Annotated in this window: 106 protein-coding genes and 5 pseudogenes (1 of these 111 running past the window's edge); 38 read left to right on the top strand and 73 right to left on the bottom strand. The window is 69.6% G+C overall.

The window, feature by feature from the left end; genetic code table 11:
- Nucleotides 1–162: 162 nt before the first annotated feature.
- Both P3G67_RS14310 and P3G67_RS14305 read left to right on the top strand, forming a co-directional pair.
- On the top strand, nt 163–1581 hold the full coding sequence (locus P3G67_RS14310) for an aldehyde dehydrogenase family protein (RefSeq protein ID WP_276093814.1): 1419 nt from the start codon (nt 163–165) through the stop codon (nt 1579–1581).
- 47 nt (nt 1582–1628) lie between these two features.
- A complete protein-coding gene (locus P3G67_RS14305) occupies nt 1629–2711 on the top strand; it encodes a zinc-binding dehydrogenase (RefSeq protein ID WP_276093813.1) in 1083 nt (360 codons plus the stop codon).
- 115 nt (nt 2712–2826) lie between these two features.
- On the opposite strand, the gene P3G67_RS14300 is transcribed toward P3G67_RS14305, so the two are convergent.
- Complete coding sequence (locus P3G67_RS14300) at nt 2827–3459, bottom strand: TetR/AcrR family transcriptional regulator (protein ID WP_276093812.1); 633 nt, start codon at nt 3457–3459, stop codon at nt 2827–2829.
- 61 nt (nt 3460–3520) lie between these two features.
- Here P3G67_RS14300 and P3G67_RS14295 point away from each other — a divergent pair, with 61 nt between their 5' ends.
- Nucleotides 3521–4672 carry an acyl-CoA dehydrogenase family protein gene (locus P3G67_RS14295; protein WP_276093811.1) on the top strand — a complete coding sequence of 384 codons (1152 nt, stop codon included), beginning with the start codon at nt 3521–3523 and terminating at the stop codon, nt 4670–4672.
- Between the two features lie 25 nt (nt 4673–4697).
- Here P3G67_RS14295 and P3G67_RS14290 read toward each other — a convergent pair whose 3' ends face one another.
- The 3 genes from P3G67_RS14290 to P3G67_RS14280 all read right to left on the bottom strand — a co-directional run bounded on the left by P3G67_RS14290 (nt 4698) and on the right by P3G67_RS14280 (nt 6628).
- Nucleotides 4698–5309, bottom strand: a complete 612-nt coding sequence (locus P3G67_RS14290; RefSeq protein WP_276093810.1) for a TetR/AcrR family transcriptional regulator — start codon at nt 5307–5309, stop codon at nt 4698–4700.
- A gap of 63 nt (nt 5310–5372) precedes the next feature.
- A complete protein-coding gene (locus tag P3G67_RS14285) occupies nt 5373–5834 on the bottom strand; it encodes a MaoC family dehydratase (protein WP_276093809.1) in 462 nt (153 codons plus the stop codon).
- Between the two features lie 182 nt (nt 5835–6016).
- Entirely contained in the window at nt 6017–6628 is a 612-nt protein-coding gene (locus P3G67_RS14280) for a hypothetical protein (RefSeq protein ID WP_276093808.1), read from the bottom strand.
- A gap of 208 nt (nt 6629–6836) precedes the next feature.
- On the opposite strand from P3G67_RS14280, the gene P3G67_RS14275 reads away from it, so the two are divergent.
- The gene (locus P3G67_RS14275) at nt 6837–9653 is read left to right on the top strand and encodes a penicillin acylase family protein (protein WP_276093807.1); all 2817 of its coding nucleotides are present in this window, start codon (nt 6837–6839) and stop codon (nt 9651–9653) included.
- 67 nt (nt 9654–9720) lie between these two features.
- Here the strand turns inward: P3G67_RS14275 and P3G67_RS14270 are convergent, their stop codons facing one another.
- The gene (locus P3G67_RS14270) at nt 9721–10926 is read right to left on the bottom strand and encodes a hypothetical protein (RefSeq protein ID WP_276093806.1); all 1206 of its coding nucleotides are present in this window, start codon (nt 10924–10926) and stop codon (nt 9721–9723) included.
- Between the two features lie 198 nt (nt 10927–11124).
- On the opposite strand from P3G67_RS14270, the gene P3G67_RS14265 reads away from it, so the two are divergent.
- Genes P3G67_RS14265 through P3G67_RS14250 form a run of 4 tightly spaced genes read left to right on the top strand, consistent with a single transcriptional unit; the run spans nt 11125 to nt 15229 of the window.
- Complete coding sequence (locus tag P3G67_RS14265) at nt 11125–11907, top strand: SDR family oxidoreductase (protein ID WP_276093805.1); 783 nt, start codon at nt 11125–11127, stop codon at nt 11905–11907.
- Nucleotides 11904–13568, top strand: coding sequence for an AMP-binding protein (locus P3G67_RS14260; RefSeq protein WP_276093804.1), 1665 nt, complete (start codon nt 11904–11906; stop codon nt 13566–13568). Before P3G67_RS14265 ends, P3G67_RS14260 begins: the two co-directional genes overlap by 4 nt.
- Nucleotides 13569–13628: 60 nt before the next feature.
- Nucleotides 13629–14225 carry a TetR/AcrR family transcriptional regulator gene (locus tag P3G67_RS14255; protein WP_276093803.1) on the top strand — a complete coding sequence of 199 codons (597 nt, stop codon included), beginning with the start codon at nt 13629–13631 and terminating at the stop codon, nt 14223–14225.
- A gap of 17 nt (nt 14226–14242) precedes the next feature.
- Entirely contained in the window at nt 14243–15229 is a 987-nt protein-coding gene (locus P3G67_RS14250; protein ID WP_276093802.1) for an NADPH:quinone oxidoreductase family protein, read from the top strand.
- A 127-nt stretch (nt 15230–15356) separates the two neighbouring features.
- Here the strand turns inward: P3G67_RS14250 and P3G67_RS14245 are convergent, their stop codons facing one another.
- On the bottom strand, nt 15357–16565 hold the full coding sequence (locus P3G67_RS14245) for an acyl-CoA dehydrogenase family protein (RefSeq protein ID WP_276093801.1): 1209 nt from the start codon (nt 16563–16565) through the stop codon (nt 15357–15359).
- Nucleotides 16566–16570: 5 nt separating this feature from the next.
- A complete protein-coding gene (locus P3G67_RS14240; RefSeq protein WP_276093800.1) occupies nt 16571–17599 on the bottom strand; it encodes a phosphotransferase family protein in 1029 nt (342 codons plus the stop codon).
- Between the two features lie 162 nt (nt 17600–17761).
- Here P3G67_RS14240 and P3G67_RS14235 point away from each other — a divergent pair, with 162 nt between their 5' ends.
- Nucleotides 17762–18526, top strand: coding sequence for an SDR family NAD(P)-dependent oxidoreductase (locus tag P3G67_RS14235; protein WP_276093799.1), 765 nt, complete (start codon nt 17762–17764; stop codon nt 18524–18526).
- An 82-nt stretch (nt 18527–18608) separates the two neighbouring features.
- Nucleotides 18609–19940, top strand: coding sequence for an enolase C-terminal domain-like protein (locus P3G67_RS14230; protein WP_276093798.1), 1332 nt, complete (start codon nt 18609–18611; stop codon nt 19938–19940).
- 36 nt (nt 19941–19976) lie between these two features.
- Here the strand turns inward: P3G67_RS14230 and P3G67_RS14225 are convergent, their stop codons facing one another.
- Both P3G67_RS14225 and P3G67_RS14220 read right to left on the bottom strand, forming a co-directional pair.
- Nucleotides 19977–21377, bottom strand: a complete 1401-nt coding sequence (locus P3G67_RS14225; RefSeq protein ID WP_276093797.1) for a GntP family permease — start codon at nt 21375–21377, stop codon at nt 19977–19979.
- A 37-nt stretch (nt 21378–21414) separates the two neighbouring features.
- Complete coding sequence (locus P3G67_RS14220; RefSeq protein WP_276093796.1) at nt 21415–21909, bottom strand: gluconokinase; 495 nt, start codon at nt 21907–21909, stop codon at nt 21415–21417.
- A gap of 116 nt (nt 21910–22025) precedes the next feature.
- On the opposite strand from P3G67_RS14220, the gene P3G67_RS14215 reads away from it, so the two are divergent.
- Entirely contained in the window at nt 22026–22742 is a 717-nt protein-coding gene (locus P3G67_RS14215; protein WP_276093795.1) for a FadR/GntR family transcriptional regulator, read from the top strand.
- Nucleotides 22743–22895: 153 nt separating this feature from the next.
- Nucleotides 22896–24023: a HoxN/HupN/NixA family nickel/cobalt transporter gene (locus P3G67_RS14210; RefSeq protein ID WP_269856218.1), complete on the top strand. Its 1128-nt coding sequence runs from the start codon at nt 22896–22898 to the stop codon at nt 24021–24023.
- 5 nt (nt 24024–24028) lie between these two features.
- On the opposite strand, the gene P3G67_RS14205 is transcribed toward P3G67_RS14210, so the two are convergent.
- Complete coding sequence (locus P3G67_RS14205) at nt 24029–24577, bottom strand: NUDIX domain-containing protein (protein WP_276093794.1); 549 nt, start codon at nt 24575–24577, stop codon at nt 24029–24031.
- 120 nt (nt 24578–24697) lie between these two features.
- Between P3G67_RS14205 and P3G67_RS14200 the strand changes: the two genes are divergently transcribed.
- Both P3G67_RS14200 and dmpI read left to right on the top strand, forming a co-directional pair.
- Entirely contained in the window at nt 24698–25609 is a 912-nt protein-coding gene (locus P3G67_RS14200; protein ID WP_276093793.1) for a LysR family transcriptional regulator, read from the top strand.
- A 58-nt stretch (nt 25610–25667) separates the two neighbouring features.
- The gene (gene dmpI, locus P3G67_RS14195) at nt 25668–25907 is read left to right on the top strand and encodes a 4-oxalocrotonate tautomerase DmpI (protein WP_276093792.1); all 240 of its coding nucleotides are present in this window, start codon (nt 25668–25670) and stop codon (nt 25905–25907) included.
- 81 nt (nt 25908–25988) lie between these two features.
- Here the strand turns inward: dmpI and P3G67_RS14190 are convergent, their stop codons facing one another.
- The 3 genes from P3G67_RS14190 to P3G67_RS14180 form a co-directional block, all read right to left on the bottom strand.
- On the bottom strand, nt 25989–26423 hold the full coding sequence (locus P3G67_RS14190; RefSeq protein ID WP_269856222.1) for a ribonuclease: 435 nt from the start codon (nt 26421–26423) through the stop codon (nt 25989–25991).
- Between the two features lie 333 nt (nt 26424–26756).
- On the bottom strand, nt 26757–27482 hold the full coding sequence (locus P3G67_RS14185) for a hypothetical protein (protein WP_276093876.1): 726 nt from the start codon (nt 27480–27482) through the stop codon (nt 26757–26759).
- A 322-nt stretch (nt 27483–27804) separates the two neighbouring features.
- On the bottom strand, nt 27805–28455 hold the full coding sequence (locus P3G67_RS14180; RefSeq protein ID WP_391858253.1) for a class I SAM-dependent methyltransferase: 651 nt from the start codon (nt 28453–28455) through the stop codon (nt 27805–27807).
- Between the two features lie 257 nt (nt 28456–28712).
- Here P3G67_RS14180 and P3G67_RS14175 point away from each other — a divergent pair, with 257 nt between their 5' ends.
- The 5 genes from P3G67_RS14175 to P3G67_RS14155 all read left to right on the top strand — a co-directional run bounded on the left by P3G67_RS14175 (nt 28713) and on the right by P3G67_RS14155 (nt 33821).
- Nucleotides 28713–31181 carry a sensor histidine kinase gene (locus P3G67_RS14175; RefSeq protein WP_276093791.1) on the top strand — a complete coding sequence of 823 codons (2469 nt, stop codon included), beginning with the start codon at nt 28713–28715 and terminating at the stop codon, nt 31179–31181.
- Nucleotides 31178–31603, top strand: coding sequence for a roadblock/LC7 domain-containing protein (locus P3G67_RS14170; RefSeq protein WP_269856224.1), 426 nt, complete (start codon nt 31178–31180; stop codon nt 31601–31603). The genes P3G67_RS14175 and P3G67_RS14170 overlap by 4 nt, the downstream gene beginning before the upstream one ends.
- 63 nt (nt 31604–31666) lie before the next feature.
- Nucleotides 31667–32011 carry a DUF742 domain-containing protein gene (locus P3G67_RS14165; RefSeq protein WP_391858260.1) on the top strand — a complete coding sequence of 115 codons (345 nt, stop codon included), beginning with the start codon at nt 31667–31669 and terminating at the stop codon, nt 32009–32011.
- Nucleotides 32012–32327: 316 nt separating this feature from the next.
- Nucleotides 32328–33263, top strand: a complete 936-nt coding sequence (locus tag P3G67_RS14160; RefSeq protein WP_276093789.1) for a DUF6397 family protein — start codon at nt 32328–32330, stop codon at nt 33261–33263.
- 147 nt (nt 33264–33410) lie between these two features.
- Complete coding sequence (locus tag P3G67_RS14155; RefSeq protein WP_276093788.1) at nt 33411–33821, top strand: hypothetical protein; 411 nt, start codon at nt 33411–33413, stop codon at nt 33819–33821.
- 33 nt (nt 33822–33854) lie between these two features.
- On the opposite strand, the gene P3G67_RS14150 is transcribed toward P3G67_RS14155, so the two are convergent.
- The gene (locus P3G67_RS14150; RefSeq protein ID WP_269856227.1) at nt 33855–34721 is read right to left on the bottom strand and encodes an acyl-CoA thioesterase; all 867 of its coding nucleotides are present in this window, start codon (nt 34719–34721) and stop codon (nt 33855–33857) included.
- 55 nt (nt 34722–34776) lie between these two features.
- Nucleotides 34777–37290, bottom strand: coding sequence for a DEAD/DEAH box helicase (locus P3G67_RS14145; protein WP_269856228.1), 2514 nt, complete (start codon nt 37288–37290; stop codon nt 34777–34779).
- Nucleotides 37291–37425: 135 nt separating this feature from the next.
- On the opposite strand from P3G67_RS14145, the gene P3G67_RS14140 reads away from it, so the two are divergent.
- Nucleotides 37426–38223, top strand: coding sequence for a metal-dependent hydrolase (locus P3G67_RS14140; protein WP_269856229.1), 798 nt, complete (start codon nt 37426–37428; stop codon nt 38221–38223).
- Nucleotides 38224–38234: 11 nt separating this feature from the next.
- Here P3G67_RS14140 and P3G67_RS14135 read toward each other — a convergent pair whose 3' ends face one another.
- Nucleotides 38235–38693: a MarR family winged helix-turn-helix transcriptional regulator gene (locus P3G67_RS14135; RefSeq protein WP_276093787.1), complete on the bottom strand. Its 459-nt coding sequence runs from the start codon at nt 38691–38693 to the stop codon at nt 38235–38237.
- A gap of 159 nt (nt 38694–38852) precedes the next feature.
- Here P3G67_RS14135 and P3G67_RS14130 point away from each other — a divergent pair, with 159 nt between their 5' ends.
- Complete coding sequence (locus P3G67_RS14130) at nt 38853–40712, top strand: ABC transporter ATP-binding protein (protein ID WP_276093786.1); 1860 nt, start codon at nt 38853–38855, stop codon at nt 40710–40712.
- Between the two features lies 1 nt (nt 40713).
- On the opposite strand, the gene P3G67_RS14125 is transcribed toward P3G67_RS14130, so the two are convergent.
- The gene (locus P3G67_RS14125; protein WP_276093785.1) at nt 40714–41970 is read right to left on the bottom strand and encodes a citrate synthase; all 1257 of its coding nucleotides are present in this window, start codon (nt 41968–41970) and stop codon (nt 40714–40716) included.
- Nucleotides 41971–42113: 143 nt separating this feature from the next.
- Here P3G67_RS14125 and P3G67_RS14120 point away from each other — a divergent pair, with 143 nt between their 5' ends.
- Nucleotides 42114–43295, top strand: coding sequence for a citrate synthase/methylcitrate synthase (locus P3G67_RS14120; protein ID WP_276093784.1), 1182 nt, complete (start codon nt 42114–42116; stop codon nt 43293–43295).
- A gap of 19 nt (nt 43296–43314) precedes the next feature.
- On the opposite strand, the pseudogene P3G67_RS14115 reads toward P3G67_RS14120, so the two are convergent.
- Both P3G67_RS14115 and P3G67_RS14110 read right to left on the bottom strand, forming a co-directional pair.
- Nucleotides 43315–44312 (bottom strand): annotated as a pseudogene (locus P3G67_RS14115) (IS5 family transposase).
- Between the two features lie 377 nt (nt 44313–44689).
- Nucleotides 44690–44920 carry a transposase domain-containing protein gene (locus P3G67_RS14110; RefSeq protein WP_391858252.1) on the bottom strand — a complete coding sequence of 77 codons (231 nt, stop codon included), beginning with the start codon at nt 44918–44920 and terminating at the stop codon, nt 44690–44692.
- Nucleotides 44921–45095: 175 nt separating this feature from the next.
- On the opposite strand from P3G67_RS14110, the gene P3G67_RS14105 reads away from it, so the two are divergent.
- Nucleotides 45096–45866, top strand: a complete 771-nt coding sequence (locus P3G67_RS14105; RefSeq protein WP_276093783.1) for a hypothetical protein — start codon at nt 45096–45098, stop codon at nt 45864–45866.
- 192 nt (nt 45867–46058) lie between these two features.
- Here the strand turns inward: P3G67_RS14105 and P3G67_RS14100 are convergent, their stop codons facing one another.
- The 4 genes from P3G67_RS14100 to P3G67_RS14085 form a co-directional block, all read right to left on the bottom strand.
- Nucleotides 46059–46706 (bottom strand): class I SAM-dependent methyltransferase, encoded by a 648-nt coding sequence (locus tag P3G67_RS14100; RefSeq protein WP_391858251.1) that lies wholly within the window; start codon nt 46704–46706, stop codon nt 46059–46061.
- 258 nt (nt 46707–46964) lie between these two features.
- The gene (locus P3G67_RS14095) at nt 46965–47606 is read right to left on the bottom strand and encodes a LutC/YkgG family protein (RefSeq protein WP_276093782.1); all 642 of its coding nucleotides are present in this window, start codon (nt 47604–47606) and stop codon (nt 46965–46967) included.
- Entirely contained in the window at nt 47603–49060 is a 1458-nt protein-coding gene (locus tag P3G67_RS14090; RefSeq protein ID WP_276093781.1) for a lactate utilization protein B, read from the bottom strand. The genes P3G67_RS14095 and P3G67_RS14090 overlap by 4 nt, the downstream gene beginning before the upstream one ends.
- Nucleotides 49057–49809 carry a (Fe-S)-binding protein gene (locus P3G67_RS14085; RefSeq protein WP_276093780.1) on the bottom strand — a complete coding sequence of 251 codons (753 nt, stop codon included), beginning with the start codon at nt 49807–49809 and terminating at the stop codon, nt 49057–49059. Before P3G67_RS14085 ends, P3G67_RS14090 begins: the two co-directional genes overlap by 4 nt.
- 207 nt (nt 49810–50016) lie before the next feature.
- Here P3G67_RS14085 and P3G67_RS14080 point away from each other — a divergent pair, with 207 nt between their 5' ends.
- On the top strand, nt 50017–51315 hold the full coding sequence (locus tag P3G67_RS14080; protein ID WP_276093779.1) for an MFS transporter: 1299 nt from the start codon (nt 50017–50019) through the stop codon (nt 51313–51315).
- On the opposite strand, the gene P3G67_RS14075 is transcribed toward P3G67_RS14080, so the two are convergent.
- The 4 genes and pseudogenes from P3G67_RS14075 to P3G67_RS14060 all read right to left on the bottom strand — a co-directional run bounded on the left by P3G67_RS14075 (nt 51270) and on the right by P3G67_RS14060 (nt 53578).
- Nucleotides 51270–52508 (bottom strand): cytochrome P450 family protein, encoded by a 1239-nt coding sequence (locus P3G67_RS14075; RefSeq protein ID WP_276093778.1) that lies wholly within the window; start codon nt 52506–52508, stop codon nt 51270–51272. The two genes, P3G67_RS14080 and P3G67_RS14075, sit on opposite strands and share 46 nt — an antisense overlap.
- Nucleotides 52509–52575: 67 nt before the next feature.
- Nucleotides 52576–52731: a hypothetical protein gene (locus P3G67_RS14070; RefSeq protein WP_276093777.1), complete on the bottom strand. Its 156-nt coding sequence runs from the start codon at nt 52729–52731 to the stop codon at nt 52576–52578.
- Nucleotides 52732–52837: 106 nt separating this feature from the next.
- Nucleotides 52838–53026, bottom strand: a pseudogene (locus P3G67_RS36030) (NADPH-dependent FMN reductase); the annotation flags it as partial.
- Between the two features lie 30 nt (nt 53027–53056).
- Nucleotides 53057–53578, bottom strand: coding sequence for a MarR family winged helix-turn-helix transcriptional regulator (locus tag P3G67_RS14060; RefSeq protein ID WP_276093775.1), 522 nt, complete (start codon nt 53576–53578; stop codon nt 53057–53059).
- A gap of 213 nt (nt 53579–53791) precedes the next feature.
- On the opposite strand from P3G67_RS14060, the gene P3G67_RS14055 reads away from it, so the two are divergent.
- Entirely contained in the window at nt 53792–54904 is a 1113-nt protein-coding gene (locus P3G67_RS14055) for a PP2C family protein-serine/threonine phosphatase (protein ID WP_276093774.1), read from the top strand.
- Between the two features lie 19 nt (nt 54905–54923).
- Here the strand turns inward: P3G67_RS14055 and P3G67_RS14050 are convergent, their stop codons facing one another.
- From P3G67_RS14050 to P3G67_RS14010, 10 genes and pseudogenes are all read right to left on the bottom strand, one after another.
- The gene (locus tag P3G67_RS14050; protein ID WP_269856242.1) at nt 54924–55157 is read right to left on the bottom strand and encodes a hypothetical protein; all 234 of its coding nucleotides are present in this window, start codon (nt 55155–55157) and stop codon (nt 54924–54926) included.
- Nucleotides 55144–55398 carry a DUF6400 family protein gene (locus P3G67_RS14045; RefSeq protein WP_276093873.1) on the bottom strand — a complete coding sequence of 85 codons (255 nt, stop codon included), beginning with the start codon at nt 55396–55398 and terminating at the stop codon, nt 55144–55146. The genes P3G67_RS14050 and P3G67_RS14045 overlap by 14 nt, the downstream gene beginning before the upstream one ends.
- Before the next feature lie 210 nt (nt 55399–55608).
- Nucleotides 55609–55776: pseudogene (locus P3G67_RS14040) on the bottom strand (DUF397 domain-containing protein); the annotation flags it as partial.
- The gene (locus tag P3G67_RS14035) at nt 55773–56069 is read right to left on the bottom strand and encodes a Scr1 family TA system antitoxin-like transcriptional regulator (protein WP_276093773.1); all 297 of its coding nucleotides are present in this window, start codon (nt 56067–56069) and stop codon (nt 55773–55775) included. The gene P3G67_RS14035 and the pseudogene P3G67_RS14040, both read right to left, overlap by 4 nt.
- A 122-nt stretch (nt 56070–56191) precedes the next feature.
- Nucleotides 56192–57400 (bottom strand): LLM class flavin-dependent oxidoreductase, encoded by a 1209-nt coding sequence (locus tag P3G67_RS14030; RefSeq protein ID WP_276093772.1) that lies wholly within the window; start codon nt 57398–57400, stop codon nt 56192–56194.
- Nucleotides 57401–57421: 21 nt separating this feature from the next.
- Entirely contained in the window at nt 57422–58450 is a 1029-nt protein-coding gene (locus tag P3G67_RS14025; RefSeq protein ID WP_276093771.1) for an ABC transporter substrate-binding protein, read from the bottom strand.
- Between the two features lie 36 nt (nt 58451–58486).
- Entirely contained in the window at nt 58487–59254 is a 768-nt protein-coding gene (locus P3G67_RS14020) for an ABC transporter ATP-binding protein (RefSeq protein ID WP_276093770.1), read from the bottom strand.
- On the bottom strand, nt 59227–60102 hold the full coding sequence (locus P3G67_RS14015) for an ABC transporter permease (RefSeq protein WP_276093769.1): 876 nt from the start codon (nt 60100–60102) through the stop codon (nt 59227–59229). The genes P3G67_RS14020 and P3G67_RS14015 overlap by 28 nt, the downstream gene beginning before the upstream one ends.
- A 134-nt stretch (nt 60103–60236) precedes the next feature.
- Nucleotides 60237–60320, bottom strand: coding sequence for a putative leader peptide (locus P3G67_RS36025; RefSeq protein WP_358229513.1), 84 nt, complete (start codon nt 60318–60320; stop codon nt 60237–60239).
- 89 nt (nt 60321–60409) lie between these two features.
- Nucleotides 60410–60907, bottom strand: coding sequence for an Lrp/AsnC family transcriptional regulator (locus P3G67_RS14010; RefSeq protein ID WP_276093768.1), 498 nt, complete (start codon nt 60905–60907; stop codon nt 60410–60412).
- Between the two features lie 304 nt (nt 60908–61211).
- On the opposite strand from P3G67_RS14010, the gene P3G67_RS14005 reads away from it, so the two are divergent.
- Nucleotides 61212–62693 carry an FUSC family protein gene (locus P3G67_RS14005; protein WP_276093872.1) on the top strand — a complete coding sequence of 494 codons (1482 nt, stop codon included), beginning with the start codon at nt 61212–61214 and terminating at the stop codon, nt 62691–62693.
- A gap of 155 nt (nt 62694–62848) precedes the next feature.
- Complete coding sequence (locus P3G67_RS14000) at nt 62849–63889, top strand: lactonase family protein (protein ID WP_391858250.1); 1041 nt, start codon at nt 62849–62851, stop codon at nt 63887–63889.
- Between the two features lie 56 nt (nt 63890–63945).
- Here the strand turns inward: P3G67_RS14000 and P3G67_RS13995 are convergent, their stop codons facing one another.
- The 6 genes from P3G67_RS13995 to P3G67_RS13970 all read right to left on the bottom strand — a co-directional run bounded on the left by P3G67_RS13995 (nt 63946) and on the right by P3G67_RS13970 (nt 70159).
- Nucleotides 63946–64833: a sirohydrochlorin chelatase gene (locus P3G67_RS13995; protein ID WP_269856253.1), complete on the bottom strand. Its 888-nt coding sequence runs from the start codon at nt 64831–64833 to the stop codon at nt 63946–63948.
- A 185-nt stretch (nt 64834–65018) separates the two neighbouring features.
- Entirely contained in the window at nt 65019–66014 is a 996-nt protein-coding gene (locus P3G67_RS13990; RefSeq protein ID WP_276093871.1) for an N-acetylglucosamine kinase, read from the bottom strand.
- Nucleotides 66011–66970: a phospholipid scramblase-related protein gene (locus P3G67_RS13985; protein ID WP_276093766.1), complete on the bottom strand. Its 960-nt coding sequence runs from the start codon at nt 66968–66970 to the stop codon at nt 66011–66013. The genes P3G67_RS13990 and P3G67_RS13985 overlap by 4 nt, the downstream gene beginning before the upstream one ends.
- A 27-nt stretch (nt 66971–66997) precedes the next feature.
- A complete protein-coding gene (locus P3G67_RS13980) occupies nt 66998–67675 on the bottom strand; it encodes a uracil-DNA glycosylase (protein ID WP_269856255.1) in 678 nt (225 codons plus the stop codon).
- A gap of 45 nt (nt 67676–67720) precedes the next feature.
- Nucleotides 67721–68818, bottom strand: coding sequence for a WD40/YVTN/BNR-like repeat-containing protein (locus tag P3G67_RS13975; RefSeq protein WP_276093765.1), 1098 nt, complete (start codon nt 68816–68818; stop codon nt 67721–67723).
- Nucleotides 68819–69070: 252 nt separating this feature from the next.
- Nucleotides 69071–70159 (bottom strand): NADH:flavin oxidoreductase/NADH oxidase, encoded by a 1089-nt coding sequence (locus tag P3G67_RS13970; protein ID WP_276093764.1) that lies wholly within the window; start codon nt 70157–70159, stop codon nt 69071–69073.
- A gap of 118 nt (nt 70160–70277) precedes the next feature.
- Here P3G67_RS13970 and P3G67_RS13965 point away from each other — a divergent pair, with 118 nt between their 5' ends.
- Entirely contained in the window at nt 70278–70655 is a 378-nt protein-coding gene (locus tag P3G67_RS13965; RefSeq protein ID WP_276093763.1) for an ArsR/SmtB family transcription factor, read from the top strand.
- 57 nt (nt 70656–70712) lie between these two features.
- Here the strand turns inward: P3G67_RS13965 and P3G67_RS13960 are convergent, their stop codons facing one another.
- The 3 genes from P3G67_RS13960 to P3G67_RS13950 form a co-directional block, all read right to left on the bottom strand.
- Nucleotides 70713–72056, bottom strand: a complete 1344-nt coding sequence (locus P3G67_RS13960; RefSeq protein WP_276093762.1) for an FAD-dependent oxidoreductase — start codon at nt 72054–72056, stop codon at nt 70713–70715.
- 132 nt (nt 72057–72188) lie between these two features.
- Complete coding sequence (locus P3G67_RS13955) at nt 72189–72803, bottom strand: TetR/AcrR family transcriptional regulator (RefSeq protein WP_276093761.1); 615 nt, start codon at nt 72801–72803, stop codon at nt 72189–72191.
- A 204-nt stretch (nt 72804–73007) separates the two neighbouring features.
- Nucleotides 73008–73196: a hypothetical protein gene (locus P3G67_RS13950; protein ID WP_269856261.1), complete on the bottom strand. Its 189-nt coding sequence runs from the start codon at nt 73194–73196 to the stop codon at nt 73008–73010.
- 197 nt (nt 73197–73393) lie between these two features.
- On the opposite strand from P3G67_RS13950, the gene P3G67_RS13945 reads away from it, so the two are divergent.
- Nucleotides 73394–74383 (top strand): hypothetical protein, encoded by a 990-nt coding sequence (locus P3G67_RS13945; RefSeq protein WP_276093760.1) that lies wholly within the window; start codon nt 73394–73396, stop codon nt 74381–74383.
- Between the two features lie 73 nt (nt 74384–74456).
- Here P3G67_RS13945 and P3G67_RS13940 read toward each other — a convergent pair whose 3' ends face one another.
- From P3G67_RS13940 to P3G67_RS13930, 3 genes are read right to left on the bottom strand one after another with little or no spacing between them, the layout of a single operon-like run.
- Nucleotides 74457–76592, bottom strand: a complete 2136-nt coding sequence (locus P3G67_RS13940; protein WP_276093759.1) for a xanthine dehydrogenase family protein molybdopterin-binding subunit — start codon at nt 76590–76592, stop codon at nt 74457–74459.
- Complete coding sequence (locus tag P3G67_RS13935) at nt 76589–77578, bottom strand: FAD binding domain-containing protein (protein ID WP_276093758.1); 990 nt, start codon at nt 77576–77578, stop codon at nt 76589–76591. Before P3G67_RS13935 ends, P3G67_RS13940 begins: the two co-directional genes overlap by 4 nt.
- On the bottom strand, nt 77575–78177 hold the full coding sequence (locus P3G67_RS13930; protein ID WP_269856265.1) for a (2Fe-2S)-binding protein: 603 nt from the start codon (nt 78175–78177) through the stop codon (nt 77575–77577). Before P3G67_RS13930 ends, P3G67_RS13935 begins: the two co-directional genes overlap by 4 nt.
- Before the next feature lie 148 nt (nt 78178–78325).
- Here P3G67_RS13930 and P3G67_RS13925 point away from each other — a divergent pair, with 148 nt between their 5' ends.
- Both P3G67_RS13925 and P3G67_RS13920 read left to right on the top strand, forming a co-directional pair.
- A complete protein-coding gene (locus P3G67_RS13925; protein WP_276093757.1) occupies nt 78326–78904 on the top strand; it encodes a TetR/AcrR family transcriptional regulator in 579 nt (192 codons plus the stop codon).
- A 503-nt stretch (nt 78905–79407) separates the two neighbouring features.
- Complete coding sequence (locus tag P3G67_RS13920; RefSeq protein ID WP_276093756.1) at nt 79408–80745, top strand: ricin-type beta-trefoil lectin domain protein; 1338 nt, start codon at nt 79408–79410, stop codon at nt 80743–80745.
- A 227-nt stretch (nt 80746–80972) separates the two neighbouring features.
- Here P3G67_RS13920 and P3G67_RS13915 read toward each other — a convergent pair whose 3' ends face one another.
- Nucleotides 80973–81677 (bottom strand): SDR family NAD(P)-dependent oxidoreductase, encoded by a 705-nt coding sequence (locus P3G67_RS13915; RefSeq protein ID WP_276093755.1) that lies wholly within the window; start codon nt 81675–81677, stop codon nt 80973–80975.
- On the bottom strand, nt 81674–82708 hold the full coding sequence (locus P3G67_RS13910) for an amidohydrolase family protein (RefSeq protein ID WP_276093754.1): 1035 nt from the start codon (nt 82706–82708) through the stop codon (nt 81674–81676). The genes P3G67_RS13915 and P3G67_RS13910 overlap by 4 nt, the downstream gene beginning before the upstream one ends.
- Nucleotides 82709–82804: 96 nt before the next feature.
- On the opposite strand from P3G67_RS13910, the gene P3G67_RS13905 reads away from it, so the two are divergent.
- Nucleotides 82805–83854 (top strand): Lrp/AsnC family transcriptional regulator, encoded by a 1050-nt coding sequence (locus P3G67_RS13905; protein WP_276093753.1) that lies wholly within the window; start codon nt 82805–82807, stop codon nt 83852–83854.
- A 10-nt stretch (nt 83855–83864) separates the two neighbouring features.
- On the opposite strand, the gene P3G67_RS13900 is transcribed toward P3G67_RS13905, so the two are convergent.
- On the bottom strand, nt 83865–84701 hold the full coding sequence (locus P3G67_RS13900; RefSeq protein WP_276093752.1) for a helix-turn-helix domain-containing protein: 837 nt from the start codon (nt 84699–84701) through the stop codon (nt 83865–83867).
- Nucleotides 84698–85411 carry a peptidoglycan-binding protein gene (locus tag P3G67_RS13895; RefSeq protein ID WP_276093751.1) on the bottom strand — a complete coding sequence of 238 codons (714 nt, stop codon included), beginning with the start codon at nt 85409–85411 and terminating at the stop codon, nt 84698–84700. The genes P3G67_RS13900 and P3G67_RS13895 overlap by 4 nt, the downstream gene beginning before the upstream one ends.
- A 292-nt stretch (nt 85412–85703) precedes the next feature.
- Here P3G67_RS13895 and P3G67_RS13890 point away from each other — a divergent pair, with 292 nt between their 5' ends.
- The 6 genes and pseudogenes from P3G67_RS13890 (at nt 85704) to P3G67_RS13865 (ending at nt 91312) form a co-directional block, all read left to right on the top strand.
- Entirely contained in the window at nt 85704–86120 is a 417-nt protein-coding gene (locus tag P3G67_RS13890; RefSeq protein WP_269856273.1) for a peptidoglycan-binding domain-containing protein, read from the top strand.
- Nucleotides 86121–87214: 1094 nt separating this feature from the next.
- Nucleotides 87215–87433: pseudogene (locus P3G67_RS13885) on the top strand (ISAzo13 family transposase); the annotation flags it as partial.
- 331 nt (nt 87434–87764) lie between these two features.
- A pseudogene (locus P3G67_RS13880) lies at nt 87765–88435 on the top strand (IS5/IS1182 family transposase); the annotation flags it as partial.
- Nucleotides 88436–88564: 129 nt separating this feature from the next.
- Entirely contained in the window at nt 88565–89395 is an 831-nt protein-coding gene (locus P3G67_RS13875; RefSeq protein WP_276093750.1) for an AfsR/SARP family transcriptional regulator, read from the top strand.
- Between the two features lie 131 nt (nt 89396–89526).
- Nucleotides 89527–90015, top strand: coding sequence for an NUDIX domain-containing protein (locus tag P3G67_RS13870; protein WP_276093749.1), 489 nt, complete (start codon nt 89527–89529; stop codon nt 90013–90015).
- A 298-nt stretch (nt 90016–90313) separates the two neighbouring features.
- Nucleotides 90314–91312: an aldo/keto reductase gene (locus tag P3G67_RS13865; protein WP_276093748.1), complete on the top strand. Its 999-nt coding sequence runs from the start codon at nt 90314–90316 to the stop codon at nt 91310–91312.
- Nucleotides 91313–91773: 461 nt separating this feature from the next.
- Here P3G67_RS13865 and P3G67_RS13860 read toward each other — a convergent pair whose 3' ends face one another.
- The 20 genes from P3G67_RS13860 to P3G67_RS13765 form a co-directional block, all read right to left on the bottom strand.
- Nucleotides 91774–92670 carry a transglutaminase domain-containing protein gene (locus tag P3G67_RS13860; protein ID WP_276093870.1) on the bottom strand — a complete coding sequence of 299 codons (897 nt, stop codon included), beginning with the start codon at nt 92668–92670 and terminating at the stop codon, nt 91774–91776.
- A gap of 11 nt (nt 92671–92681) precedes the next feature.
- Entirely contained in the window at nt 92682–93413 is a 732-nt protein-coding gene (locus P3G67_RS13855) for a hypothetical protein (RefSeq protein WP_276093747.1), read from the bottom strand.
- Nucleotides 93410–94435, bottom strand: coding sequence for a hypothetical protein (locus P3G67_RS13850; RefSeq protein ID WP_276093746.1), 1026 nt, complete (start codon nt 94433–94435; stop codon nt 93410–93412). Before P3G67_RS13850 ends, P3G67_RS13855 begins: the two co-directional genes overlap by 4 nt.
- A gap of 41 nt (nt 94436–94476) precedes the next feature.
- Entirely contained in the window at nt 94477–96318 is a 1842-nt protein-coding gene (locus P3G67_RS13845) for an ATP-binding cassette domain-containing protein (protein ID WP_276093745.1), read from the bottom strand.
- Nucleotides 96315–98111 (bottom strand): ABC transporter ATP-binding protein, encoded by a 1797-nt coding sequence (locus P3G67_RS13840; RefSeq protein WP_276093744.1) that lies wholly within the window; start codon nt 98109–98111, stop codon nt 96315–96317. Before P3G67_RS13840 ends, P3G67_RS13845 begins: the two co-directional genes overlap by 4 nt.
- A 35-nt stretch (nt 98112–98146) precedes the next feature.
- Nucleotides 98147–99328, bottom strand: coding sequence for a hypothetical protein (locus tag P3G67_RS13835; RefSeq protein ID WP_276093743.1), 1182 nt, complete (start codon nt 99326–99328; stop codon nt 98147–98149).
- Nucleotides 99325–100140 (bottom strand): class I SAM-dependent methyltransferase, encoded by an 816-nt coding sequence (locus P3G67_RS13830; protein ID WP_276093742.1) that lies wholly within the window; start codon nt 100138–100140, stop codon nt 99325–99327. Before P3G67_RS13830 ends, P3G67_RS13835 begins: the two co-directional genes overlap by 4 nt.
- Before the next feature lie 4 nt (nt 100141–100144).
- On the bottom strand, nt 100145–100639 hold the full coding sequence (locus tag P3G67_RS13825) for an NUDIX hydrolase (protein ID WP_276093741.1): 495 nt from the start codon (nt 100637–100639) through the stop codon (nt 100145–100147).
- Between the two features lie 55 nt (nt 100640–100694).
- Nucleotides 100695–101648 (bottom strand): transketolase family protein, encoded by a 954-nt coding sequence (locus P3G67_RS13820; protein ID WP_276093740.1) that lies wholly within the window; start codon nt 101646–101648, stop codon nt 100695–100697.
- Nucleotides 101645–102427 carry a transketolase gene (locus tag P3G67_RS13815; protein WP_276093739.1) on the bottom strand — a complete coding sequence of 261 codons (783 nt, stop codon included), beginning with the start codon at nt 102425–102427 and terminating at the stop codon, nt 101645–101647. The genes P3G67_RS13820 and P3G67_RS13815 overlap by 4 nt, the downstream gene beginning before the upstream one ends.
- Entirely contained in the window at nt 102427–102990 is a 564-nt protein-coding gene (locus P3G67_RS13810; RefSeq protein WP_276093738.1) for an AAA family ATPase, read from the bottom strand. Before P3G67_RS13810 ends, P3G67_RS13815 begins: the two co-directional genes overlap by 1 nt.
- The gene (locus tag P3G67_RS13805; RefSeq protein WP_276093737.1) at nt 102987–104018 is read right to left on the bottom strand and encodes a hypothetical protein; all 1032 of its coding nucleotides are present in this window, start codon (nt 104016–104018) and stop codon (nt 102987–102989) included. Before P3G67_RS13805 ends, P3G67_RS13810 begins: the two co-directional genes overlap by 4 nt.
- Nucleotides 104015–105244, bottom strand: a complete 1230-nt coding sequence (locus P3G67_RS13800; protein ID WP_276093736.1) for a methionine adenosyltransferase — start codon at nt 105242–105244, stop codon at nt 104015–104017. The genes P3G67_RS13805 and P3G67_RS13800 overlap by 4 nt, the downstream gene beginning before the upstream one ends.
- Before the next feature lie 62 nt (nt 105245–105306).
- Entirely contained in the window at nt 105307–106302 is a 996-nt protein-coding gene (locus tag P3G67_RS13795) for a phosphotransferase enzyme family protein (protein ID WP_276093735.1), read from the bottom strand.
- Nucleotides 106303–106333: 31 nt separating this feature from the next.
- Complete coding sequence (locus tag P3G67_RS13790; RefSeq protein WP_276093734.1) at nt 106334–107605, bottom strand: DegT/DnrJ/EryC1/StrS family aminotransferase; 1272 nt, start codon at nt 107603–107605, stop codon at nt 106334–106336.
- 17 nt (nt 107606–107622) lie between these two features.
- A complete protein-coding gene (locus tag P3G67_RS13785) occupies nt 107623–108465 on the bottom strand; it encodes an HAD family hydrolase (protein WP_276093733.1) in 843 nt (280 codons plus the stop codon).
- A gap of 12 nt (nt 108466–108477) precedes the next feature.
- Complete coding sequence (locus P3G67_RS13780; RefSeq protein ID WP_276093732.1) at nt 108478–109578, bottom strand: inositol-3-phosphate synthase; 1101 nt, start codon at nt 109576–109578, stop codon at nt 108478–108480.
- A gap of 78 nt (nt 109579–109656) precedes the next feature.
- The gene (locus P3G67_RS13775) at nt 109657–110502 is read right to left on the bottom strand and encodes a phytanoyl-CoA dioxygenase family protein (RefSeq protein WP_276093731.1); all 846 of its coding nucleotides are present in this window, start codon (nt 110500–110502) and stop codon (nt 109657–109659) included.
- Between the two features lie 12 nt (nt 110503–110514).
- On the bottom strand, nt 110515–111318 hold the full coding sequence (locus P3G67_RS13770; protein ID WP_276093730.1) for a histidinol-phosphatase: 804 nt from the start codon (nt 111316–111318) through the stop codon (nt 110515–110517).
- A 2-nt stretch (nt 111319–111320) separates the two neighbouring features.
- Nucleotides 111321–111780: the 3' portion of an SDR family NAD(P)-dependent oxidoreductase gene (locus P3G67_RS13765; protein WP_276093729.1), read on the bottom strand. The gene runs 314 nt beyond the window's last position; only the last 460 of its 774 coding nucleotides appear in the window; its start codon lies off the right edge, out of view — the gene reads right to left on this strand; its stop codon occupies nt 111321–111323.

Raw genomic sequence — 111780 nt, 5'->3', positions numbered from 1 at the left:
GGATTCAGGCGGCGTGCCGTCAATCACCCCGGGCATGCTGGTGCCGCGGTAACTAGCGCCGTTAGTTTGAGTGGTACAGGCATCCGCATCCGCCCACCCGTCGCCCGACCACCGCCGCCACGGCGGCTCGGCCGACGGCGTGGAATCCGGGAGGGCAACGACGTGCAGGCACACGACGGGATGTACATCGACGGCGAGTGGCGGCGCGCCGCGGGCCAGGGCCGGATCGAGGTGGTCAACCCCGCGGACGAGCGGCCCATCGGCTCGGTACCGGCCGGCAACGCCGAGGACGTGGACACCGCGGTGCGCGCCGCCCGCGCCGCCTTCCGCGGCTGGGCGGAGACGCCGCCCGCCGAGCGCGCCGCACGGATCGGCGCGCTCACCGCACGGCTCGGCGCCCGTCGCGAGGAGATCGCCCGGACCGTGACCGCTGAACTCGGCGCCCCGCTCACCTTCAGCGGCAAGGTCCACACCGACATGCCGACCTCGGTCGCCGCCTCCTACGCCCGGCTGCTGGAGACCTACGAGTTCACCGAGAAGGTCGGCAACTCCGTCGTCCACCACGAACCCGTGGGCGTGGTCGGGGCGATCACCCCCTGGAACTACCCGCTGCACCAGATCGTCGCCAAGGTGGTGCCCGCGCTGGCCGCGGGGTGCACCGTCGTGCTCAAGCCCGCCGAGGACACCCCGCTGGTCGCCCAGCTGTTCGCCGAGACGGTGCACGAAGTGGGCTTCCCGGCAGGGGTGTTCAACCTGGTCACCGGGCTGGGTCCGGTGGCGGGCCAGGCGCTGGCCGAACACGAGGGCGTGGACCTGGTCTCGTTCACCGGCTCGACCGCCGTCGGCAAGCTGATCGCGGCCGCCGCCGCCCGGTCGGTGAAGCGGGTGGCGCTGGAACTCGGCGGCAAGTCCGCCAACGTCATCCTGCCGGACGCCGATCTGGGCCGCGCGGTCAACATCGGCGTCGCCAACGTCATGGCCAACTCCGGCCAGACGTGCAGCGCCTGGACCCGGATGCTGGTCGACGCCGACCGCTACGAGGAGGCGGTCGAGTTGGCCAGGGCCGCCGCGGCCAAGTACGTCCCCGGTGACCCCGCGGACCCGGACACCCGGCTCGGCCCGCTGGTCAGCGCCGGACAGCGGGAGCGGGTGCGCGGTTACATCGCCGGCGGCGTCGCGCAGGGCGCACGGCTGGTCGCGGGCGGACCCGAGGCGCCGGAGGGGCGCGAGCGCGGATACTTCGTCCGCCCGACCGTGTTCGCCGACGTGACACCGCAGATGACCATCGCCCAGGAGGAGATCTTCGGCCCGGTGGTGTCGATCATGCGGTACGAGAACGAGGAGCACGCCCTGGAGATCGCCAACGGCACGGTCTACGGCCTGGCCGGGGCGGTGTGGTCGCAGGACGAGGCGGCCGCGGTGGCGTTCGCCCGGCGGATGGAGACCGGCCAGGTGGACATCAACGGCGGCCGGTTTAACCCCCTCGCGCCGTTCGGCGGTTACAAGCAGTCCGGCATCGGGCGGGAGCTCGGCTCGCACGGACTGGCGGAGTTCCTCCAGACCAAGTCCCTGCAGTTCTGATCATCCGTCGTCGCGTCGTCAACCGAGTGGTTCACCGAGGAGAGAGCGTGGTCCGCGCCGCCGTACTGCCCGCCGTGGGAGCACCGTTGGAGATCGCCGAGATCGGCCTGCCGGATCCCGGCCCCGGCCGGGTGCGGGTGCGGCTCGCCGCGGCCGGGGTGTGCCACTCCGACCTGTCGCTGGCCAACGGCACCCTGCGGCAACCCGTTCCCGCGGTGCTCGGCCACGAGGGCGCGGGTACGGTCACCGCGGTGGGCGAGGATGTCGCCGGTGTCGCGGTGGGGGACCGGGTGGTGCTCAACTGGGCGCCTTCCTGCGGCGGTTGCCACTTCTGCGGACTGGGCGAGCCGTGGCTGTGCGCCAACGCCTCGGCGGGGGCGGCGGCTCCGTACGCGGTGCGCGCGGCGGACGGCACCGAGCTGTACCCGGGTCTGGGCACCGCGGTCTTCGCCGAGGAGACGGTGGTGTCCGCGGGCGCGGTGCTGCCGCTGCCGGACGGGGTGCCGCTGACCGAGGCCGCGCTGCTGGGGTGCGCCGTGCTCACCGGGTACGGGGCGGTGCACCACGCCACCCGGTTGCGGGCGGGGGAGACGGTCGCCGTCTTCGGCGTCGGCGGGGTGGGGCTCGCGGTGCTCCAGTCGGCCAGGATCGCGGGGGCCGGTGCGGTGATCGCGGTCGATGTCGCCCCGGGCAAGGAGGAGTTGGCGCGGGCCGCGGGCGCCACCGACTTCGTGCTCGCCGCCGACGACACCGCCAAGCGGATCCGCAAGCTCACCGGCGGCCACGGGGTCGACGCCGCGATCGAGTGCGTCGGCCGCGCCGACACCATCCGTACCGCCTGGTCCGCCACCCGGCGCGGCGGCCGGACCACGGTGGTCGGCATCGGCGGCAAGGAGCAGCAGGTCACCTTCAGCGCACTGGAGATCTTCCACTTCGCCCGCACCCTGACCGGCTGCGTCTACGGCAACAGCGACCCGGCGAAGGACCTGCCGGTCCTCGCCGAACATGTTCGCACCGGCGGTCTCGACCTGTCCGCGATGGTGACCGACCGGATCGGGCTGGACGCGATCCCCGCCGCGTTCGACGCGATGCTCCAGGGACGCGGTGGGCGCGCGTTGGTGGTCTTCTAGACGCTCGCTGTGGGGCCGACGGGGGGCGGGCGGTTCGCACCGGCGGTCCGCCTCGGCGTGGTCGCTCGCCGCGGCGGATTCTTCCCGGGGCAAGCCCCCGACCCCGACGCGGCCGCTAGCGCAGCCGCTCGTACTGGATGGCCAGGCCGTCCACGAGGGCGCGCAGGCCCGTTTCGAACGCGCCCTCGTCCACCCGCTGTTGGTGCTCGGGGAGCAGATGGGCCTGGCCGAGGTGCGGATAGTCGTCCGGGTCGTACGCGGTCGGGTCGTCCACGAACCCCCGGGCGAAGGAACCCAGCGCCGATCCGGCGACGAAGTACCGCATCATCGCGCCGATCCGGGTGGCGTGCCCGGGCGGCCAGCCAGCGTTCACCATACCGCCGAACACGGCGTCCGCCAGCCGCAGTCCGGCCGGCCGGCGGCCGGGCCCCTGGGCCAGGAACGGCACGATGTGCGGATGCGCGGCGAGTGCCGCGCGGTACGAGCGCGCCCAGCGCACCAGCGCGTCCGCCCACCGCGTGCCGTCCTCGAACATCGACAGGTCCACCTGCGCCACGACGGTGTCCGCGACCGCGTCCAGGAGCTCGTCCTTCGTGCGGAAGTGGTTGTACAACGACGGCCCGCTCACCCCGAGTTCGGCGGCGAGCCGCCGGGTGGAGACCGCCTGCAGCCCTTCCTCGTCCACCAGCGCCAGCGCCGCGGCGACGATGCGCTCTCGGCTGAGCAGGGGCTTGCGGGGGCGTGCCATGCGGCACATAGTAGAGGCCGCCAAGAAAAACTAGCAGCGCTAATTTATGAGGGATGCGCCCGTGGACCTTGAGCTGAACGAGGAACAGGCCGCCGTCCGGCAGCTCGCCAGGGACTTCGTGGACCGCGAGGTCACCCCGTACGCGGCGGCCTGGGACCGGGCGGAGCGGGTCGACCGCGGCATCGTGAAGAAGCTGGGGGACCTGGGCTTCCTGGGCATGACGATCGCGCAGCGGTACGGCGGCTCGGGCGGCGACCACCTCGCGTACTGCCTGGTCACCGAGGAGCTGGGGCGTGGTGACTCCTCGGTGCGCGGCATCGTCTCGGTCTCGCTCGGCCTGGTGGCCAAGTCCATAGCGGCCTGGGGGAGCGAGGAGCAGAAGCGGGAGTGGCTGCCCCGGCTCTGCTCCGGTGCGGCGGTCGGCTGCTTCGGCCTCACCGAGCCGGGCACCGGCTCCGACGCGGCCAACCTCACCACCAGGGCGGTGCGCGACGGTGACGGCTATGCCATCACCGGCGGCAAGATGTTCATCACCAACGGCACCTGGGCGGACGTCGCCCTGGTCTTCGCCCGCACCGGGGCGGAACCCGGCCACAAGGGCATCAGCGCGTTCCTGGTGCCCACCGACACCCCCGGCGTGGAACGCCGGGAGATCCACGGCAAGTTGGGGCTGCGCGGCCAGGCCACCGCCGAGATCGTGCTCGACGGCGCGCGCGTGCCGGCCAGCGCGATGCTGGCGCCGGAGGGCAAGGGGTTCGCCGTCGCCATGTCCGCGCTGGCCAAGGGGCGGATGTCGGTGGCGGCCGGTTGCGTGGGGATCGCGCAGGCGTGTCTGGACGCGGCGGTCGAGTACGCGGGCCAGCGCGAGCAGTTCGGTGCGCCGATCGCGCGGCACCAGCTGGTGCAGGAGCTGATCGCCGACATCGCCGTGGACGTGACCGCCGCCCGCCTGCTGACCTGGCAGGTGGCCGACCACATCGACCGAGGCCTGCCGTTCGCCACCCAGTCCTCGATCGCCAAGCTGCACGCCAGTGAGGCGGCGGTGCGCTGCGCCAACAACGCCCTCCAGGTCTTCGGCGGCTACGGCTACATCGACGAGTACCCGGTCGGCAAACTCCTGCGCGACGCAAGGGTGATGACCCTCTACGAGGGCACCACCCAGATCCACAAACTTCTCATAGGCCGCGCCCTGACGGGCGTCTCCGCCTTCTAGCCGCGGGCCGGTTCGCGCGGGTCCGCTACTCGGGGCGGACCATGCGCAGCACCAGGTCGGCGTACAGCTCGCCGATCTGGTCCGGGGTGCGGCGGCCGCCCGGGTTGAACCAGCGGGCAACGTCGATGCACAGGGAGAGCACCGCGAGCGTCGTACCGGAGACGTCGGGCACGTCGAAGTCGCCGGAGCGCACGCCGTCCTCGATGATCGAGCGCATCGTCGCCTCGCTGAGCCGGCGCAGTCCGACGATCTCCGTGTGGTGCTCCGGGCCGAGCGCGCCCAACTCGTACTGGACCACCCGGCCGGTGGTGTGGTGCTCGGCGTGCCAGCGGACGAAGGAGCGCACCGCGGTGCGCAGCCGTTCGGCCGGGGTGCCACCGCCCTCGGCGGCCCGCCGTAGCAGGGTGAGGGCACGGCGGTGGCCGACGCCGCTGATCTGGTAGAGCAGTTCTTCCTTGTTCTTGTAGTGGATGTAGAGCGCGGCCGGGCTCATTCCGGCGCGCCCGGCGATGTCGCGCGTCGTCGTGGCGTGGTACCCGCGCTCGGCGAAGGCCTCGACGGCGGCGACCACCAACCGCCTCGCCGCGTCCGGGGTGATGTCACTCCACGCCTCGGTGTCCGTCGCCTCCGCATCCATGCGGACACCTTACCGTCCCCTGAGCAACCGCTTAGCCGCCTTCCGGCGAGGGCGTCCGGCGCCTCAGAGGTAGAACCGGGCCACCGTCTCCGCCACACACACCGGCTTGTCCCCGCCCTCCCGCTCGATCGTCACCCGGGTGACCAGCTGCACGCCGTCCGGCACCTCGCCCACCTCGGCGATCACCGCGGACGCGCGCAACCGGGAGCCGACCGGCACCGGGGAGGGGAAGCGCACCTTGTTCACCCCGTAGTTGACCCCCATCCGCACCCCCTCGACCCGCATCAGCTCCGGCATCAGTGAGGGGATGAGGGAGAGCGTCAGATAGCCGTGCGCGATGGTGGTGCCGAACGGCCCCCGCGCGGCCTTCTCCGGGTCGACATGGATCCACTGGTGGTCGCCGGTCGCCTCGGCGAACAGATCGATCCGCTTCTGGTCGACCTCGACCCACGGCGTGTGGCCGAGTTCCTCCCCGACGGCCGTCCGCAGCTCGTCGACCGAAGCGAAGACCCTGGCCTGCGACATCTGTTGCCTCCCACATGCTTGGCGTCGGAGCGTGCTGTCTAAGCGCTTGCTCAGCATGGTTGGCCGAAGGTCGTGTGTCAACGTGGCCGAAGTGCTCGCTCGCCGCCGCGGTGGCGGACCCGCCCGCGACGGCGAGACGGCTGAACAGGCGCGGCCAGCACCGGCCGCGGACGGCAGCGGGCTCACCGCACCGCGTACCGGCTCTCCCACGCGACGGCCCGCGCCGCCGACAGTGCTTCGGGACACAGCACCGGCACCGGCACCACGATGCCGCACTCCGTGCACACCGGTCCCGCGGCCGGATCGTGGCGCAGGCCCTCCCGCCACACGATGCGCGTCGCGCCGCACACCGGGCAGCAGTCGCCGGGCGCCGAGTCGAGGGCGGTGATCAGTCGACGCAGCACATCGGCGAGCCGCCCCGCCGGATGGACGGCCGGATCGTCGCACCAGGCGACCCCGTTCCCACCCCAGGTGCGCCGGTGCCAGTCGTCAAGGCTGGTGGGACGGCGGATGCCGTCGTACTTCTCGCGCTTGCGGCGGGCGGCGAACTCCGCCTCATAGCCCAGCCATACCGCCCTCGCCTCCTCCAACTCCTCAAGCGCGGCCATGAGTTGCGCTTGGCGTGGATGTCGGTCGTCGGGTGCGATACCGGCGCGCAGGCACAGGTGGTGCCAGGTCGCCCGGTGGCCGTACGGCGCGAACCGCTCAAGGCACCGCCGCAGCGAGGTGCGTTGCTCGGCGTCTATCAGCCGCGGATCGCGTACCCGTCTCGCGAGACTGCGGAACCCGGCCATCTCGTACCACCTCCGTCACAGTGGACCACAACACCTCGTGGCGCTATGGAATGGACGTACCCGGCCCGTGATTGGCTCCCCTGGTGAAGGAGTTGTGGAGAGGAACGCCGTAGATCCAGCCGAGATCGGAAACGTGACGGCTGCTCATCTTCCCGCATAGCCCTACCGACGGTAACCTCCGTCGCATTCCCCCCAGGGAGGAGCAGGAATGCGACGACGCACCCTCACTCTCAGAACCGTGGCGGCGACCACGCTGCTCGCGCTCGGCGTCACCCTGACCGGACCCGTTCCGCACGCGGCGGTCGCCGCCGACTCCGGCGGTGACTACTGCCAGGGCCAGTGCGACGACATCCTTCCGCCCGGCGAGAACGGCAACGCCACCCTCGCCGACATCCTCGGCAACAAACTGTTCGGCACCCATCCCGCACACACCGAGGACCAACTCGGCACCTATGGTGCGCTACCCGCAGGCTACGGCTCGCTCACCGACGCCACTCTCGGCGACTTCTACAACAGCTCCTCGTTCGGCGTCCCGTCCGACCAGGTCGAATCCGTGCAGCAGCCGCGCTCCGACGTCACCATCACCCGTGACAAGGCCACCGGCGTCCCGCACATCCAGGGCACCACCCGCTCCGGCACCGAGTTCGGCGCCGGGTACGCGGCGGCCGAGGACCGGTTGTGGCTGATGGACCTCTTCCGGCACGTCGGCCGCGGCGAGTTGACCTCCTTCGCCGGTGGCGCCGCCGCCAACCAGGGACTGGAGCAACAGTTCTTCAGCGCCGCCCCCTACACCGAGGCCGACCTACAGGCCCAGGTGGACCGCATCGCCAAGACCAACGGCGCCCGCGGCCAACAGGCGCTCGCCGACGCGCAGTCCTACGTGGACGGCATCAACGCCTACATCGGCCAGGCCAAACCGGGCCGGTACTTCCCCGGTGAGTACGACCTCACCGGCCACGTCAACGCCATCACCAATGCCGGGGACATCGAGCCGTTCAAGCTCACCGACCTGATAGCGCTGGGCGCGGTGGTGGGCGCGCTGTTCGGCTCGGGCGGCGGTGGCCAGGTCCAGTCGGCGCTCGCGCTCCAGGCCGCCCAGAACAAGTACGGGGTCGTCAAGGGCACCCAGGTCTGGGAGTCGTTCCGCGAGCGCAACGACCCGGAAGCGGTGCTGACCCTGCACGACGGGCAGAGCTTCCCCTACGCGGACCAGCCCGGCCGTCCGCGTGGCGAGGCGCTGCCCGACCCCGGTTCCGTCGTCCCGGAACCGCTCGTCTACGACCGCACCGGCTCAGCCGCCGGCAGCGGGGCGACCGCGCGGACTCCGGTACGCGTTCCGGCGAAGCTGCGGCCGCTGCAGGGCATCTTCGACAACGGCGTACTGCCCGGCAACCTGTTCTCCACGCCCAAGAAGGGCATGTCCAACGCGCTGCTGGTCTCCGGCAAGTACACCGCCAGCGGTCACCCCGTCGCCGTCTTCGGGCCGCAGACCGGCTACTTCGCGCCGCAGCTGCTGATGCGCGAGGAACTGCAGGGGCCCGGCATCAGTGCCCGCGGCGCGGCCTTCGCGGGCCTGAGCATGTACGTCGAACTCGGCCGCGGCCAGGACTACGCGTGGAGCGCCACCTCCGCGGGCCAGGACGTCATCGACACCTACGCCGTCGAACTGTGCGACCCCAGCGGGAACAAGCCCACCCTCCAGTCCAACTCCTACCTGTGGCACGGAAGTTGCGTGCCGTTCGAGAAGATCGAGCGCACCGACGCCTGGTCGCCGACGATCGCCGACTCCACCGCGGCGGGCTCGTACCGGATGCAGGTCTACCGCACGAAGTACGGCCTGGTGACCGCACGCGCCACGGTCGGCGGCAAGCCCGTCGCGTACACCTCGCTGCGCAGCTCCTACCAGCACGAGGCCGACTCGATCATCGGCTTCCAGATGCTCAACGACCCGGGGTTCGTGCACGACGCCCGGAGTTTCCAGCAGGCGGCGCAGCACATCAACTACACGTTCAACTGGTTCTACGCCGACTCCCGGGACATCGCCTACTACAACTCGGGCACCAACCCGGTGCGGGCCGCGGACGTGGACCCCTCACTTCCGGTGCTCGCGGAGCAGCAGTACGAGTGGCAGGGCTTCGACCCGGCCGACAACACCTCCGCGGCCACCCCGCCGTCGCAGCACCCGCAGTCCGTCGACCAGGACTACTACGTGTCCTGGAACAACAAGCAGGCCAAGGACTACAGCTCCTCCGGGTTCGGCAACGGCTCGGTGCACCGCGTCAACCTGCTCGACGACCGGGTCAAGCGACTGGTCGGGCAGGGCGGCGTCACCCGTGCCTCGCTCACCCAGGCGATGGCCGACGCGGCCGTCACCGACCTGCGCGGCGAGGACGTGCTTCCCGAACTGCTCGCGGTACTGCGCAGCAAGCCCGTCACCGATCCCCAACTCGCCAACGCGGTACAGGAACTGGCGAACTGGAGCAACGACGGTGCCAAGCGCAAGGAGACCTCGTCCGGCTCCCACACCTATGCCGACTCCGACGCGATCCGCATCATGGACGCCTGGTGGCCGCTGCTGGTCAGGGGCGAGTTCGAGCCGGGTCTCGGCAGTGACCTGTACAGTGCGCTGACCGCCAACCTGGGCGTGGACGAATCACCGTCGGCCGGGCACGGTCCGACCGGATCGCATGCCGGAAGCTCCTTCCAGTTCGGCTGGTGGTCGTACGTGGACAAGGACCTGCGCGCGGTGCTCGGCAGGCCGGTCCAGGGCGGCCTGACCGAGAAGTACTGCGGGAACGGCGATCTGGCCGCCTGCCAGTCGACGCTGCTGGACACCCTCAAGCAGGCCGTGGCCACCCCGGCGAACCAGGTCTACCCGGGCGACGGCACCGGCTGCTCGGCGGGTGACCAGTGGTGCGCCGACTCCATCCTTCAGCGGCCGCTCGGCGGCGTCACCGACGACCGGATCTCCTGGCAGAACCGCCCGACCTACCAGCAGGTGGTCGAATTCCCCAGCCACCGCTAGGAGTTCACCCCAACGGCGTGCGCTCCCGTGGTTTACGGGAGCCCACGCCGCTCAGCGCGTGGGTGGCCTAATGCGCTATCCGTCCGGCCAGCAGCACCAACCGGGCCAGACCCGCATGGCAGATGTCCATGTGCGCGCCCATCGGCGGGTAGCCGCGCCGCACCACACCGGAGACGTCCACGCTCACCAGCCCGGACTCCGGAAAGTCCCGCCCGGCCGACGGAGAGGTCTCGGCGAGCGTGCGGCGGACGGCGTCGCTTCCCGCGGGGAGTCCGTGGTACCCGACCGCGGCCGGACTGCCGGTGCTGCCGGACGTGCGCCACGCCAGCGGATACAGCGTGCCGAGCCCGTCGTCGTACCGTGAATGGCACACCACCAGCGGCCCGTTGACCCGCTGCCGGGTGCCGCGCAGCGCGTCCGATGTGACCGCGCCCTGGAGCAGCGTCACCGAGGCGGCGAACGCCCCGGCCGCCCGCACCCCGGACAGCGTCAGCCGCGCGCCGAAGCCGTGACCGAGCAGATGGACACGCACCCGTGGCGCCACGTCGGCGAGTTGGTCGAGCAGCTCGGCCAGCCCGATCTCGCCTATGAGGTCGGCCTGGCGGCAGATCCGGTAGTAGGCGAGCTGGCGCAGCACCTCCCTGGCGCCGCTCCACCGGCGGAAGGACGCGGCGTCCGAAGCGCCCTCACGAGCGATCGGAACCGTCTCCGCACCGGTGCTCTCCAGCGCCGCCGCGAACTCCTCGCAGATCCGCTCGACGTCGCCGGTGAGTATCGCCAGCCGGGCATCGGGGGCGAACCGCCGTGCCAGTTCGAAGAACTCGGTGAGCCGGCCCGATGACGCGGGCCGCTCCCGAAGCAGCGCCGCCATGCGCCGTAGCTCGTTGGACCGGGAGGGGAACAGGTCGAGCAGACCGTCCAGGGTGTCCTTGTCCAACCCGCGCTGGACCGCCAGGTTCGCCGCCTGCTCGGCGAGCATCGACGGCCGGTAGTCCACCAGCGGTTCCTCGGTGAAGCGCAACGAGGGCCAGTACACGCCCGCGTAGCCCACCACCGCGTCCCGGCGGCCGCGTTCCAGCAACGCGGGGAACGGGGTGAAGAAGCGGCGGTACACGCGGACCGCGGTGGCGAGGTCGTTGTTCCAGCCGTGCGCGAAGACGATCAGATCCGTGATCCCGGCCCCGGCGGCGCCCAGTATCAGCCGGTCACGCTGTTCCGGGTCGGCGCTGCCCTCCGCGTCGAAGGTCACCGTCCAGTACGGATCGACACCCATGGCCCCCATCGGCTCGCCCCCTGCCGTTCTTCCCCGCCGCCCCCCAGCGTCCCCCTGGCCAGTGTGAGCTACACCCATTACCGCCGGAAGATGCTGTTCCGGCCAGCTGTCCGGGAATCCCACCCCTTCCCGATCCCATACCGACTGGTTAGTATGCGAGCGCTAGTCGCAGATCCGACCAACCGAAGGGACTCCGGCGTGGGCGCGCACCAGGACACACGGATTGTGGTCACCGGCGCAGGACGCGGCATCGGCGCTGCCCTGGCCCGCAGATTCGCCGCGGAGGGTGCCCGCCTGGTGGTCAACGACCTGGACGCGGACGCCGCCCGGGCCGTCGCCGAGGAACTGGGCGCGGTGGCCGTCCCCGGCGACGCCGCCAGCGAGCACGGGGTCGGCGAACTGATCCGGAAGGCCCGCACGGCGTTTGACGGGCCGATCGACGTCTACTGCGCCAACGCGGGCGTACCGACCGGCGGCGGCCCCGAGGCGCCGGAGGAGGACTGGGCGCTGGCGTGGGACGTCAACGTGATGGCCCATGTGCGCGCCGCGCGGGCACTGCTGCCGGAGTGGCTGGAGCGCGGCCAGGGCAGGTTCGTCGCCACGGTGTCCGCCGCCGGACTGCTCACCATGATCGGCGCGGCTCCCTACTCGGTGACCAAGCACGGCGCGCTCGCCTTCGCCGAGTGGCTCTCGCTGACCTACCGGCACCGCGGCGTCCAGGTGCACGCGGTCTGCCCGCAGGGCGTGCGCACCGACATGCTGGACGGCACCGGCGCCGCCGGGCAACTGGTGCTCGCGCCCACCGCCATCGAGCCGGAGAAGGTGGCCGAGGCCGTGCTCGCCGGGATCGCCGACAACCGCTTCCTGATCCTGCCGCACCCGGAAGTCGCCCAGTTCTACACCAACCGCGCCAGCGACCCGGACCGCTGGCTGGGCGGGATGAACAAGCTGCAGCGGCACCTGGAGGACGGTGAGGCGTGAGGTACGCGGACAAACCCTGGCTCCAGCACCTCAGCGCCGAACACATCGCCCCGGTCGATCCGCCGCCCACCATGCTGCACGCGTTCCGTGCGTCGGCCCGGCACGTCCCCGACCGCACCGCACTCGTCTACTTCGACGGACGGCTGACCTACGCCGAGGCCGACGCGCTCTCCGACGGCATCGCCAACCACCTGCTGGCACACGGCTTCCGGCCCGGCGACCGCACCGCGATCGTGCTGCAGAACACCCCGCAGTTCGTCCTCGCACTGCTCGCCACCTGGAAGGCGGGCGGCATCGCGGTGCCGGTCAGCCCCATGTACAAGAGCCGGGAACTCGGCCACGTGCTGCGGGACGCCCAGGCGACGGCGCTTGTCTGCCATGAGCGCGGCTGGAGCGCGTACATCCGGGAGACCGTCGCCGACTCGGCGGTCCACATCGCGCTGACCACGAGCGAGTTGGACCTGCAAAGCCGCGACGACCACCGGGTGCTGCCGACCGATGCCAGGAGCCATCCCGACGACGCCACCGACCTGTTGGCCGCCGCCCGCGCCTCGGCGGGCACACCGGTGCCCGAACCGGCGCTCGGCCCCGACGACGCCGCGCTGATCACCTACACCTCCGGCACCACCGGAGTGCCCAAGGGAGCGCGCAACACCCACGGCAACATGGCCTACAACGCCCAACGCCAGTGCCGGATCCTCCAGTTGCCCGACGGCGCCGTGATCTTCGCGCTGGCGCCGCTGTTCCACATCAGCGGGATGGTCTCGCAACTCGCCGCCGCCCTCACCGGCGGTTCCACCCTGGCCATGGCGTACCGGTTCGAGGCGGGCGTGGTGCTCGACGCCATCCGCGAGCACCGGCCCGCCTACATGGTCGGGCCGTCCACCGCCTACATCGCGCTGATGGCCAGGCCGGACACCAGTGCCGACGACTTCGCCTCCTTCCGGTGGCTCAGCTCCGGCGGCGCACCGCTGCCGCCCGCGGTGGTCGAGGAGTTCCGGCGGCGCTACGGCCACTACGTGCGCAACGGGTACGGGCTCACCGAGTGCACCGGCGCCTGCGCCAGCGTGCCGCCCGGCAAGGAGGCCCCGGTCGATCCGGTCTCCGGGACGCTGGCGGTGGGCGTGCCGGGCCCCGACACCGTGATCCGGATCGTCGACGAGACCGGGGGCGACGTGCCGTTCGGCGAGCACGGCGAGATCGCGGTGCGCGGCCCCATGGTGGTGCCCGGCTACTGGCGGCGGCCCGAGGAGTCGGCCGCCACCCTTCCGGACGGTGAACTGCGCACCGGTGACATCGGGTTCATGGACGAGACGGGCTGGCTCTACGTCGTCGACCGCAAGAAGGACATGATCAGCGCCTCCGGATTCAAGGTGTGGCCACGCGAGGTCGAAGACGTGCTCTACACCCATCCGGCGGTACGGGAAGCGGCCGTGGTCGGCGTACCCCATCCCTACCGCGGCGAGACCGTCAAGGCGTACGTCAGCCTCAAACCCGGTGCTTCGGTGGATTCCGGCGAACTGGTGGCGTACTGCAAGGACCGGCTCGCGGCGTACAAGTACCCGCGCGAGGTCGAGCTCCTGGCCGAACTCCCCAAGAACACCAGCGGAAAGATCCTGCGCCGTGAGCTGCGCGGGCTACCAGGTCAACGGCGCGGCTAGCCGCGTACCGGTCGGTACGCTGGCAGTCCATTCGCGGGTACACAGAGGAAGGGAACGGCCATGGCAGACGGCGGCGACACCAAGGCGGCCACGGTTCCGCAACGGCTGCTGGCCGAGGCCACCCGCCTCTTCGCCGACCGGGGCTTCGACCGCACCTCCGTCCAGGAGATCGTGGAGGCCGCCGGGGTGACCAAGGGCGCGCTTTACCACTACTTCGGCAGCAAGGACGACCTGCTGCACGAGGTGTACGCACGGGTACTGCGACTACAGACCGAACGACTGGAGGAGATCGCCTCCGGCACCGGGACGGTCACCGAGCGGCTGCACCGCGCCGCCGCCGACGTCGTGGTGACCAGCATCGAGAACCTGGACGACACCAAGATCTTCTTCCGGTCGATGCACCAGCTCAGCCCGGAGAAGCAGAAGGCGGTACGGGCCGAACGCCGCCGCTACCACGAGCGGTTCCGCGCACTGGTCGAGGAGGGGCAGCGGGAGGGCACCTTCCGCGCCGAGCTGCGCCCCGACCTGGTCGTGGACTACTTCTTCGGCTCGGTCCACCACCTGGGCACCTGGTACCGCGAGGGCGGACCGCTGTCCGCCACCCAGGTGGCCACGGAGTTCGCAGATCTGCTGCTGTACTCGGTACGGCGGCCCTGAGGTTACGGAGAACCCCTGTGAAGGCATGGCGCGTACACGAGACCGGGGAGCCGCGGGAGGCCATGCGCCTCGAAGAGGTCCCCGACCCGGTACCCGGGCCCGGTGAAGTGCTGGTGCGGGTGCGCGCCGCCAACGTGAACTTCCCCGACGCACTGCTGTGCCGGGGCCAGTACCAGATCCGCCCCGAGCCGCCGTTCACCCCGGGCGTCGAACTGTGCGGGGAGATACGGGAGTTGGGCCCCGGTGTCACCGGACTCCAGCCCGGCGCGCGGGTGATCGCCCCGGCCACGCCGCCCGGCGGGGCGTTCGCCGAGCTGGCGGTCGTCAGGGCGGCGACCGTACTGCCCGCGCCCGAGTCCCTCGACGACGCCGAGGCCGCCGCGCTGCACATCGGCTACCAGACGGGCTGGTTCGGGCTGCACCGCAGGGCGGCGCTGCGCACCGGTGAGACCCTGCTGGTGCACGCGGCGGCGGGCGGCGTCGGAAGCGCCGCCGTACAGCTGGGCAAGGCCGCCGGCGCCTCGGTGATCGGCGTGGTGGGCGGCCCGGAGAAGGCCGCCGTGGCCGCCGAGTTGGGCTGCGACGTCGTGGTGGACCGGCGTACACAGGACTTCGTCGCCGTCGTCAAGGAGGCGACCGGCGGTCGCGGCGCGGACGTGGTCTACGACCCGGTGGGCGGCGAGGCGTACGCCCGCTCCACCAAGTGCGTCGCCTTCGAGGGCCGCATCGTGGTGGTCGGCTTCACCAGCGGCACCATCCCCACCCCCGGCCTCAACCACGCCCTGGTCAAGAACTACTCGATCCTGGGCCTGCACTGGGGCCTGTACAACACCCACGACCCGGCGGCGATCCACGACTGCCACCGGGAACTGACCCGCCTGGCAGCGGAGTCGAAGGTGAAGCCGCTGGTCACGGAGCGTCTGCCGCTCGGGGCAGCGGCGGACGCCGTACAACGGGTGGCCGACGGCACGACGACGGGCCGCCTGGTCATCGTCACGGCCTGACTGGCCCTCAGTCGCCGGACGAGGCTCCGAAAATGAGCCCGTCCGGCGACTGAGGACAAGCCGCGCCAGCGGCGGCGAGGGGAGGGCCGGGGGGCGAAGCCCCCCGGCAGAGGGCGGACGGGGGAAGTCACACGTACCGCTGGAGCTCCCGGCGCGCCAGCGACCTCTTGTGCACCTCGTCCGGCCCGTCGGCCAGCCGCAACGTCCGCGCCGCGGCCCACAGTTCCGCCAGCGGAAAGTCCTGGCTGACCCCGGCCGCCCCATGTACCTGGATCGCCCGGTCCACGATCCGCTGCACGGCCGCCGGAGTGGCGATCTTGATCGCCTGGATCTCGGTGTGGGCCCCACGGTTGCCCACCGTGTCCATCAGCCACGCCGTCTTCAGCACCAGGAGCCGCAGCTGCTCGATCTCCACCCGCGCTTCGGCGATCCACTCCCGTACCACGCCCTGCGCGGCGATCGGCTTGCCGAAGGCGGACCGGGCCACGGCGCGGCGGCACATCAACTCGACCGCCCGCTCGGCCATCCCGATCAGCCGCATGCAGTGGTGGATCCGGCCGGGGCCGAGCCGGGCCTGGGCGATGGCGAAGCCGCCGCCCTCCTCGCCGATCAGGTTCGTCACCGGTACGCGCACATCCTGGAAGACCACCTCGGCGTGGCCGCCGTGGTCACCGTCGTCGTAGCCGAACACCCGCATTCCGCGCCGTACCTCGACACCGGGCGTGTCCCGCGGCACCAGGACCATGCTCTGCTGGCGGTGCCGGTCCGCCGACGGATCGGTCTTGCCCATCACGATGAAGATCCGGCAGTTGGGGTTCATCGCCCCGGAGATGTACCACTTGCGGCCGTTGATGACGTACTCGTCACCGACACGCTCGATCCGGGTTTCGATGTTGGTCGCGTCAGAAGAGGCGACATCCGGCTCGGTCATCGCGAACGCCGAACGGATCTCGCCCGCGAGCAGCGGTTCCAGCCACGCCTTGCGCTGCTCCTCGGTGCCGAACTCGTTCAGCACCTCCATGTTGCCGGTGTCGGGGGCGGCGCAGTTGAGGGCGGGAGGCGCCAAGTGCGGGCTGCGGCCGGTGATTTCGGCGAGCGGCGCGTACTGGAGGTTGGTCAGTCCGCCGCCGTTCTCGCCCGGCAGGAACAGGTTCCACAGGCCGCGCTCACGGGCCTCGGCCTTCAGCTCCGCCACCACCGGAGGCGGGGACCAGGGGTCGTCCGCCTCGGCGCGCTGCCGGGCGAAGACCGGTTCCGCCGGGTAGACGAACTCGTCCATGAAGGCCAGCAGTCGCCGCCGCAACTCCTCGGTGCGCGCGTCGTATCCGAAGTCCATGCCGTTCAGTCCTTCTCGCTGAGGATGGTGAGCCCACGGTCGATGAAGGCCGGGACCAGGGTGCCGATGCGGTCGAAGCCCGCGCCCACGGTCTGGCCGAGGGTGAAGCGGTAGTGGATGCCCTCCAGGATCACCGCGAGCTTGAAGTAGGCGAACGCGGTGTACCAGGCGACCGCGGAGGCGTCCCGTCCGGAGCGCTCCGCGTAGCGGGCGACGAGTTCCGCGGGTTCGGGGTGGCCGGGGGCGCCGCTGGTGGTGGCGACCGGAGAGTCCTCGACGGGCAGCCGCTCGCTGTACATGACCAGCAGACCCAGGTCGGTGAGCGGATCGCCGAGGGTGGACATCTCCCAGTCGAGGACCGCCCGGATCCGGCCGTCCGGGCCGACCAGTACGTTGTCCAGCCGATAGTCACCGTGCACCACGGTGGGCGCGCCGGAGGCCGGCAGCCGGGTGGCGAGCCCGTCCCGCAGCTCGTCGATGCCGGGCAGCTCCCGGTCGCGGGAGGCGGCGAGTTGCTTGTCCCAGCGGCGCAACTGCCGCTCCAGGAAGCCTTCCGGGCGCCCGAAGTCCGACAGCCCGGCTCCGGCCGGATCCACGGCGTGCAGGTCCACCAGCGTGTCGACCAGTCCCAGCACCACCTCGCGGGTGCGCTCGGGGCCGATCTGGGCGAGCTGCGCCGCGGTGCGGTACGGCGTGCCGTCGACGTGTTCCATCACGTAGAACGGCGCCCCGAGCACCGTCTCGTCCCGGCACAGCAGCAGTGGCCTCGGCACCGGTACCGGTGTGGGGTGCAGTCCGGTCAGTACGGTGAACTCGCGCCCCATGTCGTGCGCGGTGGCCAGCACGTGTCCGAGCGGCGGCCTGCGCACCACCCAGCGGGAGACGCCGTCGGTCACGGCGTAGGTGAGGTTCGAGCGACCGCCCTCTATCAGCCGCCCGGTGAGCGGTCCGGTGACGAGGCCCGGCCGCTCGCGGTCCACGTATGCGCGCAACCGCTCCAGATCCAGGCCGGGGGGATTGTCAGTCGTGGTCATCCGGCCATCATGCCGACCAGTCGGTATGGCGTCCAGAGGGGATCGCCGTAAGGGCGGTGAAGAGAACGTGTTCTAAGTCTCGCGGGCATCCGCTACCTTCGTGCCGCGATCAAGATCGAGCCGATTGGGGTGGCCGGTATCCGGCCACAGGGAGGGAACGCGATGAACCGATTCGACGGGCGGAAAGTGCTGGTCACCGGGGCGGGGTCAGGCATCGGTCAGGCGGCCGCGCTACGGCTGCTGGCCGAGGGGGCGACCCTGGCCGCCGCCGACATCAGCGAGGACGGCCTGAAGCGGACGGCGGAGCGCGCCGAGGCCGACGGCCTGGCGGCGCGACTGACCACTGTCACACTGGACATCGCCGACGAGGCGTCCGTCGAGCGGGTGGTCGGCGACGCGGTGTCCGGTCTGGGCGGCCTGGACGTCGTGGTCAACGCGGCCGGAATCCTGCGCAGTTCGCACACCCACCAGATGACGCTGGAGTTCTGGAACCGGATCATCGGGGTCAACCTCACCGGCACCTTCCTGGTCACCCGCGCCGCACTGCCCGCCCTGCTGGACAGCGGCCGGGGCGTGGTCATCAACTTCAGTTCCACCTCCGCCTCGTTCGCGCACCCGTACATGGCCGCCTATGCGGCCAGCAAGGGCGGCATCCAGTCCTTCACGCACGCGCTGGCGTTGGAGTACAGCAAGCAGGGCCTGCGCGCGGCCTGTGTCGCGCCCGGCAGCGTCCAGTCCGGCATGACCGCCGACCCCGGTCTGCCGGAGGACACCGACTGGAGCCTGCTGTCCAAGCTGCTCCCGGCGGTCGGCGAGGGCTTCGCGCCGCCGGAGACGGTGGCTTCGGTCGTCGCGATGCTGGCGTCCGACGACGGCGCCTTCATCACGGGCACCGAGATCAGGGTGGACGGCGGCACGCACATGTAGGGCGGTGCGCGCACCAGGTGGAGGCGCGCATTAAGTGGGTGCCATTGACGCGCACTTCGGGGGGCGCCTAGCCTCTGGCTCTATGGGTGAACGTCATTCACATAGACAGACGGCTGTCGGTGGTACCTCGGCGCTCACCATCGCCGAGGTACGGCTGACCCCGGTGCTGATCGCCGATCCGCCGCTGCTGAACACCCAGGGCGTCCACCAGCCGTACACCCCGCGGCTGATCATCGAGGTGGTCACGGCGAACGGCATCACAGGTGTCGGCGAGACGTACGGCGACACCTGCTATCTGGACCTGGCACGTCTGCTGGCGGACGCCCTGCCCGGGCAGTCGGTCATGCATCTGAACGGCCTGTTCACCCTGGCCGAGACGGTGTGCGGCGAGCCGGAGGGGGTGTCGGACTCCGTCGACACCGGTGGGCTGCGCGGGGCGCGGACGGCCGACAAGCTGCGGCTGTCCGTTGTCTCCGGCTTCGAGGTCGCCTGCCTCGACGCCCTCGGCAAGGCGCTCGGCGTCCCCGTGCACGCCCTGCTCGGGGGGAAGGTCCGGGACCGGGTGGAGTACAGCGCCTACCTGTTCTACCGCTGGGCCGAACACCCGGTCAGCGGTGCGCCGTTGGACGACTGGGGCGCGGCGCTGGACCCGGAGGGGATCGTGGCCCAGGCCCGGCGCTTCGTACGGGACTTCGGCTTCGCCTCGTTCAAGCTCAAGGGCGGCGTCCTCCCGCCCGACGACGAGATCGCCGCCATCCGCGCGCTGGCCCGGGCGTTTCCCGGGCGTCCGCTGCGCCTCGACCCCAACGGCGCCTGGTCGGTGGAGACCTCGCGGTACGTCGCCGGTCAACTCGTCGGCACACTGGAGTACTTGGAGGACCCGACGAGCGGCACCGCCGGTATGGCGCGGGTGGCCCAGTCCGCGGGGATGCCGTTGGCCACGAACATGTGCGTGACGACGTTCGCCGAGATCCCCGAGGCGTTCACCAGGGGCGCCGTCCAGGTCGTGCTCTGCGACCACCACTACTGGGGCGGGCTGCGCCGGACCCGGGAACTGGCCGCCGTCTGCCGGACGTTCGGAGTGGGCCTGTCCATGCACTCCAACACCCATCTGGGCATCAGCCTGGCCGCGATGACCCATGTCGCGGCCACTGTCCCCGACCTCGGCTACGCCTGCGACTCGCACTACCCGTGGCAGACCGAGGACGTCATCACCGCCCGGCACACCTTCCACGGCGGCCGTCTCACCGTCAGCGACGCCCCCGGCCTGGGCGTGGCACTCGACCGCACCGCCCTGAAGGCCCTGCACCAGCGGTGGTTGGACGACGACGGCGCCCTGCGCGACCGCGACGACTGCGCCGCCATGCGCAAGGCCGACCCGGCCTGGACCACCCCCGCCGTACCTCGCTGGTAGCCGGGGTGGGGGGCGACCGCCCCACACCCCGGGCAGTCACAACACCACTGACAACGCCAGCACGAACACGATCGACACCACGGAGATCACCGTCTCCATCACCGACCAGGACTTCAGGGTCTGCGGGACGTCCATCCCGAAGTACCCCTTGACCAGCCAGAAGCCCGCGTCGTTCACATGGGAGAAGAACAGCGAACCGGCGCCCACCGCGAGCACCAGCAGTGCCGTGTGCGTCGTGCTCATCCCCGTGGCCAGTGGGGCGACCAGTCCGGCCGCCGAAATCGTGGCCACGGTCGCCGAGCCTGTGGCGACCCGGATCAGCAGCGCGATCAGCCACGCCAGCAGCAGCGGCGAAATGTGCCAGCCGTGCGACCAGTTGAGGATCATCTGGCCGATCCCGGCGTCGACCAGTACCTGCTTGAACCCGCCGCCCGCGCCGACGATCAGCACGATGCCGGCGATGGGGCCGAGCGACCGGTCAACGGTCGCGGAGATGCGCTCCTTGGAGAACTCGGCCGGGCGCGCCAGCGTGAACATGGCCAGCCCCACCGCGGCCAGCAGGGCCACCAGCGGAGTGCCGATCACGTCGAAGACCCGGTAGACCAGGCTTCCCTGGTTCTTCACCAGCACGTCGACCAGCGCCTTGGCCAGCATCAGCACCACCGGCAGCAGCATGGTGCACACCGTCGGCACGAATCCGGGCCGTCGCGCCAGGTCGTCGGAAGCCCGGGTGGGCGTCAGGTTCTCCGGCGGCGTGGCCTCGACCCACCGGTCGGCGATCCGCCCGAACAGCGGACCGGCGATGATCACCGTCGGGATCGCGACCAGCACGCCGAGCGCCAGCGTCGTACCCAGGTCCGCGTGGATCGCGGCAACCGCGGCCAGCGGCCCAGGGTGCGGTGGCACCAGACCGTGCATGACCGAAAGACCGGCCAGCGCCGGAATGCCCACCCGCATCAGCGACTGGTTGCCGCGCCGGGCGACCAGCAGCACCACGGGGATCAGTAGCACGATCCCCACCTCGAAGAACAGCGGCAGCCCGATCAGCGCCGCGATCAGCGTCATCGCCCACGGCAACCGCCGCTCCCCGGTCCTGGCCAGGACGGTGTCGACGATCTGGTCGGCGCCGCCGGAGTCGGCCAGCAGCTTGCCCAGTATCGAGCCGAGCGCGATCAGCACACCGGTGCTCGCGACCGTCGCGCCGAGGCCGGTGGTGTAGCTGGTGATCGCCTTCGCCAGCGGTGCTCCGGCGACCACGCCGAGCACGCCGGAGCCGATGGTGAGCGCCAGGAAGGCGTGCATCTTCCAGCGGGTGATCAGCAGCACGATGACGGCGATGCCGGCCAGCGCGGCGATGCCGAGCTGGGTGTCACCTGCGCTGGTGATCGGCGGCGGGGCCGGGGTCGCGGCCAGCAGCTCGACGCTGAGTGCGGGCATGAGAACTCCGTAGGACGCGGGGACGGGGAGGGTCGGGCTAGTCGGGCAGGGCGGCGAACGCCCGCTCGGCGATCTGTGCCGGGCCGCCGTCGATGGTGATCACGGCGCCGGCCTCGTCGGGCTCCAGCGGTTCCAGTGCTTCGAGTTGGGAGCGCAGCAGCCCGGCGGGCATGAAGTGCTCCATGCGCGCCGCGAGCCGCGAGGCGATCAACTCCGGTGGCCCGTCGAGGTGGACGAAGAAGAGGTCGGGCGCGGCGGCCCGCAGCCGGTCGCGGTAGCTGCGCTTGAGCGCCGAGCAGCTCACCACGCCGCCCTCGCGGCCGCGATCGGTGATCCAGGCGGCGATGGCGTCCAGCCAGGGCGATCGATCGGCGTCGTCCAACGGATGTCCGGCCGACATCTTGGCGATGTTGGCGGGCGGATGGAAGTCATCCGCCTCGGCGTAGGGGACTCCCAGCCGTTCCGCGAGCAGTCCGCCCACGGTGGACTTGCCCGAACCGGACACCCCCATGACGACGACCATGTGTGACATCCGCGTGAAACCTCTTCCTCTGAATGACGCGTTCAATAAACGCCATAGGTACTACTTATTCAAGAGCCTGTGACATAAAAGTCATACGAGAGTGCTGACGGAATAAGCTGTCCCCCATGCCTCAGCAGGAAGCCCGGCCGGGCGAAGGCGGTCTGCACGCCCGCGTACTGGCCGAACTCGGCCCAGCCATCGCCTCCGGGGAGTACCCGCCGGGCACCGTGCTGCGCATCGACGAACTGGAACAGCGCTACGGCGTCTCGCGCACCGTCGTCCGCGAGGCCGTCCGGGTCCTGGAGGCGATGCACCTGGTCGAGACCCGGCGCCGGGTGGGTATCACCGTGCGCCGCACCGAGGAGTGGAACGTCTTCGACCCCGCCGTCATCCGCTGGCGCCTCGCCGGACCCGACCGGCCGCGGCAACTGCGCTCACTGACCATGCTGCGCACGGCCGTGGAACCGGTCGCCGCCGGGCTCGCCGCCGTGGCCGCCGACCCCGGCCAGTGCCGCAGCCTCACCGCGCTCGCCGCCGAGATGGCCGCCGCGGGCCGGGCCGGGGACCTGCGCGAGTACCTGGTGCACGACGTGGCCTTCCATCGGGTGGTGCTTGAGGCATCCGGCAACGAGATGTTCGCCCGCCTCGGCGATGTGGTCGCCGAGGTGCTCACCGGCCGTACCGAGCACCATGTGATGTTCAGCGCCCCCGACCCGGCGGCCGTCACCCTGCACGTCCAGGTCGCCGAGGCGGTACGGGCCAGGGACGCCGAGGCCGCGGAGCGGTTGATGCGGGAGATCTGTGTCGGCGCACTGCGTGAACTGGACATCCTCGCGCCCTGACAGCGCCCCAACGCGCCCCCTGTGCTGCCAGTGGCTTGTTATTGCAGGTAATGTGCAGCAGCGATTCAATGTCGACAGCGCCCTGACGGCAGCCGAGCTGTGCAGGAGCCGCGCTCGCGCACCGTACGCACCGACGCACAGGGGGACCGACCCATGGCCACGACCGGTATCCAGCCAGCCCCGTCCCTGAGCCGAATACGCCAGTCGCTGACCCGCGCCGAGTGGGCGCGACTCGGCGGCATGGCCGGGTTCATCCTGCTGCTGCACATCGTCGGCTTCGGCATCCTGACCGCCTTCGTGGCTCCGGAGCACTACAAACTCGGCACCGGCGCCTTCGGACTGGGCACCGGGCTGACCGCGTACACCCTCGGCATGCGGCACGCCTTCGACGCCGACCACATCGCGGCCATCGACAACACCACCCGCAAGCTGATGGCCGACGGTCAGCGGCCGCTGTCGGTGGGTTTCTGGTTCTCCCTCGGCCACTCCTCCGTGGTCTTCGGGCTGACCTTCCTGCTCGCACTGGGCATCAAGGCGGTCGGCACCGGCCTGGCCGACGACAACTCCCAACTGCACAACGTCGGCGGCCTGATCGGCACCCTGGTCTCCGGCTTCTTCCTGGTGCTGATCGCCGCCATCAACCTGGTGGTCCTGATGAGCCTGGTCAGGGTGTTCCGCAGCATGCGGCGCGGGGAGTACGACGAGGCCGAACTGGAAGCGCAGTTGGACAAGCGCGGCTTCATGAACAGGATCCTCGGCAAGACCACCGGCGCGGTCCGCAAGCCCTGGCACATGTACCCGATCGGCTTCCTGTTCGGCCTCGGCTTCGACACCGTCACCGAGGTCAGCCTCCTGGTGATGGCCGCGGGCTCGGTCGCCTCCGGGCTGCCCTGGTACGCGATCATCTGCCTGCCGGTGCTGTTCGCGGCCGGGATGTCGCTGCTGGACACCATCGACGGCTCGTTCATGAACTTCGCCTACGGCTGGGCCTTCTCCAAGCCGGTCCGCAAGGTCTACTACAACCTCACCATCACCGGCCTGTCGATCGCCGTGGCGCTGATCATCGGCGGCGTCGAACTGCTCGGCCTGCTCGGCGACAAGCTCTCGCTGACCGGCCCGTTCTGGGACTGGGTCGGCTCGGTCGACCTCAACACCGTGGGCTTCTGGATCGTCGGGCTGTTCGTTGTCACCTGGGTCGTGGCGCTCGCGGTGTGGAAGTTCGCCCGCATCGAGGAGAAGTGGGACCACGGTATGCGCGCCGCCGAGGAGCCCGCGCACTAGCCGGCTCAGTCGGCGCTGCCGCCGACCGCGCCCTCTCCGCTGCGTACGGCCTGGAGCTGGAGGTAGGCCTCCAGGCCGTCCGGCACCCACTCCCACTCCGCAAGCCTGCGCTCCAACTCCTCCTCGGTGAGGAAGGTGTGCCAGGAGACCTCCTCGGCCTGCGGATGAACAGGTAGGGCGCACTCCACCTCGTAGACCCTCGACCACCAGGTGTGCTCGGCGGTCTCGTACAGGAACTGCAACACCGGCGACGGCTGCGGCAGCCCCTGGACGCCCAGCTCCTCCTCGGCCTCACGCAGCGCCGCCTCGTCGTAGCTCTCGCCCGCGCCGACCACGCCACCGACGAACATGTCGTAACGCGACGGAAAGACAAGCTTGTTCGGGGTACGGCGATGGACGAAGATCCGCCCCTGGGGATCGCGGGCGAGCACGAAGACGCAGCGGTGCCGCAACCGCTTCCGGTACGCCTCACCGCGCGGCGCCTGCCCCGTCACACGGTCGTTCTCGTCCACGATGTCCAGCAACTCGTCCGCCGAGCGTCCCTCAACAGCCATAACGCCATCCAAGCAGAGCGGCCCCCGCGGCTGGCGCAACCTCGGCACGTACGGTCGGTGGCGTCCGGCACACCCACCAGGACACCAGCGCCGACCAGCCGTTGACCAGAGGAACCGACAGTGGAAATACGCCAGCTCCAGTACTTCACCGCCGTCGCCGAGGAGTTGCACTTCGGTCGGGCGGCGGAACGGCTGCACATCGGCCAGCCCGCGGTCAGTCAGCTGATCCGGCGGCTGGAACGCGAACTGGGCGTCGAACTCTTCGACCGCTCGCCCCGGCAGGTACGGCTGACTCCGGCCGGTACCCGACTGCTGCCGGAGGCACGGGCGGTGCTGGCCGCAGCAGAGCGGGCGCGGGCGGTCGTGGCCGAGGAGCTGGCGATCCAGCGGGACAGCCTGCGGATCGGCACCAGCACGGGTATGGGGGAGCGGCTGGACGATGTGCTGACCGCCTTCCGCGAACTCGTACCGCAAGCCGGTGTCGACCTGCGCTACGTGCCCACCAGGGAGCGCCTGGAACAGGTGGCGCAGGGCGCGTTGGACGCCGCCTTCGTGCGCGGTGAGCAGGAGGAGGACGAGCGGCTGCGGATCGTCCCGGTCTGGCAGGAGCCGCTCGTCGCGGTGCTTCCCGCGGCACACCCGCTCGCCGCCCGCGACGAGTTGCCGTGGGAGGAACTGGCCGCGCTGCCGTTGCGGCTCACCGCGCGCCGCAACAACCCGCCCCTTGTGGACCTGGTGCTCTCCGCATGCCGGGACGCCGGGTTCGAGCCGATCCCCGGGCCACCCAGCACCGCGCTGCAGGACACCCTGGCGGCGATCGGCTCCGGGACCCCCATGTGGACCGTGGTGTACGCCGCGCACGCCGCCCAGTTGAGGGCACCAAGGGTGGCGTTCGTGCCGTTCAGATCACCGGGGCTGACCATCACCACCGGACTCGTGCTGCCCCGCGCCCGGCCGCCACGGCATGCGCAGGCGCTGCTGGAGGCGTGCGCACGGGCGCGTGTGCGGTGGACGGACGATCACGTTCACTGATCGCAGTGAGTGCCGGAAGCGCCTTGGCGCCGGTCGTCCGCCGCGATGAACTGGGGCCATGCCGGTGAGCGGCCCGGAACAGCCGGAAGCCACCGGGGAGTTGAAGGAGCACGCCATGCCCAACGTCATCGTGCAGCAGGGTCCCCGTAGCGTCGAGCTCAAGCGCGACCTGGTGCGCCGGATCACGGACGCGTTCGTCGACGCCTACCAGATTCCGGCCGACACCGTGTCCGTCTGGATCCAGGAGACGCCCGCCGACAGCTGGGGCTCGGGCGGAAAACTCACCGCCGACAAGTGAGGCCGCTCATCAGAACGGGTCTGGCCGCCTGATGTTCATCAGCCGGACAGACCCGTTCGGGCGTGTGGGGGGACAGGTACTTCAGCAGCTGAAGTCGATCTGGCTGAACGAGGCGTAGTGGTCGGCGGTGTAGTAGTCGGTGCCGTCGTCGCCGGTGACGATGCGGCGGGCACCGCGGGTGCTCGCGCCGGGGGTGATCACGGTGTACGCGTGGTAGTAGCCGTACGACTCCGACGGGAGGACGCCCTCCCGGTTGTCGAAGACCTCACCGTCCTTGGAGAACGGGTACGGCCCGCCCTGGGCGATCAGGTTGAGCGTGTCGTCGGCCTGGCTGGGCAGGGCGGACTGGCACACCGTGCCGACGTCGAAGGGCTGCACCGCCACGGTCGAGGCGGCGGGCGCGGCGGTGGCCGCCTGCGCGGGTCCGGCCAGCACGGTGGTGGGGCCGAGAATGATCGTTCCGGCGAGGATCATCGCGGAACCGCGGGAAAGCAACGCGCGTAGAGGCATTCGCATATGGCCAGTGTGGTGTGGCGTATGGGTGGCGTAAAAGTGTCTCGCGTTAGGATTCACTTGACGTTTACCTGACAAGTCTGCGGTGTGATGGGCTTGTGTGGAGCGGGTGTTGACCAGGTGTCGGGTGGGCAACCTGCCGGTAAGGCGAATCAAACGGCTCCGGTTGAGCCGTGGCGAACGTACACCGATTCGGACATTGCGTTGCGGATCGGCGCGGCTGATGTTGTCGACGCATACGTGATGCCAAGTCAGCCAGGCAAGCGCCGCAGGGAAGTTGGGGCTATGGGCCCCGAGGCCGGTTCCGGGGGGCGAGGCCCCCGGAGAGCTCTCCACTCAGTCGATTCGAACCGCCAGCTTGTCCAACGCCTCAAGGAGAGCGGGCAGTTCGGGCCCCCGTCCGACGGGCAGTACCTCGCCCGGCTTGTCGTCCAGCAGTACGAAGGCGATGTCGTCCGTCCTTGCGACGATGCTCCACCCCGGGCCGTCCGCGCGCAGTGAACGCGCCCCGCCCTCCGCGTAGGAGGACCGTATGCGGCCGGGCGGCGGAGGGTCGTCCGTGTACGCCTGGGCCTCGGCGAGCACTCGCCGTACCGCGGGATTGCGTCCCTCGCCGGGTGCCGCGAAGTTCTCGTCGTCGACCTGTGACCGCCAGGTGTGCCACCGCAACGCGATCTCGTCGGCGCCCAGGCGCCGTTGGGCGGGCCCCCACTGCTCGGTGTCCGGCGGTACGAGCGGCGGACGGTCACCCTCCTCCTGCGGCGGGTCGTGCGGCTCGGCCAGCCCCGGCGCCGAGACGGCCAGGGTCAGCGGCCAGCCGGGCAGTGAGACGACGATGTCCCGATCGCCGGGCGACAGGTCGTACGCCATCCCGCAGTCCCAGGTGGCGATGGCCAGCGCGACCAGTGCGGTGTCACGGGTCACCACCGTCCACCGCGCACCGTTGCCGTCCTGGCCCAGCACCAGCCCGTACCCTCTGGTGACCGGCCGGAGACCGAGCGCCGCGCAGGCCGCCGGATAGTCGTCGCCAAGCGCGCCGGGGAACTGCGCGGGCGTCAACATCACGGCCGTCAGCACATAGAGCGCGTCGTCGTCTCCGGACACCTGAGTCTCCCGGTCGTGGTCCGTCCGCCAGAGTCGTCCGCGCACCTTAACCAGCAGGTAACAGCGGAGTCGAGGGTTAATGAGCCGCTGACTCCACTCCGGGGGGAACCGTTCGTCCCCGAGCCCCGCCACAGCTGGCCTGCTGGCCGTGCCGCGCCGTGGTCACTTCGTCCGCCTGTTCCGCGGGGTCTGCGTCAAGGCGACGCCGGGCCCGGCGTCGCCTTGACGCAGACCCCGGTACTCCGGTGGCCGAGGCGTGCCTGCCGCGAGCCGGGCAGGGTCAGCCGTCCAGCCTGACGGCCAGCGCGAGGTAGCGGTCCTCGGCGTCGTCGTACCTGGTCAGCCGCCAGCCCGTGGCGGCCAGCAGCGCGCGCAGGTTGGGTTCGGCGCGTACGTCGTCGTCGGACAGGGAGTGTCCCCGGCGGGCGGCTAGTGCGGCGCGCCCGAGGGGGTGGAAGAGGGCGAGCCGCGCCCCGGGGCGGCACACCCGGGCGAACTCATGCAGCCCCGCCGCCGGATCGGGCAGGTGGTGCACGAGTCCGGCGGCGAAGACCGCGTCGAGGCGGCCGTCGCGCAGCGGCAGCCGGGCCGCGTCCGCCTCCACGAGCAGCGCGACGCGGTCGCGTCCGGCCCGTACGGCGGCGCTCAGCATCTCGGGAGTGAGGTCGGCACCGATGACGACGCCGCTCGCGCCGACGGCGGCGCGCAGGGCGGGCAGTGCCCGGCCGGTGCCGCAGCCCGCGTCGAGAGCCGACTGGCCGGTGCGCAGCCCCAGTTCGGCGACGCCCGCTTCGTAAACGGGCGTGTCGTCCGGGTACTTGCTGTCCCAGGTGTCGGCTTTGCCGCCGAAGAACGCCCGGACGCTCGCCGGGTCGTTGTTCATGTCGTGGGGCATGGCGGTCGGCTCCTCGCGGTCGGCTGCGGGCCTCATGCTGCCATGATCAGGCGACGGCCGAACGTGTTCGGACGAGTGTGACGAGTCCCGCCGACGAGACGATCAGTTGTGACATGTCACAGTCACGGGGTTCCGGGGGGAAGTCCGTACCAGACTGTGCGGGTCCCGCACGGACCCGGTACCGCACGCGGCACCCCGGCCTGTGTCGGGTCTGTGATGAACCCGCGAAGAACCCGTGGGGCGGCGGCTCCGCTCGTTCCGCGCGCCGCCAGCTACCGAGGATCCTCCCGACCATGCGCCTGCGCCCCCGCACCATCCGCACGCAGCTCCTGGTACTGCTCCTGGTGCCCATGGTCTCGCTCGCCGCGCTGTGGACGTACAGCTCCTTCACCACCGTACGCGGTGCCTGGGCGCTCATCCGGGTCTCCGCGGCGTACCACTACTACGGCACGCCGACCACCGAGCTGGTGGAGGGACTTGAACAGGAGCGCCGCACCGCCGTTGAGTACGTGGCGTCCGGCGGCACCAGGGACGCCCGCCAACTGGTCGCTGCGCAGCGGGCGACGGACCAGCGCCTCGCGGTGCTGCGCGACCACACCCGGTGGCGCCGTCACAGTCCCACCCTCACCGCCGACGAGAAGGCGCGCGTCGACGACCTGCTCAACGGCGTGGACGGACTCGGCCGGTTACGGCAACAGGTCACCGCGCGGCGCACCAACTGGTCGCAGATCCTGGACCGTTACTCGGCGCTGATCGACCCGGGGTTCCGGCTGTGCGGGTCCCTTACCGAACTCCAGACCGGTGAAGTGGCCCGAATGGGAGCGGTGGTGGTCGAACTCGCCAGGGCCCGTGAGTTGCTCTCCCAGGAGGACGCCATGGTCGCCGGCGGTCGCGCCGCCAACGGCATGACCGACGGGCAGTACCGCGACCTGATCGGCACCATTGACGGCCGCAAACTGCTGCACGAGATCTACGCGCCCGAACTGCCGCCCGCCGACAGCGCGAAGCTCCAGAAGTTCGAGAACGGCAGTGTCGGCTGGTCGCTGTACTCCCTGGAGGAGTCGGCCCGTACCGCGGCCCCGCTGACCGTCGCCACCGGGTTCGGCGTCCAGCAGTGGCGGCAGACCGCGGACGCCGCGCTGGCGCAACTGGAGACCATCGACGACCAGGCCGCCCGGCACGTCGGCGACGAGGCGCACACCCAGGGCATGACCGTACTGGCCAGGGCCGCGGGCGTCAGCCTCGCCGGGCTCGGCGCGGTCGTCGGCTCACTGCTGATCTCGCTGCGCATCAGCCGCCAGATCGCCGGACGGCTCACCGCGTTGCGGGACGCCGCCCAGGAGTTGTCGGGACGGCGGCTGCCCGAGGTGATGCGGCGGCTGCGGGAGGGCGCCCCCGTCGATGACGTGACCGGCGCCGACGACACCGGGCAGTTCACCGACGAAGAACTCGGCGACGACGAAATCGGCCAGGTGGGAAGGGCGTTCGGGGTGGCACAGCGGGCGGCGGTGGGCGCGGCGGTCGAGCAGGCCCGGCTGCGGCGCGGGATCTCCGCGGTCTTCACCACCTTGGCCCGGCGCAGCCAGGTGCTGCTGCACCGGCAGTTGACGCTGCTGGACGCCATGGAGCGGCGCACGCAGGATCCGGCGGAGCTCGCCGACCTGTTCAGGCTCGACCACATGACGACGCGCATGCGGCGGCACGCGGAGGGGCTGCTGATCCTCTCCGGTAACGCTCCTGGGCGGGCGTGGCGGCGGCCGGTACGGCTGGTGGAGGTCGTCCAGGCGGCGGTCGGCGAGGTGGAGGACTACCGGCGGATCGTGGTGCACAGGCTGCCCAGGACGGCCCTGGCGGGTGCCGCGGTCGCCGATGTGCTGCATCTGCTGGCCGAGTTGATGGAGAACGCCACCGCCTTCTCGCCGCCGAACACCAGCGTCGAGGTCGGCTGCGAGGAGGTCTCCGACGGGCTGGCCATCCGGATCGAGGACCACGGTCTGGGCATGAGCGTGGAGCGCGTCGCCGAGGCCAACCAGGAACTGCGCATCGCCGCCGACACCGTTGACCTGCCGGAGACCGACCGGCTCGGCCTGTTCACCGTGGGACGCCTCGCGGCCCGCCACGGTGTGCGGGTCGCGCTGCACCGCACCGAGGAACAGGGCACGGCCGCCGTCGTCCTGCTGCCCCTGGAACTGCTGGCTCCGGCCGAGGAGCATCGGGAGAGCCCGGGCGGTACGGAGCAACGGCTGGAAACGGTCGGTGTGCGCGCGGGTCGTGTGAAAGAGCGTGGCGCGGGGGAAGTTGTCGTACGGGAGGGCGAACGCGTCGGCGGGGAGGGTGATCGCACGAGCCGCGTCAGGGACGGCGCGCGCGAGGGCAGGGGCCGTCAGCCTGTGGCCGTGCCAGCCGCAGCGAGGGCCAGCGCACCGGACACCCGCACCACCACCGCGGCCGGGCTTCCGCTACGGGTACCCAGGGGACGGGTGCCCAAGGGCGGTCCGGCGCGGCGTCTGCACGACGAGCCGCCCACCCATGAGCGAACCGTGCACGACCACCCTGGTTTCACCGGCGAGGAGTCCCAGGGGCACGGTACAGACAGGACAGTTGGGGTGGACGGGAAAGACGTGACAGTCGGGACGGACAGGGAACGATCGCCAGAGGCGGCTCGTTCCACTTACGCGGCCTACGCACGAGGCCTCGCCCGTGGGCGCTCGGGGCTGGCCGCCGTACAGAAGTCGAGAGAAGAAGACGGGGGATCACCGTGAACAGTGCCACCACCTCGGGGGACCGGGCCGGACTCGGTTGGCTGCTGGACGACTTGACCGATCGTGTCGAGTCCGTCAAGCACGCCCTGGTCCTGTCCAGTGACGGGCTGGTGACGGGCGCCAGCCGCGATCTGGAGGCAGCGGACGCTGAGCATCTGGCGGCAGTCTCGGCTGGCTTCCACAGTCTGGCCAAGGGCGCCGGGCTGCACTTCGGGGCCGGGGTGGTGCGTCAGACGATGATCGAGTTCGACGACGGGTTCCTCTTCGTCACCGCCGCTGGCGACGGAAGCTGTCTGTCCGTCCTGACCGGCGCCGGGGCCGATGTGGGGCAGATAGCCTACGAGATGACGCTGCTGGTGCACCGAGTCGGCGAACACCTCGGCGTCGCCCCCCGAGCCACCGACGACCCTGCCGGGACGTGACCCGAGGTGGACCGGCTGCCGGGTGAATCGGGCGCGCTCTGGTACGACGACGAGGCAGGGCCGATGGTCCGCCCTTACACCGTCACCCGCGGGCGCACCCAGCCCGACGCGGCGGCGGCCGACATCGAACTGATCACGGTCGTGGCCGCCGATGCCGGGACCGGGACCGAGGCGTGCGGCGATGCCCTCGGCGAGGACCACCTCGCCTTGCTGGAACGGTGTGTGGGGCAGCCGCGCTCGGTCGCCGAGTTGGCTTCCGAGGCGGACCTTCCGGTGGCGGTGGTCCGTGTTCTGCTCGGCGACCTGCTGGATGCGGGGCGCGTCCATGTGGTCCCACCGGACGTCTCGGGTGAGCGGCCGGATGTCGGCGTGCTGCGGCATGTCATCGATGGGCTGAAGTCCCTCTAGACGTAGGCGAGTTCAGCCGAGGGAGCGGGCTCTCCGTGCTTCCTCCAGTCCGTTTCGCCCTGCCAGGCCGCTGTCGCCTTGGGAGCGCCGTGTGCGGTGGTTCGGGTGACCGCTCGCTGGGCCGCGACGCTGCCTGCACTCGACGTCGCCCCTCGTCGCCCCGATCGATGGGCGCGTGACGCGTGAACGCATCCACGTCGCGCGCCGGATTCGAGTTATCCACAGGCTTGCCGCGCTGTCCGTGCACGGGGCTACCGTGGTTACTGACAGTGATTGAAGGGCCGTTGGGGAACGGCCGACAAAAGGGGGATTCGTCATGGGCGTCGCTGGGCAGCAGATGGGGATCACGGGGGAGTGGCCGGAGACCGTGTGTGGTCCTTCCGTCGCACGGGGTGAACTGGGCCTGAACCAAAGGGAGTTCGAGTTGGCGGTGCAGCTTGGTGAGGTACGTACGGTGCCGGGCGAGCATCGCGGAGCGCTGGGCGAACACCGGATGGTGAGCCGGACGGAACTGGAGCGTCTGCGCGCCGAGAACGGCTTTCCGGACACGTTGCGTGACAGGCTGCGCCTGGTCGGAACGGAAGCTGGCGCGGAGTTGCTGGGCGTCAGCCGGGACCGGTTCGGCAAGTTGGCCAGAGCGGGCTGTTTCCGTCCGGCGCGCTGGTACGTCAACCGGTACCAGGTCGTGGTGTGGCTCTATCTTGCCTGCGAGGTGGCGGAGTTCGGTGCGCTCAACCGTCACCTGCTGGGGCGACGGCTGCCAGCTGAACTGCGGGCGCGTATCGAGACGGGCGGTGATCTACGGGCGCGCGGCTGGCGGTCCCGGTGTGTCGAACGGCTGGTCGCCGATGCCACCGACGCCTGGCAGGAGGCGGCCGTGTGGGCGGCGCTGCTCGGCCCGGAGCAAACGGCGCGGGAGGTGCCGGATCGCCGGGAGCGGGAGCGTCTGCGCCAACTGCTACCGACTCTGTCGCCCGGCAGGCCAGGGATCTACGCCCCGCGTGCGGTGATCGAGTCCCATCTGACGGCCGACGACCCCGAGGAGATCCTGTTCGCCAGGCTCTGCCTGGGGCATGCGCTGGACAGGGCGCGCACCGCACCCCCGGTGCCTTGGCCGCCGGACGGGCCGGCGCCGCTGGAGCGCGCGGGTTCGTCGCGTAGGCCATGGCTGCGGTTGCTCCATAGAGCGGGCGAAGGACGCGTGCGGGCGCGGCGGAGTACGGAACGGGTGGGGCCTGTTGCGGAACGGTGACAGACGGAGGCGCAACGGAGTCTGTGCTTCCGCTGTCTGTGTAGCTACACGGACTAGACCACTCACGGTACGGGCCTTGGCCAACGGGGAGGTCGCCCTGGCCGGTACCCAGTCCGTCTGACCACCTGATTCAGCGAAGGGAAGCTGATGTTCAACCGCAGCCGCGGCACCCTGCGTGCCGCCGTCATCGCCGCCGTCGGTATCTCAACGATCGGCCTGGCCAGCACCTCGGCCTGGGCGAAGTCCGACATCTACTTCTCGGCCGGACCGCACGACGTACGCGTGGGCAAGTTGATCCACCTCACTGGCAACGGCGACGACGACAACTCGACCTACAACAGGTTCTGCATACAGGAGCGCTCCGGCCACGGGAGTTGGCGGACACTGAGGTGCTCACGCGGTGACTACAACGGCGGGGGCGGGATCAACATGTCGATACGAGCCCAGCACAGGGGCGTCGTGCAGTTCCGCGGTGCACTCGTGGAGGGCTCGTCCCCGAAGGACAAGCACCCCAAGGTACGTCTGTTCTCGCGGACGTTCAGCATCGACGTCCGCTGAGCCAGCGCGGCGGGCTCCGCCGAGGCGGCTGGTTCAGTTGCCCACCTTGCGGAACAGCCCCTCCTGCATGACGGAGACCAGGAGCCTGCCCTCGCGGTCGTAGATCTGGCCCCGGGCCAGGCCCCTGGCGCCCGTGGCGATGGGGGACTCCTGCTGGTACAGGAACCACTCGTCGGCGCGGAACGGGCGGTGGAACCACATCGCATGGTCCAAGGAGGCCATGTCGAAGCCGCGCGGGCCCCACAACGGCTCCACCGGGACCCGTACGGCGTCGAGCAGCATCATGTCGCTCGCGTAGGTCACGGCGCAGGTGTGCACCAGTGGATCGTCACCGAGCGGTCCAACGGCCCGCATCCACACCGCACTGCGGGGTTCGGCCCCCTCGATCTCCTCCGCCGTCCAGCGCAGCCGCTCCACGTACCGGATGTCGAAGGGCTGCCGCCGGGCCATCCTCTCCAGTGGTTCCGGGAGGGTGCCCAGGTGGGTGCGCAACTCGTCCGGAAGCTTTGGCAGTTGATCGGGATCCGGCACCGAGGGCATCGGTAGCTGGTGTTCGAAACCCGGCTCAGGAAGGTGGAAGGAGGCGGTCAAATTGAAGATGGTGCGCCCCTCCTGGACGGCCACCACCCGCCGAGTGGTGAACGACCGCCCGTCCCGCACCCGTTCCACCTGGTACACGATCGGCACACCGGGCCGGCCCGGCCGCAGGAAGTACGCGTGCAGCGAGTGCACGGGACGCTGTCCGTCGGTGGTGCGCCCCGCGGCAACCAGGGCCTGCCCCGCGACCTGTCCGCCGAACACCCGCTGCAACCGCTCCTGCGGGCTGCGGCCACGGAAGATGTTCTCCTCGATCTTCTCCAGATCGAGCAGATCGACCAGCCGTTCTGCGGGATTCGTCATCGGGACTCCCTCGGGGCGAACTCAGGCGGCGTCAGCGTACCTTCACCTCCCACGGTTACAACTGGCCCACATCCGTGAGCCGGACTACGGCACGACCCTCCTCGTCGGACGCGGCCAGGTCGACCTCGGCACTGATGCCCCAGTCGTGGTCGCCCTGGGGATCGGCGAAGACCTGCCGGACCTTCCACAGTCCGTGCTGCGGCTCCTCCTCGATCTGGAGCAGCTTCGGGCCGCGCGCATCCGGTCCGGTGCCCAGGTCCTCGTACTCGTCCCAGTAGGCGTCCATGGCGTCCGCCCAGGCGTCGGCGTCCCAGCCGGTCTCGGCGTCCAGTTCGCCCAGTTCCTCGTACTTCTCCAGCGCGGCCAGCTCCACCCGGCGGAACATCGCGTTGCGGACCAGCACCCGGAAGGCGCGGGCGTTGGAGGTCACCGGCTTGACCTGGTCGGCGCGGTCGGCCGCCTCGTCCGCCGTCTCCTCCTGTGGGTTTGCCAACTGCTCCCACTCGTCAAGCAGGCTGGAGTCCACCTGGCGCACCATCTCGCCCAGCCATGCGATCAGATCCTGAAGGTCCTCGGACTTGAGGTCCTCCGGCACGGTGTGCTCAAGCGTCTTGTACGCACTGGCCAGGTAGCGCAGCACGATGCCTTCGGCACGGGCGAGTTCGTAGTGGGAGGTGAACTCGGTGAAGGTCATAGCCCGCTCGTACATGTCCCGCACCACGGACTTGGGCGACAGCGGATGGTCGCCGACCCAGGGGTGGCTCTTGCGGTAGACGCCGTAGGCGTGGAACAGCAGCTCTTCCAGGGGCTTGGGGTAGCTCACGTCCTGGAGCAGTTCCATGCGCTCCTCGTACTCCACCCCGTCGGCCTTCATCTGGGCGACTGCCTCGGCGCGTGCCTTGTTCTGCTGCGCGGCGAGGATCTGGCGCGGGTCGTCCAGCGTGGACTCGACCACCGAGAGCATGTCGAGCGCGTACGAGGGGGACTCCGGGTCCAGAAGGTCGAAGGCCGCCAACGCGAAGGTGGACAGCGGCTGGTTGAGCGCGAAGTCCGACTGGAGGTCCACGGTGAGCCGGACGATACGGCCCTCCGCGTCCGGCTCAGGCAGGCGCTCGACGACACCGCCATCCAGCAGCGAGCGGTAGATCGCGATGGCGCGCCGGATGTGCCGCAACTGGGCCGCGCGCGGTTCGTGGTTGTCCTCCAGCAACCGGCGCATCGCCTCGAAGGCGTCGCCCGGCCGGGCGATCACCGACAGCAGCATCGCGTGGGTGACCCGGAAACGCGAGGTCAGCGGCTCGGGTTCGGCGGCGATCAGCTTCTCGTAGGTCTGCTGGGACCAGTTGACGAAGCCTTCCGGCGCCTTCTTGCGCACCACCTTGCGGCGTTTCTTCGGGTCGTCACCGGCCTTTGCCAGCGCCTTCTCGTTCTCGATGACGTGCTCGGGGGCCTGCGCCACCACCAGGCCCGAGGTGTCGAACCCGGCGCGTCCGGCGCGTCCGGCGATCTGGTGGAACTCCCGGGCCCGCAGCACCCGCACCCGCGAGCCGTCGTACTTGGTGAGCGCGGTGAACAGCACCGTGCGGATCGGCACGTTGACTCCCACGCCGAGGGTGTCGGTGCCGCAGATGACCTTCAGCAGTCCGGCCTGCGCCAACCGCTCCACCAGCCGCCGGTACTTGGGAAGCATTCCGGCGTGGTGCACGCCGATCCCGTGCCGCACGAACCGCGACAGGTTCCGGCCGAACTTGGTGGTGAAGCGGAAGTTGCCGATGAGTTCGGCGATCGCGTCCTTCTCGGCCCTGGTGCACATGTTGATGCTCATCAGCGCCTGCGCCCGCTCCACCGCCGCCGCCTGCGTGAAGTGCACGATGTAGACCGGCGCTTGGTGGGTCTCCAGCAACTCGGTGAGCGTCTCGGTCATCGGCGTCGAGCGGTACTCGTAGCTCAGGGGCACCGGCCGGGTCGCCGAGCGGACCACGGTCGTCGGCCGCCCGGTGCGCCGGGTCAGGTCCTGCTCGAACCGCGACATATCACCGAGCGTCGCCGACATCAGCAGGAACTGCGCCTGCGGCAGCTCCAGCAGCGGGATCTGCCAGGCCCAACCGCGATCCGGCTCCGCATAGAAGTGGAACTCGTCCATGACCACCTGGCCGACGTCGGCGTCCCGGCCGTCCCGCAACGCGATGGACGCCAGCACCTCGGCGGTGCAGCAGATCACCGGGGCGTCCGGGTTGACGGACGCGTCGCCGGTGAGCATGCCGACGTTCTCGGTTCCGAAGATCTTGCACAGGTCGAAGAACTTCTCCGAGACCAGCGCCTTGATCGGCGCGGTGTAGAAGGTGACCTGGTCGTTGGCGAGCGCGGTGAAGTGCGCTCCGGCGGCCACCAGGCTCTTACCGGAACCGGTGGGGGTGGAAAGGATCACGTTCGCCCCGGAGACCACCTCGATCAGCGCCTCTTCCTGGGCCGGGTACAAGGCGATGCCCCGCTCCTCGGTCCACGACGAGAACGCCTCGAAGAGGTTGTCGGGATCGGGGGACGCGGGGAGCTGATCGATGAGGGTCACCCAACCATCTTGCCTGCCTTTGGCGACCAACCGGGAACCGGCGGTCAGAATGAAGATCACTCCCCGATAGGCTGTGCGGTCGCAGAAGTGTCAACTCCCGTCCGTGGGCGGGCCGAAGGGGGCGGGGCAGCAACCATGATGGGACCGGCGCATTCACTGTCCGGAGCGGCGGCATGGCTGGCGGTGGGCGCGGTGGCCGCCGGGATGCACCATCCGATGCCCTGGCCGACCCTGGTCGTCGGCGCACTGATCTGTGCGGGCGCCGCGCTCGCACCGGACCTGGACCACAAGCCCGCGACGATATCCCGCGCCTTCGGGCCGCTGTCCCGGGGCCTGTGCGAGATCGTCGAGAAGCTGTCCCTCGGCGTCTACAACGCCACCCGGATGAAGGGCGACCCGCATCGCAACGGCGGTCACCGCACGCTGACCCACACCTTGGTGTGGGCGGTGGGCTGCGGCGCGGGCGCGTCGGCGATCGCCACCTACGGCGGCCGGTGGGGTGTGCTCGGGGTGCTCTTCGTCCACCTGGTGCTGGCGGTCGACGGGTTGCTGTGGAAGGAGGTCAAGGGCGGCCACCACCTGCTGGTCTGGCTGCTCGGCGCCGCCGGTTCCTGGCTGCTCGCCGGGATCCTCAATGACCCCGGTATGGGGCAGTCCTGGCTGTTCACCCAGCCCGACCAGCACTACCTGTGGATCGGGGTGCCGGTCGCCCTCGGCGCCCTGGTGCACTGCCTCGGTGACGCGCTGACCGTCTCCGGCTGCCCGATCCTGTGGCCCCTGCCCATTGGCCGCAAGCGCTGGTACCCGATAGGCACGCCGCACTTCATGCGCTTCAAGGCCGGCGGTTGGGTGGAGCTGAAGGTGCTGATGCCGCTGTTCATGGGCATCGGCGGAGTGAGCTGCGCCGCAGCGCTGGGTCTGATCGGCGGCTGACGCGGCGGTGGTCACGCGCAGGGCGCGTGGCCACCATCCGGATCGGCGACCAGCGCGGAGAGCAGTTCGCCGAGTTGCCGGCGCTGGCCCGGGCCGAGCGGAGCGAGCAGTTCCTCGGCGGCCGCGCGGCGGGCGGCGCGCAGTTGTTCCAGCGCGGCCCGGCCGTTGTCGGTGAGTTCCACCCGTACCACCCGCCGGTTCGCCGGGTCGGGCATCCGGCGGACCATTCCGTACCCCTCCAGTCCGTCGACGAGTGAGGTGACCGCGCGCGGTACCACGTCGAGACGCTGGGCGAGGTCCACCATGCGCAGCGGGTCGGGACTGTGCGCTGCCGTGCGCAGCAGCCGTGACATGGCGGGGGTGATGCCCAGTGGCCGCAGATGTTCCTTCTGCCTGCGGTGCAGTCGCCGGGTCAGCTGCAGCAGCTGGTCGGCGAGGTTTCCGGTGGCTTCCCCGGTCTCGGTGGTCATGGCGCTGTTCCGGTGGTCATGGGCCATAGGTTATCAGGACCAAACTCATTGTGAATATAGGTAACAATGAACTACCCTCACATATGTCGACACGGTGCCGAGGCGCGGCGCGGTGTCCCAAAACCCAGGCACCCTTCCCCTAGCCCTCCGTAGGAGCACATGAATCCGCACTCCCGAGACATCGACTGGACCCCGCCGCCCAAGGACCCCGACCGCCCCGCCGACGTACGGCGGATCCTGCGGCTGTTCCGTCCCTACCGCTGGCGGCTGACCGTCGTACTGCTGCTGGTCGCGGCCTCCTCGCTGGTCTCGATCGCCTCACCGTTCCTGCTGCGGGCGATCCTGGACACCGCCATCCCGCACGGCCGCACCGGACTGCTCAGCCTGCTCGCCCTCGGCATGATCGCCACCGCCGTGATCACCAGCGTCTTCGGGGTGTTGCAGACGCTGATCTCCACCACCGTCGGCCAGCGCGTCATGCACGATCTGCGGGCCGCCGTCTACGCGCAGTTGCAGCGCATGTCGCTGTCGTTCTTCACCCGCACCCGCACCGGCGAAGTGCAGTCCCGCATCGCCAACGACATCGGCGGGATGCAGGCGACCGTCACCAACACGGCGACCTCGATCGTCTCCAACACCACCAGCGTCATCGCCTCCATCGTGGCGATGCTCGCCCTCGACTGGCGGTTGACCGTCGCCTCCCTCCTGCTGCTGCCGGTCTTCGTCTCCATCAGCCGCCGGGTGGGCCGCGAACGCCGGAAGATCACCACGCAGCGGCAGAAGCAGATGGCCGCGATGTCCGCGATAGTGACCGAATCGCTGTCGGTCAGCGGCATCCTGCTGGGCCGCACCATGGGCCGCGCCGACTCGCTCACTCGCGCCTTCGAGGACGAGTCGGAGCAGCTCGTCGGCCTTGAGGTGCGCTCCGACATGGCCGGACGCTGGCGGATGTCGACCATCAGCATCGTGATGGCCGCGATGCCGGCCCTGATCTACTGGGCGGCCGGGATCGCGCTGCACTTCGGCGGACCCACCATCTCCATAGGCACGCTGGTGGCGTTCGTCTCGCTTCAGCAGGGCCTGTTCCGGCCCACGGTCAGCCTGTTGCAGACCGGTGTGCAGGTGCAGACCTCCATAGCGCTGTTCCAGCGGATCTTCGAGTACCTGGACCTGCCCGTGGAGATCACCGAACGCCCGGACCCGGTACGGCTGGACGAGGTCCGCGGTGATGTGAGCTTCGACAAGGTCGACTTCCGCTACGACGCCGACGCGCCGGAACTCACCCTCTCGGGCGTCGACTTGACGGTTCCGGCGGGTGGCAGCCTCGCCATCGTCGGCGCCACCGGTTCCGGCAAGAGCACGCTGAGCTATCTGGTGCCGAGGCTGTACGACGTGACCGCGGGCCGGGTCACCATCGACGGAGTCGACGTCCGGGACCTGTCCTTCGACACGCTCTCCCGCGCCGTCGGGGTGGTCTCCCAGGAGACCTACCTCTTCCACTCCTCGGTGGCGGAGAACCTGCGGTTCGCCAAGCCGGACGCGACGGACGAGGAGTTGACCGCCGCCGCCCGGGCCGCGCAGATCCACGACCACATCGCCGGACTGCCGGACGGCTACGACACCGTGGTCGGCGAGCGCGGTTACCGCTTCTCCGGAGGCGAGAAGCAGCGGCTGGCCATCGCCCGCACGATCCTGCGCGATCCGCCGGTGCTCATCCTGGACGAGGCGACCAGCGCCCTGGACACCCGCACTGAACACGCCGTTCAGGACGCCATCGACGCGCTCGCCGCCGGACGCACCACGATCACCATCGCGCACCGGCTGTCCACGGTCCGGGACGCCGACCAGATCGTGGTGCTGGACCGCGGCCGGATCGTGGAGCGCGGCAAGCACGACGAACTGCTGGCCATGGGCGGGCGGTACGCGGAACTGGTCCGCCGTGACGCGCGGTTGGCGCCCTCGGACGCCCAACCGGCCATCCTTGAAAAGGAGTTGGCGGCGGTGGAAGCGGTGGGCTGACTCAGGGCAGCGGCTGAGGCGGGCGCGGGCCGGTGTACTGGCCGCGCGGGCGCATCCGCAACGGCCGCTCGCCATACTCCTCCAGCGCGTGTGCGATCCACCCGGCGGTCCTGGCCACCGCGAACACCGTCTCGCCCGCGTCGATCGGCATCCCGGCCGAGACCGACAGCACCGCGAGCGCCAGGTCGACATTGGCGTGCACCGGCACATCCCGGGCCGCCGCCCGCTCCACGGCCCGTGCGGCACCCAGGGCCCGCTCGGCCGACGGCACCTGGGCCAGCAACTCGAACAGCGCCCGCGCCCGCGGGTCCTCACCCTGGTAGAGCCGGTGGCCCAGCCCGGGCACGGCCCGTCCGGTGCGCAGGTGGTCGGAGACGACGGCGCCCGCGCTGCCGCGCTCCAGCACCTCCGTCAGCATCCGGTGCGCCAGCCCGCTGGCGGCGCCGTGCAGCGGGCCGTCGACGGCCCCCAGCCCGGCCGAGACCACCGCGTACGGGTGCGCGCGGGACGAGGCGGCGACCCGGGCGGCGACTGTGGAGGCGGCCAGATCATGGTCGATCAGCAGTACAAGTGCCGCTTGAAGGACCTTGATCGACGTGTCGTCGGCGTCCCTCGGAGCCAGCCGGGACCACAGGCGCTGGGCGATCGAGCCGCCCGGCCTGTGGAACCGGTCGCCCGCCAGCGGCAGCGCGTCGACCAGCGTGGCGATCAGACCCCGGGCGGCGGCGACCACTGTCTGCGGTGCGAGGTCGAAGCGCAGTGGATCCGCCACGGCGGCGGCCACGGTCGCGGCGCGCAGACGGTCGGTCAGGCCGCTGTGCGGGGGCAGGGCGGCGACCGAGCGGTCCGCGGCGGCCAGCACGTCCGGGGGCGCGGTGAAGCGTGTGCCGGGCCGCAGGGCTCCGGTCCACAGCCACTGGGCGACCTCCTCGTAGTCATACCGGGCGGCCAGTTCGACCGCGTCGACACCGCGGAAGAAGTAGCGGTCGTCATCGATGAGGGTGATGCCGGTGGTCACGGGCACGGCGTGAGCGGCGGCCGGCGGCTCCTCGGACGCGGTGGGGCGTACACGACGGCCGCGCCGCGCCAGCTCGTCGACCTCGGCCGCGTCGAACGTGCTGCCCCGGCCGCCGGAGACACGCTCACTGCTCAGCAGCCCGCGGCTGACGTACGAGTAGAGCGTCTCGGGTTTGACGCCGAGGCGCTGCGCGGCCTCCCTGGTGGTCAGTCGCTGTTGCTGTGCCGCCTGATCCGTCATGCGGTCCATCCCATCGCATCGTGGCGCTTCGCTCCGCATTCACATTGATTTAATCAACGTTGACAAGATCTAGTCAACAATAGACAGTCGACTCAATGTTGCGAGACGCCAACGTTGAAAGACAGCTGACGGAGGACGACACCATGCCGACCAGCACCGCCCACGACGACACATCCGCACCCGCCCCGGCCGACGCCCCCATCGACGTCCCCCGCGGCCTCAAGGGAGTCGTGGTCACCGACACCGCGCTGGGCGCGGTCCGCGGCCGGGAGGGCTTCTACCACTACCGGCAGTACCCGGCCGTCGAGTTGGCCCGCACCCGCACCTTCGAGGACGTCTGGCACCTGATGTTCCACGGTGACCTGCCGACCGCCGCCCAGCGCACAGCCTTCACCGCCCGCACCGCCGCCCTGCGTCCGCTGCCCGACGCCGTACGAGTGGCACTGCCCGCCATCGCCAGCGGCTGCGCGGACGCCGGACCGCTGGCCGCGCTGCGCACCGCTCTCTCGCTGGCCGGGGCGGCCACCGGGTTCCAGCCGCTCTACGACCTCACCCCTGCCCAGCGCGCCGAGGACGCGCTCGCCGCCTGCGCCTGGGTGCCGACCCTGCTGACCGCGCTGCACCGGCTCGGGCGCGGGCTACAGCCCGTCGAACCGCGCGCCGATCTGCCGTACGCCGCCAACTACCTGTACATGCTCACCGGCGAGGAGCCGGACCCCGTGCGGGCCCGTGCCATCGAGCAGTACCTGATCTCCACCATTGATCACGGCTTCAACGCGTCAACGTTCACGGCGCGGGTCATCGCCTCCACCGGCGCCGACCTCGCGGCCTGCCTGACCGGGGCCATCGGGGCGCTGTCCGGCCCGTTGCACGGCGGTGCGCCCAGCCGCGCGTTGGAGACCCTCGACGCCATCGGCAGCCCAGACCGCATCACCTCATGGATCCGCGAACGCGTACTGGCAGGGGAGCGCATCATGGGCTTCGGGCACGCCGTCTACCGCACCGAGGACCCGCGCTCGCGGATGCTCAAGGAGGTGGCGCGGCAATTCGGCGGGCCGCGGGTGGAGTTCGCCATCGAGGTCGAACGGCGCGTCGAGGAGATACTGGCCGAGCTGAAGCCGGGCCGCGAACTCCACACCAACGTCGAGTTCTACGCCGGTGTGGTCATGGAACGGTGCGGTCTGCCGCGGGAGATGTTCACCCCGACATTCGCCTGCGCCCGCGTGGTGGGCTGGAGCGCCAACATCCTGGAACAGGCCGAGGACGGCAAGATCATCCGCCCGGACGCCCGCTATGTAGGCCCGGCGCCCCGGCCGGTCCCCTAGGGGGTGTTCTGAGTTGAGATCACGCGAGGGCTGGCAGGCTGCGTAGCCAGAGGATGGATCCGCGCAGGTGGAGTCCGGCAGTGTAGCTCTCGGGTGTCTTGTCGTAACGGGTAGCCAGCCCTCTCCATTCCTTGAACTTGTTGATGCCGCGCTCGACGGTGTTGCGTTCTTTGTAAAGCGTGACGTCGTGGCTGACGGGGCGGCCGCCGGAGCGTCCCTTCTTCTTGCGGTTGGCGGCCTGGTCGGTCTTCTCGGGGATCACTGCTTTGATGCTGCGTCTGCGCAGGTAGGCGCGGTTGGCACGGGAGGAGTACGCCTTGTCGCCGGCTGCCGCGTCCGGCCGGGTCCTGGGACGGCCGACGGGACCGCGTACCTTGATCTTCTCCAGGACGGGGATGAAGCGCGGGCTGTCCGCGGCCTGTCCGGGGGTGAGGATGATCGACAGCGGGCGGCAGCGCCGGTCGACGGCGAGATGAACCTTGCTGGTCAACCCGCCTCGGGAGCGGCCCAGTTCAGCGGCTCGCAGTCGGGCCTTGCGGCGTCGGCGCAGGGCCCGGCGCTGTTCCCGCTCGGGGTCTTCCCCGCTCTGGTGCCCCTCGCCTACAGGGTCGTTTTGTTCCTTTGCCGCAGCCCCTTTTCCTCCGCCACGGCCTTCTCCAGGTCTTTGAGGAGTTCCGGGTCGACCACCATGCCTGCTGCGTGGTGATGCGCGCGGGCGACGGTGGAGTCCACGCTGACCAGGCTGAGGTCGACGTCGTCGCGGGCCGCTGCCTCGGCGATCATCGCGTCCATGAGGGTCTGGAAGACCCCGTCACGCGCCCACATCCGAAACCTGTCGTAGATCGTCGACCAGGAGCCGTAGCTCTCCGGCACATCCCGCCAGGGGCTGCCGGTCCGGAACCGCCACATCACCGCGTTGAAGTAGCCGCGCAGGTCAGGGATCGGCCCGAACGCCCCCAACGGCAGGTGCGGCTCGACCAACTCCCATTCGGCATCAGCCAGATCACCACGAGTCACACGGCCGGTCTACCGCAGTTGGCACCCTCCTGGAGCGGGAATGACCGATCCCGTGATCTCAACTCAGAACACTCCCTAGATAAGTCATTCCGAATCATTCCGAATGCTGGCGTACGTCCGGAGTGCAGACAGGGCGTTCAAGATCATTGCCAGATGAACAACTCTGGACGCCCTGTTGACCGTGCTTTGCGTGAAGTTCGATGACGTCACGAAGGCGTCACACGCTCCCTGACTGCCAACGACGACTAGTGAGGCCGAACTCGTAGTGTCGTAGTGACGCCGCCCAGAGCCAGCGTTTGGGACCGGCTCGGACTGGTTTGTGTCTCCGGCTGGAAGGACGCACTACGACATCACCGTTCAACCTCGTAGCCGTCGGCTCAGGTGGTGCGGATGTACAACAGCCGCGCGACCCCCTCGTAGCCTTGACCCGAGAACAGGCACATTGCCAGGACAAAATAGACCACCAACCGCGCGGGGAGCAGCCGACGTCGCTGCTCGACCCGCTCGCACTCCGCGATCACCTCATCGGCCAACTGCGGCGGAAACGCGCGCGTCAGCACCCCCAACGCGATCCGATCCGAGAACCGCTCAACCGCCGATGACTTCACCCGTCCGGGCCTTGGCACACCACACCCAACGACCGACAACATCCAAAGTCAACGGTATTGCGTCCAGGCCTGACCAGGAGCACCAGTCGCCGCTACATCAACACAACGTCAAGAAGGCTCTTTCGGACGCCAGAGGCAAGTCAAGACGGGTGCGACATGACCGAGATGCCCGTCCATGCCGCATAGATTGGCGTACGCGGCGGTCCGCACCGGACACAGCCGCGCATCAAGCGACACAGCGGAGAGGGGCGGCAACGTGAAGGCGGCGGCGATAGGCATCCGTGCGGTGGGCAGCTCCAGTGAACTCGGCGCGGCGACCGGAGACGCGCTGGCGCGGGCCTCGATGGCGGCTGCGGACCTGGTGCTGCCCTACTACATGGTCTGCGGCACGGAGCACGAGGGCGGGGCGCAGGCTCAACTCGCCGCGCGCCAGGGCCTGGACGCGCTGGGCGTCGGCCGCGCCTGCTCGTACCGGGTGGCGGAGGGCGGCACCAGCGCGCTGGCCCTGCTGGCCAGAGTGGCCGGGCATCTGATCACTGACGGAACGTTGCGGCAGGGCCTGGTGATGGCGCCCACCAACGAAGGCACCGCCGTCGTTCTCCTCGCCGAACAGCACTGGCCGCACAACCGTGTCCGCTCCGTGGTCACCGGCCGCGACACCGCCGACCGGGAGCTGGACCGCCTGATCGGCCGCGCCCTACGGGAGGCCGGTATCGCCTGGTCCCGCATCGACCGTGTCGCCCTGCACACCGACAGCCCCGCCCTGGAGCGCCGCTTCCGCGATCGCTTCGGCTCCCACAGCACCCGCATCACCGAGTGCGGGCGCCCAACGGGCGTCCTGATGACCCTGCAACGGGTCATCGAGGACCAGCACCCCATGGGAACCAGGGTGTTGACGGTCTCCATGGAGCCCGGAGCGACCAGCGCGGCGGTGTTGGAGTGCTAGGGACTGTCCAGTGATCATGTGACAGGGGCTTGGAGCCAGATGCGGATCGAGGCGACCTCAACGGTGCCGTGGTAGATGAGCTGGCGTTCGTCGTAGCGGGTGGCGACGGCACGACATCCGTCCAGGGGCCGCTCCCAGGTCTCGTCCAGCGACCAGCGCCGATGCCGGTTGCCACAAGGCCACGGGACCGTTCTAGGGGAGGCGGGCCAGCAAGTGGGCGTCGAGAAAGCCCCGCTCGGAGGCCGGGTCGTGGAGCAGCCGGGCGAACGGGACGAGCCCGGCCCCAGCCAGCAACTCGGCGAACCGGTCCACCGGCCAGCTATAGGCGGGCGTCACCTTGTGATCGAAGCGGACCGCCTCCGGTCCGTCGGTTGCGAAGAACGAGGCCAGGAGCAGGCCCCCTGGTGCCAGGACACGCACCTGCTCGGCGAGCAGCGCGGGCAATTCCCCAGGCGGGGTATGGATCATCGAGTAGTGGGCCAGCACTCCGCCGAGCGCGCCGTCCTCGACCGGCAGGTCCTCCATTCGCGCTTCCTCGAACCGTAGCGCCGGATGGGCCCGCCGGGCGTGTTCGACCATGGCCGGGGAGAGGTCGATCCCGAAGGCGTCCAGCCCCATGTCGTGCAGCATGGCCGTCAGATGTCCAGGTCCGCACCCGATGTCGGCTACCTGCGGGTTCCCTGTCCCACGCACCAGCTCGGCGAAGGTGCCGATCATGTTCCGCGCGAACGGCCGGGTCTCCAACCGATTGGCGAACATCGACGCATACAGCTCGACGACCCCGTCGTAGGCCGACCTGGTCTTGTCCCGGTGCCCCATCACGGTGCAGGAAGCTAGCATCCGCGCACGTTCGCAGCTTCTCCGCCCCCGTGCCGCCCCACCCCTTGGTGGCTGACGCCAGGTCACGTGATCAGGGGGCAGGCTCCAGCGTCACCAGTGGCGCCACGGGCGGCTGCGCAGAGGGCGCCCCGGCCCGTCAACGGCGGAGGGGTGCGGGAGGATCACGTCCAAGGAGACCGATACACGGGGTGGAACTGCTGGATTTCCGGCAGGTGGACGCGAACGCTACCGCCGTTGGCGTCGCCGCGGGCTGGACCGTCAGCCCCTGACCAGCACCACCTCCAGCGTCCGTGGCCCATGGACGCCCTCCACGCGGTCGAGTTCGATGTCGCTGGTGGCCGAGGGGCCGGAGATCCAGGTCAACGGGCGTCGCGGAGAGAGGCGTTCCAGCGCTTCGGGGAGGGAGTCGACCACCTGTTCAGGGACGCGGACCACACAGATGTGGTGGTCAGGAACCAGGGTCACCCGGCGGAGGCCCTGGTCCGGTGAGGCGTCCAGGACCACGGTGCCGGTTTCGGCGATCGCGAGGGCGCAACCGGTCACCACGGTGTCCACCGTGTCGAGTTGGCGGGCGGTGGACTCCTCCGGAACGCGTTCCACCGCCACGCTGTCGGCCAGCCAACGTGCCGGGACGCCCGCCGGGGCGACCACCGTGCGCGATCCGTGCGCAGCCAGCAACGAGGCGATGCGGGCGGGGAGTTCCGCATCGGTGCAGCGGTGCACCACCGCGCGGTAGTCGGCCAGGTTCTCGGCGAGCAGTTCGGCGGTCTGCTCGGGGGTGCGCTCGCCGTGGCGGCGCAGGTAGGAGCGGTCGACCGTCACGTCCTGGGGAGCTTCGGCGAGCGGCACGTCGGTCAGCGCCTGCCGGATGCGGTTCAAGATGGTCTCCCGGCTGCTCACTTGGCCTCCTCGCCGCCGTGGGTGCGCTGCCACCAGTCCCGGAACGGTTCGGGCGGTACCGTCGGAAGATCCCGGCTGGCGCTCCATGACAGGCCCGGCAGCCGGGCCGGATGCGCCCGCCGGGTGCGTGCCGCCAGCCGCTCGCCCGCGCGCAGCGCCCGTGGATGCTCGAACGCCCAGCGGGCGGCGCGCATCGCGGCCCGCTCGGCGGCGTGGCCCTTCGCCGGTTTGATGGTGACCCTGGCCCCGTCGCGGGTCGCGGAACCGCCTTCGGCGACCCGCTCGCGCAGGTGGACCAGCACTTCCGGGATGTCGATGGCCACCGGACACACCTCGTAGCACGCGCCGCAAAGCGAGGACGCGTAGGGCAGCGAGGCCTCCAACGCACTTGCTGTACCACGCAGTTGCGGGGTGAGGATGGCGCCGATGGGCCCGGGGTAGGCCGAACCGTACGCGTGGCCCCCGGCCCGCTCGTACACCGGGCAGACGTTCAGACACGCCGAGCAGCGGATGCAGCGCAGGGCCTGGCGGCCCACCTGGTCGGCCAGCGCGTCGGTGCGGCCGTTGTCCAGCAGCACCAGATGGAACTCGCGCGGGCCGTCGCCGTCCGTGGTGCCGGTCCAGGTGGAGGTGTAGGGGTTCATCCGCTCGGCGGTGGACGAGCGCGGCAGCAGTTGCAGGAAGACCTCAAGGTCCCGCCAGGTGGGCACGGTCTTCTCGATGCCGACCACCGAGATGAGCGTTTCCGGCAGGGTCAGGCACATACGGCCGTTGCCCTCCGACTCCACGACCACCAGTGTGCCGGTCTCGGCGACCATGAAGTTCGCCCCGGAGACCGCCACCTTGGCGCGCAGGAACTTCTCGCGCAGATGCAGCCGGGCCGCCTCGGCCAGTTCGGCGGGGGAGTCGGACAGGTCCTGGGGCGCGGGCCGGCCCCAACGGCCCATCTGGCGGCGGAAGATGTCGCGGATCTCGGTCCGGTTGCGGTGGATGGCCGGCACCAGGATGTGCGACGGGCGGTCGTCGCCGAGCTGCACGATCAGTTCCGCCAGGTCGGTCTCGTAGGCGCGGATGCCGGCCGCCGCCAGGGCCTCGTTGAGGCCGATCTCCTGGGTGACCATGGACTTGACCTTGACCACCTCGGTTTCGCCGGTGGCCTTCACCAGCCGGGTGACGATGCGGTTGGCCTCGTCCGCGTCGACCGCCCAGTGCACCGTGCCGCCCGCCGCGGTGACCGCGGTCTCCAACTGCTGCAGGTAGTCGTCGAGATGGCGCAGGGTGCGGTCCTTGATGGCGGCGCCCGCGGCCCGCAGCCGGTCCCAGTCGGCGAGTTCGGCCACCGCCTTGGCGCGTTTGGCGCGGATGGTGTGGGTGGCGTGCCGCAGATTGCCGCGGAGTTGGGCGTTCCGTACCGAGACCCGGGCGGCCTGCGGAAACGATGTGGCGTCGCTCATGTGACGTTTCCCTCCGTGCTGGCCAGGATCTCCGCAAGGTGCAGCACCCGTGGCCCGCCGCCGCGCCGCGACATTGTGCCGCCGATGTGCATCAGACAGGAGTTGTCGGCGGCGCACAGCACCCGCGCGCCGCTGTCGACGGCGTTGCGCACCTTGTCGGCGCCCATGGCGGCGGAGACGTCGGGGTTCTTGACGCTGAACGTGCCGCCGAACCCGCAGCACTCCTCGGCGCCCGGCAGCTCCACGAGGTCAAGTCCCCTGACGGCGCGCAGCAGTCGGGTCGGCCGGTCGCCCACCCCCAGCAGACGCAGCGAATGGCAGGTCGGATGGTAGGCGACCGTGTACGGGAAGTACGCGCCCACGTCCTCGACGCGCAGCACATCCAGCAGGAACTCGGACAGTTCGTGGACCTTGGGCACGGTCCGCCCGGCCAACTCCGCCAGTTCGCCGTTCCGGCCCTCGTCCGCCGCGCGCCGCGCGATGCGCGGATAGTGCTCGCGCACCATGGCGGCGCACGAGCCGGACGGGGTCACCACGGCGTCGTAGTCGGCGAAAACGGTGGCGAATCGTCTGACCAGTGGCTCGGTCTGGTGGCGGTAGCCGGTGTTGTACTGCACCTGGCCGCAACAGGTCTGCTCGGCGGGAAAGTCGACCTGGACACCCAGTCGCTCCAGCAGCGTCACCACCGCCCGGCCTGTTCCCGGGTACAACGCGTCGTTAACGCATGTGATGAACAGCGCTACCCGCACGTGCCGCCTCCGCTGTACTCGCCTGCCGGTGGATCGTGCTGGGCCCATAGTGCCCTAACGATCAACCGGAGTGAAGCAGACATCCGATGAATGCCCGATCATGAATTCCGTGTTTCACCGCGTGTAGCGGGCATACCCGAGGGGGAGAGTCGGTTGATCAGCCTGCCGACCCTGGCAGGCGAGCCCGCACGAAGGAACACGTACGAGATGACCGACCCCGGCCCCATAGCGACCGTGCGCCCCCCGCTGCCGCCCCGCGCGTCCGTACGGCAGCTCGTCGCCGCCTCCATCGGCAACGCGGTCGAGTGGTACGACTGGTACGCCTACTCCTTCCTCGCCGTCTACTTCGCCGACCAGGTCTTCCCGAAGGGCGCGGGCAACTCCCTGGTGCCGCTGCTGTCCACCTTCGCGGTCTTCGCGGTCGGCTTCTTCATGCGGCCGGTCGGTGGGCTGCTGATGGGCGCGGTGGCCGACCGGCGTGGCCGACGCGCGGCGCTGACCGTCACCATCCTGCTGATGGGCGGCGGCAGCCTGCTGGTCGCGCTGACCCCCACGTACGCGGCCACCGGCCTGCTGGCTCCGGTGGTACTGGTGATCGCCAGGCTGGTGCAGGGCCTCTCGGTGGGCGGTGAGTTCGCGGCCTCCACGACGTTCCTGGTGGAGTCCGCCGGGCCGGGCAGGCGCGGGCTGTTCTCCAGCTTCCAGTACGTGTCCACCACCATCGGCCAGTTGGTGGCCTCCGGGATCGCCGCGCTCCTCGCCCACCTGCTCAGTGACGGCCAGATGGCGCACTGGGGCTGGCGGGTGCCGTTCCTGTTCGGGGCCGTGATCAGCCTGGTGGGCTTCTGGATCCGGCGTGGCGCGGTCGAGACCCGGAGCGAGGAGCAGGGAAAGGCCCCGCGGCCAGGGCTGTTCGAGGCACTGCGCCAGTATCCGCGTGCCTCACTGCTGATCTGCGGCATCACCGTGGGCGGCACGATCGCCTACTACACCTGGACCACCTACCTGCCCACCTACGCCACGGTGAACGCGGGTTTCAACAAGGGCGACGCACTGACAGCGGGCACGATCTCGCTGGCGTTCTTCGCCGTCCTCCAGCCGCTCGGCGGCGCACTCTCCGACCGGATCGGCCGTAAACCCCTGCTGCTGGGTTTCTCGGTGGGCTTCGCGGTGCTCGCCGTACCGCTGCTGCACCTCGTCACGTCCGCCTTCTTCTCGCTGCTGCTGGTGCAGTGCGCGGGCATGGTGCTGCTCACCGGGTACACGGCGGTCGCGGCGGCGGTGAACGCCGAGGTCTTCCCGGCCAGGGTGCGGGCGGCCGGGATCGGCTTCCCGTACTCGCTGACCGTCGCGCTGTTCGGTGGCACGGCACCGTACGTCGGCACCTGGTTCAAGCAGGCCGGGCACCCGGGCTGGTTCCCGTGGTACGTGTCCGTGCTGTGCCTGGTCTCGGCGGTCTGCTACCTGGTGCTGCCGGAGACCGCGCGGCGCCCGTTGGACCGCTGAGCGCCGAGCAGCACCGGGAGCGTGCCCGTACTGTTGCTGACCGCCGTGGTCAGCGGCTCCAGCTCCGCCAGCGGTACGGCGGGGGCCAGTTGCGGGAACCGGTCGAACAACGCGGGCAGTGCCACCTCCGCCTCCAGGCGGGCCAGTTGGGCGCCCAGGCAGTAGTGCGCACCGTGGCCGAACGACAGATGGCGCGGCGAAGGCGCCGCCACGTCGAAGTGGCCCGCCCGCTCGCCGTACTGTGCCGGATCGCGTCCGGCGGCAGCGTAGGAGGCGAGGATCGCGTCGCCCCTGTGCAGCGTCGCGCCGTCGATCTCCAGGTCCTCGGTCGCGTACCGCATCGGGAAGTGCGCCACCGGGGAGTCCCACCGCAACGTCTCCTCCACCACGGCGCCCCACGGGCGCGATCCACCCCGCACCAGGGCGAGTTGATCGGGGTGGCCGAGCAGGGCGCGTACGGCGTTGGTGATGAGGTTGAGCGTGGTCTCGTGCCCGGCGATGAACATCAGCAGCACCGTGCCGAAGAGTTCGGCCTCGCTCAGCCTCGTGCCGTCCTCGTCGCGGGCCGCGATCAGCGCGCTGGTCAGGTCGTCCCCGGGGTCCCGGCGGCGCAACTCTATGACCTCGGCCAGCAGTTGATGGAGGGTGCCGGTCCGGCTGGCTGTCTGTTCAGGAGTGTCCACCGCACGTAGCAGTACGTTGGTGAGCGTGTGCAGTTCGTCTCGCCGCTCCTCCGGCAGGCCGATCATCTCGCAGACCACATGCAGCGGCAGCGGATAGGCGAACTCCTGCCGCAGGTCCACCGGCCCAGGCGGGAGTTGGGCGAGCCGGTCCAGCAACTCATTGGTGAGCTGCGCGACGCGGGGACGAAGTGCCTCGACGCGGCGCGACGTGAACGCCTGGGATACCAGGCCGCGCAGCCGACGGTGATCCGCGCCGTCCACGGTGGTCATGGCTTTCACGGCGACGATGGCGGTCAGCGGCCAGTTGCCGGGGACGGTGCCGTCGGCCCAGGCGCGCCAGTGGCGGATGTCCTTGGAGACACGGGGATCGGTGAGCACCGTTTGCAGCGTCGCGTGGCGGGTGACGGCCCAGGCCCGCACGCCGCCGACCAGCTCCACGGGGACCAGTGGCCCGATCTCCCGTAACCGGTCGTTCTCGGCGTGCAGACCGCACCGTGTGGGATCAAGCACGAAGGGCTTCGCTGAAGAGTCCACAAGCGCACCGCACCAGGCGGACCTGCTCGCGTCAAGGGGACGGTCACAAGGAGTTGAGGGCTTCGCGTATCTGCTTGTCGACGGCCCTGATCTGGTCGCGGTAAGGGTGGAGGGTGGTGTCGATGTCCTTGAGCTGCCAGTTGTCGTCGATGTCGGTCTCGGTGATGACCAGTTCGAGGTGCTGTTCCAGGGGGCGCATGTGCAGGCCCTGTAGGACGGTGCGGAGTTGGGCGATTCCCGCCGTAGGAGCTGACGGTGGCGCTCCATCGCCGTGTGTGTTGGTGCTCGTACCGCTGGAGAGCGGCCATGAAGGGCTCGTCCAGCAGCGGAAGGCCGACGTCCGCGAGGTCGAGCAGTTCGTAGCGCAGTGGGCTGCCCTGCTGCGCCACGTCGCGGATCCACGCGGCGATGCCGGGGCAGATACGGCCGGGGCGGGTGCTGCCGACGACAACCGCGATCCGGTCGCCGGTTGACGGTTCGCAAGTTGTGGGCATGGGCGTGCTCCGTGGTTCGGTCGGCTGGGGTCAGTTACGCCGGGCGCGGGCGGCCGCCGAGGCGGTCACGCCGGTCGACAGGTCGAGGCCGTGCCGGTCGGCGTGGTGGTGGACCACCTGACTGGCCAGCTGGGACAGCCGCTTGCGGTTGGTCTCGGTGAGGCCGCTGACAGCCTGGTGCAGTTGTCGCTCGACCTCGGCGGCGATCTCCTGGGCGAGGCGCCGGCCTTCGGCGGTCAGGACGACGCTCACCGCTCTTCGGTCTTCGGGTACGGCGGCGCGTTCCACCAGGCCCCGGCGTTCGGCCCGGCTGACCAGGCCCGTCGCGCTGGACTTGTCCAGGTCCAGCACGACGGCCAGTTGGGCCATGCCCGGCTCGCGGTCCCGCAGGATGCCGAGCAGGCGCGCCTGCTGGACCGACAGGCCGTGCGCGTCGGCGGCGCGGGCCAGAACGCCCTGGACGAGGAACGACAGCTGGACGAGTCCGTCGGTGACGCCGAGGTCCGGCACGCGCCGGGACCTGCCGGTTCCGGATGGGGCGGATGCGGTCATGCCGCCAGCGTAGCGCCGATAGTACGTGCAGCAAACTTTTTAGAATGTGGCACAAACTAATTAGTGCGTGGCGCGAACCAAGCGCTTTCGATGTCGGCTTCGGTGCGGGCTGGTCCTTCGTGTAGCAGCGCTAAGTCGTCAACGCTTGCTCTGCGTAGTGGCGGACGGTGACTCGGCGTGCGCGGCTTGTGCCGGTCCGGCAGGCTGGAAACGATGTGGTCCACCCGCGGGAAGACGAGTGCGGCGGACGCGACGGCCGGGCCGCGTGGAGTCCGCAATCTGCGGTGGCTCCCGGCGCTGCTGATCGTCATCAGCGTGATCTTCGACGTCTCCACACCGCCCCAGTACTCCTCATCGCCGCTGCTCGCGGCGGCACCGGCCGTGGCGGCGGCGCTCCTCTCCCAACGCGGGACAGTGCTCGTCGGCTGTGTGGCCGTGGTGGTGGACCTGATCCTGGGCGTGACGCCCATGGGCCACCCGCAGGCCAACCATCCGATCGACATCGCCAACGTGGCGATCATCGCCGTCGTCGCGGTGTACCTCAACCACGTACTGCGCAGCCAGGGGCGGCTGTTGGTGACGGTGAGCGACGTCGCCGTCGCCGCGCAACGCGCCGTGCTTCCGCACCCACCCACCCGGCTGGGCCCGCTGCGGCTGGCCGCGCGCTACGTGGCGGCCCAGGCGAAGGCGCAGATCGGCGGCGACGTCTACGTGGTGCAGGAGACGCCCTACGGGGTGCGGCTGGTCGTCGCCGACGTACGAGGCAAGGGCATGGGGGCGGTCAGCGCGGTCGCTGTCGTCGTGGGGGCGTTCCGCGAGCTGGCGGATACCGAACCAGTGCTGGGGGAGATGGTGGAGCGCCTTGAGGACTCCGCGGTACGCGAGGCACGCCGCCGGGCCGGAGACCTACCGCTGGAGGGTTTCGTCACGGCCGTCGTCGCGGAGATCCACCCCGACGACGGCCGGGTGCGGATCATCAACCGCGGCCATCCGGCGCCGCTCCTGCTACAGGACGGCACGGTACGGGCGCTGGAGCCCGCAGAACCGGATGTCCCGTTCGGGATGGGCGCCCTGCGCGAGGGACGCTCTCCGGCCGACGCGGTCAAGATGGTGCCGGGCAGCACGCTCCTGTTCATGACCGACGGGGTCACCGAGGCCCGCGACCGCACCGGTGCCTTCTACGATCCCGTCGAACGCCTCACCGGCGTACGTTTCGCCTCGCCGGACGAGCTGGTGGACACCCTGCTACGGGACGTGGCCCGACATGCAGAGGGCAGGCGGCAGGACGACATCGCGGTACTCGCCGTGAGCCGGAGCGAGCGGTGAGTGACCGGCGTACGCCGGGTCAGTTGAGCGGGGTCGGCGGCTGGGCGCCGAAACCGGAGTCCCAGGACCACAGGTGCGTGCAGTTCGGGCACTGCAGGTGCAGCAGACGGCCCCGGTTGGAGAGCAGGTAGCGCCAGTGGTCCGGGCAGTTGCGTCCGGCCGCGCACGGGTCGCACCCCTGGTGGTCCTCACAGCGCGGGCACGGCACCCACGCCCTGCGGCCTATGTCGGCGCTGGGATCAATCGGCAGCATTCTCGTCCCCCTCGCGGGGCGGCAGCACACCGGCCTCCCGCAGCTGGCGGTAGACCGCCCGCTGCTCCTCGTCCAGACCGGAGTAGAGGCGGCGGTACGCCTCCTCCTCGCCCTCCAGCACCGCGATCGGGTCCCAGTCCTCGCCCAGCGCGGCGATGACCTCGGCCCGGCGGCGTGCTTCTTCGCGGGTGAGGTCTATTTCCATCAGGTGCAGATTTTCGTTGGGGGAGTCGTCTCGCATGGTGAAATTCCCGATTCGCGTGTGCGGATCAATCTGTCGTGTGTAACAAATCGCCGCGGGGCGACGGAAGAGGTCGCCGGAAAATGCGACGTACGTCGCATTCCGCCTTGATCGGGATCTTCGCCGGATTTGGCTGCTCGGGCCGGTTCGCGGCCGACGTACGGTGCTCTCGCCTGCGCGACGCTGGAAGTCTCCGGCCTTGACGCCGACCACGAACGCGGCCCAGGCGGCCGCGTCGAACGTCAGCGTGGGGCCGTGGGGATCTTTGCTGTCTCGGACGGGGATCAGGTTGGGTATGCCGTCCGCTACTTCGATGCAGTTGCCGCCATCACCGCTGCTGTAGCTGCTCTTGCGCCACGCTGTGCGGTTGTTGCTCATGTGCCGTACTCCTCCAAGGCTGACTCGATCAGTTCCAGGGACGCCTGAGGCGGCAGGGCGGCGGCCCGTACGAGATCGTAGGACAGTCGGCAAGCGCGCACCTGCTCTGCGCTGTCGAGGAGTTGGCCTGTGTGTGGGGCTTCTACGTATGCCACGGGCGTGTCGTCCGGGAGGGTCAGGATCGTGAGTGGGCCGCTGCGTAGCGCGTGCATGCCGGCAGAACGTGGCAGCACCTGCACGATGGCGCGATGGTCTCGCACCAGAGCGACGACGTGCTGCAATTGTTCCCGCATGACGCCGCGCGGGAGTCCCGGCTCTTGAGTTGAGGCCGCCTTCGGGCGGCGCGACATCGAGTGGCCGTCCGGCCGCTGGACGGAGCGGACGGACGGACGGCCACACACGTGCCCGCTGCCGCTCAGCGACCCCCGGAGAGCAGCAGTGGGGCGCCGCCCGGCGCGGACGCCGGCCGGCCGTTGGTGGCGGGCACACCCGCGAGGGGGGAGACCGGCGCGCGGTCCAGCAGTGCGCGCGCCGCGAGTTCGGGGGCGACGCCCTCGCCGAACCAGTACGCCTCCTCAAGGTGTGGGTAGCCGGAGAGCACGAAGTGCTCGATTCCCAGGGAGTGGTACTCCTCGATCCGGTCGGCGACCTCGGCGTGACTGCCGACCAGTGCCGTACCCGCGCCGCCGCGCACCAGGCCGACGCCCGCCCACAGGTTGGGGGAGATCTCCAGGTCGTCGCGGGTGCCGCCGTGCAGTTGCAGCATCCGGCGCTGGCCGACCGACTCGCTGCGGCCGAGTGCCTGCTGGGCGGCGGTGATCGTGTCCTCGTCCAGGTCGTCCAAGAGCCGTTCCGCCGTGGCCCATGCCTCGCGGGCGGAGTCCCGCGAGATCACATGCAGCCGGATGCCGAAGCGGACGGTACGGCCCTCCTGTTCAGCCAGTCCACGGATCCAGTCGGTCTTCTCCTTCACCTGCTCAGGAGGTTCGCCCCAGGTGAGATAGACGTCCACGTTGCGGGCGGCGACCGGCCCGGCGGCGGCCGAGGAGCCACCGAAGAAGATCTGCGGCAGCGGGTCGGGCGGCAGCGCGGTCAGTCCGCCCTCCACCTGGTAGTGGTCGCCCTGGAAGTCGAACGGCTGGCCGCTCCACGCTCCCCGTACGACCTGGAGGAACTCGTCGGTGCGCGCGTAGCGTTCGTCGTGGCCGAGGTGATCGCCGAAGCGCCTCTGCTCGGTCGAGTCACCTCCGGTGACCACATTGAGGAGCAGTCGGCCACGGGTGATGCGCTGGTACGTCGCCGCCATCTGCGCGGCCAGCACCGGAGAGACCACCCCGGGCCGGAACGCCACCAGGAACTTCAGGCGTTCGGTGTGCTGGGACAGGGCGGCGGTGGTCAGCCAGGCGTCCTCGCACCAGGTGCCGGTCGGCGTCAGTACCGCCTCGAAGCCCAACTGCTCGGCGGCTTTGGCGATTTGTGTCAGGTAGTCGATGTCGGGCGCGCGCACTCCGCTGACCGGGGTGACGCGGGAACGCCTGATGCCGCCGTCGGTGTAGGCGTGCCGGTCGACCAGGGTGCGGCCGTCGCCGCCGGTGGGCAGGAACCAGTGCAGATGAACGGACATGGGGCAGCTCCGATGCGGGGGTCAGCTGGTACGCGGCGGCGTGGTGGACGGCGGTAGGCCCGCGTTGAAGCGCTTGTCCACGTAGTCGGCGAAGACGAACGTGTGCGGGATCAGCTTCAGTCGGGCGAACGTGTCCGCCAGTCGCTGTTCCGAGGCGACCGCCGCGTCGTCCACGGCGACGGTCACCGTGGAGCTCTCCGTGCGCTTCACGGAGTCCAGCGCCACGGCGTAGTCCAGTCCGGTGTCCTTGGCCCACACCTTCGCCCACTGCTCGGGGTGGGTGTCGGCCCAGTCCTGTGCTTTGTGCAGCCGCTTGAGGTAGTCGGCGATCGCCGCGGACTTGTTCTTGTCCGCCAGCGCGGAGGGGGAGGTGACCTGGAAGCTGAGGCCGTTGGTGACGCCCTCGCCGGTGGTCAGGATCCGGGCCTTGTTCTGGCGCAGCACCTGGGAGGTGTACGGGTCCCAGATCGCCCACGCGTCGACCTTGTGCTGGGTGAACGCGGCGAGCGCGTCCGCCGGTTGGAGGTAGTCGAGTTTGACGTCGGACGGCGTCAGTCCCGCCTTCGCGAGGGAGCCGACCAACTGGGCGTGCGCGGAGCTGCCCTGGGCGACGGCGATCGACCTGCCCTTCAGGTCGGCGGCCGTCTTCAGCGGTGAGTCCCGCGGTACGACCAGGGCGTCGCCCGCGCAGGAGGCGTGGGCCGCGGCCACCACCGTGATCCTGGACCCGGCGGCCGCGGCGAAGACCGGCGGGGTGTTGCCGACACCACCGATGTCCACCGCCTTGGCGTTGACCGCCTCAAGCAGCGGCGGACCGGAGGTGAACGTGGACCACTTGATCTTGTACGGGAGATGTTTCAGCTCTCCGGCGGCACGAAGCACCGCCTCGGAGCCGCCCTTCTGGTCACCGACATTGAGTGTTGTGCTGCCCGAACCATCGGTTCGGCCTCCCACGGACCCGGCGGCGTCAGCGGCCGACGAGGCCCCGTCGCAGGCGGCGGTGAGGAGTGCCAGCGGGACGAGCAGAGCGCCAACAGTGCGCAGTTTCATGGCAGATGTCTTTCTTCGCTCTTTGACCGGCGGGGATCAGGCGGCGTCGGTGGTGACGGTCGCGGCCGTTGCGGGGGCCCCGACGCCGAGTCGGTCCAGCAACTCGGCGCGCAGTCTGGTGAATCCGGGGTCGCCGACATCGCGTGGACGCGGCAGGTCGACCGGTGCCTGATGGGCGATCACGCCGCCGTCCATCACCAGGACCCGGTCCGCCAGCAGCACGGCCTCCTCGACGTCATGCGTGACCAGCAGCACCGCGCAGCCGCGCCGCTGCCACACCTCGGCCACCTGCCGCTGCGCCCTGATCCGGGTGAGCGCGTCCAGCGCGCCGAACGGCTCGTCCAGCAGGAGCAGATCCGGTTCCCGTACCAACGCCCTGGCCAGGGAGGCACGTTGGGCCTCTCCGCCGGAGAGGGTCTTGGGCCAGGCATCGGCCCGGTGCTCAAGGCCGACCTCGGCCAGCGCGGTGACCGCCCGCTCGCGCGGCGGCCGGTCCGGCAGGCCCAGCAGCACGTTGCGCCACACCCGCTTCCACGGCATCAGGCGGGGCGCCTGGAACGCCACCGCGCGGCGACGGGGCACCAGTACGGTGCCCTGGAAGTCGCGGTCCAGGCCGGCCAGTACGCGCAGCAGCGTGCTCTTGCCGCAGCCGCTGCGCCCGAGCAGCGCGACGAACTCGCCCGGCGCCACGGCGAGGTCGAGGCCGCCGATCACCGTGCGGCCGTCGAAGGAGCGGGTGAGGCCGTCGATCCGTACCGCATCGGCGGCGGGGGCGGTCAGCGGCCCGTGAACGTCGGTCGCCATTGCAGCAACAGCCTTTCCAGAGCACGGACGACGAGGTCGGCGGCGATGCCGAGGAAGGCGTAGATCAGCAGGCAGACGACGATGATGTCGGTGCGGAAGAACTCGCGTGCCTGGTTCATCAGGAAGCCGATGCCGTCGTCGGCGTTGACCGTCTCGCCGAAGACCAGCGCCAGCCAGGCGCTGGCCAGCGAGAACCGCAGTCCGGTCATGGCGCCCGGCAGCGCGCCGGGCAGGATGACGTGCCGGATCAGCCCCCAGCGGGTGAGGCCCAACGAGGCACCGGCCTCGATCAACTGGTCGTCCACGCTCCGGATTCCGGCGTGGACGTTGAGGTACAGCGGGAAGGCGACGCCCAGCGCGATCAGAGTGATCTTGGGTGTCTCACCGATGCCGAGCCAGATGATGAACAGGGGGATCATGCCGATGAACGGCACCGCGCGCAGCATGTGGACCGTGGTGTCGATCAGGTCCTCGCCGAGCCGCGACAGGCCGGACAGCAGCGCCAGTCCGATGCCCGCCACGGCGCCGAACGCGAGCCCTATGGTGACGCGTTGCAGTGAGACGGTCATGGCGGACGGCAGCGTGCCGTCGGCGATCAGGCCGCTCGCGGTGCGGGCGATGGCGCTGGGCGCGGCCAGGATGTTGCTCGGCAGCAGTCCCGTTGAGCTGAACAGTTGCCAGAGGGCGAGGAGGAGCGCGGGGCCGGTGGCCCGGCGTACGCCGCGAGGCAGCGAGCGGCGGCGGGTGGCGGCGGAGGCGATGGGCTCCAGGTCGGGGGCGTCGGCGCTTACCGAAAGCGCCTGTTGGGATATTCCGGATATGTCCGGTGGGGCATGGTCGACGGTCATGCTGGCTCCACGGCGGGCGGTGTGGTGGGGCGTCCCGGAAGGCGCGCGGGGCTGAACGGGCGCGTGAGCGTGTTCAGCGCGGCACGGGCAGGCGGCGTGGCCGCAGGAAGAGGACGGGTTGCGCTAAGAGGGCGTCAGCAGCCGCGACGACACGCGGAGGAGGCTACCCGCAGCAGGTCGATGTGACCGCGCGTGGTGAGCAGGGCTGAACGCGACATGCCGGAGAACGTAGCAGAGGGGGTCGGCCGACGGTCAATGGTGTCTCGGCAGTTGGACGTCGCGTCCCGTCAAGTGACGTTGCGGCGAGCTACGTGTTGGGCGCGGGGGTGACGTTGGCTGCGCCTCGCCCGATGGACTCCACCAGGGGCAGCGTCCGTTGCGGAACGCGTTCGCGCAGCACCACCTCGGTACGGGTGCGCACCACCCCCGGCATGCGGATGACCTGCTGGATCACATCCTCCAGATGCGCGTTGTCGCGGGCCGCGACCCGGGTCAGCAGATCACCGCCGCCGGTGATCGAGAAGACCTCGATGATCTCCGGGATGTCCGCCAGCCGTGTGCCGACGTCGTCGAGATGCCCCTGGGTGACCTCGATGTGCACGAACGCCAGCACCGGGTGGCCGAGCGCGGCGAGCGAGAGCCGGGCGCCGTAGCCGGTGATCACCCCCTCCCGCTCCAGTCGGTCCAGCCGCGCCTGGAGCGTTCCACGGGCGATCCCCAGGATCCGGGCGTACTCGCGCACGCTGGTGCGCGGCTGTTCCAGCAGCAGCCGCAGGATCCTGGCGTCCAGCGCGTCCACGGGCATGGGCCAGCGGCCTCCTCACGGTCGACGAAACAGCGCTTCGACTGTACCAATGGCACACTCCTAACGGGATCACTTGAGCCGTCGGGGCCGGGGATGCTTTCCTGGCTGTATCGATGGCGTTGCGCTGGGCAGCGACAGCATGGCGACGAGGCCGCTGTCTCCCCCGCACCGCCGAGTCCCATGCCTTTTCGACCCTGCCGTGAGGGCCGCGCACCGGCGCGCGGACCCCGACCCGGCCGTCCTTGCGGCCGAACATGTGCGGCAGTGCACTGATGACCTTGGGGGGAAGCCACCGGTGAAGAGGATGTTCGTCGCACCCGACCCGGGTCTGGCGCGGCTGCGTTTCGCCGCGCGGGCGGTCGCGGGAGTCGCCGTCGCCGTCGCCGCGATCGGGTTCGCGGGGCTGCCGCTGCCCGCGGTGGTCGCGGGTGGACTGGCCGCGATGCTGGCACTGTTCACCGTGGCCGATCCCCGGGTGCCGCAGCAGGCGGTGACCACCGCTCTGCTGCCGGTGGCCGGATACCCCGTACTGGCCCTGGCGGCCTGGCTGCATCCGTATGTGTTCGCGCGGGACGTGGCCTTCCTCGCTGTGGTCTTCGCCGGGGCGTACGCGCGCCGCTGGGGGACGCGCGGGCACGCGCTCGGCGTCTTCGCGTTCATGATGTTCTTCGCCGCCCAGTTCCTGCGTGCCGGACCGGTGCTGCTGCCCGAGCTGTACGCGGCGCTCACCATCGGGCTCGGCGCCGCGGCACTCGTCCGGTTCGGGCTGTGGTGCTACGAGCGGCGTACGCCGGTGCCGCACACCGTCACGCCGCCCGAGCAGCCCGCTGGGCTGCGCAGGCCCACCACCCGGCAGGCGTTCCAGGCGGTGGCGGCGGCCGCGTTCGCGGTGATCGGCGGTGAACTGCTGTCGCAGGACCGCTGGTACTGGGCGGTCGGTGCGGCCTGGTGGATCTTCGTCAACACCGCGTCGCGTGGTGAGACGCTGGTGCGCGGATTCCGACGGGTACTGGGCACCGTCGTCGGCATCGTGGCGGGCCTGGGCATCGCACTGCCGGTCAACGGCGCTCCGGTGCCCACGGCGGTGCTGGTCGGCGTGTGCGTCTTCGGGATCTTCTACACGGCGGCCGTCTCCTACAGCTGGATGATGTTCTTCGTGACGGTCCTGGCCGGACTCCTTTACGGGCTGCTGGGCGTGCTGCACCCCGGGCTGCTGGTGCTGCGGCTTGAGGAGACGGCGGTCGGGGCGGTGGGCGCGCTGCTCGCGGTGCTGCTGGTGCTGCCGGTGACCACGCACGCGACCACCGACGCGTGGATCCAGCGCGCTCTGCACGCGGTGCGGGACGCCACGGGTGCGGCGGCGCGGCACATCGGGGGCGCCGAGCAGTCGCTGGAGCGGCACGTCGAGGAACTCGACGCGCTGCTCGGGCGGGTGCGGGTATCGCTGGCACCGCTGGTCCACCCGCTCAGCCCGCTGCGGTCCCGCAGGGCGCGGGCGACGCGGGTGCTGGCGCTGCTGGACGACTGCGTGCGGCAGGTACGGGGGCTGGCGGAGGTCGTGGCTCATCCGCACGCCTCGCACGACCAGCGGCTGCTCGCGGCGTGCGGGCGCGTCGAGGCGGCGGTGCAGCGGCTGGTCGCGCGGGGTCCTGAACCGCTCACGGTTCCAGACACCGTGCCGTCGGGCGACGGCTCCGTGGTGGAGCGGGCGTTGGCCCATGTGCACGGGCTGGAGCGGTCGTTGGCGGAGCTTGACGGCCATCTGCGGGAGCCGGTGCCCGCGTAGCGCCGTCCTGGCTGGTCTGGCACTTCCGGTGTGCGCCCTTGTGGTTGCCCGCCGTCGAGGCGGGATTCGTTTGGCGGGCCTGCCCCCGATCTCCCCGGGTCGACCGCGCTATAGCGTTGCCGGGGTAGTGACCTGGCGGCGGATGGGAGTTGGATGTGGCTGGCGTGCGGCGCGCGTACATCGGATCGTTCACCTCGGCGGGCGGGTATGGGATCACCACCGCCACGGTGGATCCCGACACGGGCAAGCTCACCGAGTCGGGGCGTACGGACGCCGTGGCCGACCCGTCGTTCCTGGCGCTGTCACCGGACACGACCGTGCTCTACACGGTCAGCGAGCGCCCCGAGCACGGCGGCGCCGCCGCGTTCTCGCTCACGGACCCGGACACCCCCGCGCAGTTGGGCGCGACCGTGCCCGTGGGTGGGGGCGCCCCAACCCACCTGTGCCTGGCGGCAGGCCACCTCCTCACCGCCAACTACGCCTCCGGCAGCGTCAGCGCGCTCCCCGTGGGCCCGGACGGCGCGCTCGGCGCGCCGCGCCACGTACTCCGGCACACCGGCGGTGGGCCGAACCGGGAGCGGCAGGAGGCACCGCACGCCCACGCGGTGCTGCCGGACCCCAGCGGCCGTTGGGTGCTCTCCGTCGACCTCGGGACGGACTCGGTACGGGTATGCGCTCTCGACCGTGTCAGCGGCGAACTGGGCGTACACCACGAGACGGTGCTGCGCGCGGGCAGCGGGCCGCGCCATCTCGTCTTCCATCCGGGCGGCCACCGGGCCTATGTCGTCAACGAGTTGGAGTCCTCGGTCACTGTCCTGGCCTGGGACGCGCAGACGGGTGTGCTGACGCCGCTCGGTTCGACGGCGACGCTGCCCAAGGAGGCGGCGGACCAGCCCAACTACCCGTCCGAGGTCGTCATCTCACCGGACGCGCGGTTCATCTGGGTGGCCAACCGGGGCCACGACAGCATCGCCGTGCTGTCCGCCGACGGCGACCGGCTGGAACTGCTCGGCACCCACCCCTGCGGCGGCCACTGGCCCCGCCACCTCACCCTTGACCCCGAGGGGCGGCGTCTCTACGCGGCCAACGAGCGCTCGGGGGACGTCACCTGGTTCGACCTGGAGCAGGCCACCGGCCGCCCGCGGCGCGCCGGCTCACTACCGGTTCCCGCCGCCTCCTGCGTCGTCTTCGGCTGAGGCGCCTGGTGGGGCCGCCGGAGTTGGACCGCGACCCCACCAGGACGGGCCGAGCGCTAGCGCAGCGGGGCGCCCTGGGGCTGCTGCGGCGCGATGCCGATGGCCGTCGTGTACTTGGCGAGCACGAGCTTGCCGACGGTGGGGTACGGGCCGAGCGCCTCGGCGGCCGAGCACTCCACGGCCTCGGTCGCCTTCTCCAGCAGGCCGGAGGGCAGTTCGGGGCCGATCAGGCAGGGTGCGATGGCCAGGCGGGCGGAGCCGGAGGAGCGCAGTTGCTCGGCGGTGCGCTCGATCGCGCCGTCCATGTCGAGACCCGCCGCCAGCACCGGCACGGCCAGTCGGGCGGCCAGCAGCAGTCCCGTGACACCCGCGGCCTGAACCGCCTCCTCGCCGCCGACGGTGGCCAGGATGATGCCGTCGGCCGCCGTGGCGACGGTGAACAGCCGGGCACGGTCGGCGCGCGCCAGACCGGCCTCCGACAGCCGCACGTGCAGGGCCTCCGCGAGCAGCGGGTGCGGGCCGAGCGCGTCGGTCAGGTCGGCGCGGACACCGCTGTCCGCGATGGCCTGGCGTATGTGCCCCAGCACGGTCTCGTCGGGACTGGCCAGCAGCGGCACCACCACGGCGGCGACCTGGTCCTCCGCGGCCCCCTCGGCGCGCGACTTCGCCAGTACCTCCGTCAGCGACGGGTACTCGGCGTCCTCCGCGCCGCCTTCTATGTAGCCGACCACGGGGTTGAGCCCCGAAAGCTCCCAACGGGCGATGCTGACGATCTCGTCCACGAGAGCGCGGACCGCGGCCGAGGGCGTGCCGGGAACGGCCAGGACCAGCGGCGGCGCGTCCTGCGGGGCGGACAGGGTCTCGGGCCTGCGGTGCCGACCGGGCTGACGTGGACGCGGCATTCGTACGGGCAGACCGGGTGCGGGGCCAGTGGCTGAGCTCATGGCGTCGCATGCTAACGGTTCACCGGGGCGGGCCGCGCGGTCGGGTGACGCCATCGGCCCTCCCGTCATGGTATGTCTGTTTGGCGGCCTTACCTCGCTGATCTGGGGAAATGCCGTTAACCAGCAGGGTGGTTTGAGACGCTTCACGGCGCTTGGCGGGCAGGCGACGGTTAACGGGGTCGCCATCAGTCGACGGCGAGCAGTGTCCCGTCGACGGGCAGCGGCAGTTCGTCGCGAGACAGTGCCGCGGCGATCCGCAGCGCACCGTGCAGCGGCTCGCCGTCGGCCGCCAACAGCTCGGCCCCCGGCAGCAGTTGGGGCGCCTGCGCCCGCAACGGGCCCAGCAGCGGCTCGCCTACGTTGAACAGGCCGCCGGTAAGGGCCACTTCACCGGCCTGCGGGTCGGGCCGAACGGCGGCGGCCGCCTCCAGGATGTGCCGGGAGGCCGCCCGCAGAATGCCCGCCGCCACCAGGTCGTCCTGCGCGCAACGAGCCACCTCCGGCGCGAACGAGGCCAGTACCGCGGCCCGGTCGTCGCGCGGGTACAGCCGCCCCGGCAGTGTCGGCGCGGGGCCGAACACGGCCTGCGCCCGGGCCAGTAGCGCGGCCGAACCGCCCGTACGCCCGTCGTACGCGCGCAGCGCCGCCTCGAGCCCAGCCCGGCCGATCCACGCACCGCTGCCGCAGTCACCGAGCAGGTGCCCCCAGCCGTCCGCGCGCCGCCAACCGGAGCCGTCCAGCCCGGTGCCCAGCGCGATCAATCCGGTGCCGGCCGCGACCACCACGCCGGCGCGCATGCCCAGCGCCCCCGCGTAGGCCGTCACCGCGTCCGCCGCGAGCGCCAGCCGTGGCACCCCGAACTCGGCGCGCAGCGCGCCCGGAAGCCGGTCGCGCAGGTCAGCGCCGAGCGACGCCATCCCGGCCGCCCCCACGCAGGCGGCCACCACCTCGCCGCGCCCCGCGAAGTCCCTGAGCACGGGGGCCACTTGGGCCAGCAGGTGGCCGGCGTCGATTCCGTCAGGGCCGGTGCGCACCGGCTCCTTGGTCCTGTGGGCGAACTCCGGCGGGCACGGCTGGCCGTCGTCGGCGACGCGCGCCAGCGCGAAGCGCACCCCGGAGCCGCCGGAGTCGACGCCCAGTAGCCAGTGGTCCGCGGCCGACGGCCGCCGCCGCGCGGTCAGTTGGTGCCCTGCTTCAGCGCGACGTCCACGGTGAGCGCCGAACCGACGACCATGCTCAGCAGCGGGTCGGGCAACGGCTGGTGGATCTGCAGGACGTAGTTGTCGGCACTGGTGAACATGGCCTTGGCCAGCCCCTGCCAGGTCTTGGTGATCCGGGCGACCTCGGTGTCGGTGTGGTCGACGATCGCGAAGTCCCAGGCGCGGAAGTTCTCGGCCTTGATGGCGCCGATCTTCTGGTCGCCCACCATGAAGGCGAAGTGGATCCTGCCGATGGCGTTCTGCTGGACGATCTCGCCGATCTGGGCGCCGTCCGCACGCTGCACGATCATCTTCGACTTGAGGAGCTTCGCGGGCCGGGTCAGGTACAGCACCGGCTGGCCGTGTGCGTCGCGCACCTCCAGGCGGTGGGTCATGAACTGGCCGTACTTGGTCAGGGCGCGGACCGCCTTCTTGGCGGTGCTCTGGCCGATCTCGGCCACCGCGCCGATCTGGTTGCCCGCCTGGTCGTAGACGCTGTACTCGTCGACCATCTCGACGAGCTTGGCCTTCTGGTTGACCACCAGGATCGGCTCGGTGAACAGGGTGCCGCTGCCGCCCGCGGTCGGGCCGACGCCCGCCTGGTGCTGGACCTGACGCTGGATCCTGGACGGGTCGTGGAACCCGTTGACGCCCTGCGGGGCGTTGGGCGCCTGCGGCGGCATGGCGTGCTGGGGCATGGCGTGCGGCGGTTGCGCGGGCATGGCCTGCTGCGGGGGCACGGTCTGCGGCTGCGGCGCGTGGTGGACCTGCTGCGGGGGGACGTGCGGGTGAGGCTGCTGGACCTGTTGCGGCTGGGCGGGACGGGGGTCGGCGTGGGTGTGCTCCGTCCACCGCGAACCGTCCCACCAGCGCAGCAGGTTCGGTGCTCCCTGGGGGTCCGCGTACCAGCCCGCAGGGACATTCGATTGCGTGGTCACGGCGGGCAGACTATCGCGGACACCTTGTCAGGGCAGTTGCCAGTTCACCGGATCCGCGCCCTGGCGCGCCAGCAACTCGTTGGCGCGGCTGAACGGCCGCGAGCCGAAGAAACCGCGGTCGGCCGACATGGGAGAGGGGTGCGCGGACTCGACCGCGGGCAAGCTGCCCAGCAGCGGACGGAGGTTGCGGGCGTCCCGTCCCCACAGGATGGACACCAGCGGCTTACCGCGGGCGGCCAGCGCCCTGATGGCCTGCTCGGTCACCTCTTCCCAGCCCTTGCCGCGGTGCGCGGCCGGTTTCCGCGGGGCGGTGGTCAGCGCCCTGTTGAGCAGCAGTACGCCGTTGCGGGTCCAGGGGGTCAGGTCGCCGTTGGACGGCTGCGGCAGGCCCAGGTCGGTGCCGTACTCGCGGTAGATGTTGAGCAGACTGCCCGGCAGCGGGCGCACCTCGGGGGCCACCGAGAAGCTCAGACCCACCGCGTGGCCCGGCGTGGGGTACGGGTCCTGGCCGACGATCAACACCTTGATGTCGTCGAACGGTTGCTGGAAGGCGCGCAGCACGTTCTGTCCCGACGGCAGGTAGGTGCGTCCCGCGGCGATCTCGGCGCGCAGGAAGTCGCCCATCGCGGCGATCCGGCCCGCCACCGGCTCAAGGGCCTTCGCCCAGCCCTCTTCAACGATCTCGTGCAAAGGTCGTGCAGCCACGGGCAGTCACTCTACTGGCTCAAAGCGTGACGCCCCCAATCGGGCTCAGCCGACCACCGCCGCCCGTACGCACAGCACGTCAGGCAGGTGCGAGGCGACCAGCCGCCAGCTGTCGCCCTCGTCGGCGCTGGCGTACACCTCGCCGTTGCGGGTGCCGAAGTAGACCCCGGCGGGGTCGTTGTCATCGGTGCGCAGGGCGTCACGGAGCACGATGCCGTAGTGGTGTTCGGTGGGCAGCCCGCCGCCCAGGGCGGTCCAGCTCGCCCCGGCGTCCTCGGTGCGGTACACCCGGCAGAGGTAGTCGGGCGCGTAGCGGTCGGAGCCGTCGTTGACCGGGAAGACATAGGCGACCGAGCCACGGCGCGGATGTGTGGCGATCGGGAAGCCGAAGTCGGCGGGCAGGCCCTTGCCGATCTCGGACCACTGCGCTCCGCCGTCGTCGCTGCGGTAGACGCCGCCGTGGTTCTGCAAGAAGAGGCGGTCGGGGTCGGTCGGATCCTGCGCGATCTTGTGTACGCACTGGCCGAACTCCGGATAGTGGTCCGGCAGGAAATCAGCTCTGATGCCCGAGTTGCACGGCTGCCAGCTAGCGCCGCCGTCCGATGAGCGGTACGCGCCGCCGGAGGACACCGCCACCATCAACGTGTCCGTGCTACGTGGGTCGGTGACGACGGTGTGCACGGCCTGGCCGCCGTAACCGGCGCCCCAGTGCGGGCGTTGCGGGTGGTCCCACAGGCTGCGTACCAGGTCGAAGGTCTCGCCGCCGTCCTCGGAGCGGAACAGCGCGCCGGGCTCGGTTCCGGCGTACACCACCGCTGGCGCGGCGGGACCGGCTGGGTGCAGCTGCCAGACCCTCACCAGCGAGGTGCCGGTGTGCGCCGGGAACTTCACCGCCGGGCGGCTGGGTTCGTGCCAGGTCGCTCCCAGGTCGTCGGAGCGGAAGACGGACGGGCCCCAGTGTGAGCTGTCCGCCCCCGCCAGGAGACGGGGGCGGGGGCCTCTGGTGTCGATGCAGAGTGAGTAGACGGCTTGCATGGGGAAGTGCGGGCCGGTCACCTCCCACTCGGCCGCCGGCCGCGAGCGGCGGCGGCGTCCGAGGAACAGGCCCTTCTTCGTGCCCACTGCGAGTAGGACGGTTTCCATGGGGCGGCCCCCTCTGGGTGCGGGATGTGTCCTGTACCACAGAGAGTAGGGAATTCTCCCTTCCGCCCATCCGTTCGCCGCCCCTTCGGGCGCCGTTGCGCGCTGTTCGCCACGGGTTGGGACGTTGCCCAGCCGTGCGCGAGGGCAGGCAGGGGCGAACGGTAAACGAGTGGGCAGGCGGGGAAGGCCCGCCCGCCAGGTCGAACGGACGTGGAACGCCTCGCCCGGAACCGGAACCGCAGGCGCGTGCGGCTACGCTCGGGCGTACTGGTCGGGGGTGCGCGCCTGTGCGCCGAGCGCGTGAGCGGCCTGCCGCGCCCAGTAGGGATTGCGCAGCAGCTCGCGCCCCAGCAGTACCGCGTCGGCCTGCCCGTCCGCCACGATCCGCTCGGCCTGCTCGGGGTCGGTGATCAGCCCGACCGCCCCGACCGGCAGACCGGTCTGCTCCCGGACCCGGGTGGCGAACGGAACCTGATAGCCCGGCGCGGCCGGGATGTGGACCTTGGCCGCGTTGCCGCCCGTCGAGACGTCCAGCAGATCCACCCCGTGCGCCTGCAACTCCTTCGCCAGCTGTACCGTCTCCTCGGCCGTCCAGCCCTCGCCCTCGCCGTTCTCCTCCAGCCAGTCGGTGGCCGACACCCGGAAGAAGACCGGGAGTTCGTCCGGCCAGACCGCCCGGACCGCGTCAACCACCCTGAGGGCCAGGCGGATCCGGTTCTCGAAACCGCCGCCGTAGGCGTCGGCGCGGTGGTTGCTGTGCGGCGAGAGGAACTCGTGTATCAGGTAGCCGTGGGCGCCGTGGATCTCGGCCACCTCGAAGCCCGCGGCCAGCGCACGGCGTGCGGCGGCCGCGAACTGCCCCACGATCTCGTCGATCTGGTCGGTGGTCAGTTCAGTCGGAGACGGGTGGCCCTGCGTGAACGGGATCGCGCTCGGCCCGTACGGCTGCCAGCCGCCCCGCTCCGGCGGAATCGGGGCGCCGCCACGCCATGGCGCGTCCGTGGACGCCTTGCGGCCGCTGTGCGCGAGCTGGATGCCCGGAACCGAACCGTGCTGCTTGAGGAAGCGGGTGATCCGGCCGAAGGCCTCCTGCTGTCGCTCGTTCCACAGGCCGAGGTCGGCCGGACTGATCCGGCCCTCGGGCGAGACGGCGGTGGCCTCGGTGATGACCAGCCCCGTACCGCCGACAGCGCGCGCCGCGAGGTGCGCGAAGTGCCAGTCGTTCGGGGCGCCGGTGTCCGGCCCGTTCGCCGCCGCACTGTACTGGCACATCGGCGCCATCCAGATCCGGTTGGGGATGGTCAGCGATCGCAGGGTGTAGGGCTCGAACAGGGCGCTCACGGCACACTCCTCGTCGTCGGACTCAGCCGGTGTCCGGGGCTTCGTCCCGGCACGCTATGACGATAGCCGTCGTAGTACGGCGTCTGTCAAACTACGAACTCCCTCGTATTATGGGGGCATGTCGACTCAGCCCAGCACCAGCACCACCGCGGCCCCTTCCGGTCGCACCCTGGAGCACCCGGACCGCTCGGCGATCCGGCTCGAAGCGGTGCTGCACGCGCTCTCCGACCCCATGCGGTTGCGCGTGGTGCGGGCGCTGGCCTCGCACGGGTCCGAAATGGCGTGCTCCGACGTGGAGTTGGACGTCAGCAAGTCCACCTGCACCCACCACTTCCGGGTGCTGCGCGAGGCCGGGGTCATCAGTCAGATCTACCGCGGCACCTCGAAGATGAACGGGCTGCGGCGCGCCGACCTCGACATGATCTTCCCTGGACTGCTCGACAGCGTGCTCGCCGCCGCGGAGGGTGAGGAACGGCGGCTCGGCACCGCCCGCTGACACCTGCGGGCGGCGCCCGTCGACGCCCCGGAAGTGTCAGCTGCCAGGCGCTCCGCCTCAGGTGGCCGTCCGCGCCGCCGCCAGCAGCCCGGCCCAGTCGGGGATCTTCACCGGGCCGCGGTCCAGCGTCCGGCCCAGTGCCGCCTCGGCCGCCTCGATGCCCAGCCAGCCCGACCAAGGCACCGGATCGAGCCCCAACTCCCGCAGCCCGTCCAGTGGTTCATTCGGCAGCGAGCGGGACACCAGCCGGTCGGCGTCGTCCAGCAGGGAGTTGGCGGTCTCCTTGGCGCACGGCCGATTGGTGCCGATCACCCCGGTCGGACCTCGCTTGATCCACCCGGCCACGTACTCACCCGGCGACGGCACACCGTTGCGCAGCACCCGTCCCGCCGCGTTGGGCACGATGCCGCGCTCCGCGTCGAACGGCAGACCCGGCAGCGGTACGCCCCGGTAGCCGACCGAACGCAGCACCAACTGGGCCTCGATCTCCTCGAACCGGCCGGTGCCCGCCACTGCGCCCCGGCCGTCCGGAACCGTGCGCTCCAGCCGTACCGCCTCGACCCGGTCGGTGCCGAGCAGCTCCACCGGCCGCAGGAAGAACCGCAGTTGGATGTGGCGCGGCAGATCCCGCGCGGAACGCTCCGCCCAGCCGCGCAGCGCCTCCAGATTGCGCCGCGCGACCGCGGGCAGCGCGGCGGGATCGGCCGCGGCCGGGTCCATCGCCAGCTCGTCCGGCCGCACGCGGACGTCCACATCGGCCAGTTGGCCCAGTTCGCGCAGCTCCTTGGTGGTGAACTTGGCCTGGGACGGGCCGCGCCGCCCCACCATGTGCACCTCGCGCACCCGGCTCGCGTCCAGCGCGCGCAGGGCCGCCTGCGGTACGTCGGTGTGCCGCAACTCGCCCGCGCCGCGTGCCAGGACGCGGGCGACGTCCACCGCGACGTTGCCCACGCCGATCACCACCGCGGACCGGGCGTCCAGGGTGAAGCCGTCCGGCGGGGTGTCGGGATGGGCGCTGTACCAGGACACGAAGCGGGTGGCGGAGACGCTGCCGGGCAGCTCCTCGCCGGGGATCCCCAGGTGCCGGTCGGTGGAGGCGCCGACGCAGTAGACGACGGCGTGGTAAAGCGACAGCAACCGGGCCGGGGACACCCCCGTGCCGCCCACCGGCACATTGCCGAGGAACCGCACACCGGGCTGCTCCAGCACCCGCCGCAGCGCGCCCTGCAAGGACTTGATCTTCTCGTGGTCGGGCGCCACCCCGTAGCGCACCAGGCCGTACGGGCACGGCAGCCGGTCGAGCACGTCCACCGCCACATCGGGCACCGCGGTCTGGCGGGTCAGCGACTCCGCGGTGTACACCCCGCTGGGGCCGGATCCCACGACTGCCACTCGAAGCACCTGCGGCTCCTTCCCGTCGGCCACCGGAAGGCCCGCCGGTCGCGTACCCGTCGGTCACTTGCCGGTCACCTAAAGGATCGCACCGCGAAGCCGTGTGCGGGACTGTGCGTCGCCGCTGGTGTGTCAAGTGCGTCAGGCGCGGGGCGGCGGAGCGCCCTCCGGGGGGAAGCCCAGCTTCCAGTCCAGCCCGTAGCGCTGGAACAGCTCCGCGCGCAGGCTGCCCAACGGCATCGGCGCACCCGGCAGCAGCAGTGCGACGACGGCGCCCATGAGCAGCGCGCGCAGCATGCGGTAGTCCTCCGGCGGCTTCTCCGCGCCCCAGCGGGTCACCGTCTCCTCCAGCAACGCGGCCAGTTTCTGCTGCTCGGGGCACTGGATGAAGCCCTCGTTCTGGAGGATCGAGGCCATGTGCGTGCGCATCAGTGTGGTGTGGGTGCGCGTGAGGCCCAGGATCGCGTCTATCGCCCGGGCCAGGCGCTCCGCGCCGTCCTCGGTGCGCGGTTCGCGATCCAGCGCCTCGGCCAGCGTCAGATGCATCAGCCGGTGCACCGCCGACTGCACGAGTGGACGCTTTCCGGGGAAGTAATAGGAGACCAGTCCGCGGGCCGCACCGGCCCGGTCCGCGATGTCCGCCAAGGTCGTGGCCTCGTAGCCGCGCTCGCCGACCAGCTCGATCGTCGCCTGCAGCAGCCGCTCGCGGGAACGGCGCCGCAATTCTTCATTGACCGATGCGCTTCGCGGGGACATGCTGTAACTCCTGCGTTGACTGGCTCCGAGCCAATATACTCAGCGCAGTACCTCCTGCGACCCCCGCGGTAGCGGGCGCGGAGGTGCCGGGGGCGCGCCTTGGTACTGGGCGACGCGGGGGATCGTCCAGTACCGGGGTCGCGGCCCGGAAGCCAGATGACCTTCTCTCTCTTTCTTCCTGCGGTCCTTCACGTGACCGTGGCGCTACGCCGTGATGACGTATCGGTTGTCGCCCCAGGCGGCGAGCCACTCCCGCTGCCAGTGGGCCAACTCCAGCCGTTCCTCGGGGGACAGGCCGCCGCGCGTCGTCAGGGCCCGGATGGCTGCCTGGGCCCGTGCCAGACGCACGGAAGCGGGCGCAGGCGTGACCTGCGGCGGGGAGGTCGGGGACATGCGAACCAAGATAGCCGCGGGCACTGACAACCAGCGTCGTCAACGCTTCACGGCATGCCGGATCCGTCAACTGCGGCTCGCGCCGGAGCACTTGTGGTCGCGCCGGGTGCGCCCGCCAGGCGGAATCCGTGTCGCCGCGCGCCGGTGCCGGAGCCGGGGCACACTGGACGGGCACCCTCCCGTCCGCGGAGCGCACGATGGAACCTCACCCACCCCCAGGCGGCATCGGCCGCCGCGCCGTCCTGCTCGGTGCCGCCGCTGCCGCGGTGACGGCCGCCGGGTGCTCCGGTACGGCGACGCACCGGCCGACCGCCACCGCTTCCCCGTCCGGTCCGGCACCGTCCGGCGGTGGGCTGCCGCGCACCACGCTGTGGCGGCCGAGTCCCGCCGACATCGATCCCGCTGTGAAGCTGCGTGCCGTACAGCTCATCGAGTCCCTCGGCGCCTGGCCGCCCGGCGGCAAGGGCGTGGGGCGTGCCCGGGACCGTGTCTCGGTGCTGGGACTGCCATCCACGCTGGCCGACCAGGCGGGGCCCTTGCTGCCCGACACGGACGAGGCGGCGCTCCAGGTGATCGAGGCGCAGTACGGCGGGATCCTGGCGGACTCCGGCAGCGTGCTGGTCGTCTGCCAGCAGTGGACCCGCAGCGGCGGTGGACCCGTCACCGCGGGCGGTACGACCGTTGACGTGCGGCTGAGCGCGGCGCGGCCGCGATGGGACGTCACCGCACTGCACCCGGCGCGGCCTGGCCCGGCGGCGGCAGCCCTGCCGGGGGAGGCCCGCGGGGTGCTGGCCGACTCCCGGATCTCGCTGCCGCCCGCCGGGGCGGCGGACATCCGTAGCGGCGCCGTCCACCAGAGCGCGCTGCGGGCCATGCTCGACCTCGCGGGCAGCTACCGGATGGACATCAGTGTCGTGCGCTCCGGCCATCCGCTGGACGTCTTCGGCACCACCCGGCCGAGCGACCATCCGCTCGGCCGGGCCTTCGACGTCTGGCGGATCAACGGTCATGCGGTGGTCGACCCGGCCACCTCACGCGGGCTGATCGAGTCGTTCATGCGCGATGCGGCGGCGGCAGGGTCGTACAACGTCGGCGGTCCCGTACAGCTGTCGGGCGGTGCCACCGCCAACCAGTTCTTCAGCGATGACACGCACCACGACCATGTGCATGTGGGCTTCAACTCCTAGAGCGGACCGGCGCTTTGGGGGCAGGTCCCCAACGCCCCTTTGGGTTTTGGGACCTGCCCTCCACAAGCCCCGCTCAGGCGGTCGCCGTTCCGGCCAGCAGGACGCGGTCGGGGCGTATCGGCAGGTGGCGGTGGCGTACACCGGTCGCGTGCCAGACCGCGTTGGCGATCGCCGCCGCGACACCCACGATGCTGACCTCGCCGATGCCCTTGATGCCTCCCACCGGGTCCTCGTCGTCCGGGTCGTCCACCCAGTCCGCCTCGATCAGCGGCACGTCGGCGTTGGCGGCGAAGTGGTAGCCCGCGAGGTCGGCGCCGACGAGAGCGCCCGACGCCTGGTCCCGGGCCGCCTCCTCGTGCAGTGCCATGGAAAGACCCCAGACCATGCCGCCGACGAGCTGGCTGCGCGCGGTCAGCGGGTTGACGATCCGGCCCGCGGCGAAGATACCGAGCATCCGCCGCACCCGCACCTCGCCGGTGACGACGTCCACCCCGACCTCTGCGAACTGCGCCCCGAAGGCGTGCCGTTCCCGCATCGGCAGCGCGCCCACCGCCTCGGCGGTGTTCGACCGTGCAGTGATCCCCTCCGGCGGAATGCCGTCGCCCAGCACCAACAGCTCACGCAGCTCGCGTACCGCGCTGGTGACCGCCCAGGCCCAGGAGCGGGTGCCCATCGAGCCGCCCGCGACCATCGCCTGGCCGAAGTCGCTGTCCGCGATCCGTACCCGAACGCGCTCCGGCTCGACTTCCAGCGCCTCAGCGGCGATCAGTGTCAGCGCTGTGCGCGCACCGGTGCCGACGTCCGCCGCGGTGATCCGCACGGTGAAGGTGCCGTCCGGCTCCGCTGTGACGGATGCCGTGGACGGGGCGACGCCCGAAGGGTGGGTCGCCGCCGCCGTACCGGTGCCGATCAGCCAACGGCCGTCCCGGCGCTGGCCGGGGCGTGGATCACGGTCCGCCCAGCCGAACCTGCGGGCGCCCTCCTGGAAGCAGGCGAGCACGTTGCGGCTGCTGAACGGCAGTCCGGAGACGGGTCCCGCGTCCGGTTCGTTGCGGGCGCGCAGCGCGATCGGATCCACGCCGCACTTTTCGGCGAGCTCGTCCAGCGCGCACTCCAGCGCGAACGAACCCGGCGCCGCGCCCGGGGCGCGCATCCAGGTCGGGGTGGGCACATCGAGCGCCACGACCCGGTTGACGGTGTGGTGGGCGTCGGCGTCGTACATCACCCGCCCCAACCCGGCGCTGGTCTCGACGAACTCATGCACCTTCGACGTGAGGTTCAGCGCCTGGTGGTCCAGCGCGCGCAGCCGCCCGTCGGGGTCGGCGCCGAGCCTGACCCGCTGCGCTGTGGGGCTGCGGTAGCCGACCAGCGAGAACAACTGGCGGCGGGTCAGTACCACCCGGACCGGCCGGTGCAGAACGGTCGTCGCCATCACGGCGAGCACCTGGTGCGGGCGCACCCCCTTGGAGCCGAAGGCGCCGCCGACGTGTTCCGACCGCACCCGCACCGAGGACGGGTCGAGGGAGAACAGGTTGGCCAGTTCCTCCGCCACCCACGTGCTGCCCTGATTGGAGTCGATCACCTCCAGACGCCCGCTGTCCCAGCGCGCCATCGCCGCGTGCGGCTCCAACGGGTTGTGGTGCTCTTGCGGTGTGGTGTACTCCGCGTCCACCACCACGGCGGACGCCGCGAGTTCGGCTTCGAGGTCGCCCTTGCCGGCTTCCGCCTGCATCCTGGGGTTGCCCTCCGGCGTGTACGTACCGGGGTGCCCGGCGAAGAACGCCACATCGTGCGGCTCCTCGTCGTAACGGACCACCAGTGCTTCGGCGGCCTCCCGGGCCTGCTCGGAGGTCTCCGCGACGACCAGCGCAACCGGCCAGCCCGCGAACGGCACGCGGTCGTGCTGGAAGACCGCCACGGTCGGGTCCGGCCGCCCCAGCAGGCCGGTGTAGTCGGCGTTGACACGTGGGGCGTTGCCATGGTGGAGGACGGCGAGCACGCCGGGCATCGCCAGGACGGGATCGGCCTCCACCGAGCGGATCCGGCCACGGGCGATGGTGGACAACACCAGCCAGCCATGGGCGAGTTCGGCATAGGGGACATCGCCCGCGTAGCGGGCCGCACCGGTGACCTTGTCCAGGCCCTCGATACGGGTGTGCGCGGTGCCGACGGCCCCCGTGACCGGGGTGGGTCCCGTCATCGTGGTCATCGGGCGGCCTCCTCGGTGAGCTCGGTCAGGACGGCGACGACGAGGTTGCGGAGCAGCGTCACCTTGTACCCGTTGTGCGGCAGCGCCTTGGCGGCGGCCAGTTCGGCGTCGGCCGCGGCGGCGAACGACTCGGCCGTCGCCGGTGCGCCGGTCAGCGCCCGCTCGGCCGCCCTGGCCCGCCATGGCCGGGACGCGACCGCCCCGAAGGCCAGGCGGACCTCGCGTACGACTCCGTCCCGCGTGTCGAGGGCGGCGGCGACCGAGCCGATGGCGAACGCGTAGGACGCGCGCTCACGGACCTTCCGGTAGCGGGAGTTGGCGGCCACCGGAGCCGGCGGCAGGGTGATGCCGGTGATCAGCGCGCCGGACGGGAGCGCGGTCTCCAGGTGCGGGGTGTCGCCGACGGGCAGATAGAACTCCGCCAGTGGCAACTCGCCCGGCCCATCCGCCGTTTCATAGGTGACGACGGCGTCGAAGGCGGTGAGCGCCACTCCCATGTCCGACGGGTGGACGGCCACGCAGTGCTCGGAGGCGCCGAGGATCGCGTGGTTGCGGTGCTCGCCGTTGACGGCCGCGCAGCCGCTTCCGGGGGTGCGCTTGTTGCACGGCTGGGCCGGCTCCGTGAAGTAGGCGCAGCGGGTGCGCTGGAGCAGGTTCCCGCCGACCGTGGCCATGTTGCGCAGTTGGCCGGAGGCCCCGGCCAGGACGGCCTGCGCCAACGCCGGGTAGCGGCGGCGCACTTCGGGGTGGGCGGCGAGATCGCTGTTGGTGGCGGTCGCGCCGATGCGCAGCCCGCCGCCTTCCGTGGGGACGATCCGGTCGAGGGGGAGTTCCCGTACGTCGATCAGTAATCCGGGCCGCTCCACACCGGACTTCATCAGGTCGACCAGATTCGTACCCCCGCCGAGATAGCGCGCCTCGGGATCAGCGCCCAGGGCGACGGCGCCGGGTACGTCGAACACGCGCTGATAGCCGAACTCCCTCATGCCACGCCCTCCGTTTCCTCCGAGCCCGCGAGGTGGCCCAACTCCCCGGAAGGTGACGGGGGTCGGGGGACACCGGGCCGCGCCGCCTCGGCGATCGCTCGCACGATCGACACATAGGCGCCGCAGCGGCAAAGGTTGCCGCTCATCCGCTCCCGGATCTCCTCGGCGGTGAGCGGTGCCGCCTCCGCCTGCGGGCGTACGTCGGCGGTGACGGCGCTGGGCCAGCCCGCCGCGTGCTCCTCGATCATCGCTATGGCCGAGCAGACCTGGCCCGGAGTGCAGTAGCCGCACTGGTAGCCGTCGAGGTCGAGGAACGCCTGCTGTACCGGGTGGAGCTGATCGCCGTCCGCGATGCCCTCGATGGTGGTGACCTCCCGCCCTTCGGCGGCCACCGCGAGTTGCAGGCAGGAGACGGCGCGGCGGCCGTCGAGCAGGACCGTACAAGCACCGCACTGGCCCTGGTCGCAGCCTTTCTTGGTGCCCGTGAGGTCGAGGCGCTCGCGGAGCGCGTCCAGCAGGGTGGTGCGATGGTCGACGGGCAGCGTGTGCTTCTCGCCGTTGATGTTCAGGGTGATGACGCTGGCCGTCGAATGGGACATGATCAGCCTTCCTTCGCGTAGGTGGTGCGCGGCGGGCGTCTGTCGCTATGGTGGGCCTAACCGGACAACTGTCCGGAAGCTTGAAGTTACCGGACACTTGTCCGCTTAGCAAGACCCGCCCGGCCGGGATTCCCGGAAGGAGTGACGAGTGCGGCAGAGGAACGATGCGCCACTGCGTTCGGACGCGCAACGCAACCGCGAGCGCATTCTGGAAGTCGCGCTGGAGGAGCTGACCCGCTGCGCCGACGCGCCGCTCAGCTCGATCGCGAAGAAGGCGGGCGTCGGACAGGGAACGTTCTACCGCAACTTCCCCAACCGCGAGTCACTCGTCCTGGAGGTCTACCGCTACGAGGTCCAGCAGGTCTCCGACGCCGCCAAGGAACTGCTCGCGACCCGCGCCCCTGACCAGGCGCTGCGGGAGTGGATGGACCGGCTCGCCCAGTACGCCATGGCCAAGGCCGGGTTGGCCGAGGCGATGCGCAAGACGACCAGTGCGCACGGCACCCTGGCCAAGCTGGGGCGTGGCTCGGTGGCCTCGGCGGTGGAAACACTGCTCAAGGCGAACGAGGAAGCGGGCACCATCCGGCCGGGCGTGACCCCGGACGACTTCGTACTCGCCATCGCCGGCCTCTGGCAGATCGATCCGCACGGTGACTGGCACACCCGCGCCGGGCGGCTCATGGACATCGTCATGGACGGGCTGCGCACGGGCGCGCCCGGGGCGTGAGCGGCACGGGTGGCCTCGGCCGCGCAGGCCGAACCACACCCTGGACTCGCTGCTGGCCCCATCACTCGGCCGCAGGCCGCCGCGGGAGAGCGGTGAGGGCGCGGCAGGTCTTCAAGAGTCGACGTGAACAAGGTCGTTCACGCCTCATCGGCACCCGCGAGCCCCGGTCCCGAGCAACGCGATCGGATCAGACGCTGGCCTTTGGATTCGCCCGCTGATCCCCAACTGGCCGGTGTTTCAGACCTCTTGACCGCCCATTGGCGTAGACCACATACTGCCGAAGCGGAGCCGGAAGCCCAGTTGGCCGGGCTTCACTTCGTGTACTCAATCGCAGCGCTACCGGGCTCCGTCCGCCCGGCTGCCGGTGTTCCCCCGCTGCCCGGCGGCGACGTCCCCACCCGAAGCGTCGTGGGTGTCGTGCTGCCCGAACGCGGTGGAGTACCGCCTCATACGGCGGTCGCCGGTGACCTGGTGTGGCGGTCGAGGATCTTTGGGAGCCGCATATGACATCGGACACCGCCGTGCCGCGCGCCTCTTGGGGCGTGCGTTCAATCCTCAGACACTGCCGCCGGGAAGCGGCGCTGGTGGGGGTGGGCCTGCTCGCGGTTTTCGCGGCCTTTCCGACCGCGGCCGACGCCGCGCCGGTGCCCGGGGCGCCTCCCGGGTGGTCGACCGTTTTCAGCGACGACTTCTCCGGCGCGGCGGGCAGCGGCCCGTCGTCGAACTGGATGTACGACACCGGCCCCGGCTCCAACTTCGGCACCGGCGAGATCGAGACCATGACCAACTCGCCCAGCAACGTCTACCTCGACGGCAACGGCCATCTGGACATCACCGCGCTGAACAACGGCGGCAACTGGACCTCCGGCCGGATACAGACGACAAGCCCCAACGTCGGCGCCCCGGCCGGAGGCAAGCTGGAGGTCACCGCGTCGATCCAGCAGCCCTCCCCGGCCAGCGGCTCCGGCTACTGGCCGGCGTTCTGGATGCTGGGCCCCGGCCAGTGGCCGGAGAACGGCGAGATCGACATCATGGAGGACGTCAACGCGCTCTCCGACGTCGCCGGAACCATCCACTGCGGCACCGACCCGGGCGGCCCGTGCAACGAGGGCAACGGCATCGGCAGCGGGCTGCGCGCCTGCCCGGGGTGCCAGAGCGGCTACCACACCTACTCGATGATCCTGGACCGGACGAACGCCTCGAACGAGTCCATCACCTTCTACCTCGACGGCGCCCAGTACTTCAGCGTCGACGAGAGCCAGGTCGGCGCCGCCACCTGGCAGCAGGCGTTCGACCACAACATGTCGATCATCTTCGACCTCGCCATGGGCGGTGGCTTCCCGAACGGCCAGTGCGGCTGCACCACACCGAACGGTTCCACCAGCTCCGGCGGGACGATGAGCGTCGGTTACGTCGCCGCCTACACGACGAACGGCAGCACCAGCGGCGGCGGTTCGGGTGGCCAGATCACCGGCTACGGCGGCCTGTGCCTCGATGACCGCTCCGCGAGTACCGCCAACTACAACCCCGTTCAGGTCTACACCTGCAACGGCAGCGGCGCCCAGCAGTGGACCTTCGTCCAGGCGGGCACCACGCTGCACGTACTGGGCAAGTGCCTGGACGTCTACGCGGCCGGTACCACCAACGGCACACCAGTGGACCTGTACGACTGCAACAACACCGGATCCCAGGTCTGGATACCCCAGTCCAACGGGGCGTTGTACAACCCGCAGTCCAACAAGTGCCTGGACGACACCAACTGGTCCACCACCCCGGGCACCCAGGTGCAGATCTGGGACTGCACCGGAGCCGCCAACCAGGTTTGGAAACTGCCCTCCTGAGAGAGCGCGGTACGGCGTAACCGGCCGGTGACGGGTCGGCCTCGCCGTACCGCGCCCCCAACGCGGCGCGGACTGGCGGTCACTCGTCGCGCGGTACCTCGGCGATCGTCGGCCGCGCCGCCCTGCCGACCATGGGCGGCCTGGCGGCCACCCCGGCGCATCCCCGAGGGGTTCGGCCCCATCCGAAGCCGGTTCGCGCTGAACGGGCCCCGGCTCCGCCAGGTGCCTCACCAGGCGACGGTCTGCCCCAGGTAGTCGAGGAATCGGAGACCGGTACGGCCGCGTTGGGCGTCAATGGTCGTGACGAGGTTGGGGATGCTCTCGTTGACGGTGAGCCGGGCGTTCGGACCACCCAGGTCGGTCTTGACCCAGCCGGGCGCCATCAAAAGCAGTGTGCGGGGGTCGTCGCGGTGCCGGGCCGCGTAGCTGCGCATCAGTTGGTTGAGGGCGGATTTGCTGGCTCGGTAGATCTCGAAGCCGCCGCGTTCGTTGTTGGCGATGCTGCCCTGGCCGGACGACATGATCGCGATGGTGCCGTCCGGCTCGACGAGCTCAGCGAGTGTTTCGATGACCCGCATCGGGCTCAGCGCATTCGTGATCATCAGGCGGGTGAACTCTTCGGTCGTGACGTCCGCGGTGGTCTCCTCCGGGCGGTTGGCCACACCGGCGTTGACGAAGAGCAGATCAAACCTGCGGGCGCCGAGCCGGTCGCGGAGAGCGTGGACCTGCTCCGGCGCGTTGATGTCGACGTGCTCGATCTCCAGCCGCCCACCGGCGGTCTGCCGCAGGTCGTGCAGCGCGGTCCGGGCGGGACCGCGGACGGTCGCCACGACGCGGGATCCCCGGTCGATGTACTCAGCGGCGATCGCATAACCCAGGCCGCGAGACGCACCGATGAGGAGAACGGTCGTGTTCTGTGAAACCACACTCATGACTGCTCCAGGAGTCGCGTTGTCTGATCGTCTGATCCGGACGGGGACGGTTCGAGGCGGTAGAGCGCCTGTGCGTTGGCATACGCGACCTTGTGCTGGTCCTCACGGTCGGGGAGCGTCCCGAGGAAGTCGGCGATCGTCGCGGCGTCGAGTCGATGGAAGGGATAGTCGCCCGAGAGCAGGATCCGGTCGACGCTCGTGAAGTCCAGCGCGTGTCGGAGCAGACGGGGAGTCAGCATGCCGCTGGTCGCGACGTAGACGTTGGTCCGGAAGTACTCGGCGACACGACGGTCGAGGCCGGTCGCGACGTTCGAGAGGCTGTCGACCCGATCAAGGGCGAACAAGAGCATCTCACCCCAGTGCCCCAGAACGATCTGCAGGTCCGGGTGCCGGTCAAACGTGCCACGCAGGATCAGGCGAAGCGCCGCGAGTCCCGCCTCGATGTGCCATCCCCAGCCGAAGGTGGCAAGCGCGAGCTCGACGGTTGGGTCAAACCCGCGGTAGGAGGCGTCTCTTACCGCGCTCGACGGGATCTGGGGGTGGATGAACACCGGCCGCCCCATGCTGGCGGCGGCCGCGAGCAGCTCGTCGTAGACGGGATCATCCAGCGGACGGTCGCCGCTGCGACCGTAGGACATGATCCCCACATGCGCGGGCGCGTTCGCGGTCCGCTGAAGCTCGGTCACAGCCGCATCCGGATCCGACATCGGCAATGTCGTCATCGCCCTCAGACGAGTCGGATGGCGGTCAACGGCCTCGCTGGCACGGTCATTCGCCTCGCGGCTCAGCGCGATGGCTTCGCGGGCCGGGAGGCCATGGGTCCCGGGCGGGGCGATCGAGAGGATCTGCAGCTCGATGCCTGCCGCGTCCATCGCCTCAACCCGGTGCTCGCTGATGTCGAGCAGACGCGCGGGGATGTCCCCTCGGTCGTTCAACGCCACGCTCTCGTCGCGCGACCGCGTCGGCTGCCCTCGCAAGGCCCGGTCGATTCCCGGGGTGGTCCAGTGCTCCTCGACTGCGATGACTCTCATCGTGCTCCTTCGGCCCACGTCGTCGTACCCGTGCAAGCCTCGGTCACGCGCGGTGCACAACGGCCCGGAAGCGGCGCTGTCTGTAGTATTGCTGCTATGGCACGCCCGGCAATCGCTGATTCCGTCACTCTTGAATCGGACGATGTGCGAATCCTTCGTGCCCTTCAGATTGATCCTCGGGTCGGATTCGCGACCGTGGCGACGGTCCTCGGGCTCTCCGAGCTGACCGTCGCCCGCCGCTACCGCCGCATGCGGCGTGCCGGGGTGATCCGGGTGATCGGAGTAGTCGACCCGGGAGCGCTCGGGCAGAGCCGATGGATGGTGCGCCTGCGCTGCCGACCCGGCAGCGTCACGGCCTTGGCCGAAGCACTCGCGCAACGCGATGACGTCAGCTGGGTCGCGCTGAGCGCTGCCGGCTCCGAGGTAACCTGCGCCGTGCGCTCGCGCTCACAGGAGCAGCGCGACGACCTGCTCGGCCGCCGCCTCCCGCGCGCCGCCGCCGTGCTCGATCTACAGGCGTCGGTGATGCTCCGTCAGTTCCTCGGCGGACGCGGGCACTACTGGGCCGCACTCACCGGAGCCCTGACCCCCGAGCAGGAGTCCGCCCTCGGGCCCGGCGACCGGCCGTTCACCGAACAGCCGGTCGTACGGAATCAGCCGTGCCAACTCAGCGGCCATGACGAGAAGCTGCTCGCCGCCCTCGCCGCCGACGGACGAGCCAGTCTCGTCCAGCTCGCAGCCGCGGCCGACCTCACCCCGGGCCGAGCGTCACGACGTCTGCACGCACTGCTCTCCGGCGGAGTGGTCCACATCGACGTGGAGATCGCACCGACGGCCCTGGGATACCAGGCCCGCGCGAACCTGTGGATGCGAGTCCACCCAGCCAAGATCAAAACCGTTGGACGAGCGATGGCGCAGATGCCCGAAGTGGGATTCGCCGTCGCACTGTCCGGGCCGAACAACCTCCACGCTGTCGTCCACTGCCGCGACCTCGACGAACTCTTCGAGTTCACCTCCGACCGCGTCGGAACCCTTCCCGGCGTCGAGGCCATGGAAGTCAGTCCCGTCTTCCGCCAGATCAAGCAGGCCGGAACCCGTGTGGACGGCGACCGCCTGATCGATCCGCCAAGCGGTCGCAGCCGCTAGGCAGTTCTGTTCATCGTCGCGGTGATCGGGGGCCGCTCCCGCCGAAGCACTCCCGACCGCCGCCCGTGCCGGGCACCAGGCAGACCTCCACGGGCTGCCCGGTACTGTCCGCGACCATGGGCGTGAACACATAGCCCTGCACGTCGTACTGATCGGACACCGCCGCGCGGTAGGTACGGCCGTCGGGCGCCGTCACCTCCACCTGGTCACCGATCCGCGCGTGCCACAGTCGCGCCCACGCCGCCCCGCACTCCTTGCTGTAGCGCGTCTCCAGCCGTGCCCCGGTGCGTGCCTGGTACGCGCCGAGCGTGGTCGGACGCGCCGCGCAGATCATCGACTCGGGGCCGCGCCCCTCGCAGTCGCGCCCCCGGCAGCCGGGTGTGGGCGGTGCGGCGGCGGCCCCCATGTGCGACGCCGTCCGGTCCGGTGTCCCCTGCCAGAGCGCCCAACCGGTCACCGCACCGCCCACCAGCACGGCGGCGGCCACTGCGCCCCACCATCTTCGGCGCCGCCCGGCCGTCTCAGACCGCGCCGACGGCGCGGGAGGACCGGGCGGCTCCTTCACCGGATCGGATTCCGGGGCGCGGGGCGGAGCCGTCATGGCGCGGCCTGACCAGGCGGGTTCGGCCAGCTCCCACAGGGCGACCAGACGGCCGGGCGGCTCGTCCGCCAGCCGGCACAGGTGCTCGACGGCCTGGCGCGGCGGAAGGACACGGCCTTTCAGATAGCGGTCCCAGGACGACTTGCTGTACGGGGTGGCGGCCGCGAGTCCTGCGAGGCTGAGCCCGGTTCGCTCCTTCAACTCGCGCAGTCCGGCGGCCAGTCGCTCGCATTCGCGGACCGTCATCCGCGCAGCGCTCCCCAGGTGTGCGGGCCGACCTTGCCGTCCACGACCAGCCCGAAGGCGCTCTGGACGCGCTTGACGGCACGCTCCGTCAGATCGCCGTAGATCCCGTCGATCCCGCCGGGCGGATATCCGGCCCGTTGCAGCAGGCACTGGGCCTCCGCCACCTCGGGGCCGACCATGCCCTGTTGGAGCACGGCGTCGTCGGTGGTGCTGTTTCCGGCGTACCAGTGGCCCGCTCGATGCTCGATGTGGCACGTGTACGTCGGCAGGGCGCCGGGCGCGGTACGTGGTCGGCGATCCTCCCACGGGCGCAGTACCGCCAGGAGCGCGGCGCCCACGGCGACCGCCGCCACGACCACGGCGACCACTGTGCGCCGTCCGCGCCGCCGCGCCGGGGATGTCGGGGGTGCCGCCGCCTTGGCCGCCGCGTCCGGCACTGAGGGTTCCGTCCAGGCCTCCGCCGCGACCTCCCGCAGCGCCAGCAGCCGGGCCGGGTCGGCTCCGACCGTGCGGGCGAGCTGTTCCACCGCCGCCTCCGGCGGCGGCAGCCGACCGCCCAGATACCGCTCCCAGGACGACCGGCTGTACCCGGTCTTCGCCGCCAACTGCGTCAGGCTGAGACCGCTGTGATCCTTCAACCCACGCAGCCGCACGACGAGTTGCCGGGCCCGCGGGTCAAGTCCTTCGGGTAGTTCCTTCCAACGCGACATGCTCCACCCCGTCAGCATCCGCAGGCCCCGAGGCCTTCCCCCTGTCGATATGCATCGCAACCTCAACTCGTCCGGCCCGCAAGGTGCTCACCGGCCATTTCCGCCGTCTCCCGCGTCCCGTCCCGTCGTCACCGCGGGCACCGTCGTAGCAGGTCGCAAGCGGGGTCGTCCCGTGGTGTCGGCACTTGGCCGGCAGCTGTGGCCTCGCCCGGCTCGCCGCCGCCAACATCGGTGGGGCAAGCCCGTGGCGTTCCACCAGCGCCGCCCGTCGGCTCGAAGGGAAAACATCACGATGAACCGGGCACAACGCGTCGTCCTGGCGTCAGCCGCCGCGGTCCTCGGCAGCGGCCTCGCCATCGCTCCCACCGCCCACGCGGCCACCGAGGCGCCCGCCGCCTCGTACCACTGCACGGGCCTGAAGTCGCAGTACAGCTGGCAGACGATGGCGGACGGCAGCTCGGGCTGGACCGCCGGGTTCAGCCGGACGATGACCGCGATCGTCGGCTCCGGCAGCCAGGGCAGCGCCACCGCCGAGGCCCAGTGCATGCTCGTGGGCTGGCACTGCAAGCCCGGCACCGTGGACGGGATATACGGCGCGAACACCAGAAGCGCTGTTGTCGCCTTCCAGCGGAAGAACGGGTTGGCCGACGACGGAGTGGTCGGCCCCAACACCTGGCGCAAGCTGCGGGTGGCCCCTTCTTTCTGCTGACCCGCAGACGGCCCGCCCGCACTCGGGGGAGCGGGCGGGCCGTCGCCCCCGGCCGACCGATCAGACATGGCCCGAAGGAAACACCAGCGCAGTTAGCCCAGGCGGATTGCGACGGGAACGTGGTGGAGGCGCCAACTACCCGGAACCACATGTCTGTTCACCGATGGACGGTCAGACCCCGCTCCCAACATGGCGTGCATGAGGGGACCGCAGAGCAGCCCGGCCGCCCATGTGGTGCGCGCCCCGCGGTCTCCACGTTCGCCTCGACTAGCCCAGGAAACTCAACCGCACCTGCCGGTGCGGATTATCCACGTTGGTGTCCGCCAACCTCCGTTAATGCAACTCCCATAGTAGTACGCGACCTGCAGGATCAGCCGGCGTCGGCGCTACGTGCACCTGGCTGTTGATGCATTGGCGCTGGCCGGAACGCGATCACCAGAAGGCCACGTGCGCGGCACCGCCAACCGTGCAGTGGAGTCAATCGGCGCCGCCTTCGCCGTGTCGAGCCCTGTCGTGCTCGTAATCGGCTGGAAGCGTCACTGAAAGTGACACGGCATCGCTGCTGGTGTGAAGTTGGGCCTCGAGCTGTGTGAGCTCGAAAGGCTGGCGCCGTCGCTGGACTACGCCGATACCGTTTGGGTGACAGTTCTTCATGCGCGGGGCGGTTTGTTTGGTAGTGACTGACCCTGGATGGGGGCTTGGGGGCGGGGTCGCCAGTCGGGCCAGGCACGGACCTCTTTGGCGAACTCGGCCATCGGAAGCCGGGCCGTCGGGGTGAGTCGGGTGCAGCGCTGCATCAGCGGGTCGGTTCTGGGGCTGCCGCTGGGCACTCGGAGCGCGAGGCGAGCCGACGAACACGTCCGCCACCCCTCGCCCGACGGCCTGGTCCAGCTCACCTGCAACGAGATCCAGCGCGCGCCGCGACGATGACGGCGCCCGCTACGCAATCAGGCTTTTCGGTACCGGGAAGATCCTCGCGGCCCGAATGTCCCGCTTGCATGGAGTCGCATCGCCATTTGCCCCGTCACCACCGCGTTTGATGTGCCGTGGAATGGGTGTAGTAGCCAAGTCCTGCCTCGGACATGTCCACTAGGGACCGGGCCCTGCTGCGCGACCCGCACTACCGGGCTGTCTCCACACCAGTTGGACGACCTAACCCAGACCCTGAATCCGGACGATGATACCGCACGCGGCCGACCGCCCCCCGACTCGTCTTCTCCGAGCAAGTCCTGGCCACTGTGCTACACCTGCGCGTCAATCTGGCCGGGGAACCTCTCGCCCTACTGTTCGGCAGCAGCCGGACCGCCCCGCATCCCGCTGGCCTGTCCGGTGCCGCACCCCACCATCTTGATCAAGCTGGTGGGCCGCAGCGGAATGCAGACGGCAACGCGGGCCCGTACCTGCATGTGCTAATGCACACCAGGCACCGCTGACTCATCGTCAACACAGGTATCACCTGCCCCTACCTGCACGTTTATTGGACGTTGATCACATTACGCTGACATGATCTCGGCGCCGGCGAAGGTTTCTCAAACTCATCCGAACGTCCGAGAAGAGTCTCTACATGGAGGGCTCCTATGGGTTTAACAACCTGACGCAACGAAGTGCTTTGGTGCTGGTGGTCGTGTTTGAGGGCTGGGTTGAGTGTTGTCCGGCTCGGGGGGCATCACCTCGTGGATCGTGTCGGATGAGCAGTGGGAACGGATCGAGCCGCTGCTGCCACGCAAGGAGCACCGATTCCGTAACCGGGCCGGCAGGCGCTCTGCGAGACTCCGTACGTGCTGTACAGCCGGTTCCAGTGGTGCTGGCCGAGCTGAACGCGGCAGCGAAGCTGGACTGGTCCTGCTGTGTGATCGACTCCAGCCACGTCCGGGCTCAAAAGGGGGCGGCGCATGGGCCTGTCGACCGGGGTCGGGTCGGGTGCGAACATCACTTGATCACGACGGCCGCCGCCCCGCTCGCCGGCCTGCTTGCCGGCGGTAACCGCTATGACGTCACGCAGATGCTGCCTCTGCTCGACGCGATTCCGCCTCTGGGGGACAGGTCGGCTGTCCCCACTGCTGGCCTGGCTTGCTCTTCGTAAGCCGCGGCTACCACCACGACGTCTATCGCGACCGCGGGCAATAAGGGACCGTGCCAGCTATCGCTGGACGCGGCACGGGGCTGGACACCTCCAAGTGGTGATCGGACGGAGCTTCGCCTGGCTTCACGGCTTCAAACGCCTCCGCATCAGCTGGGAGAGACGAGCAGACATCCACCAGTCCGTCCTCCGCCTCGCCTGCCGCCTGATCACACTCGGACAGACCAACTCATTGTGTGAGGCGCTGTTAGGAGGCGCCGAAGAACAACATGTCGGCCAGCGGCGGGCCGAGCGGCACTGTCAACGTCCAAAGCTCACAAGTTAATTCTCTGCAAGCCCTTAGACGCTGTAAGAGAGTGGAAACATGAGGGAAAATACGGAAAATACAGAACTTCGCCTCCTTGGGCCGCTGGAGCTGCGCAGATCGGGAGTCGTGATCTCGCTGGGCGGAGAGAAGCAGCAAATCCTTCTCGCCTATTTGTGCCTCAACGCGAACCGGCAGGTTTCGATCACGGGCTTGGTAGAGGCGATTTGGGGAGAATCGCCACCCTTGAGCGCAAAAAAGAATGTGCAGCTGTATGTGAGCCGCTTGCGGCGACTCATCGCAGGGACTAAAGAAGTTCGGCTCGTCACCGCAGCTGACGGCTACCTGATTTCCATCACACCGGATCAACTGGATGTCGAGCGGTGTCAGAGGCTGTTACAGCGCGCCCGTCTTTGCCTGCAGCGGTGTGCCTCCGAGCAAGCCTGTGCCCTATTCGGCGAGGCTCTGCAGTTGTGGCGGGGCAGACCATTGAGCGGCCTGAGTCAGACCTCGGTCATGCAGGCTGAGATCGCACGGCTCGAACAGCTCAGGCTCGCCCTGCTCACGGACTACTATGAGGCCGAGCTCGCTGTTGGGCGATATGCGGGCGCCATTCCCGACCTCGTGCGCCTGGTGGCGCTTCATCCGCATCAGGAGCGATTGCGTGGCCACCTCATGATGGCTCTGTGGAGATCCGGCCAACGGGAAACGGCATTGGCCACGTACCGCCAGGTGTACCGCTTGATGGCTGACGAACTGGGGATAGAGCCAAGTAGACCATTGCAACTACTGCACCAAGCGGTCCTGGCTGATGATATCGAGGCAGGGAGCAACAGTTACTCGCAATGGATATCTTCCCCAGAAAGAGGCGATATCGTCTCTGACGGATAACCTGCAATCTGGCGTCAGAGACGTAGGTGTTGGCTGCGTTGGGAAGTGGCGGCTGCGGCGCAGGGCCGCATCAGGAGCCCCTCTACCGCGTTCCGCCGATGGATGTTCCGGAACCGGATAGTGTGTCTAGGGTGAAGCTTCGACACTCCGTCCGGGCGATCATCCTCGACGAAGACGACCATATCCTGCTGTGTCGGCTTGTTATTCCGGAACGGTCGGGGACGATCGTCGTGTGGGCGGCTCCTGGGGGAGGTCTTGAACGCGGCGAGACCCTGCTTCAGGCCCTGCAGCGGGAACTGCACGAAGAGGTGGGACTCACTATTGACGCTGAACCTACCCACGTGTGGCATCAGGAGGTCGTCGACTCCGAAACTGCGGCGGGCTACGATGGTGTGGTCAACGACTACTTCCTCGTCCGTACTGCCTCCTTCGATCCTCGCGGTGCGATGACGGTTGACGAGCTCGCTGCTGAGAACATCAGAGGTGTGCGGTGGTGGGGGCCGAAGGAGATTGCCGACTACCGCGGTCCCGACTTGTTCTCGCCGCGAGACCTTGCCACACCGTTGACGGCGCTGATCGTCCAGGGTGTCCCGGCCACGCCGGTGCTGCTCGGCCTTTGACCCTGGAGTCCGCTATCGGCACCCAAGTCCCCTTACGCCTCGCCTGCCAGCGCCATCAGCGTTCTGTTCGCCATGCTCGGCGACGGCACCTCCTAGACTAGAGTCTGTCTGATAGGTCAGTGACGAGTCAGACTGCCGATCGTTCGGCGCTGTGTGAGGCGGCGTGATCTGGCCGACTCTGAATGGGCCCAGTTGGAACGTACTTGCTGAAGAACTCCGGTCAGGGCGGACGTTGGAAGGGCCACCGGCAGGTGTGCTGATTTGCTTGGAGGAGGCTCCAGGCGTTGGCTGTGCTGTCATGGAGTACACGCAACTCGGACGCACCGGCCTTCAAGTCAGCCGGGTCGTCCTCTGCACAGGGAAATTCGGGCCGGCGATCAGCGAGGCCGACAGCTTTACCGTCATGGACGCCGCGCTCGGCGTGGGTATCAACGTCTTCGCCAACGTCTACGACTGGGGGGAGAACAAGGGCCAGACAGAAAAGATCATCGGGAACTGGTTCGCCCAGGGCGGAGGGCGGCGCGAGAAGGTCGTCCTGGCCACCAAGCTCTACGCCAGCATGGCCCCCGACAACGATCCCTCGCCCAACATGGGCCGACTCTCCGCGCTCAACATCCGCCGCTCCGTCGAGGCCGGCCTCGAGCGCCTGCGCACCGACTGCATCGACCTGTTGCAGTTACACCACGTGGACCGGAACACCCCATGGGAGGAGATCTGGCAGGCCATCGACGTCCTCGTCCAGCAGGGCAAGATCCTCTACGCCGGGTCGTCCAACCACGCAGGCTGGCACATTGCCCAGGCCAACGAGACAGCAGGGCGGCGCGGTTCGCTGGGGCTCGTCGTCGGGGAGTGCCTGTACAACCTCGCCGAGCGGCGCGCCGAGATGGAGGTCATCCCGGCCGCGCAGTCTTACGGGCTCGGCGTTTGGGCCCGGTCCCCGCTCCACGGCGGCCTGCTCGGCGGCGTGCTGCGCAGGCTGCACGAGGGTGGGGCCATGCCCACCGCCCGGGGCCGCGCGGCGAGCGCAGCGAAGGCGCTGGAGAACCCCGCCATACGCGACCGGGTCCAGGCATACGAGGACCTGGTCGACCAGTACGGCCTGGACCCCGGCGAGGTCGCCCTGGCCTGGCTGCTCACCCGACCCAGCATCACCGGCCCCGCCATCGGGCCCGGCAGCGTCGAATGCCTGGAGACCGCGGTACGCGCGGTGCAGCTGCAGCTGCCGCAGGAGTTGCTGACGGCGTTGGAGGAGGTCTTCCCCGGTCCCGGCCCCTCCCCGGAAGCCTTCGCCTGGTGAATTAGGCGCGGAGGCGGGTGCGGGCGGTACTCGTGGCGGGCACCGCCCGCACCCTGATCACTCCGCCGATCTCCCGGGCACGGTGCTGGTGCTCTTCAGCACTGCGGGCCGCCCCAGCGGCCGTCTCCGGGCCGGCACTTGGGGAACCAAGGCGAGTAACTTTGGAGTCCCCGAGCAAGGGGTGACCGAGTTCAAGGACCGCCAACAACCCACGCGGAGCCCCAACGACACAAGCACGTCTGAGTCACGTGACCTGTCGGACACTGCTTAGAAGCCTCATGGAGGTCTTGCGTTCTGGCCCCGCCGCGTGAGCGGTGGGGCCAGACTGTTTTGTCGTGGGGTCGCGGGTAACGTGATCAGCGGGTCTGCTCTGGTGCACTTCTTCCCAGGTGATTCGTCCGACTGGGAACAGTGAACGCGAATCCCTCGCTTGGCTCGCCGTGCGGTGCGGTGATCAGCGGCTACACAGAGTTTCGATACGCCAGCCTAGGTTCTATTTCCACGCCGTTATGAAGGGCGAGCGGTTGCCTATACTCGCCGAACCGGGCCAAAATGCCACCGAGCGAGTTGTGCCTGTTCCAGTGGGTCGGGGCACAGACGCCCCATTCGATCAGGGCGTCGATGAGGACTGGATCGAGTGGCACCCACTGCCCTGCGATCAGGAACTCTGCCCAGAAGTGGCCCGTCGAGAACGGCGGCGTGAGCGCCCGGCCGGACGACATCCTGGCCGGAATGCCACGGTCGAGCGCCTCCTCAACCATGAGCTTGGCCACCCCGCAGCAATCCCCAATACCAGAGACACGAATGAAGTCCGTATCCCACCGCAACGGTTCATGCAGCCGCACAAACCGGATGTCGGCGACCTCATCGACTAACCGGCGCAACGGCGCAGGCAGCGTCGGCCAGCGCTGGCTGAGCTGGAACGACAGTGAATGCAGCGGCTTCCTTGACTGCGGCTCGCAGGTCACCTTGATGCGTCGGCCATCGCGATCGAGGAGACTGTAGTGGCACGAACCGGCGTGCTCTGGCAGCGGGCACCCTGGAAGGTAGTCCATCCGGTAGTGGACGACCTCTCCGCAAGGCCTTTCCAGCGCACGTATCCACCAGCCGAGCACTTTCCGGTGTCGCGAGCCGATGTCCAGGTGCAGGGCAACGTTCAGCATATCGGCCAGGTCGTACAGCCAGCAGTCCGCGCCGGGCTGGGCAGGCAACCCATTCGCCCGTAACAGGTCGAGCAGCTCCTCTGGCACCTGGTAGTCGGCCAGAGCACCTTCCGGCGTAACGGTGAACTCCCGTTCGCTGTCCGGGATGCGAAGCAGCTTCTCCAGCAGCACCCCTGCGTCGGCACCCATCTGCATCTGGTCCACGGTCAGACGATCCCGTACGCGGCTAGCTCCTCGTGGATGCGCTCATACTGATCGATGGATAGCTGTCGCTTCGCCACCTCGCCGGCTGTCTGATCCTGCCGACCGACTCCGTACCAGATCTGCCCCGTAGAGGGGTCTGTGCGGCGCGACCGGGGTTTTTCGGCCGGGCCGCGCAGCAGTAGCGTGACGGTTTGCGGCGAGGTGGCCGTGCTGTGCACGGTGGTGTGCTGGATCGTATACGAGTCGCCGGCTCGCTCCGTGGTCCGGAACCTCTCGGCAACCTGCACACGCTCGTCCGGCCCCGACGTCTTGTTGCCGTCGGGCGCCCTGAGCACCTCGAAGAGAGTGTGGTCGTAACCGCCCCTGAGCACCAGGGTCGTGAAGGACCAGCGGTGGTCGTGCGCCGCGGCCACCTCGTCATCGAACCAGCGGTGCAGCCGTAGCCGGAAGCCCCGCTCCGGGGCATCGTGCAGGACGAGCTTGTCGAACAGTCGGTTGTGCTCGCACATGTCCCACAGGGTCGGGTCCTCACGCACGCGGTCGAACAGTGTCCGCATCCCCTCCCGGTCAGCCGCCAGACGGCGCAGGAACCGGGAGTTCTGCTCGTGTGCCTTGTGGAGATCGTTCCATTCCACGGAGTAGTGAGCGAGTTCGGTGAGCATGCCGGTGTCCCTTCTCATCTCGTTCTGCCGGGCAGAGTGCGTCTGGTCTCCTCGGTTGCGGTACGTGGTCATCGCTTCCTGCCGTCCAGGATTCGGGCCAGCCCGGCCGCGGTCACCCGCAGAGTGCTGAGGCTCTGCCGCACTTCGTAGCCCGGCAGCTTGGCGGCGATCAGATCGGCACGTTCCGCGAGCCCGACCGGGTCGGGGAGGGCGAAGTGCTCAGCCAAGAACGTGTCCTTGACCGGCGGGTGCAGCAGCTGCGCCCGAAGCCGCGCGCCCGTCTCGGCGGGAATCAACTTTGTGATCGACGATTCGTTGTCAGAAGCGAAGCTCGGGAACACCAGCCCGACCACGGTGGCCGAGGCCACCAATTCGGTGGCGAAGAGGCTGCTAATCTGCGACGGGAACAGCAGTCGAGCCCCGTTCCGGTAGGCGTCGAACGTGTCGTTCGCGGGGTGGCTGGCCTCGTCCGGCATCGCCCCCCCTAGGGCCGCCAGCGTGTCCTCCCGGATCGAGACCGACCTTGGCCAGCCCACTCCAACGCAGTCCTGCTCGCCGACGTGGAGGGACAGATCGTCGTTGCTCACGAAAGCAGCGCCGAGTGCGGCCGCCCCGAGGATCGTCGACGTCTTGCCGGACCGCTTGCCGCCGAGCACTGCCAGACCAAGGCCGGACCGAGCAAACATACCGCCGTGTACGAAGAGCGCAGACGGGTCGCTTTCCAGGGTGGCCAACCGCAAGAGCGAGCGGACGACCCGCACCGTGTGCACGGCAAGGTAGCGGGACTCGGACGCCGCCACGAGCCGGACCACCCGCGCACGCGCGTCGACTCCGATCCGGACCGCCGTGTCGTCATGGCCGCCGTAAGACACCAGCCCGTCGTCGTTCGCAGCCTCCTCGATCGAGGAGATCACCCGCCAAGGCGCTGCGCGGCCAGTGTCACTAGTGACTGCGACGAAGGGGTGAAGCAGGGACAGCACCGTCCCGTGCAGTTCCTTCGGCACTTCCATGTCCACCGAGACCCCAACGCCGGGCAGCTGTCCGGCCGCCGCTGTCGTTGTGCACCGCGTCACGGCCGTGGCCGGGCTCGTCATCCGAACCATCCCCTCTCTCCGAGTCTGGCTTGCCGCCGACCTCATGTGGCGGAGCGCTCCGCTTCAGCGCTCACCGCGTCGCTCCGCGGCACTGCTTCGTAGGCGCGCGCCTGGAGGGCGTACAACGTGCTGTAGCGACCGCCGAGCGCGAGCAGTTGTTCGTGCGTTCCCTGCTCGACTAGCCGCCCTCGCTCCAGCACTAGGACCAGATCCGCACTGGCGACCGTGGACAGCCGATGTGACACGACCAGCGTCACGGTGCCGTTGAGCGCCGCTTGCCGTCGTGCCTGGGCCATGTACCGCTCAAAGATGGCGTGCTCGCTCGGCGCGTCGAGTGCGGCGGTCGGCTCGTCGAGCATGAAGAGCAAGGGCCCGGTCCGCATGCACGCACGGGCCAGCGCGGTCTTTTGCCACTGCCCTTCTGACAGTTCCACGCCGCCGTACTGTGGACTGAGCCGGGTGGAGATGCCGTCGGGCAGTCGCTCCACCAGCCGTGTGGCATCGGCCGCGCGAATCGCCTCGTCCCTCCGTCGGCGATCCGCGATGTGCGCGACGTCCCCCAAACCCACCGCTTCGGCGAACGTGCTTTGTGGGTACCTTCCGAAATCCTGGTAGGCGGCGCTCGTACGGACACGCCAGGCCTCAGTCTCCACCGCCGCGAGGTCGACGCCGTCCAGTGTTATGGTCCCGGCCTGCGGGCGGTAGAACTTGCTCAACAGCTTCACCAGGGTCGTCTTCCCGGAGCCGTGCTCGCCCACCAGCGCGACCACCGCCCCGGCGGGCATGAAGACGTCAATGTCTTTCACCGCGGGCGACACCGTACCGGGATACGTGTAGCCGACCCCAGTCAGTCTGATGCCCTCGTGCAACGCGTCCGGCGCGGATTCGCTGCCGGTGCGCAGCCGGCGGTCGGCCGTCACGTAGGAACGCAGCCACAGGTAGGGCTCGATGAAGAGGCCAGCGCTCATCGTGGTAGTCCACTGGCCGACCATGGTCTGGACTGTCTGCTGCAAGGTGATGGCCAGTGTGACCACCATGACCACCTCGCCTGCGGTAGCCGCGCCGGTGGAGGCACGCCGCACGAGCAGGCCGAGGACGAGCACGAAGCCAGCCGCGAACACCGACCATCCCAGCGCGCGGAGACCGGCCGCCCGCACCCGCGCTCGGAACCGCCCGATCGTTGCCCGGTCCCAGGCTTCGGCCTGCCGATTCGCCACCGTGCCACCGACCCGGGCCACCTGGATATCCTTCGCCGGTCCTGCCTCGGTGGCGAGTTCGAACAGGTGGCGTTGGAGTCGGAAGGCGTCCGCGGTGTCCGTCTCGGTCCGGGTCTCGATCCGGCGGCCTGCCCAGTCACTCAGGAGTGGTGCGACGGCGAGCGCGAGCAACAGCAACAGCCAGGGCCCTACGGCTCCCAGTAGCAGCAGCGTTAGGACCACTTGCAGCATGGTGAAGACGCTCCGGACAGCGGTCCACATGCCGCCGACGAGCCGCCGCGCTCCGCCTTGCAGCAAAGAGATACGGTCCAGGTACTCCGGCCTCTCCAAGTGCTCGATGCCCTCCAACGCCGCGATATCGGACATCATCCGGGAATCGAGGACGACGCCGAGTTTCTCGACGATTAGGAAGAGTCCGACCAGCCCGTGCAACCGGTTCGCGACCAGAGCCGCCGCACAGGCGATCGCCGCGCCGCAGGCAGCGCCGATCGCCAAGGGTTCGCGATGGTCAATCAGGTAGTCCACGGCGAAGCGCAGCGACAGCGCAATCACCACGTTAGCCACGACGGAACCGGCCTCCAGGGCGAACACCAGGGCGGTCAGCCTCCGTTCTCGCTGCCAGGAGAGCTTCAACAGCTCCGCCCACAGTCGTAGGTAGCGCGTCATACCGGCTCCTCCTCGTCCAGCTGGTCGTTGAAACCCTGGTTAAAGCGCTCTGCCTGGGTTGTGAACAGGTCCGCGTACAGCCCTTCGGCGCTCATCAGCTGTGCATGCGTGCCGGATTCGACGATCCGGCCCCCGTCGAGCAGCACGATGCGATCCGCCAGTCGTACGGTGGACAACCGGTGCGAGATCAGCACCATCCCGGCACGGTCCTTGAGCGCGGCTAGACCGTGGAAGACCTCGAACTCCGCCCTGACGTCGAGGTGTGCGGTCGGCTCGTCCAGAACCAGCAGCCGCGCGCCCTGGCGAAGTGCGTACATCGCGCGTGTCAGCACGACCTTCTGCCACTGGCCGCCAGAGAGGTCGACCCCGCCGGGGCGGGTCCGGGCGAGCGGCGTGTGCCAGCCGTCGGGGAGCCCGGCGACGATGACGTCGAGTCCGGTGTCCCGCGCCGCAGCGTGCACCAGCGAGGAGGTGACGGGTACGCCGCCGTAACCTAGGGCGATGTTGTCGAACACCGGCAGGTGGTACTGGACGAAGTCCTGGAACACCACCGATATCCGCCTGCGCCAGCTGTCGATGTCGGTGTCGGCAAGGTGGATGCCGTCGACCGTGATCCGCCCCTCGGTCGGCTGGTACAGCCCGGTGAGAAGTTTGATGATCGTCGTCTTCCCGGCGCCGTTGAGTCCCACGATCGCCAGCAGCTCGCCGGGCCTGACCTCCAAGTCCAGCCCGTCCAACACCTTCTGCCCGTTCCCGGGGTAGGTGAACGACACTCCCTCGAATCGGACGAGCGGCGCCCGGCCGCCGTGCTTGTCGCCCGACTTGAGGAGCTCGTCGGTTCCCACATCGGCGCCGGGTAACTCGGCCATGAGACGGGCGAACGCCCGCACACCGGGGACTGCGCCCTCGATATCCAGGGCATCGGTAAATCCGAGTAGATTCAAAATCGACCAGCCACTACCGAGCACCGCGGCGGCCGAGGCGACGCCGCCGCCCGTGCCATCGGCCCGCCACACGACCAGTGCGAACGCGATGACCAAGGGAACCCCGACGACCGCCGCGATCTTCCACTGCTCCAGCACACTGCGCGTACCAGCCAGCCAGCGTGGCCGCAGCATGTCCAGAGCGTGGTGCCGAGACCGGTCTACTGCCCACGATCCGAAGCCGAATGTCCGGCTTTCCTTACCGTCGGTCCACTCGATGGCCGTACGCTTCCAGTGCTCTGCCTCGATCCCGGTCACCATCCCGTCTCGCTCCAGCTGGATGTGCTCCAGGAACTGCCGGCGCCAGATCGACCGGATCGCCACGGCCGGCACCAGCACAAACGGCGCCAGCCACCAGGCAAAGCTGGTGAGCACCACAGCGGACACCGCAACACCCGCCCAGCGGACGAGCAGATCGAGCTGTGCCGTCGCGCCCTCGCCCGGCGTGCGCTCGGCCCAGAACTCCGGATCGGCCCTGGCGACGCGGACCAGCTCCCGCGTCGCGGGCCGTTCAAGGACATCGGCGGTCGCACCGGCCGTCACGAGCCGGATCAGCTGCCTCCGTCTGGCCCCGTCGATGCGCTGCGTCACCAAGTAGGCCGCTGGCCCTAAGGCGGTCTGAGCCAGTCTGCCGAGCAAGATGAGTGCACCGAAGGCCAGCAGCGGCAGGGTTGTCTCTCCCCGGGCGGCCAGTCGCTCGACTAGGAACTTGACGGCCAGGGCGGTTGTGGCGGGCATTAGACCGGACACCAACTGGATTCCCAACAGGACGGCGACCGGTGCAACGCCGCCGTCACGCAGTGTGCGCATCAGCGTGATCCGGTCCCTGAGTATCGTGCCCCTGTTCATTGGCCGCCTACTGTCCCGCCGAGCCCGACGGCCAGGCCGGACCCACTGCGTCGGCTATGCCGGGACAGTAGTGTGGCGGCACCGTCGTCGCAGTGCAGAACGGGATCCCACACCACCTGCGCGACCGGCAGTTGGGCGACAATGGCGGCCGCCAGCGCCCGCGGGTCCGCCGTTGTGGCAGCGTCCGGTTGGGCGGCGAGCCAGCGACTCCGGTAGGCCGGGTCCGGCGACAGCAGGTGCTCGGCGAGGTGCCCCACCGCCTCGGCCGGGTCCACGTCGGTGACGCGCGGGGACACATCGGGAGAAGGCTGGAGCACGAGCAGCGACTCGATCGGTGTCGTCGGCGTGAACCCGCAGCCGAGCGCCGCGTAGACCTCGGCGTTGCTGAGTGACAGCTTGTCCGGCCCGCTCTGCGGAGTGCCGGGCTGCGACAGCGTGCTCCTGATCGGAATGTGGCCGTCCATGGCACTGGCGATACCCAACGCGCTTGCAGAGCCCGGACCCAAGCGGGTGGACATCGGGAGCCCCACGGCGAACCACTGCCCGCCGTGTGCCAGCAGCAGTGTCCGGTCGGTGCCGACCACGAGCCCTCCGCCCAAGGCCGCACGCAGCGCCGCGGAGGTCTTTCCTGCGCCGGAGGGGCCCGCGAGAAAAAGCCCGTGCTTGTCCGAGAGCTCGGCCGCGCCAGCATGGAACATCACCGCGCCACGGGCCAGCAGGTCCTCCCGCACAATCTCGCGGATCGTCCGGGTGACCAACAGCCCGAGGTCCTGCGACCGCGCAGCGAGAACCACCCAGGACAGGAAATCCCGGGTGAGCAGGGCGTGGTCGTACATAGTCGGTCGATCGGCCAGCAGAGCCGTTTCGCTCGCGGCCAGCTGGGCGAACCGATACGACTCCCCGGCGAACGCTTCCCGTACGGCTGCCGCCCGGTCAGCCAAGTGGGCCTTGACATCGGCCAGCAGCGCGGCGTCTGCCACTGCGAACAGATCCACCGTGTGCGGTGCGACCCCGCCGAGGGATCGTGGCTCGACCAGGTGATGTTGGTCGGCGACGTAGTGGCGCACCCATGCCGAGCTGGTGTGGACCCGTACCACGACGGTGCCCCAGCGCACCTCGACGGGGTCGTGGGTACCGGTGCCCACGGCCTGCGCGGCGGCCCGTTCGTAGCGACTCATCGCGGCGACTCCGTACCGTCCAAGACGCCACTGGGTGTCAATGAACAGATCAGCACTTGCACTTCCGAGGCGACGGTGAGCGGTTGCCGATCGAAGCCGCCGTACGACTCCACGACATGGAGGGCCGACCGCTCCAGCAGAGACACCAGCTCCTCGAAGGGGTACATCCGGCTCACTCTGGTCGCGCGTTCGACGCGGCCGTCGGCGACGAACTCGTAATCGAGTTCGTCGGTGAGCAGCCGGGTCGTGGGGTCGTAGCGGCGGCGTCCGCTCACAACGACTTCACCGGTACCCGCCGGATCGGGGTACCGGAACCGCGGTCGCCAGGAGCCGTCTGCCGTCGAGGTCTCCCGTTGCGGTGCCGCGAGGTCGAGGGCGAACGTGCCTCCGGCCTGCAGGTGCCGCCGCACGGAGTCAAAGCAGCGCTTGGCGTCGTCGTCGGAGAGCAGATGGCACACGCTGCTGCATGCGAGCAGCACGAGGTCGAACTGTCGGTCCAGGTCGAAGTCGCGCATATCACCGGTCAGGAACCGGGCGCGCTGAGGTGTGGTCACCTTCGCTCGGGCCCGGGCGAGCATCGACGGTGAGATGTCGAGCGCGACGACGTCCAGCCCGCGAACTGCCATGGGAACGCTCAACCGGCCTGTTCCAGCTGCGAGTTCCAGAACGTCCCGGCCGACAGATTCGGCAAAGGAGCACCAGAACTCGGTGTCCCAGGTGTAGCCGGCATAGCGTCGGTCGTAGTGGATCCCGTCGTAGTAGCGGTTGTCCACGTGCGCGAAGGCGGTCTCGTCCACGGCTTCGAGTCGCATCGGGCTAGCCCTCGATCCTGATCGGTTCGGATGGTGGGCCATCGGAGCACAGCCGCCGCACCAGCGGCACCAGGCCCGGCGGACGAAACGTCTCGGAGGAGTCGGCCAATCGGTCCAGCGCCCACCAGCCCATCTCCTTGATGACCGTTCGTTCGCTGACCGTCATGTGCTCCCGACTCGTCCTCTTCTCCCGGCTCTGGCATAGGAAGTAGCGCTCGCGGCTGAGCACCGGGCCGCGCTCGGGGAGGACGAGTTCCAGCTCGCGGAGCCAGACGCAGGCGCCCACCACCACGTCCACCATGCCTGTCTCCTCGTAAAGCTCTCTGACGAGCGACTGCTCAGGGGTCTCGCCGGATTTGGTCCCGCCACCAGGGGTCACCCAGTAACGCAGTAGGTCCGGATTCCTGGGGTCGACCGGCTCCTTGTCCTCGCACCTCAACAGCAGGATCTCGCCGTCGTCGTTGAATACGACGCCGCGGGCCGAGTCCCGAATCCGCATACCAGCTCCCCACTCGCGAATGACCTGGGCTTGCTATCGACCGAGACGGCCTAGTTCATGTCATGTGCTTCTTGAGCCAGCTGCGGATCTCGTCGAGGTCCGAGAAGCCGACCTCCCGCCGCTGGTAGAAGACATCGCCCTGACGCGTTGTGTACCGGTCCGGAATGCCGATCCGCCGGAACGGGACACCGTGGCCGGACTCGGCGATGGCCTCTGCGGCCGCGCTACCCAGACCGCCAATGATGTTGTGATCCTCGTAGGTGAGGATTGGCAGTCCCTGCGCGGCCATCTCCTGCACTGCGCTGTAGTCGAAGGGTTTGATGGTGTGCATGCTGACCAGACGCATCCGAAGCCCCTCCTCCCGCAGCTTCTGGACCAACTCCCACGCCTCTGGCAGCAGGTGACCGGTGGCGAGCAGGACTGCCTGATCGCCCTCGCATACGACGCTGGCGCGCCCGAGCACGATGTCCCGGCCGGATTCGTGCAAGGCGGGCATCTCCTCGCGCTCGACTCCTAGTCGCATGAATACCGGACCGTCCACCGTGTGGCACTGCTGCAACAGGCTGGCCATCTCATGACGATCGCCGGGGCAGACGATGGTCATGTTCGGCATCGAACGCAGCGCACCTATGTCCTCGACGGTGATGCCGGCCATACCCATAGGGCCGCGGGTGTAGCCGGAGCTGGTCCCAATCAGCCGGATTTTCGCGTTTCGATATGCTGCGTCCCACCTGATCTGGTCATAGGGCCGGAAGACCAGGAACGTGCAGGTGTTCCAGAGGTAGACGGTCTTGCCGGTCAGGGCCATGCCGCCGGCGATGGACATCGCGTTCTGCTCGGCGATCCCGGCATTGAGGTAGAACTGCGGGTAGTCGTCGACGAAGGAGTCCGCGCCAGGCAGGGTGCCGTCTGCCTTGATGAAATAGACGTCACCGGACTCCTCCGCGCAGGTGCGCAGGAAGCTGCCGATGAGCGCACCGGCCGAATGGGGCGGCACGGGGTTGTTCATCGCAGCTCCCGCATCGCAGTCACCAACTCGGAGAAGGTCAACGCCCGGTAGTGCCAGCCGACCTCATGCTCCATCATGGACAGGCCCTTGCCCTTGACCGTGTGGGCGATGACGGCCTTGGGACCGCTCTGGGGCGCGCGCAGCGCCTCCTCCAGCGCGTCAATGTCGTGGCCTTCAACGTCGTGCGCCTCCCACCCGAACGCCGAGAAGCGCTCGGCGTAGTTCCTCGCGTCCATGACGTCGGCGATGGTGGAGGAGCCCTGAAGTCCGTTGTTGTCCACGATCACCGTCAGGTTGTCGAGTCCAAGGCCGGGGGCCAGCATCACTGCCTCCCAGATCGATCCTTCCTGGCACTCGCCGTCGCCGATCAGTACGTAGGTGTGGAACGGCATCTCCTCGCGCTTGGCCACCAGCGCCATGCCGAGGCCCACGGACGGTCCCCGCCCGATCGACCCGGAGGACATCTCCAGACCGGCGGCGCTATTCGAGTCCGCGATAGACGGGAACGGGCTTCCTTCGAGGTTGTACTCCTGCAGCGCGGCAGCGTCGAAGAACCCCCGTGCGGCCATTACCGTGTACGCGGCTGCCGCACAGTGCCCCTTGCTCAGCAGAAAGCGGTCACGATCGGGTGCATCCGGTTCTGTCGGATCAATGTTCATCACGCGGAAGAAAAGCGTATAGATGATCTCGATCGTAGACAGGTTCGGTGCGATGTGAAATCCATTGGACTTGGCAATCATACGGACCATGTCCTGGCGGATCTTCGCTGGCGCAAGCATCAGCCGGTCTTACCCCCTCCTGATGTGGACGTACCGGGCTTTAGAGTCGATAACAGGTGTGCCAGCTCCGAACGCGACCGTATATGCAGGCAGGGAACCTGTCGCCGGGCCAGGAAGGCAGCAAGTTCCGCATTCCTCTCCCGCACCCTGGAGTGCTCGCGAAGCGCCCAAGCCAGCAACTGGAGCGCCCCGGAGAGCCGTTCGCGGTTGGCATTCCACAGCTCCTCGTGGGAGGCCAGTCGACGGATGGTGCGTTTGGCCAGGCGACGGAAGGCGACCGTGGCGCCCGGATCGAGCCAGATCACCAGGTCCGCGCGCTCGCGCAGGATGGGATGCGCCAGGTCGTACTGGCCGTCGATGATCCAGCGCTCCGCCGCGGCCGCCTGGGTCACCGCGCTGCAGAACTGCGTCTCCGGAGCCCTTCGCCACTGAGGCAGCCAGAAGAGGCGGTCCAGCTCGGTGTGCGGCAGGCCGAGCCGTTCGGACAACTCCCCGCAGAGGGTGGACTTGCCAGCGCCCGACGGCCCGACGAGCCAGATTCTGCGTCCCCGCAGGCTGGTCATCGGGACGCCGCTCCACGCAGCCGCTGCGTGACACTCAGCGCCTCGTCCCAGTTCAGGTCCTCCGTCACCTCGAAGAGTGGAGCGCGCAGCCCGTCGACATCCACGTCTGGGTCGTCCGCGAGCTCGGCGACCGCCCCGGCGGGATAACCCTCGGCCAGCAGGACCGCTCCGAAGGCAGTCTGCCCGACGGGGACCTCGGCATCGGGCGCGGAGAAGTAGCGCCGCACCCCCACCATTCCCTCCACCGGACCGGGGGACATGTGCACGCCGTTGCGGCGGGTGCAAATCGACGAGAGACCGAGATCGCGCTGCTCATCCAGCAGGATGCGCTTGAGCGATCCCGGCACGGCATCGCGTGGGTCGGTCGCACCAATTGCCTCCCGGCGGACGTCGGCGAAGCGGTGCGACGACGTGCCCTCCAGCACCACCACTGCCTTGCCAGGCGCGGTGAAATGTTCGCACTGCAATGGATGGAATGGATTGAGCACCACGAAGCGCTCCCCGTCGAGGAATGCCTCGATGCCGTAGATGCCAGAACCGAGCTTCTCGACCATGAGGTTACGGGTCAGTAGGTCCAGCGCGAACGGTGAGAGCTCGGGGTTAGCCCTGAGGAACTGATGGCCACCCAGCACACGCTCGGGTGCTGTCTCGGCGAGGGGGAACGCCACCACAAGCCGCCTCCGCGCCGCTGGCGGCACCGCAGCCAGGCCCTGCTGCGACACACGGAACAGCGTCCCGTACTGCTGTTCCATGATCCCCCAGCGTGCCAGGAAGCTCGACGACAGCACACGGACCGCACCGATTCGCACGTGATGTGCCGCCAGCACGCCCAGGGAGCGGGAGATTGCCGCTGTGGCCGGTCGGCCGCTCCGTTCGATGAGCTCCGGTTTCAGGATCACGATGAACTGATTCTGGTGTGTCCGCATAGGGGCCTGGTAGCGGCGGACCCAGAAGTCCGCCGGCTCCGCAACCTCCTCGATGCACGCCGCCACGGCGTCGCGGATCTGATTCGTCAACACGGCGGTCACCACATCGTGATTCCGGTGAAGACCAGCTCGCGGGTCACGTCTCCCATAGACCGCAAGCTGTCCCGGACGATCCGTGTGACCGCCTGTTCGTCGCCGTCCGCTCGCTGCCAGTTGCGGAGCCGTACCACCACCTCGTCGGGTTGGTCGAGGGGGGCTTCCTTCGAGGTGAAGATGTGGGTTTCGACCGGTACGCCGATCGCCTGGTGGATCTGGGCGGCAAGCCGGTGGGCGAGGATGCCATAGAGCTTGCCCGTATGGTCGAGCGGGTTCTTGCCTGCGGGCGCCTCGATGCTCATCGAGCGCATCGGCGTGATCAGGCCGTTGAGCCGGTTACCGCGGCCGACCACTCCGACGTCGCCTGTGTCCGCGACCGACCCAAGCGCCGTCAGGTATGGCCGCCCATTGCGATCGGTCGGGTTGACCAGCAAGTCCACCGGGCATTCGACCACGGACTCGGCGAACTCGCGTATACGAGCCGAGCACTCGGCCTTGCGGGCGAAGTAGTGGTCGAGCGACTCGATCCGGGCCCCGAGGAACGGCATGTTGACGATCAACCGGAACCGGCCGTCTCGGCGGCTACCGAAGACCTTGACGTCCCAACCAGTATCGGGGTTCGTCGCTTTGAAGTCGCTGCCGTTAACTAGTTGCTCGACGTCCAGCACGACACGCTCCAGACGGCTGAACGGCGCGTAGCCGTGCAGCAGATTACAGTCGTTGGAAACCAGGCGGGGGTCTCCGATCTGGACTAGGTCGTCGAGCGTCTGAGGCCGGTACCGCGAGCGGCCGCGGCCCGCCCCTTGGTGGTCGACGATCTCGCACTGCAGCTTCAAGTGCTTCTCCGCTATGAAACCGGTGGTCACTGCAGCGAGCGTGTCGGCCGTCGCCTGGTACAGGATGTCCGGCAGGGGAATTGGGGTGCCGCCGAAGGCGTACGCGCCCTTGCCGGAAAACAGCACGGTGTAGGGCCTGGTCAGCTCGCCCCTGCCGTAGTCGATGTCCGCTTCTCCGCCGTAGATCATCACCTTGTCAAACCAGTGGTGAGCCACCCGGCCGAACTGCTCCATGCAATACCGGGCGTAGTAGCTCGAAGCTCGCTCGGCGATGGCGTCGCACATCGTGTCTGGGTGGCCCTCACCCTTGCGCTCCACCAGTTCGTAGGGCAGCGCCTCTATCCCCGCGCTGCGGTCCTGGTGGATGCTCAGGTAGTCAAGGGCTGTGTTGGTCACGGAAGTTCCTTTCTCAGCAGGGCACGGAGCAGCGAGACAGGGGGAGGATGGGACAGGGGCCATCACCTAACGGCCAGGATCGGCGTCAGCAGGGGGCGGACCCGCGCCGCGCTCGACGAACTCCAGCCCAGATACCAGTCCAGCATCAGCCGGTCGTGCTCTGCCAATGCCCGCAGATAGCTGCAGGAAGGCAGGAAGTACAGCTCAAGGAATGGAATCACTGCGGCGATCTCCGCCGGTATCATCGCCGCCGACTTGGTGGCGCCCTCGATGAACCTCGGGACCAGATCCTGGTAGACCTCGATCGCACCGCGCGCTCGGCGGGCGAAGAACAGGCTGCCGCGCGCCACGTCGGACACCCGCGGCCTAATCTGCACTGCGTCCCAGTCGACCACGCAGGCCACGCCGCCGCCATCGAAGAGGACGTTCGAGCTGACGAACTCGCCATGAGTGATCCGCCGCGGGAGCGCGAAGTACTCCTCAGCGGACAGGTCCTCCCGGGCGTCCGCCCACACCGCCTGATAGGTGCGGCAGATCTCCGGTGCAGCATGGGGGGCGACCTCGCCAACCGTCCGGACCAGCTCCGCCATGTCCGCGTCTTCAGCCCACAACCAGGGCTCGACGTCCTGGACCGGGCTGGCCGGAGGGTCCTCCGCCGTCCGAGGCGATAACTCATGCAAGGCATCGAGGCAGCTCGCGGCTGCGTCGGCATCTGCCTCACTACCCGGCTGGAAGGGGCGGCTCTCCACGAAGCGGGACACCTGCCATTGCTGCCCCTCCGCGATCGCCGTGCCACGGCCGTCCACGGATCTCATTAACGGCTCTACCGGAAAACCGTGGCTGTGCAGCGCATCGATGGCCCCGGCCTGGTAGTCCAGCCATTCGGGCGTGCCGGGACGGCCGAGGCGCTTGACCACAACGTCACCGATCGCTGTCCGGGCGCGGAAGGTGCCGTTTACGCTCTCCCGGTCGAGCCGCGCGACGGACGCGGCCACCAGCCCGTAATGGTGTGCCAGAACCCCGGGCACGAGCGGATCGTCGGTCAGCACCCAGCGCATGCCTGCACCCTCTCCTGTATCCGGTGGCGCATCAGGCCAACCCCTCGCGACGGGCCCACCGCACTAGCGCACCAGCGTTCCTGCCGACTTTCTTCAGCGCCGCCACGAACAACTCCTGGGCCGAGTACTCGTCCTGCGGGTAGGCGGGGAAACGGAGCACCCGCGATACGTAGGCCTCGCTCCTAGGTAACTCTCCGTCGCGGTACACGCGGTACTCCACGCCCTGAAATCCGAAGTGGCCGTACGTGCCGAGGCCGGTGTCTCTCCGCTGGAACGCGGGCATCCGATGTAGCGGCGGGGTCTTCGCCCGCGCCACCGGCACGCCCTCGGCGGCGGCCGCGCGCACGAACAGCTCGATCGGCAGTCCGTCGAGCTCCTCCGGGTGGTAAAGCGGCTGGTAGCCGTAGGGCGAGGGGCGATCCACGTGCGCCTCGCGTACCGGTGGCTGAACCCCGTCGATGCCGGCGAGCAGTGCGTCGAGCTGCTCGGCGTTTCGGCATCGCTGGGCGATCACCTCATCGAGCCGCCCCAGGCTCGCCACCGCGAGTGCTGCCCCCACCGGGTGGATGCGATTGTTGAACCCGAATCCGGTCGGCACGAAGGGCAGGTACTCCACGCTGCGCACGTCGCTGCGCGACCGGTCCAGGAAGTGTCCAAGGAGCACGGCTCGCTCGTGGACGCGCGCGTCGTTGGTGACCAGGATTCCCCCAGTGCCCGCAGTGACATGCTTGTTGGACTGAAGGCTGAAGGCTGCGGCATCGCCGAACGTGCCCACCTGCTGCCCGTTGGAGACTGCGCCGTGGGCGAGCGAGCAGTCCTCCACCAGTTTGAGATCGTGCTTGCGGGCGACGCGCACGACCGCGGCCATGTCAACCGGGAAGCCGTTCATATGAGTCACAACGATCGCCCTGGTGCGCGGAGTGATGTGCGCTTCGAGCAGCGACGGGTCGAGGTTGCCCGTCCACTCGTCGGCGTCGATGAGCACCGGGACCGCATTCACAGCGAACAGCGGCGTTACCGTGGACATGAAGGTGTAGGTGGGTGCGAGGACCTCGTCACCGGGCCTCAGCTCGATGCCGAAGTATGCCGAGTGCAGGGCATTGGTCCCGCTGTTCACGGCGAGTGCGTGCGATACCCCGAGGTAGTCACAAAAGCGCTCCTCCAGGTCGCGGACCTGGCCCTCCTGGCCGACGTAGGCAATCTCCGCACGGCCGAGCATCTCGGTCACGAGCTTGATATCCTGCTCGGTCACGATCGGCCAGCGGTACTCTGGAGGGGCGGCGAGCACCGGGTCTCCGCCCATCAGCGCTAAGGTGTCCGTCATACCGCATCTCCGTCGCAGCGCAGGGCAAGTCGGCCCGGTTCCAGTACAGCCAGGAAGTCGGCGAGTGGTCCGTCGAGCAGGATGGAAGCACTCGCTGCCGCTGCCGGTGCGCAGTCCGCCACGGCCACTCCGACCGCGCAACGGGAAAGCAGCAGCGCGTCGTTGTCGCCATCGCCGAAAGCGATCACCCCGGACAGGTCCTGCGCGTTAAAGCGCCGCGCCAGATGGGCAGTCAAGCCCTTCAGCTTGCCGCCGTGTAGCGGGCGCAGTACGGCGGCTCCGAAACGGCGGATCGGGGCGACCTCGACGCCGAAGCCGTCCGAGGTACTAGCGAGTTCCGCACCCGCCCCGACCACCACGATTCGAGTTGGCTGACAGTCCGTCAAGAGCGGTAAGGACAATTCGATGCTGGATCGCGGGAGTTCATAGGCCATGCCGAAGGCGAGTGCGGCACGCCTGCCCGTGGCATAGTGCTTGCCCTGCCATTCCAGGACGAAGTCCTCGTACCCCTGTGCCATCAGCCTGGGTGCGGTGTCGGCGGGCATGACCACTCGACAGTCGAGGGCACCGGAGCGCCGGTCGAGGATCACGTCGCCGTCATCGAGCAGCACGTGATCGTCCCAGAGCGCGAGGAAGTGGTCGGAGAAAGCCAACTGGCGGAAGCTTTCGTACGACCGTCCGCTTACGACGATCGGCACGATGCCGCGTTCCCGCAGCCGGCGCACGCCGTCGGCGACGCCCTTCAGCAGTCTCCCCGTCTGGTCGAGGAGTGTCCCGTCCAGGTCGAAGGCTGCATAGCGCAGCGCCGTCCCAGGTACGTCTGTCCAACACGGTGACAAGGGCCGGCCGCCTCAGTCTCGAGCCGCTGCGGTGCGGACGAAGTCGGTGAACATCCGGAGACCGGTCGACTCCGTCGCTCCGGTCCGTGGGTTCTTGAACAGGAAGGGGCACACCGCGTCAACCACACCGGCCATCGACAAGTCCCGAGCTACCTTGGCGACACGGACCGCGTTGGCGAGCACCCCGGCCGCGTTGGGGCTGTCCTCCACCTGCAGCCGGACGTCCATCACCAGCGGTGAACCGAGCACCGAGGTCGCCTCGAGGCGCAGGAAGCACGTTTTGGTGTCGCCTAGGTACTCGACGTAGCCGTTGGGGCCGGCCGAGACATGGCTTGCGTCGATCCCAGCGGCCTGGAGGGCGCTACGCTTCGTGCGCACCTTGCCCGCGGCCCGTCGGGCATCGGACAGGTTCAGAAAGTCGGTGTTTCCACCGATGTTGATCTGGTAGGTGTTGGTGATGGTAAGGCTGCGCGTCCTGAGCAGTTCGATGAGGGCGGTGTGGAGGGTCGTGGCACCAAGGTGGCTGCGCAGGTCGTCACCGAGCAGCGCCGCACCGTTCTCCTCGAACAGTCGCACCAGCTCGGGATCGTTTGCGACCGGTTCGGGCGTGGCGTTCACGAACCCGACCCCGGCCAGCGCGGCCGCTCCCGCATAGGCCTGCACCGCGGCGGTGGAGCCGGCGGGCAGCAGGCAGACCAGCACGTCCGCCGCCACCTCGACCAACTGCGCGCTGACCTGCTCGATGGTGACGCCAGCGCAGTCCGGGTGCGGCTGGATGAGGCCGGAAAGATGGCCATCGAGACCGTCGAGAAGCAGCCCGCACTGAACGGCCAGCGCCATCGGCGCGACGTCGACGTGTGCCACGGCGACGGTCGGAGAGATGGAGATCGCCTTGCTGAGGTCTGCGCCAACCTTGTTGCTGTCCACATCGAAGGCGGCAACGAACTCAAGGTCGGAGAGCCTGTAGCCGCCGATCTCAGCGTGCATGATTCCGGGCAATGCGCCCGCCCGCTCGCTGGCCAGTTCGACGGCCTGCACCAGGCTGGATGAGACCGAGCCGACGCCTGCCAAAGCTACCCGGACCTGGGCGCCGGTGGCGCCATGGTTGTTCATCAAAATTCCCCTTCCAGGACGACAGGGCAGGTCAGCAGAAGTCGTTCGGCTAGGACTGACACTTCCGATGATGGCCTGTCAGCTTGTTGCACGATGCTTCTTGATCTCCCGGGCTGCCCGCGTCCGGCGCAGTGACTCCGCCAGTGACAGCGGATGCGCGTCGTCCCACGCGATCGAGTTGCGCATGAGGTCCTGCACAGCCGGGGACAGCATGTCCAGGTAGCCGTCTGCGCGCATGAACCGCCAGGAGGTGTGGCCACCGGTGGGTTCGTCGAACGGCTGCAGTGACAGGTGCAGGGTCTGCCGAAGCGTGCCGACTTCGCAGGAGCCCCGGTGCAGCGTGTGCGCGTTCATGAAGAGCACGTCACCGGGCTCGCACCGGGCTACGACCTCACCGGGCAGTGCGTCCGTGCCCCTTGCAGCCTGCTGCTGGGCCTCCTGAGCGGTCAAGGGCCTGCGGTGTGATCCGGGGATCACTCGGAAGCATGCGTCGGCGAGCAGGCAGACGTTGAACTGAACGTGCGTGCTCTCGCCGTTCGGCTGGAAGAAGTCGTAGTCCCCGAAATCGCGGTGCCAGTTCAGCTCGTACCTCACCGAACGAGGCGCCCACAGCGCATGACCGCCCCAGAACCGAAGGCGCTCGCCGAGCAGGGCGCGCGCGAGGTCCATTACGTCGGGCCGCTCGAAGACCCTGCTGAACTCGCCCTCATAAAGTTCCGGTGAGAACACGTGGTTGACGCCCCAGGTGTCCACCGTGGTGCCATCGTCGGTCGTGAACCGCGTCTCGTAAGCGTGAGGCCGGTCATCCACCTTCTGCCGGACTCTCGCCAGCGCGGCGCGCAGCGGGGCCAGTTCCTCCTCGGAGAAGATGCCGCGCACGATGACGTATCCGTCGTCGATAAAGCGTCGAATTTCGCTTTCCATAGCACCTATCACCTACAGTGGCATCCTGATTCGTCGGCGGCGTTCGAACACATACCATTCGCGAAAACCCAGCCTGCGCAGCTCGTCGCGCACGTTCTCGTGCTCGTCACCGACCCGTTCTGGATCATGTGCGTCCGAGCCGAAGGTGAGCTTGACGCCGTACTTGCGGGCGCGCTCCAGGATGTCGCCCGATGGATACCAGCCGCCGCAGTCTTTAGTCTTGCCCGAGGTGTTGACCTCGATGACGGTGTCGGCATCCGCGATCGCCCGAAGCATCCGGTCCACCGCGGGAGTGGCGATGCTGGCGATCTCCGGACAGGCCGCCTTGATGACGTCGATGTGGCCTAGGACGTCGAACATTCCCGCCTCGGCGGACTGCGCCACGAGGTTGCAGTACTGCTCGCGTGCCGCTTTGAGGTCGGCGTGGTCGGCTTGCTCCCAGCGTTCCTTCCGGAATAAGTCGACTCCGTCCAGCACATGCACAGAACCAATGAGGTAGTCCAAGTCGTAGCGTGCGTACACGTTCCGGTACAGCTCGGCGTGTTCGGGGAAGTAGTCCGACTCCACGCCGACTAGCACGTTGATCCGGCCCCAGTACTCCTCACGCAGTGCCATCGCCTCAGCGATGTAGGCGGCGAACGTGCTCTTCGGCATGGCCACGCCCGGCAGTGCGTGATCAGCAGCCTCGCCGAAGAACGGGGAGTGGTCGGAGAGGCCGATCGTGTGTAGGCCCTGCGTGATCGCGGACTCGACGTAGTCGCGCATCGTCCCGCGGGCGTGTCCGCATCGCTCGTGATGGGTATGGAGGTCAAACATGGTCAAATCGCCGTGTATCCGCCGTCGACCATGAGGTTCTCTCCGGTGACGTAGCTGGCTTCCGATGACAGGAGAAAGGCGATGGTCGATGCGATCTCCTCGGGATCGGCCGTGCGCCGCAGCATGTGCCGGCCGCCGATGTCGGGGTGCTTGTCGGCCTGCGCCCGGTCCAGGCCGAGCACTTCCTGGTGGTAGCGCTCGTTGTTCTTGTTCCACACGGTTCCGGGATTGACGGCGTTCACGCGGATTCCGGCGTCCGCCAAATCCAGTGCCATGCACCTGGTCATGTTGACGACTGCCGCCTTGGTGGCGTTATACGTCAAGTAGCCGGGCTGCGCGATGTGCCCGGAGATGGAGGCTACGTTTACGATCGCGCCGCCACCTGCCGCCTTGAGATACGGCACCACGTGCTTGACGCACAGCGCCTGCCCCATGACGTTGACGTCCATGATCGTGCGCCAC

This window comes from Streptomyces silvisoli (assembly GCF_029269905.1).
Lineage (GTDB): Bacteria > Actinomycetota > Actinomycetes > Streptomycetales > Streptomycetaceae > Streptantibioticus_A > Streptantibioticus_A silvisoli_A.
Note: the sequence above shows the minus strand (reverse complement) of the source record. Positions and strands in the feature narration are given on the sequence as shown.

Excerpts from the sequence above, each read along its gene's own strand:
- P3G67_RS13900 (WP_276093752.1), bottom strand. The coding sequence starts at position 84,701 with ATGACGGTCCGCGAATGCGAGCGACTGGCCGCCGGACTGCGCGAGTTG.
- P3G67_RS14050 (WP_269856242.1), bottom strand. The coding sequence starts at position 55,157 with ATGCTGCCGATTGATCCCAGCGCCGACATAGGCCGCAGGGCGTGGGTG.
- P3G67_RS14230 (WP_276093798.1), top strand. The coding sequence starts at position 18,609 with ATGGGTGAACGTCATTCACATAGACAGACGGCTGTCGGTGGTACCTCG.
- P3G67_RS14270 (WP_276093806.1), bottom strand. The coding sequence starts at position 10,926 with ATGGGTGTCGATCCGTACTGGACGGTGACCTTCGACGCGGAGGGCAGC.
- P3G67_RS13820 (WP_276093740.1), bottom strand. The coding sequence starts at position 101,648 with ATGAACAACCCCGTGCCGCCCCATTCGGCCGGTGCGCTCATCGGCAGC.
- P3G67_RS14240 (WP_276093800.1), bottom strand. The coding sequence starts at position 17,599 with ATGACCACGACTGACAATCCCCCCGGCCTGGATCTGGAGCGGTTGCGC.
- P3G67_RS13770 (WP_276093730.1), bottom strand. The coding sequence starts at position 111,318 with ATGTTTGACCTCCATACCCATCACGAGCGATGCGGACACGCCCGCGGG.
- P3G67_RS13910 (WP_276093754.1), bottom strand. The coding sequence starts at position 82,708 with ATGAGAGTCATCGCAGTCGAGGAGCACTGGACCACCCCGGGAATCGAC.
- P3G67_RS13890 (WP_269856273.1), top strand. The coding sequence starts at position 85,704 with ATGAACCGGGCACAACGCGTCGTCCTGGCGTCAGCCGCCGCGGTCCTC.
- P3G67_RS14160 (WP_276093789.1), top strand. The coding sequence starts at position 32,328 with ATGGGCGTCGCTGGGCAGCAGATGGGGATCACGGGGGAGTGGCCGGAG.
- P3G67_RS13945 (WP_276093760.1), top strand. The coding sequence starts at position 73,394 with ATGGAACCTCACCCACCCCCAGGCGGCATCGGCCGCCGCGCCGTCCTG.
- P3G67_RS14245 (WP_276093801.1), bottom strand. The coding sequence starts at position 16,565 with ATGGACTTCGGATACGACGCGCGCACCGAGGAGTTGCGGCGGCGACTG.
- P3G67_RS14275 (WP_276093807.1), top strand. The coding sequence starts at position 6,837 with ATGCGACGACGCACCCTCACTCTCAGAACCGTGGCGGCGACCACGCTG.
- P3G67_RS14100 (WP_391858251.1), bottom strand. The coding sequence starts at position 46,706 with ATGCTAGCTTCCTGCACCGTGATGGGGCACCGGGACAAGACCAGGTCG.
- P3G67_RS13840 (WP_276093744.1), bottom strand. The coding sequence starts at position 98,111 with ATGCGCACACTGCGTGACGGCGGCGTTGCACCGGTCGCCGTCCTGTTG.
- P3G67_RS13920 (WP_276093756.1), top strand. The coding sequence starts at position 79,408 with ATGACATCGGACACCGCCGTGCCGCGCGCCTCTTGGGGCGTGCGTTCA.
- P3G67_RS14165 (WP_391858260.1), top strand. The coding sequence starts at position 31,667 with ATGGTCCGCCCTTACACCGTCACCCGCGGGCGCACCCAGCCCGACGCG.
- P3G67_RS13835 (WP_276093743.1), bottom strand. The coding sequence starts at position 99,328 with ATGAGTCGCTACGAACGGGCCGCCGCGCAGGCCGTGGGCACCGGTACC.
- P3G67_RS13850 (WP_276093746.1), bottom strand. The coding sequence starts at position 94,435 with ATGACGAGCCCGGCCACGGCCGTGACGCGGTGCACAACGACAGCGGCG.
- P3G67_RS13915 (WP_276093755.1), bottom strand. The coding sequence starts at position 81,677 with ATGAGTGTGGTTTCACAGAACACGACCGTTCTCCTCATCGGTGCGTCT.
- P3G67_RS13955 (WP_276093761.1), bottom strand. The coding sequence starts at position 72,803 with ATGTCCCCGCGAAGCGCATCGGTCAATGAAGAATTGCGGCGCCGTTCC.
- P3G67_RS14175 (WP_276093791.1), top strand. The coding sequence starts at position 28,713 with ATGCGCCTGCGCCCCCGCACCATCCGCACGCAGCTCCTGGTACTGCTC.
- P3G67_RS14035 (WP_276093773.1), bottom strand. The coding sequence starts at position 56,069 with ATGCGGGAACAATTGCAGCACGTCGTCGCTCTGGTGCGAGACCATCGC.
- P3G67_RS13865 (WP_276093748.1), top strand. The coding sequence starts at position 90,314 with ATGGAGTACACGCAACTCGGACGCACCGGCCTTCAAGTCAGCCGGGTC.
- P3G67_RS14290 (WP_276093810.1), bottom strand. The coding sequence starts at position 5,309 with ATGGATGCGGAGGCGACGGACACCGAGGCGTGGAGTGACATCACCCCG.
- P3G67_RS13795 (WP_276093735.1), bottom strand. The coding sequence starts at position 106,302 with ATGCGCTGGGTGCTGACCGACGATCCGCTCGTGCCCGGGGTTCTGGCA.
- P3G67_RS14185 (WP_276093876.1), bottom strand. The coding sequence starts at position 27,482 with ATGTTGACGCCCGCGCAGTTCCCCGGCGCGCTTGGCGACGACTATCCG.
- P3G67_RS13930 (WP_269856265.1), bottom strand. The coding sequence starts at position 78,177 with ATGTCCCATTCGACGGCCAGCGTCATCACCCTGAACATCAACGGCGAG.
- P3G67_RS13790 (WP_276093734.1), bottom strand. The coding sequence starts at position 107,605 with ATGGGCGGAGACCCGGTGCTCGCCGCCCCTCCAGAGTACCGCTGGCCG.
- P3G67_RS14070 (WP_276093777.1), bottom strand. The coding sequence starts at position 52,731 with ATGCGCCCCCTGGAACAGCACCTCGAACTGGTCATCACCGAGACCGAC.
- P3G67_RS14105 (WP_276093783.1), top strand. The coding sequence starts at position 45,096 with ATGCCGCATAGATTGGCGTACGCGGCGGTCCGCACCGGACACAGCCGC.
- P3G67_RS36025 (WP_358229513.1), bottom strand. The coding sequence starts at position 60,320 with ATGTCGCGTTCAGCCCTGCTCACCACGCGCGGTCACATCGACCTGCTG.
- P3G67_RS14150 (WP_269856227.1), bottom strand. The coding sequence starts at position 34,721 with ATGACGAATCCCGCAGAACGGCTGGTCGATCTGCTCGATCTGGAGAAG.
- P3G67_RS14140 (WP_269856229.1), top strand. The coding sequence starts at position 37,426 with ATGATGGGACCGGCGCATTCACTGTCCGGAGCGGCGGCATGGCTGGCG.
- P3G67_RS13950 (WP_269856261.1), bottom strand. The coding sequence starts at position 73,196 with ATGTCCCCGACCTCCCCGCCGCAGGTCACGCCTGCGCCCGCTTCCGTG.
- P3G67_RS14205 (WP_276093794.1), bottom strand. The coding sequence starts at position 24,577 with ATGGCTGTTGAGGGACGCTCGGCGGACGAGTTGCTGGACATCGTGGAC.
- P3G67_RS13935 (WP_276093758.1), bottom strand. The coding sequence starts at position 77,578 with ATGAGGGAGTTCGGCTATCAGCGCGTGTTCGACGTACCCGGCGCCGTC.
- P3G67_RS14060 (WP_276093775.1), bottom strand. The coding sequence starts at position 53,578 with ATGACCGCATCCGCCCCATCCGGAACCGGCAGGTCCCGGCGCGTGCCG.
- P3G67_RS13860 (WP_276093870.1), bottom strand. The coding sequence starts at position 92,670 with ATGCAGATGGGTGCCGACGCAGGGGTGCTGCTGGAGAAGCTGCTTCGC.
- P3G67_RS14055 (WP_276093774.1), top strand. The coding sequence starts at position 53,792 with ATGTGGTCCACCCGCGGGAAGACGAGTGCGGCGGACGCGACGGCCGGG.
- P3G67_RS13875 (WP_276093750.1), top strand. The coding sequence starts at position 88,565 with ATGAGGGAAAATACGGAAAATACAGAACTTCGCCTCCTTGGGCCGCTG.
- P3G67_RS14020 (WP_276093770.1), bottom strand. The coding sequence starts at position 59,254 with ATGGCGACCGACGTTCACGGGCCGCTGACCGCCCCCGCCGCCGATGCG.
- P3G67_RS13895 (WP_276093751.1), bottom strand. The coding sequence starts at position 85,411 with ATGTCGCGTTGGAAGGAACTACCCGAAGGACTTGACCCGCGGGCCCGG.
- P3G67_RS14130 (WP_276093786.1), top strand. The coding sequence starts at position 38,853 with ATGAATCCGCACTCCCGAGACATCGACTGGACCCCGCCGCCCAAGGAC.
- P3G67_RS13810 (WP_276093738.1), bottom strand. The coding sequence starts at position 102,990 with ATGACCAGCCTGCGGGGACGCAGAATCTGGCTCGTCGGGCCGTCGGGC.
- P3G67_RS14285 (WP_276093809.1), bottom strand. The coding sequence starts at position 5,834 with ATGTCGCAGGCCAGGGTCTTCGCTTCGGTCGACGAGCTGCGGACGGCC.
- P3G67_RS14030 (WP_276093772.1), bottom strand. The coding sequence starts at position 57,400 with ATGTCCGTTCATCTGCACTGGTTCCTGCCCACCGGCGGCGACGGCCGC.
- P3G67_RS14125 (WP_276093785.1), bottom strand. The coding sequence starts at position 41,970 with ATGACGGATCAGGCGGCACAGCAACAGCGACTGACCACCAGGGAGGCC.
- P3G67_RS14255 (WP_276093803.1), top strand. The coding sequence starts at position 13,629 with ATGGCAGACGGCGGCGACACCAAGGCGGCCACGGTTCCGCAACGGCTG.
- P3G67_RS13845 (WP_276093745.1), bottom strand. The coding sequence starts at position 96,318 with ATGACGCGCTACCTACGACTGTGGGCGGAGCTGTTGAAGCTCTCCTGG.
- P3G67_RS13995 (WP_269856253.1), bottom strand. The coding sequence starts at position 64,833 with ATGAGCTCAGCCACTGGCCCCGCACCCGGTCTGCCCGTACGAATGCCG.
- P3G67_RS13830 (WP_276093742.1), bottom strand. The coding sequence starts at position 100,140 with ATGCGACTCGAAGCCGTGGACGAGACCGCCTTCGCGCACGTGGACAAC.
- P3G67_RS14120 (WP_276093784.1), top strand. The coding sequence starts at position 42,114 with ATGCCGACCAGCACCGCCCACGACGACACATCCGCACCCGCCCCGGCC.
- P3G67_RS14135 (WP_276093787.1), bottom strand. The coding sequence starts at position 38,693 with ATGACCACCGAGACCGGGGAAGCCACCGGAAACCTCGCCGACCAGCTG.
- P3G67_RS14235 (WP_276093799.1), top strand. The coding sequence starts at position 17,762 with ATGAACCGATTCGACGGGCGGAAAGTGCTGGTCACCGGGGCGGGGTCA.
- P3G67_RS14215 (WP_276093795.1), top strand. The coding sequence starts at position 22,026 with ATGCCTCAGCAGGAAGCCCGGCCGGGCGAAGGCGGTCTGCACGCCCGC.
- P3G67_RS13815 (WP_276093739.1), bottom strand. The coding sequence starts at position 102,427 with ATGCTTGCGCCAGCGAAGATCCGCCAGGACATGGTCCGTATGATTGCC.
- P3G67_RS14190 (WP_269856222.1), bottom strand. The coding sequence starts at position 26,423 with ATGCGAATGCCTCTACGCGCGTTGCTTTCCCGCGGTTCCGCGATGATC.
- P3G67_RS13940 (WP_276093759.1), bottom strand. The coding sequence starts at position 76,592 with ATGACCACGATGACGGGACCCACCCCGGTCACGGGGGCCGTCGGCACC.
- P3G67_RS14080 (WP_276093779.1), top strand. The coding sequence starts at position 50,017 with ATGACCGACCCCGGCCCCATAGCGACCGTGCGCCCCCCGCTGCCGCCC.
- P3G67_RS14015 (WP_276093769.1), bottom strand. The coding sequence starts at position 60,102 with ATGACCGTCGACCATGCCCCACCGGACATATCCGGAATATCCCAACAG.
- P3G67_RS14010 (WP_276093768.1), bottom strand. The coding sequence starts at position 60,907 with ATGCCCGTGGACGCGCTGGACGCCAGGATCCTGCGGCTGCTGCTGGAA.
- P3G67_RS14090 (WP_276093781.1), bottom strand. The coding sequence starts at position 49,060 with ATGAGCGACGCCACATCGTTTCCGCAGGCCGCCCGGGTCTCGGTACGG.
- P3G67_RS14220 (WP_276093796.1), bottom strand. The coding sequence starts at position 21,909 with ATGTCACACATGGTCGTCGTCATGGGGGTGTCCGGTTCGGGCAAGTCC.
- P3G67_RS14025 (WP_276093771.1), bottom strand. The coding sequence starts at position 58,450 with ATGAAACTGCGCACTGTTGGCGCTCTGCTCGTCCCGCTGGCACTCCTC.
- P3G67_RS13975 (WP_276093765.1), bottom strand. The coding sequence starts at position 68,818 with ATGGAAACCGTCCTACTCGCAGTGGGCACGAAGAAGGGCCTGTTCCTC.
- P3G67_RS14210 (WP_269856218.1), top strand. The coding sequence starts at position 22,896 with ATGGCCACGACCGGTATCCAGCCAGCCCCGTCCCTGAGCCGAATACGC.
- P3G67_RS14280 (WP_276093808.1), bottom strand. The coding sequence starts at position 6,628 with ATGGCCGGGTTCCGCAGTCTCGCGAGACGGGTACGCGATCCGCGGCTG.
- P3G67_RS14225 (WP_276093797.1), bottom strand. The coding sequence starts at position 21,377 with ATGCCCGCACTCAGCGTCGAGCTGCTGGCCGCGACCCCGGCCCCGCCG.
- dmpI (WP_276093792.1), top strand. The coding sequence starts at position 25,668 with ATGCCGGTGAGCGGCCCGGAACAGCCGGAAGCCACCGGGGAGTTGAAG.
- P3G67_RS13775 (WP_276093731.1), bottom strand. The coding sequence starts at position 110,502 with ATGGAAAGCGAAATTCGACGCTTTATCGACGACGGATACGTCATCGTG.
- P3G67_RS14180 (WP_391858253.1), bottom strand. The coding sequence starts at position 28,455 with ATGAGGCCCGCAGCCGACCGCGAGGAGCCGACCGCCATGCCCCACGAC.
- P3G67_RS13855 (WP_276093747.1), bottom strand. The coding sequence starts at position 93,413 with ATGACCACGTACCGCAACCGAGGAGACCAGACGCACTCTGCCCGGCAG.
- P3G67_RS13825 (WP_276093741.1), bottom strand. The coding sequence starts at position 100,639 with ATGCGGATTCGGGACTCGGCCCGCGGCGTCGTATTCAACGACGACGGC.
- P3G67_RS14005 (WP_276093872.1), top strand. The coding sequence starts at position 61,212 with ATGTTCGTCGCACCCGACCCGGGTCTGGCGCGGCTGCGTTTCGCCGCG.
- P3G67_RS13905 (WP_276093753.1), top strand. The coding sequence starts at position 82,805 with ATGGCACGCCCGGCAATCGCTGATTCCGTCACTCTTGAATCGGACGAT.
- P3G67_RS14045 (WP_276093873.1), bottom strand. The coding sequence starts at position 55,398 with ATGCGAGACGACTCCCCCAACGAAAATCTGCACCTGATGGAAATAGAC.
- P3G67_RS14300 (WP_276093812.1), bottom strand. The coding sequence starts at position 3,459 with ATGGCACGCCCCCGCAAGCCCCTGCTCAGCCGAGAGCGCATCGTCGCC.
- P3G67_RS13965 (WP_276093763.1), top strand. The coding sequence starts at position 70,278 with ATGTCGACTCAGCCCAGCACCAGCACCACCGCGGCCCCTTCCGGTCGC.
- P3G67_RS13780 (WP_276093732.1), bottom strand. The coding sequence starts at position 109,578 with ATGAACAACCATGGCGCCACCGGCGCCCAGGTCCGGGTAGCTTTGGCA.
- P3G67_RS14155 (WP_276093788.1), top strand. The coding sequence starts at position 33,411 with ATGTTCAACCGCAGCCGCGGCACCCTGCGTGCCGCCGTCATCGCCGCC.